Source organism: Amycolatopsis sp. lyj-90, assembly GCF_046549035.1.
Lineage (GTDB): Bacteria > Actinomycetota > Actinomycetes > Mycobacteriales > Pseudonocardiaceae > Amycolatopsis.
Window position 1 is genome coordinate 1 of record NZ_JAJPWP010000003.1, and the last position, 112,199, is coordinate 112,199.

Sequence of the window (112,199 nt, forward strand, 5' to 3'; positions counted from 1 at the left end):
GACGAAGACCAGATCGAAGAAGAGCTCCAGCGGGTAGACCTTGTGGTCTTCCCGCGCCCCGGCGGGCCGGGTCGCGTTTAGCGGGCTAAACGCGCCCCGGCGTCAGTGGAGCATGAGCAGGACTTGGAGCTCCCCGACCAGGAAGCCGATGAGCCCGCCCACCGCGATGAGCTTCCACTCGTCCTGCCGGAACGCCGGCCGCAGCAGCCCTTCGAACTCCAGCGGCGTCAGCCCGAGCATCCGCCGCTCGACGATCTTCGCGACGTCCATCGCCTCGGTCAGGTAGCCCTCGGCGTGGCGGATCGTCGGCGGCAGCCGCTCCAGCGCCTGCCGCGCGGCCGCCTGCTTGATCTCGCGCAGCCGTTGCCCGCCGACGGCCATCGCGACCATCGGTTTCGCGACACTCGCCTGTTCGTCGACGGCCTGTGCCACGAGCCGCTCGACCAGCGCGTACAGCCGGTCCGACCGCGGCCCGCGCAGGACGGCGTCGAGCAGGTTCGGCACGGTCAGGATCTCGTTCGCGATCATCTCGCCGTACTGACGCGCGACCTCGGCCCGCCGCCGCTGGAACTTGCCCTGCAGGATCACCCGGCCCACCCGCACCGGCTCGCGCGGCACGAAGATCAGCTTGATCGCCAGCCAGTCGGTGAACAACCCGATGCAGCCGCCGAAGATCGGCAGCACCCAAGGCTCCTTCGTCAGCGCCCACACGAACGCCTGCACGACACCGAGGCCAAAACCGAAGTAGATCCCCGTGCGCGCGATGAACGCCATCTCCGGCCGTGACGTCTCGCGGATCAGCCGGACGAGCAGCTTCTTGTCCCTGGTGAGCCGCTGCACGGTCATGTGCTGGAAGTCGAGCACCTCGTCGAGGTTCTCGGTCATCTCCGTCATGAACTCGCGCACCAGCCGCGGTGTCGAGGCCTGGACCTGCTTGATCAGCAGCTCCTGCGCCATCGTCGGCATGACCTCCCAAAGCCTCGGATGGTGCTTCTCGAGCACTTCGCGGGCGACCTCGTCCACGGCCCGCAGCAGCGGTTGCTCGATTTCGCGTGTGATGATCGCCGGATCGATCCGCCGGAAGACCTCCTTGACGTCCAACAGGTTCGACGTCAGCAGCTCCGTCGCGACGGCGGCCATCCGCCCGCCGTGTTTGGGCACCACGCCCTGCCAGCCGAGGAACGGCTTGATCCCGACGAACTCCAGCGGTTTGAACATCATCTCGATGGCGACGCGTTTGGTGACGTAGCCGATCAGCGCGGCGACGAACGGGATCGCGGCGTACAGCCACCAGTGCCGGGCGAGGTCGTCGAGGACGGCGTTCACTCCGACCTCCTAGCTCGTACACCGGGGATGGGAAACCGTATCGGGTGGCGGGTCAGTGAAGCAGCAGAAGCACCTGAAGTTCACCGACAAGGCCGCCGATCACCGCGCCGACCGCGATCAGCTTCCACTCGTCCTGCCGGAACGCCGGGCGTAGCAGCTGCTCGAATTCGAGCGGGTTCAGTTGCCGCATTCTGTCCACAATGGTGTTCCGGACGTCGAGCGCGTTGACCGCGTACCCCTCGGCGTGCCGGATCGTCTCCGGGATCCGTGCCGCGGCCTTCGCCGCCGCGGTCTGCTTCATCTCCTGGAACTTCCTGCTCCCGACGGCCATCGCGACGAACGGCTTCACGACGCTCGCCTGCGTGTCGATGGTCCGCTGCACCTCGCGGGTGATCATCGTGAACAGCTTGTCCGACTTCGGCCCGCTCAGCACGGCTTCGAGCAGGTTCGGGATGGTGATGATCTCGCGCGCGATCATGTCGCCGTAGTCCGCGGCCACCTGGTCCTTGCGTTTCTGGAACACGCCTTGCCAGGTGTAGAAGCCGAAGAACCGCTTCGGCTCACGCGGCAGGAAGATCATCTTCAGGGCGATCCAGTCGGTGAACCAGCCGATGCCGACACCGAACAGCGGCAGCACGATCGGCGACTTCGTCAGCGCCCACACGAGCAGCTGCACGCAGCCGAGGGAGAAGCCGAACACGATCCCCGACCGCGCGATGAACCGCATCTCCGGCCGCGAGATGTCGCGGATCAGCCGGTTGAGCAAGGCCTTGTCGCGCACCAGGTTCGTCACGACCATGTGCTTGAGGTCGAGGACGTCCTCGATGTTCTCCGCGATCTCCCGCATGATCTTTTCGATCGCGCGCGGCGCCTCGGCCTGCACACGTTTCAGCAGCATCTGCTGGGCGGTGTTCGGCAGCACTTCCCAGAGTCTGGGCTGGTACTGCTCCATCACCTCGCGCGTGACGTCCTCGACGATCCGCAGAAGCGGCTGTTCGATCTCCTTCGCCACCTGCGCCGGATCGAGCCTGGCGAAGATCTCCTTCGGGTCCACGAGGTTGTTCGTCAGCATCTCGGTGGCGGTGGAGGCCATCCGCTCGGCGTTCGCGGGCAGCACGCCCTGCCAGCCGAGGAACGGCTTGACGCCGACGAATTCCACCGGTTTGAACATCATCTCGATGGCGACGCGTTTGGTGACGTACCCGATCAGCGCCGCGATGAACGGCATGGTGACGTACACCGGCCAGTGCTCGCCGAGGTCGGCGATGACGGCGTCCACTCGAAGCCCCTCCCGCGTCGCGCTTGAGGGGAACCTAGCTGCCTGTCCTCAGTGGAGTAGTAGCAGGACCTGAAGTTCACCCACGAGCCCGCCGATCACCGCGCCGACCGCGATCAGCTTCCATTCGTCCTGCTGGAAGGCGGGTCGCAGGATCCCTTCGAACTCGAGCGGGGTCAGCTGCTGCATCTTCACGACGATCGTGTTGCGGACGTCGAGCGCGTCAGTGGCGTAACTCTCCACGTGTTTCACCGTTTCGGGGAGGTACGCGATCGCCTTCTCCGCCGCGGCCTTCTTCATCTCCTGGTACTGCACGCCGCCGACGGTCAGCGCCACCAACGGTTTCGCGATGCTCGCCTGCGCGTCGATGGTCCGCTGCACCTCGCGCGTGATCATCGAGAACAGCTTGTCCGACTTCGGCCCGGTGAGCACGGCCTCCATCACGTTCCGCACGGTGAGGACCTCGTCCGCGATCAGCGCGCCGTAGTCGCGGGCGACCGCCTGGCGGCGTTTCTGGAACATGCCCTGCCAGCTGAAGAACAGGAACCGGCGCGGCTCGCGCGGGTAGAAGATCATCTTCAGGGCCAGCCAGTCCGTGACGAACCCGGTGACGAACCCGAAGATCGGCATGATCAACGGCTGTTTGGTCAGCGCCCACGCGACGAACTGGATCAGGCCGATGACGAAGCCGAAGTAGATCCCGGACCGGGCGATGAAGCGGAGTTCCGGGGTCGCGACCTCCTTGATCAGGCGGCAGGTCAGCGATTTGTCCCGGACCATCGCGTTGATCAGCATCTCGTTGACGTCGAGGACCTCGTCGATGTTCGTCGACACCTCGCGCATCAGCCGTGCGACGACCTTCGGCGCCTGAGCCCGGACCTGGTCGACCAGCATCCGCTGCGCCCGCGTCGGCAGTAGTTCCCACAACCTGGGCTGGTACTGCTCCATCACCTCGCGGGTCACGTCCTCGACGGCCTTGAGGAGCGGCTCCTCCAGCTCCTTGACCACCTCGTCGGGATCGAGCCGGGAGAAGATCTCCTGCGGATCGACGAGGTTCTTGGTCAGCAGGTCGACGGCGGTGGTCGCCATCCGGCGCGTGTTGGCCGGGATGACCCCCTGCCAGCCGAGGAACGGCTTGATCCCGACGAACTCCAGCGGCCGGAACATCATCTCGATGGCGACGCGTTTCGTGATGTAGCCGATGAGCGCGGCGATGAAGGGCATCGTGGCGTAGACGTGCCAGTGCTCCCTGATGTCGTCGAGGATCGCCGAAACGTTCAACCGGGCCTCCCCCTGCTTACGACCTGTCAACAATGGAGGATGCCATGTGATCGGCCCGTCGCGGACCGAGTGCAGCCGTTTGGCGGTACTACCCGACGGGCCCAGGCTCATTAAGGTGTCCGCCATGGTCGCTCCTGAGAAGACGGCGCCTCAGGCGCCCTCAGCGAAATCGCCCCAGTTCGCGGGCGCCGTCCGCGGATACGACAAGCGTCAGGTCGACGAGCGGCTCGCCGAACTGTCGACCGAACTCAAGAAGACCTCGCGCAACCGCGACGAGGCCGTGGCGACCGCCGGTGAACTCACCAAGGCGCTCGGGCACGCCCAGAAGGAACTGGACGAGACCAAGGCCGCCCTCGTGCGGATGAGCGCGAGCCCGTCCGGCGCCGGCGCGATGGCCGAACGCGTCCGCATGATGATGCAGCTCGCCGAGGAGGAGATCGCCGACCTCAAGGCCGCCGCGGAGGCCGACGCCAAGTCGACCCGCGCCGAAGCGGACCGGTACGCCCACGAGACGCAGCGCGCGAGCGACAAGGCGGCGAAGGACGCGCAGGCCGAGCGAGAGAAGCTGCTGGCGGACGCCAAGGCCGAGATCGAGCGGCTGAACTCCGAGGCGGCGCAGAAGCGCAAGGAACTGGACATGGAGAGCGTCCGGACTCGCGCCGCCGCGGACAAGAAGGCCGAGGAGGCTTCGGCGGCTCGTCGCGCCGAGGCGGAGAAGGCGTCCGCGGACAAGATCGCGGAAGCCGACCGGGTGTCGGCGGGCAAGCGCTCCGAAGCCGAGCGGATCTCGGCGGAGGACATCGCCGCGAAGCAGGAGCAGGTCGCGGAGGCCCTCACCGACGCGAAGACCCAGCAGTCCGAGGCTCAGCAGGCCCGGAAGCTCGCGCTGGAACTCCGGTCCAAGGTCGCCGAACGGCTTTCCGCCACGGACGTCGCCGTCCAGGAAGCCATCAAGCTGCTGGCTCCCGCTCCCGACACCGCCGCGGCGGCACCCAAGGCCGAAACACCCAAAGAAGCGGCGCCGAAGCCGACTCCCACGAAGACCAACGGCCCACGCCCTTCCTGATCTCTCGACGCTGGACGACGGCGAGCAGTTCGTCGTCGTCCAGCCCTGCGGTCCGAGGCCGGTCTGTGGAGGTTGTGACGATGATCCTGGCCGAGGAACGCGCGGCGGTCTGCGAATTCGCCCGCCGGATGACCACCGACGGGCTCGTGGTCGGTACGTCCGGCAACGTCTCCGCGAGGCAGGGCGAGCTGGTCGCGGTGACCCCGACCGGGGTCGACTACGCCGGGCTGCGGCCGGAAGACATCCCGGTGGTGGGCCTCGACGGCGAAATCGTCGACGGCTCCCTCGAACCCACCAGCGAACTCCCGATGCATCTCACGGTGTACCGGGAGGCGGCGGATCCGGACGGCAAGGCGATCTCAGCCGTGGTGCACACGCATTCCGTGCACGCCACGGCCGTCTCCACCCTCGTCACCGAGGTGCCGCCGATCCACTACATGCTCGCCGCGATCGGCCCGACGGCCCGCGTCGCGTCCTACGCGACGTACGGCACCGAGGAACTCGCCAAAGCCATGTTGGAGGCTCTGGAAGGCCGCCGGGGGTGCATCCTGGCCAATCACGGCACCACGACCTTCGGCGACAGTCTCGGCTCCGCGTACAGCCGGGCGCAGCAGCTCGAATGGGTCTGCCAGGTCTGGCTGACGGCGCGGGCGGCGGGAACACCGAATCTGCTCCCGCCCGCCGAGATCGACCACGTCGTGGAGAAACTCCGCGGCTACGGGCAACGCTAGGCCCGTGTCCTAGGAAGCCGCGGGCTCGGCCTCGTAGTCCACGGCGTGCACCGCGTCGAGGAGTTCGACGACCGTCGGATCGTCGACGGCTTCCTTGATGCACTGCCACAACTGGAGATTCGCCAACGCCCATCGGGAGTAGCTCTCCGCGGCCTTGGGGTTGTAGAAGTAATAGCCGCTGTCGTGGACGTCGCGTTGCTCGCCGACGATCTTGTCCGCCAGTTCGCGGAGGCTCAACCCGTTCTCCCGCAGATAACGGTGGGCGAGCACGACGGGCGTCACCGGCAGTGCCTTGAACAGCGTGTCGGCGTCGCTCAGCGCTTGGGCCTCGAGCGAGATGTGCCGCCCTCTGGTGGCCATCTCGGCCTCGTCGATGATCTCGTCGATCCACCGGGCCACGGTGTCCTCGACACCGCACTCCCGCAGGATGCCCATGCGGAGATCTCGCCCGGCGGCCGCGGGGGAGTTCCGGAGCACGATGTAGTTCACGTCGTGCACCAGCGCCGCCACCTCGACGACGGTGCGATCCGCACCGTTGTGCTCGGCGAATCCCGCGGCCTTGGCCCGGACGAAACTCACGTGATGCCAGCCGTGGAACTGCAGTTTGTCCGCATAGCGCCAGCACAGTTGCCGGACGCGATGTTCGACGGCGTCGATGGTCTGGGAAGAAATCGTGTTCTTTCGCGCGCGCATACACCTCTCCGATCCCGTTTACAGACGGGTGGAGTAATGGTATGCGCCTTCGACGGCGGTGTGTAGTTAGATGCGGCCGGCCAGGTCCCCCAATCGGACCTCCACCGGAACGTGACGATGCCCGATTCCGGTCTTCGGGTCATAGGAGAGACTGGAATCGCTTACCGGGCGTGACTTCACCAAAAACGTCATAGTCCCTTCGGTGGCTTCGGGAATCCGATGGAACTCGTCCGCGTACATGACGCCTACCGCCCCCGCCTGACACAGTGTGCTACGTCGTAACCGAACCGATGTGATCAATCCGGAAAGCTGGTCGCGCAGGGTCGAGTACCGCTCGTGGACATAGTTGCCACGGAGGAGCGTGGTGCAGAAGTGATATCTGTGATTGTGCACGGAATCGGCGTAGCCCTCACGCCAGTCCTCCGGTGCCTTGTACTCGTGGAGCCAGATCGAAAACGGATCCGTCGGGGAGTCGAGCAGGCACCAGGCGAAATGGGTGGTCGTCTCACGGGATCGGCAGAGAACCGCGCTCGCCTCGTCCGGACTCAGCGAGTCCAGGTGCCGCCGGAGATCGGTGCGCAGGTCCGGTCTCGACGTCCAGTCCCGGAAGATCTCGTCGACGACTTGCCAATGCTGTGCCAGCGGCAGATCCGTCGTGCGGAGCAGCGCGGCCAGCTGGGTGAGGGGGGACAAGCGAGTGAGCAACTCAAGCTCCTCAGTTCTAGTGCTCTTCGGCGCCGAGAAATCAGGGGTTCAGCTCGGCGAGTGTGGTGAACTCCTTCCGGAAGGCGTGGAATTTCCCTTCCAGTTCGAGGAAGTTCTCTTCGGACAGGGGAGAACCGGTGATCTTTTCGTACAGGGCGAGGAAATCCGCCCTCGTCGTCGTGGTGGAGATACGGAAGTGGCGTCCGGAACGGGATTGGGAAACACGCAGGAACTCGGAGCGTTCCTTGTTGTACAGAAAGGAACCCTCGCTGAACCGCAGCGTGCGCGGATACAGCGTGGTCGCGCCGCGGATGTCGCTGTACAAGGTCACCCAAACGCTCTCGTCGAAGACTTCGAGCCGGTCCAGCGGCGGGTCGGCGACGACGGTGATGTCCACCAGTGAGCACCGGCTGCGGGCCAGGAACAGCCCGACCAGGCCGATGCTGATCTCGTCGTCGAGACGTTTCTGGATCGTCTCGTAGTCCATGCCCGCTTCTTCGCTGCGCAGGAGATACCGCGCCCTGCCGCTGATGGCGCCCTCGTCGCGCGGGTCGGCGATGACCACGCGCAGCTCCCTTTCGGTGCGGGACAACAGCAATCGGGCCGCGGCGTGCCTGCCGGAGAACCCGCGGAAGAAGTAGTGCCGGGCCACGTCGAGGTCTTCGGTCATGACCCGGTTGAACAACGGATCCGGATCGGCCGTCGCCTCGAAGACGTGGGTGGGGAAGAATTCCTTGTTGAGCGAACGGTATTCGGCGCTGAGCGCTTCCAACGCGCGTCGGCTTTCCTCGATCACCGGGGTCACCATCGCGCGCTGTGACGCGGCGGCGGTGATCAGGGTCTGGCCGAAGCCGACCACCGCGGAGATCAGGGTGCCGGTGCCCAGTGAAGTGAGCAGCGTTTTACCGGCGCCGGGATCCATCATGCTGGAGATCCACAGGCTGAGGCCCGCGATGACGACCAGTACCGTGAGCAGCAGGCTCGTCCTGGTCCAGAAGATCTCTTGCAATGGGGTACGGCGGAGCCGGTCGGCTTCCGCGGGCACGGGGGTCACCTCCTTGATCCGCACCCGAACGGACGAACGCATTGCGTATCTGTTCGAGTGCGGGGAGTTACTCTACGCGCCTCGTGACCATGCCGAAATAAGAAATTCGGGGGAAAGATACCAACAGCGAACGTAACGCACGGCTATACCTTATTCGCTGCCGAGGTTTCGCCGAAAAGCGGAAAAACCGCTCACGGAGCGTGGGGAAGGATGCCTTCGTACCAAGCGGGTCCGGGCTTCGCGGACGACAGTGTTTCGACAACGGCCGAAGACGGAGTGGTGTACACCGTGGGGAAGTCGATCTCTCCCCTGGCGGGATCCAGCTTCCACGCGAGCCGCTCCACTTCCGGGGAATCTGTTCGTAAGAAAGGAAAGTGGGCGTCCGCACCGTTTTTGTTGCCCCTCGGATCGAGCCGGATCCACCGGCCCTGGCCGGCGAGATACACGGCGTTGAGCCCGTGCAGAACGCCGATCCGCTGATAGCAGAACCCGGCCGGGATGCCTTGGCTGCGAAGCAAAGCGGCCAGCAGGTGGGCCTTCGCGTAGCAGAGGCCGACCCGTTCACGCAGAACCTCGGAGGCCATAAGAGTGACGCGGGAATCGGCTGCGTCCACCGTATGGGCGATGTCGTCGCGCACGAAGTGAAACATCGAACGAATCACGTCGGCTTCGGTGCCGCCGGTCGGTGACAGCGCGTCAGCCGTTTCGCGGATCAGCGGATGCTCGTGATCGATGACCGCGTCCGCGACGAGATAGTCTTCGAGCCGCTCGGATTCGATCTTCAAGGCGATTTTCACGCGGCTCCGTTCAGTACCGTGTCGACGGCTTCTTCGAGAAATTTCGGACCGGCTTCGCCGCCGCGCAACAACAGCCGGAACCAGATCGCCCCCGCGAGCAGATCCATCACGACGACAGGATCGGCACCGGACCTCAATTCGCCCCTCGCGGTGGCGCGTTCGAAGATCGGCTCTTCGCGCGCCATGCGGTCGGCGAAGAAACTTCGCGACACTTCACCCAGTTCCGGGCGGCGCGGACCCGCCGTCAGCGTCGCCGTGACGACCGGTGCGGTCTGCTCCGAAGTCAGCAACCGGTGGATTTGCGTCGCCACGGCGAGGAGATCGCCGCGAAGGCTCCCGGTGTCCGGGATGTCGACGGCGAACAGTCCCGAGTCGCGCAGCGCCGCGGCCAAGAGCGCGTCCTTCGACGGCCACCACCGGTACAGCGTCGTCTTGTTGACGCCGGACCGGGCGGCGACGCCCTCGATGGCGAGCTTCTCGTAACCGTGCTCGGCCAGGAGTTCGAGGGTGGCGGCGAAGATCGCGTCGGCCTTGCGGGGGCCGCTTTGGATGCTCACCGGAGCACAATACAACGCACCGTTGCGTTGCATGACGATCGCCAGTACGTTGCAACGCAACGGCGCGTTGCATTCAGGAGGCAAACCATGGTCCCCGTCGTCTTCGTCCACGGCATCCGGCTCAGCTCCGCCGCGTGGACCGAGCAGCTGAACCCTTCCGCGAGAGCGGTCGATCTGCCAGGTCATGGCACCCGCCGAGGTGAGCGGTTCACCCTGGCCGGCGCGGTGGACGCCGTCGTCGACGGCATCGAGGAGCCCGCTCTGGTCGTCGGACACTCGCTGGGCGGCTACGTCGCCATCGCCGCGGCCGCGAGGCATCCGGACCGGGTCGCGGGCCTCGTCGTCGCGGATTCGACCTACCTGCCCGGCAGGACGCTGGAGGCGCCCTTCCGCATCGCGCACCGCCTGCTCATGCGGCTCCCGGATCGAGGAGAAGGACTCAGCCGGCGGCAGTTCCGGAGTGCGCTGCCACCGAAGCTCGCCGAGGCCGTGATCGGCGGCGGCATCGCGACCGAGGTGATCTCCGACGTCGCCATGGCCTTCGCCGACTTCGACGTGCTCGCGGAACTCGCGACCTACCCGGGGCCGACCTGGCTGATCAACGGCTCCCGCGACCACTTCCGCCGCCACGAGCGCCGTTTCCTCGACGCCTGCGCCGACGGCAGGCTGATCATCGTCCCGAAGGCGGGGCACTACCTGCCGATGGCGCGCGGCGAGGAGTTCTCCCGGCTGGTGCTCGACGCGGCCCGCGGCCTGCCGTCCGTTAAATCAGGGGCGCCCGGCGGCGCCGCTCGCTAGGATGATCACCATGTGTTCCGTCATCCACGCCTGGCAGGCCATGCGCCTCCGGTCGACGCGCTGACCCTGGTTCCGGCCCTAGCCGACGCCAAGGTCCACGTCCACCGTTCGCCAAGGGATGACAAGGATCTTCACCATGCGCGCATCTTCGCGCCCCATTTTCGTCTTCGTTCACGGCGGCTCCAGTAACGCGCGGGCCTGGGGCCCGTTGCAGAACGAACTGGCTCTGCTCGGCTACCGTTCGCACGCCGTCGACCTACCCGGTCACGGCGACCGTGCGGACAGCCCGGCCGCCTACTACCGGCAACCCCAGGACCTCGCGGCGCTGGCGGCCGCTCCCTCCCCGCTGCGCGGAATCACGTTGCAGGACAACGTGAAGCACGTCGTGGACACCCTGCGAGGGCTCGACGGCGGGGCACCGGTCGTCCTGGTCGGCAACAGTCTCGGAGGGCTGACGATCAGCGCCGTCGCCAACGCCGCGCCGGAACTGCTCGACCGTGTCGTCTACCTCTCCGCGCTCTGCCTCGGCGACCCGGCCATGCTCACCGAGCCGTGGGACGTGGTCGACGACAACCTGCTGGACGCCCTGGCGGCGCGGATCACCGTGCCGGACGTGGACGAACCCGGTGTGGCCCGGCTGAACTGGCGTAGCGCCCACGGCGACCCGGCGTTGTTCGCCGAGTTGAAGGCCGCCGTCATGGCCGACTCCACCGACCACCAGTTCCGGCTGTTGCTGGACTCCCTGGACCCGGACGAGAGCTACGCGGTGCTCGAACCGGGGGCGTTGGTCCAGGCCGACGGATGGGGGCGGGTCCCGCACACCTACGTCCGTCTCGCTTCGGATCTCAGCATCACCCCGGCGGTCCAGGACTACATGATCCGCAAGGCCGACGAGTTGACTCCGCACAACCCGTTCGAGGTGCACACCCTGGCCTCGTCGCACGTCGGCTACTTCAGCCGGCCACGGGTCTTCGCCGACCTGCTGACCGGTCTCGGCTGAGCCAGTGCCCCGGGCATCCCCGCCACCGACCGGCGGCGGGGATGCCCGGGGCTACGTCAGGCCGTGGCCCGAAGCCTGGTGATCTCCTGTGCCAGCGCCTCACGCAGTGAGTCGTGTCGAGGGCCCAACGCATGTTCCGCGGTCCGCCAGCGATCCGCCGGGTAGAGCCAGACCGGCCGCCCGACGAGGTCCTCCGGTTCCCAGTCGTAGCGCGGCCAGACGTGCGCGTGCAGGAACGGGTCCGTGTTCCCGAGGATCTCCAAGTTGACGCGACGGAAGCCAGGGTCCCGTCGGGCACAGACGTTCTCGACGGCTTCGCCGAGCACCTCCATGTCGGACAGGAACTCCAGCCGCCGTGTCCTCGGCAGATCGGTCAGCCTGCCGGTGGCGGGGGTATCCGTCAGCAGGACGCAGTAGCCCGGCAGGAACTGCGTATCGCCGATCACCGCGATTCCCGCGTCCAGCCGTCGCAGCACCGTCGGGTTCTCGCCACGCAGTGCCGAGCCGACCCGATCCCGTTTCCAGTCGCCGGTCATGAGTCAAGCTAGCCGACCGGGATGAGCGAGCCTTCGGCGTTGGTCGTGAACTGCATGGCCAGCCGGACCGGCGCCGGGTGCGGGGCCAGCACGATCGACGCGAACGGGGTCGAGGTCACCCCGGTCGCGTAGTTGGTCTGCAGATGCACGCTGACGTGCACGTTCCGGTCCGCGGGGATTTCGAACGTGACCGAGCCCCACGAGACGACGTACTGCCTGCCGTCGATGCTCGCGATCGGCGCGTAGTGGCGCACCGCGTTGGCGCTGAAGGGAGGTATGTCGACGACGAGCAGCCGACGCTGACCGTCGTGGTTGTCGACGTAGGGGATCACACCGGGCTGCGAGGCCAGATCGGTCATTCTCGGTGCTCCATCAGAACTGGTAGTAGAGGAACGGGCTGAACGTCCCGGTCGCGATCAGGATCGCCGCGTAGATCAGCCCCACGGTCATCACGCCGATCCGCAGCGCCGTCGCCGGGCGGCTCCGCGAAGACTCCAGCAGCGGCCCGGTCACCGGATGCGCCGGCAGGAACACGATCGCCAGCGCGCACAGCAGGATGATGAGCCGCTGGTTGGTCACCGCGCTCTCCACGACGTCGGTGAGGCCGGTGAAGTCGGGCAGCACCATGTGCCCGATCATGCCGAGCGCGTGCGGCAGGTCCTTGGCGCGGAAGAACACCCAGCCGAAGACCACGAGCACGAGCGTCAGCGCGCGGCGGCCGATGCGGGCGGCCTGGGTCTTCGGGGTGACGTCGTAGCCGAAAGCGCGTTCCACGATCAGCAGCGCGCCGTGGTAGATCCCCCAGATCAGGAACGTCCATTGCGCGCCGTGCCAGAACCCGGTCAGCACGAAGACGATGCACAGGTTCCGGTACGTGTGGCCCGCGCCGGTGCGGTTGCCGCCCAGCGGGATGTAGACGTAGTCGCGGAACCAGCGCGACAGCGACATGTGCCAGCGCCGCCAGAACTCGGTGATGGTCACCGACGAGTACGGCCTCGCGAAGTTCTCCGGGAGCCGGAAGCCGAGCATGCGGCCGAGCCCGATCGCCATGTCGGAGTACCCGGAGAAGTCGAAGAACAGCTGAAGGGTGTAGCCGATCGCGCCGAGCCAGGCGATCGCGAAGGTCATCTGATCCGGGGGAGTGTTGAAGCAGGCGTCCACCATCGGACTGAGCGAGTCCGCGATGATCGTCTTCTTGCACAGCCCGAGCGCGAACCGCGGGAAACCGGCGGCGATGTCGTCGAGGCGGTGCGAGCGCTGCTGCGGCAGCTGGTCGGCGATCTCGCGGTAGCGCACGATCGGCCCGGCCACCAGCTGCGGGAACATCGCGATGTACGCGGCGAACGACACCGGGTTGCGCAGCGCGCGGCGTTCACCGCGGTAGATGTCCACCACGTACGAGATGTGGTGGAACGTGTAGAACGAGATGCCGATCGGGATGACCAGGTCGGCCACCGGGAAACCGCCGCCGAACCAGTGCGTCACGGCCGCGATCTGCTGGGTCGCGAATCCCGCGTACTTCCAGATCAGCAGCATGCCGACGTTGAGGCCGATGACCCCGAGCAGCAGCCGCTTGCGCCGCCTGTTCTGCAGATCCCACGCGTTCGGTTCCAGCGCGGGCCCGGCCAGGAAGTTGACGACCATGCAGCCGATCAGCACCAGCGTGTACGGCCCGGCGCCGGTGGCGTAGAAGATCAGGCTGCCCGCGGCGACGATGCCGTTCCGCCAGCTGCGCGGGCACACCAGCACGGCGAGCAGTACCGCCGGCATGAAGTACCACAGGAACAGCGGCGAAATGAACGACATCGGTGCGGGGTCCCCCAGGGCGGTTACGCGTTATCCGCTGGTGACCTTAGCCTGAGGCCCCCGCCCGATGTCGATGAACTACGTGTCGGCGAAGTGCGGGGTCAGACACGTCCCGTGAGACGGCGGCGGCGCGCCACCTCGGCCAGCAGCACTCCGGCCGCGACGGACGCGTTGAGCGACTCGACACCGGCGGCCATCGGGATCGACACGGTCGCGTCGCAGGTCTCGCGCACCAGCCGGGAGAGGCCGCGGCCTTCCGAGCCGAGCACGATGACCAGCGGGTCCGCCGCGAGGTCCAGTTCGTCGATGTCGACCGAGCCGTCCGCGTCGAGGCCGACGACCATCAGGCCGTCGTCCTTCCACGCCTTCAGCTGGCGGGTGAGGTTGGTCGCGACGGCGATCGGCAGCTTGGCGGCGGTGCCGGCGGAGGTCCGCCACGCGACCGCGGTCATGCCCGCGCTGCGCCGCTCCGGCAGGAGGACACCCTGCGCGCCGAACGCGGCGGCCGACCGGATCACCGCGCCGAGGTTGCGCGGGTCGGTGACGCCGTCGAGCGCGACGAACAGCGGGGTCTGCCCCGAGTTCTTCGCGACCGCCATCAGGTCACGCGGGTCGGCGTACTCGAACGGCGGGACCTGCAGGCCGAGGCCCTGGTGCATGGCCCGGTTGGTCTTGCGGTCGAGCTCCTCGCGCGGGACCTCCAGGATCGAGATGCCCTTGTCGCCCGCCAGGCGGACGGCCTCGTTGACGCGGTCGTCGATCTCGATGTTGATCGCGACGTACAGCGCGGTGGCGGGCACGTCGGCGCGCAGCGCCTCGACCACCGGGTTGCGGCCGGCGATCAGCTCCGGCTTGTCGGCCTTCTTCTGACGCGCCTGTTCCTTGCGGTCACGCGCGTTCGACATGCGGTACGCCTTGTGCCCGGGCCGGTCCTCGGCCTTGGGGGTCGGGCCCTTGCCTTCCAGGCCCTTCCGGCGCTGGCCGCCGGAGCCGACGACCTGACCCTTCTTCGTGCCGGGCTTGCGAATAGCGCCCTGGCGCCGGGAGTTGCCTGCCATCAGTGAGAATCCTTGAGCTAGAAAAGCGAGTAAGTGTCAGACTTCCTTGACGGTCCACTGTGGACCGTTCGGGGTGTCTTCCACCACGATGCCCGCCTGCTGGAGGCGGTCACGCGCGGCGTCCGCACGGGCGAAGTCCTTCTCGGCGCGGGCCTGCTGCCGTTCGGTGAGCAGCCCTTCCACGAGGTCGGACAGTGCCTGCCGGGTGGGCGTTTCGTTGCCGCCCGCCTCGGACCAGCGCGCGGAGAGCGGGTCGAGGCCGAGCACGTCGGTCATCGCGCGCACGGAGGCGGCGAATTCGAGTGCCTTGGAAGTGTCGGCCTCGTCGAGGGCGGCGTTACCGTCGCGGACCGTGTTGTGCAGCACTGCGAACGCCTGCGGGGTGGCCAGGTCGTCGTCGAGCGCGGCGGCGAACTCCCGGGGGACCTCGCCGAGGTGGACGTCACCGGCGATGCCGGCGGTCCGCCGCAGGAACTGCTCGATCCTCCGGTAGCCCTGGGCGGCTTCGGTGAGCGCGCCGTCGGAGTACTCGATCGTCGACCGGTAATGCGGCTGGATCAGGTAGTACCGCAGTTCGGGCGCCCGGTAGTTCTTGATCATCTCCGGGATCGACACCGTGTTGCCCAGCGACTTCGACATCTTCTCGCCGGACATGGTCACCCAGGCGTTGTGCAGCCAGAACCGCGCGAACGGGTCGCCCGCCGCGTTGGACTGGGCGCGTTCGTTCTCGTGGTGCGGGAACACCAGGTCGATGCCGCCGCCGTGGATGTCGAACTCGGGGCCGAGGTACGTCGTCGCCATCGCGGAGCACTCCAGGTGCCAGCCGGGACGGCCGTCGCCCCACGGCGTCGGCCACGACGGTTCGCCCGGCTTCGAGGCCTTCCACAGGGTGAAGTCGCGCGGGTCGCGCTTGCCCTCGCCGAGGCTCTCGCCCTGCTGGACCTCGTCGGGCTTCTGGCCGGACAGGTCGCCGTAGCCGTCGAACGCCTTGACCGAGAAGTACACGTCGCCGCCGGAGGCGTAGGCGTGCCCGCCGTCGATCAGCCGCTGCATCAGCTCGACCATCTGCGTGACGTGCCCCGTCGCCCGAGGGGAGATCGAAGCGGGCAGGCAGCCCAGCGACTCGTACGCCGTCTCGAAGGCGCGCTCGTGCGTGGCGGCCCACTCCCACCAGGGGCGATCCGCCGCGGCGGCCTTGGTGAGGATCTTGTCGTCGATGTCGGTGACGTTGCGGACCATCAGCACATCGAGTCCACTGTGGACGAGCCAGCGACGCAGGACGTCGTAGTTCAGCGCGCCGCGGACGTGGCCGATGTGGGGGATGCCCTGCACGGTGGCACCACACACGTACATGGACGCCGTTCCGCTACGGGCGGGATGGAACTCCCGCACGCTCCGGGTCGCGGTGTCATAGAGGTGTAGTGCCACCCTAAAAGGGTACGGGGTCCGCGTGAGCGACGTCGCAGTGACCGTATTACAGCACGTTATGGGTGCGCATGACACCAAGTAGGGCGTCCGGCCGCTCGGTCGTCGGCAGCGGCTCTACCAGCGCGAACGCGCAGCCGATCTCGCGTGCGGCGCCGTCGGCCTCCTGGCTGTCGCCGACCATCAGCGTCTCCGCGGGGTCGATCCCGAGCCGCTCGACGGCCGTCCGGAAGATCTCCGGCTCCGGCTTCACGGCCCCGACCTCGAAGGACAGGATGAACTCGTCGACGAAGGCGTCCCAGCCGCGGCGGCCGAAGGCGGGACGGATGTCGAAGGCGATGTTGCTCAGGACCCCGACCTTGACGCCCTTGCCCGCGACGCCCTTGAGCACGGCCTCGGTGTCCGGGTACGGCGTCCACTGGGTGGGATCGATCAGCCGGGTGTAGAGCGCGACGGCCTGGTCGGCGTGCGGGACCCCGGACTGCTTGAGGACCTCGAGGTACACCTTCCGGTGCAGCACCGGGTCGCGGTCGCGGTGGTGCCAGGCGTGCAGGTGCTCCTCGTCGAGGTCGACGACCTGGCCGACCGGCGCGGTCATCCGGCGCATCAGTTCGGTCTGGGCCTCGAGGTCGAGGTTTTCGCCCTCGTGATCGGTGAGGTCGGCGAGCCAGGTCTCATCCTGCTCGAGCCGGAAGACCGTGCCGGAGAAGTCGAACAACACAGCGCGATAGGTCACGAACCCCACCCTAGCCACGATCGTGGGGTCTTCGCCGCTCTCCGCGTGTGACATGAAAGGCCCGTTACTTGCAAATTTTGCAAGTAACGGGCCTTTCATAGCGCTTGTCAGGCGGCGTTACCGGTGATCTTGGTGGGCGTGATCCGGACCAGCACGCGGACGACGTCCGCCGGCTCTTCCGGGTAGTCCTTGTCCAGGTACTTGTGCGAGAGCTCGTTGATCAGCTCGCGCCCGCCCTCGTCGGTCATCTCCACGGTGCCGCGGATCTCGACGTAGTTGTACGGGTTCTCCTGGTCGAACACCGACACGGACACCCGCGGGTCCCTGGCCATGTTCCGCTCCTTGAGACGGCCGCGGACGGTCGCGAAGATCACCGTGTCGCCGTCCCGCTTCGCCCACAGCACGGACGTCTGCGCGGAGCCGTCGGCGTTGAGGGTCGCGAGGACCGGGAAGTTGTTGCCGTCGAGGAGTTTCTTGGTCTCATCGTTGAAAGTCACACCCATGGTGAGAGCCTAATCAACGAACGTTCCCGGCGATCCGGTCGACTCGCAGCCGGACGATCACCCGTTCGACCTCCGGGCCTTCCGGCGGCGGGTCCTGGCCGAGGTACTTGTGGCTGAGCGTCTTCGGCAACGTCTTCCCGGGGTCCGGCGTGATCGTGACCGTGCCCCGCAGTTGCGTGTGCCGGTACGGGTTCTCCGCGTCGGTGATCGACACGCTCGCGCGAGGGTCGCGTCGGAGGTTCCGCACCTTCAGCCTGTCTTCGGTGGCGCTGAAGACCAGATCGCCGTCGTCGAGGCCCACCCAGATGACCGAGGTCTGCGGTCCGCCGTCGGCGTCCAGCGTGGCCACGGTCGCGAAGTTCTTGCCGTCCACCAGTTCACGGACCGGTTCGGGAAGTGTGACTGCCATGACTGCCCGAACCGGCTCCTGGCGCGGGCTATTCCTGCGAGGGCAGGAGCAACGCCGTCGCGAACGCCGCGATGCCTTCGCCGCGGCCGGTCAGGCCGAGCCCGTCGGTCGTCGTCCCGGAGACGCTCACCGGTCCGCCGACGGCCTCGCTCAGCACCTTCTGCGCCTCTTCGCGGCGCTTCCCGACGCGCGGCGCGTTGCCGACGATCTGGACGGTCGCGTTCCCGACGGTCCAGCCGCCCGCCTCGACCAGGCGCCGGGCCTCGGCGAGGAACTCGACGCCGTGCTTGCCCGCCCACTTCGGATCACCGGTGCCGAACACCGCGCCGAGATCACCCAGTCCGGCCGCGGACAGCAGCGCGTCGCACAACGCGTGCGCGGCGACGTCGCCGTCGGAATGCCCCGCGCAGCCGTCGACGCCGGGCCAGAGGAGACCGGCGACCCAGCATTCGCGGCCTGCCTCGACGGGGTGGACGTCAACGCCGTTGCCGATCCTCACAGGGTTTCCTCTTCTCTTCGCCTGTTCGCGCGCGACCGCGATCGCGTCGCCGGGGCGCACGTTAGTGACTTACGCGCGGACTCGGGGGAAGGCGCCCCGCCGCCGCGATAGCGGGGCCTCTCGGCCGCACACGCGCCTGTCTGCCCACTTCGGCGGCGCGGCGCGAGTGAATCAGAGAGTTTCCTCTTCTTCTCCGGCCACAGCGATCGCCTCGGCCAGTTTCAGTTCGAACGAAGTGGTGACGCGCATCGCATCGGGATGCCCGGCGACGGTGTGCGCGCCGTCGAGAGACGGTTTGTCGACATACGAGAGAAAAGTCTCACGAGTGAAGCCGAGCGGGGTTTGCGCCGTACGCAGGTGTGCGCGGTCTTCGGTGCCCGTGATCACCTTCGCCGCGTCGGTCACCTTCACGGTGTCCGCCATCGGCAGTACGGGAACCACGAAGGGGGAGCCCGCACGGACCGCGTCCGCGACGGTACGGACCGTGTCCGCGGGAGTGAATGCGCGCAACGCGTCATGCACGAGGAAAACGGGATTCCCGGCGATCTCTTTTTCGACGGTGTCGAAAGCATGTTTGAGCGATGATCCGGGTACTATCCGGCAACGCTCTTCCAAGCCGGTCAGAGCGGCCGAGAACAAATGAGCACACCGCTCGGGGGCCGCCACGACCACCAGATCGAGATCCGGCAGCGCGAGCAGCCCCCGCACAGTGTGCGTGAGTAGAGCTTCACCATTGACCGGCGCGAGAGCGGGCTCCGCGTCGGAGGCATGGTGTCGAACGGCAGTGACGAACACGATTGTGCTCATATGGACGGTGCTCATATGTGCGCGATCGTAGAGGTATCCCCCGCAGCCTCACCTGGCGTGGGACATCCGCCGATTCAGACTGCCGCGGTTTCCAGAACTTCGTCGAGGAGGACTTCAGCCTTGTCCTCGTCGGTGCCCTCCGCGAGCGCCAGCTCGCTGACCAGAATTTGCCGCGCCTTCGCCAGCATGCGCTTCTCGCCGGCTGAAAGTCCGCGGTCCTTCTCTCGTCGCCAGAGGTCGCGCACCACTTCGGCCACCTTGTTCACATCGCCGGAGGCGAGCTTCTCGAGGTTGGCCTTGTACCGACGAGACCAGTTAGTGGGCTCTTCGGTGTGCGGAGCACGCAGAACGTCGAAAACCTTGTCCAGTCCTTCTTGCCCGACGACATCACGAACACCGACGATCTCGGCGTTGTCAGCGGGCACGCGAACCGTAAGATCCCCTTGCGCGACTTTGAGGACGAGGTACTTCTTCTCCTCGCCCTTGATCACGCGGGTCTCGATGGCTTCGATGAGTGCGGCACCGTGGTGCGGGTAGACGACGGTCTCTCCGACCTTGAAAACCATGTGTCCTCTGCCCCTTTCGCTGAATTCATCTTAGCACGTGCCGACGAGGCCCACCTAGCGGCCTGCGATCGTCGTCGCAGGTCAGCGGCCTGACGATGGTCCGCCCAGGGGTTGACAAACCCAATTTGCCCATGCTCATGCAGGTGAGAAGCGAACGATTTCCAAATCCTTTGTGGACGGTTGATCTTGGGCACGTCACCGCATTGGTGGCGTGTCAACACGCACCGGGTTCTCCGGCCGCGAAGTCGCCCGGCTAGTCTTCGCGGTGAAGAGGCCGTGAGATGGAAGGACTCCGACGTGAGGCTGCAGAATCGTCGCGTGTTCGGCGCAGGTGTGCTGGCGCTCGGCGCCGCGCTCGTGCTCGCCGGCTGCGGTGCTGGTCAGATCACCCAGACCGACTCGCAGCAGCCCGCGGTCAACGGGACGTACGCGCAGGCCAAGGACCTCGTGCTGCGGAACGCCGCGCTGCAGTTCCCTGCCGAGGGGCAGGCGTACCCGGCGGGTGCCGCCGTGCCGCTGACGCTGACCATCGTGAACCAGGGCAAGCTGGACGACGAGCTCGTCTCGGTCTCCTCCGAAGCCACCACCGGTGACGCCAAGATCTCCGGCGCCAAGGCCGTCGTCGCGAGCCACGCGCTCGTGATCGGCCCGTCGGACGCGGTCGAGTCGACCAAGGAGGTCGCTCCGACGAGCGCCCCCTCCTCGGCGCCGTCGTCTTCGGGTGCCCCGTCGTCCTCAGGTGCCCCGTCCTCCTCGGGTGCCCCGTCGAGCAGCGAGTCCGGCGCCCCGTCGTCGAGCGTCGCCGGGACGGTCACGCCGTCCGTGGGCCCGGAGCAGCCCACCGAGGTCGGCAAGGCCACGGTCGTGCTGCAGGGCCTGAAGCAGCCGCTGTGGGCGGGCCAGACGATCAAGGTCACCTTCGTCTTCAAGAACTCCGGTTCGGTCACGCTGGACCTGCCGGTCGCGGCGCCGTCGCACCCGGGTAGCCGGGAGCCCGCGCCGGAGAAGGAAGCCAAGGGCGGCGGCCACTAAGTCTTAAAGAGAGCTGAAGGGGCCCTTCACCGCATCACACGCGGTGAAAGGCCCTTTCGCTGCATCTGATGCGGGGAAAGTCCCCTTCAGTCCCCGGCCCGTGCTGCCCGGGTTTGTCGGTGGTGGCGGCTAGCCTCGCGGAGTGGTCAAGAAAGGCAGCACCTACCGCTGCGGTGAATGCGGGTACGAGGCGCCGAAGTGGGTCGGGCGCTGCCCGGAGTGCCAGGCATGGGGAACGCTCGAGGAACGCGGCGACGCCCGCCCGGCGATAGCCAGGGTCGCGGCAGGCGCGCCCAGCGCCCCGGCCCGCCCGATCGGCGAGGTCGACGTCGAAACGGCACGTGCCAAGCCCACCGGCGTCTCCGAACTGGACCGCGTGCTCGGTGGCGGGTTCGTGCCGGGCGCGGTCATCCTGCTCGCCGGGGAGCCCGGCGTCGGCAAGTCGACCCTCCTGCTGGAGGTCGCTTATCAATGGGCGGCCACCGCGGGCCGCGCGCTGTACGTCACGGGCGAGGAGTCGGCGGGACAGGTACGCCTGCGTGCCGAGCGCACCGGCAACGTCCACGACGAGATGTTCCTCGCGGCCGAGAGTGATCTCTCCGCGATCCTCGGCCACGTCGACGCGGTCAAACCGGGAGTCCTGATCGTCGACTCGGTCCAGACCATGGCCTCGCCACAGGTGGAGGGCGCGCCGGGCGGGGTCACCCAGGTCCGCGCGGTCACCGCCGGGCTGGTCGCGCTGGCCAAGGAACGCGGACTGCCGATCGTGCTGGTCGGTCACGTCACGAAGGACGGCTCGGTCGCCGGGCCGCGGGTGCTGGAACACCTGGTCGACGTCGTCCTGCAGTTCGAGGGCGACAAGCATTCGACGCTGCGGATGCTGCGCGGGATCAAGAACCGCTTCGGCGCCGCGGACGAGATCGGCTGCTTCGAACTGGTCGAGGAAGGCATCGTGGGCGTGCCCGACCCGTCGGGCCTGTTCTTGAGTCACACTTCCGAGCCGGTCGCGGGCACCGCCGTCACGGTGACCATGGAGGGCAAACGGCCGCTGCTGGGCGAGGTCCAGGCGCTGGTTTCGGCGACACAGGCACCGCAGCCCCGGCGCGCGGTGAGCGGTCTCGATTCGGCACGTGTCGCGATGGTGCTGGCCGTGGTGGAGAAGCGGGCGGGACTCAAGGTCGGTGACAAGGACGTCTACGTCGCGACGGTCGGCGGGATGAAGATCACCGAGCCCGGGATCGACCTGGCGGTGGTGCTGGCCCTGATCTCTTCGGCGACGGACACGCCGCTCTCACCCAAGCTCGTCGCGATGGGCGAGGTCGGGCTGTCGGGTGAGGTCCGGCGGGTGCCGAGCGTCGGGCGGCGGCTCGCGGAGGCCGCCCGGCTCGGCTTCACCTACGCGCTGGTGCCGCCGGACTCCGGCAAGATGCCGCCGGGTATCCGGGTGCTGGAGGTGGGCGACGTCGGAAGCGCGCTCAACGCCGCCAAACACGCGCGCTAGGGACCCTCGCGGTCGGTGATCTGCGTCGTCACCGTCGTCTCGTGGATCGACAGCCCCGGAAAACTGGGATCGGACCGGTTCCGTGCGGCGCTGTAGCCCGCGACATGCGCCGTCGCCAGGTCCACGACGAACGTCTTGGTCTGGTCGGTGTCCCGGACGGAGAACGAGATGGCCGGACGGTTGTCGGAGGTGGTCACGTTCGTCTCGAGCGTGATGCCCGGGGCGTTCGCGAGCGCCTTGCACAGTGCCACCCGAAGGTCGCTGTAGCCGTGCGACGAACGCATGACGCTGAGAGCCATGTCGAACATCTTGGGTGCCGTGTTCTCCTTGCCGTCCTTGCTCTCGTGGCGCAGCCGTTCGAGCAGCTTCGCCGGGTCGGTGGGCAGCCCTTCGAGGAATTCCTTGCTCAGCAGCATCCAGTTGCTTCGCGGAGGTTCGTCCCGCTGGGTGGAGACGGGTCCGTTCGGCGGTGGGCTCGTCGTGGTCGTACTGGAAGCCGGTTCATTTGTCGGCCGCTGTCCCGAGCCTTCCCAGGCGGTGGAGACCGTCGCGCCGGGGATCGACTCGCCTTGTGCCTTCGCCGTCTCGTAGTCGCCTTTGATCCAGCGGATTTCGCCGGTCCTGGTGAACCGCGTCAGATGCTTGAAGCCCCAGTCCGATGGCAGCCACCGCTCGGTGATCTCGTGTGTCTGGTAGATCACCTCGCTCTTCCTGCCGACCCACGTCACCCAGCTCGACTCGGTGGAAAGCCAGTACTGCTTACCGGTCAGGGGGAGGTCGGAGCCGCGCAAGTCCTTCAGGGGGCCCATGTCCGGGGCGACGGTCGAGTGGGCGGCGGGGTCCTGGCCGTCTTCGCCGACGAAGGCGTTCGTCGCCACGATCCCCCCGCCGGACACCAGCGCCGCGGCGGCCGCGGCCGCGATCCACCGCCACGAGCCCGGTCGTTTCTTCACCGCGGGCGGCGCTGCCTCGGGGAGGAGGACGACCTCGCCCGCGGCGCGAAGGAGCGAAGCCTTGGCGCGGGCCAGCTCGTCCTGACGGACGTCCGGTTCGGAATGGAGGTCGGCCAGCGCCTCGTCGAGTTCGGCGTCGGACCACACCTTCCTGATGCTACCGCCGTGCACTGTCGCCATCCTCCTCGCCGCTCGAGCCGTCCTTTGTGGACTCAGATGTGATCTCCGGTGCGTTGGCGCGCAACCATCTTCGGATCCGGTGCAGCCGGGATCTGACCGTTCCCGCGGGAATGCCCAGCGCCTCGGCGGCCTCGCCGGGGTCCAGGCCCGCCCAGGAGACCAGGAGCAGGGTGTCGCGGTCCGCGACGCTCAGTTCGGCCAGCGCGCCCGCCAGCTGGGCCGCGCGGGTCTGCGCGTCGACCCGCTCAGCGACGCGGCCGTCGTGTCCCGTCGAGATCAGGGGCGCGGCGGCCGCGAGCCGGGCAGTCGCGGCGAGAGCGCGGGTCTCGGTGCGGACGTGGTGCCGGAGCAGGTTCGTCGCGATGCCGTAGAGCCACGCCCGTGCCGTCCCGGCCTCCGGGCGATAGGTCTCTCGCCGCCGGAGCGCCACGAGGAACGTCTCGGCGACGAGGTCGTGCGCGGTTTCGGTGCCGACACGACGGGCGAGATAGCGCTGCAACGGGGCCGCGTGAGCGTCGAAGAGCACGCCGAAGACGGGCGCTGGGTCGGGACCACCGAGATCCGGCCTGTCCAGGCCCCGCGAGCCCGTCTGCTCGTGATCGTTTTTCATCACCTGCACGATCGCTCTTGCCCGATGGCCCCTCGAGCGTTCATTCGATCCTACTTTCGTCGTGGGCCGTTCGGGGAAAGCGCAGGTGGAGATCAAGACAAAAGCCGCCGCAGGGACGATCCTGTTCACTATTCACCGATAAAAAGTGAAACTGGGGAAGGATTACCATGCGCAGACTCAAGTCCGCGGTAGTCGCCGCGCTCGCGGTGTCCGCACTGATCACCGCACCGGCCGTGGCCGTCGCCCAAGAGAAGTCCACCGATCCCGGCTTCGTGAACTCGATGGCGCCGCCCGCCAAGGTCGAGGGCGTCAAGGCGGCCGCGGAGCTCAACATCCAGTACCAGATCCAGGAGACCGGCTACTGGTGCGGCCCGGCCGCCACCCGGATCGCCATCTCGGCCAAGAACGGCAACCCGCCGAGCCAGCAGCAGCTCGCCAACGAGCTCCCGACCAGCACCAACGGCACAGACTGGATCGGCCAGGTCACCCGCGTCCTCAACAACCACGTCGCGGGCGGCTGGTACGAGACCAAGGAGATGCCGAACGACCCGCCGACCCAGGCGCAGCGCGACCTGCTGTGGCGCGACATCGTGCTGGACGTCGACAAGGGCTACGCGCTCGTCGCGAACATCGTCGCCCCGGCGAACAACCACCCGCCGGGCTACCCGAACTACACGATCTACCACTACTTCACGATCATCGGCTACAACAGCGACAACATGACGGTGAAGATCGCCGACCCGGCCAACTTCGGCGGCAACCAGATCTACTGGCTCACCTTCAACCAGCTCGCCACCCTGATCCCGCCGAAGGGCTACTCGGCCTGACCCCCTCCCGCGTTTCGTCCTCTCGATGCGGTACTTGCGCGTGCAAGTAAAGTACCGCGAGCAGAGGACGAAACGCGGGTTGTACGAATCTTGTACGGGCGGGTTCGAAGATCGAAAGCATGCGCATCAAGACGCTCGGTCTGCTGGCCGCCTCACTGCTGGCCCTCATCGCCGCGCCGGCCCAGGCCGCCGACGGCAACCCCCTTGAGAAGACCAACGGCTTCTACGTCGACCCGAACTCCAACCCCGCCGTCTGGGTGAAGGACCACCCGGGTGGCACCGCCGACAAGATCAAGGCCGCCATCTCCACCAAGGCGGGCGCGCGGTGGTTCGGCAACTGGAGCGGCGACGTCAAGAAGGCCGTCGACGGCTACACCTACGCCGCGGACGTGGCGGACAAGCTGCCGATCCTGGTCGCCTACAACATCCCCGGCCGCGACTGCGGCGGGCACTCCGGTGGCGGCGCGGGCAGCCCCGCGGCGTACCGGACCTGGATCTCGAACTTCGCCGACGGCATCGGCGGCAAGCCCGCGGTCGTCATCATCGAGCCGGACGCGCTCGCGCAGGTCGACTGCCTGCCGGCCGGTGAGCGCCAGACCCGCCTCGACCTGCTCAAGTTCGCCTCCGAGCAGTTCGCCGCGAAGGCCCCGAACACCTGGGCCTACATGGACGGCGGCAACTCGACCTGGATCCCCGCCGCCACCATGGCCGACCGGCTCAACGCCGTCGGCGTGAAGTCGATCCGCGGTCTCGCGATCAACGTGTCGAACTACAAGACCACCACCGACTCGGCCAACTACGGCAAGGCCGTCAGCGCCGCGCTGTCGAGCAAGTACGGCTACACCAAGCCGTTCGTGATCGACACGAGCCGCAACGGCAACGGCCCCAAGGGCGCCGAGTGGTGCAACCCGGCCGGGCGCAAGCTCGGCACGCCCTCGCAGACCGGCGGCGGCGCCGAGATGCTGCTCTGGGTCAAGGTGCCCGGTGACTCCGACGGCAAGTGCGGGATCGCGCCGAACGTCGAAGCCGGGCAGTTCAGCTCCGACCTGGCGCTGCGCCTGATCAGCGGAACCTGACCCGCCCCCGAACCCGTCGCGCCGGCTGTTCGTCTGTGACCTTCGTTCTCCCGAGAAGGCGAAGGCCACGACCCCTTGGACTGCAGCCGGCGCGACGACTCCAACCACGCGTGAAGGCCCCCTTCCCTCGGCTCAGCCCAGGGAAGGGGGCCTTCACGCGCTTCGGTAGTACGGTGACCTCAGTCACACCATCGGACCGAGGAGGACGGCGTCGTGGAGTTCCAGCTGGCGATCGGGACCAGGAAGGGGTTGTTCCTCGCCCGCGGTGAGGACAGGGAGCACTGGGAACTCTCCGCGCCGAAGTTCCCGATGGAGGCCGTCCGGGCGGTCGCGCTGACCCCGTCCAAGGTCTACGCCGCCGCGGTCAACGAGCATTTCGGACCGACGATCGCGACGTCCGAGGACTTCGGCGAGACCTGGACCGAGCCGGATCACGCGCCGGTGGCCTTCCCCGCCGACACCGGGACCGCGCTCGAAGGCATCTGGCAGATCGTGGTCGCCGGTGACGTCGTCTACGCCGGCGCCGAGCCGTCCGCGCTGTTCCGGTCCGAGGACGGCGGTGAGACCTTCGAACTCGTGCGCGGGCTGTGGGACCACGAGCACCGTCCACACTGGACTCCCGGCGGCGGCGGCCAGATGATGCACACGATCCTGCCGCATCCGGCGGATCCCGGGCGGATCACCGTCGCCATGTCGACGGGCGGTGTCTATCGCACCGAGGACGGCGGCAAGAGCTGGACGGCGTCGAACCGCGGGATCAGCGCGGGTTTCCTGCCGGACGAGGAGCCCGAGTTCGGGCAGTGCGTGCACAAGGTCGCGATGCATCCGGCTCGCCCCGAACGGTTCTTCCTGCAGAATCACGGCGGCGTCTACCGCAGCGACGACGACACGAGGACCTGGAAGTCCATCGCCGGCGGCCTGCCGAACGACTTCGGGTTCGCCATGGTCGTCCATCCGGCGAAACCGGACACCGTCTACAACTTCCCTTTGGTGGCCGACGTTCTCCGTTTCCCGCCGGACGGCCGTTGTCGCGTCCATCGCAGCGAGGACGCGGGCGAGACCTGGACCGGGCTCGGAACCGGCTTGCCGGACAAGGACTTCTACGCCGGTGTGCTCCGGGACGGAATGTGCGTCGATCAGGAGGCGGGGATCTACTTCGGCACGCGGTCCGGTGAGGTGTGGGCCAGTCCCGACGAAGGCGACACCTGGCATCAGGTGGCCGCGCATCTTCCGGACGTGCTGTGCGTGCGGGCCCAGGTGGTCTAGGTGGTCCGGGTCCTGCTGCCCGCGATGTTGCGGCCGCTCGCGGGCGGAACGGGGACGTTCGAGGTCGACGCCTCGACGCTCGACGCCGTACTCGACTCGCTCGGTGCCGAGTTCCCCGCGCTGGAACGCCGTCTGCGTAACGAAACCGGTGCGCTGCGGCGCTATGTGAACTTCTACGTGGACGGTGAGGAGTGCCGTCGGCTCGACGGCGCGAAGACCTCGCTCGCCGGGGCGGAAGAGGTCCAGATCATCCCGTCCGTCGCGGGCGGCTGAGTGTCAGGAAAGGGGCTTTCAGGACGGAATTCGTCCTGAAAGCCCCTTTCCTGACCTGGGGTTCGCGCTACTGGGAAAGCAGGTTCGCGCAGCGGATCAGCCCGATGTGCGAGTACGCCTGCGGGTGGTTGCCCAGCGAGCGCTCCGCGATCGGGTCGAACTGCTCGGGCAGCAGGCCGGTCGGGCCCGCGGCGTCGACGATCTGCGTGAACAGTTCTTCGGCCTCGGTGCGCCGCCCGGTGAGCAGGTACGCCTCGATGAGCCAAGCCGCGCAGATGTGGAAGCCGCCCTCACCGCCGGGAAGGCCGTCGTCGCGGCGGTAACGGTACACAGTGGACCCACTGCGCAGCTCCGCCTCGATCGCGGTCACCGTGGACTGGAACCGCGGGTCGGCCGGATCGATCAGCCCGGTCAGCCCGACGAACAGCGACGCGGCGTCGAGGTCCGTTCCGTCATAAGCGGTGGTGAAGGCCTGGACCTCTTCGTTCCAGCCCTTGTCCAGCACGTCGGCGGCGATCTCGTCGCGCAGCGAGGGCCACGCGCCCGGCACCTGACGGCCGTAGACCTCGCCCAGCTTGATGGCCCTGTCGATGGTCACCCAGCACATCACCCGCGAGTACACCCGGTGGCGCGGCACGTGCCGCTCTTCCCAGATGCCGTGGTCCGGCTCGTTCCAGCGCCGCGTGACGGCCTCGGCCATCGCGCGCACCATCTGCCAGTCCTCGTCGCGCAGTTCGCCGCGCGCCGCCGCCAGGGTCTGCACGAGTTCGACGACCGGGCCGAAGACGTCCAGCTGCACCTGGTGGTTCGCCAGGTTGCCGACGCGGACCGGCCGCGAACCGGCGTATCCGGGCAGCGACTCGATGACCGCTTCGGCACCGATCACGCTGCCCGCCAAGGTGTACAGCGGGTGCAGCCGTTCCGGACCGGCCAAAGTGGACAGTACGCCGTGCAGCCAGCGGAGATAGCCTTCGGCCTCCTCGGTCGAGCCGAGGTGGACCAGTTCGCGCACGGTCATGGCCGCGTCGCGGATCCAGCAGTACCGGTAGTCCCAGTTGCGGACGCCGCCGATCTCCTCCGGCAGCGACGACGTCGCCGCCGCGAGCACGCCGCCGGTGTCGGTGTTGACCAGCCCGCGCAGCGTCAGCGCCGAGCGGCCGACGAGGTCGGTCTGGACGCTGGGCAGCTTGAGCGTCTGCGCCCAGGTGCTCCAGTAGTCGCCAGCGCGGGACCGTCGCTCCACTTCGGACAGTTCGTGCGCGGCGAGATCCGAGGTGCCGCAACGGAGTTCCAGCACCACCGGGCTCTCCGGTGACGGGGTGACGAGCGCGGTCGCGGTGTCGTTCATGCCGTCGGAGGTGATCTCCCACTCCACGCCGGGCGAACGCAGCGCGAACGGCTCCGAGGTGCCCTGCACCAGGATCCCGTCGCCGCTGGCGACCAGTTTCACCGGCACGCCGCCGAATTCGGGCCGGGGCGCGAACACGATCTCCGCCGCCGCCTCGCCCGAGATCACCCGGACGAGATCCGTGCGGTGCGCGGGGCTTTCCGGCTCGATGTAGTCGGTGACGAGCAGCCGGGACCAGCGGGTCTCGACCGTCATCGTGTTCGGCAGGTAGCGCTGCCCGAGCGGCAGGCCGTTGCGGTGCGGCCTGATCGAGAAGTGTCCCGCGCCGGCGCCGCCGAGCAGGTCCGCGAACACCGCGGGCGCGTCGGGGCCTGGGTGACAAAGCCAGGTCAGCCGGGCGTCCGGCGTGACCAGCGCGACCGAACGTTCGTTGGCCAGCATGGAAAGGCGCTCGATCGGCGGCGCCTGCTCGCCGTAGAGCCAGTTGCGGCGCTCTTCGAGCAGGAAGGCGAGCGCCATCGCGACGTCGACGGTGTCCGGGACCCGGTACTGCGCGAGGCTTTCGCCCTCGCCGACCTTCACGCCGAGGTCCGGGCCGGAAATCCGGGCGAACGCCTTCTCGTCGGTGACGTCGTCGCCGAGGAAGATCGCCGCGGTCGCGCCGACCTGGTGGCGCAGGGTGTCCAGCGCGCGGCCCTTGTCCGTCTGGACGACCGCGAGCTCGACGACCTCCTTGCCGTCGGTGGTGGACACGCCCTCCCACTTCGAAGGTCCATTGTGGACATCGCGAAGCACGCGGCGGCCCGCCTCGTGCTCGGCGCGGCGGACGTGCACCGCGATGCTCGCGGGCTTGACCTCGAGCGAGACACCCGGCACGTCGAGCACCAGGTTCTCCAGCTCGGCTTCAAGCCGTCTGTGGAGCTCGCGGGCCTTTTCGTCGAGCGCGTGGATGAAGCCGATGTCGAACTCGGACCCGTGGCTGCCGACCAGGTTCACCTCGGCGGGAAGACGGGAAAGGGTGGCGAGATCGCGCAACGCGCGGCCGGAGATGACCGCGGTGGTCGTCTCGTGCAGGCCGGCCAGCGACCTGAGCGCACCCACCGATTCGGGCAGCGGACGGGCTTCGTCCGGGTTGGCCGTGATCGGGGCCAGCGTGCCGTCGTAGTCGCAGGCGACCAGCAGCCGCGGGGTGCGCGCGACCTGGACAATCGCGCGCCGCAGCTCGGCGGGCAGTGCCTCGGCGGTCAACGATTTCTCCTCGGGAACTATGCGGGGTATGGGGGAAGTCTCAGTCCGTCGATTCTCCGCCGAGCGCCTGGAGGAACGAGCGCGCCCATCGGTCGACATCGTGCGTGAGGACCTGTCGACGCATGGCGCGCATACGGCGGCGTCCCTCTGCGGGGTCGAGCGTAATGGCAGTCTCCAGGGCGTTCTTCACCCCGTCCAGGTCATGGGGGTTGACCAGGAGCGCACTGGTCAGCTCGGCCGCGGCGCCGGCGAACTCGGACAGCACGAGCGAGCCGCCGAGGTCGTGGCGGCAGGCGACGTACTCCTTGCAGACGAGGTTCATCCCGTCACGCAGGGGAGTGACCACCATGACATCGGCCGCGGAGAAGAACGCGGCCAGTTCCGTCCGGTTCACGGACTGATGCAGATAATGCACGACCGGGTGACCCACGCGGGCGAATTCGCCGTTGATCCGCCCGACCATCTGCTCGATGTCGCCGCGCATCCGCTGGTAGTGCTCGACGCGCTCGCGGCTGGGCGTGGCCAGCTGGACGAACGTGACGTCCTCCGGGCGGACGCGGCCTTCGTGCAGCAACTCGTGCAGCGCCTGCAGCCGCAGGTCGATGCCCTTCGTGTAGTCGAGCCTGTCGACGCCGAGCAGGACCTTCTTCGGATTGCCCAGATCGCGCCGCAGCTGAGCGGCGCGTTCGGCGACGCCCTTGGTCTTGGCGAGTTTGTCGAGACCGATGGCGTCGATGGAGATCGGGAACGCGCCGACCCGCACCGTCCGGTCGCCGACCTGCATCAGGCCGGGACGGGTGCGGATGCCGACCGCGCCGCGGCTGGATTCGAGACCGGCCAGCTGCCTGGCCAGCCAGAGGAAGTTCTGCGCGCCACCCGGTCGGTGGAATCCGACGAGGTCGGCGCCGACCAGGCCGCGGACGATCTCGGTCCGCCACGGCATCTGCATGAACAACTCGACCGGGGGAAACGGGATGTGCAGGAAGAACCCGATCCGGAGATCAGGGCGCAGTTCGCGCAGCATCGCCGGGACCAGCTGGAGCTGGTAGTCCTGGATCCAGACGGTCGCGCCCTCGGCGGCCACCTTCGCGCTCGCCTCGGCGAAGCGCCGGTTCACCCGGACGTAGGACTCCCACCAGCTCCGGTCGAACACCGGCCGCGCCACCACGTCGTGGTAGAGCGGCCAGAGCGTCGCGTTGGAGAAGCCCTCGTAGTAGTCGCGGACGTCGTCCGAGGTCAGGGAGACCGGGTGCAGGACCAGGCCGTCGTCGTCGAATTCCTCGACCTCGACGTCGGGCACGCCCGGCCAGCCGACCCAGGCGCCCTTGCGGGACCGCAGGAACGGCTCGAGCGCCGACACCAGCCCGCCGGGGCTCGCCGTCCAGCGCCTGCTCCCGTCGGCGGTCCGTTCGAGGTCCACCGGGAGCCGGTTCGCCACCACCACGAAATCCGCGGATGCCGTTCTGCCCGTCTCGGAGTTCACTTCGTCCACCAGCCGCTCCCTCGAAATCGCGGGTCGCTGCCCTAGGGAAGGACCCTATCGCGAGCTCGCGAGACGGCCGGTCGTCGCGCGATCACTCCAAGCGTCGCTCGGCGGGTTCCATCGGTCCCGCCATCCGCGGCCCGGCGAACTTGCGTTCGAGCCTGCCGAGCCCCGTGCGCACCGGCTGCGCCAGGTACTCGCCGAGGACCACACCCGCTGCCAGGGCAAGCCCGATCGCGACCGCGGTCATCAGCGTCGAGATGTTCCCGCCCTGCTCGACGCCCAATTGGTATAGACCACGATAGGTGGAGAGGCCGGGAAGGAGGGGCGTGATGCCGGACACAGCCACCACGAGCGGCGTCACTTTGAGTCGCCTGGCGAGCACACCGCCGCAGAAACCCACCAGCGTCGCGGCCATCGCGGACGAGCTGACCGCCTCGAAATCGGTCAGCATCAGCGCGCCGTACACCGCGCCGCCGATCGCGCCCGCCGCTCCCGCGACGATCATCGCGCGCATCGTCGAATACGACGCGAGCGCGAAGCAGGCGGACGCGCCGATGCTGCCGATGACGATGATCGGAAGTTGTTGCGGCGTCGAGGAGATGACCTCGGGCAGCGGCGTGAGCGGCATTTTGAGGAGCAGTGCGATCTTGAGGGCGAGCACCACGCCCGCGATCAGCCCGGCACTCATCAGCGCGGTTTCCATCGTGCGCCCGGCCGCCGTGACGTAGTAGCCGGTGATGGCGTCCTGCACGGCGGAAACCGTGGAGAGGCCGGACAACAGCACGGTGACGGCCGCGGCGACGACCAGCGTGGGTTTGTTCGTGGTGAGCAGGTTGCTGCTGACTATCGCCATCGCGGACAGGGTCGCGACCAGGCCGCCGATCACCTGCTGGAAGAAGAACGGCAGCGCGAAGCGGTTCAGGAAGCGGCCGAGCCGGTCGATGACGGCACTGATCACCATCGCGACCAGCGCGACGTCGATGCTGCCGCCGAGGATCAGGGTGATGAACCCGGCCAGCCCGCCCCAGGCGGCCGTGGCCACCCAACGGGGGTACGGGTGCGGCGCGGTCGTGATCCGCTGGAGTTCCTGCTGGGCCTCTTCGGCGCCGATGTTCCCGCGGACGATCCTGCGGACCAGCGTCTCCGTCTGGGTGAGCCGCGTGTAGTCGAGACTGCGCGAACGGACCACGCGCAGCGCCGTCACCGGCGCCATGTCGGTGCCGCGGTGGCAGGTGACCGTGATCGACGTGAAGATCACGTCGACCTCGCAGTGCGGGAGACCGAGCGCGGAGGTCAGCGCGATGATCGTCGCCGTGACGTCGGAAGCGCCGGCGCCGCTCGACATCTGGACCTCGCCGATGCGCAGCGCGAGGTCCAGGACGAAGTTGACCGTCGAGTCGTCGGGCGGCTTCGGGCCCATCGCCTCGTCGCCGTCGACGGCGGGCTGCTCGGCCGTCGGGGCTTCGAGGATCTGCCAGGCGCGGCGGCGCAGCAGGTTCGGGCGGTGCGAGCGAGCCTGGTGGATCGATCGCTCACCGTCACGCTGACGCGGGGCTTCCAGTAACCATTCGCCACGTTCGGGTGTTTCGTCCTGGTTCCTGTCGTCACCGCGTCTGCCGCTCTGGGCCCCCTTGGTGTGCTCGTTGATCTTCATGATCGATCCACCTCCTCACTCGGTTCGCAGGGCTGTCGGGTCCGTTGTTCCAAAGGACTTTCCCGAGGACCATCGGGCCCGGCGGCCCGACCGTTGCAGGTAACCCGAAGTGGCGTCCACCACGTCCGACGAAGATCATCGCGGCTCCGCCGGTTTGCGGCACACTTCATGCCATGGCGTCCTCTGTGAGCAGGCGTTCCGTCCTTCGCGCGGCCGGTGTGACAGCAGCCGGAACAGCGGCGACGTTCACCCTTTCGGGTGCATCTAACGGGGCGGAGAGCCCGGTTTTCGCGCACGGCGTGGCCTCCGGTGATCCGATGCCCGATTCGGTGCTCCTCTGGACCCGGGTCACGCCCTCGGCCGAGGCCGTTCCGGGATCCGGAAAAGGGCCGTCGGCGGACGTCCGGTGGGAGGTGGCCGAGGACGCCGGATTCGCGCACGTCGTCGCTCGCGGTCACGCCCGGACCGGACCCGAACGCGACCACACGGTGAAGGTGACGGCGGGCGGACTGTGCGCGTCGACGGCGTACTACTACCGGTTCACGTCGCGCGGGAAGGTCTCGCAGATCGGGCGGACGCGCACCGCTCCCGCGCACGAAGACGACGTCGCGAGGCTGCGGTTCGGCGTGGTCTCGTGTGCGAACTGGGCTGTCGGTCACTTCGCCCCCTACGGCTATCTGGCCGGCCGCGACGATCTTGACGCCTTCCTTCACCTGGGTGACTACCTCTACGAAGGGAATCCCAATCCTGCGAATGATCTCCGGCCCTCGGTACCGCCCAACGAGTTGATCACCCTCGCGGACTACCGGCAACGCCACGCGATGTACAAGACCGACGAACACCTCCGGCGGCTGCACGCCCGCCATCCGATGGTCGCGACCTGGGACGATCACGAGGCCGCGGACAACGCCTGGTCCGGCGGGTCGCCGTCACACGATCCGGCGACCGAAGGCAGCTGGCGCGACCGGATGCGGGCGGCGCACCAGGCCTACTTCGAATGGATGCCGGTGCGGCATCGCGGTGACCGGCTGTACCGGCGGCTGAAGTTCGGGAAGCTGGCCGACCTCACCATGCTGGACCTGCGGACCTACCGGACTCGGCAGCCCGGCCCCTCGGAGGAGCCGATCGACGGCACGATCCTCGGCGCGGAGCAGCGGCAGTGGTTCCTGGAGGGCCTGTCGCGCGGGACGGCGTCGTGGAACGTGATCGGGAATTCGGTGATGGTCACGCCGATCAAGGTCCCCGCGCTGCCCACCCGCGAACAGCTCGCGCTCGGCGACCTGCTCGAAGGCCAGCCGACCACGGTGAACACCGACCAATGGGACGGCTACACCGCCGACCGCCGCCGGGTGCTGGACGCCATCGCCGCGCAAGGCCGCGGCAACACGGTGTTCCTGACCGGCGACGTCCACTCGTCGTGGGCGAACGACGTGCCGCGGGACGGGACGAGCGTCGCGGTCGAGTTCGTCTGCCCGTCGGTCACCTCGGACAACATCGACGAGCAACTCGGCGTCCCGCCGCGGACCGGCTCGCTGAAGGTCGAGGCCGCGATCCGCGCGCTGAACCCGCACGTGCGTTTCGTGGAGCTCGACTCGCACGGCCCCGGCGTCCTCGAAGTGACGCCGGACGCGGTCCGGATGAGCTGGTACTACGTCGCCGATCGCCGCGACCCGGCGACCGCCGTGACGCTCGCGCACGCCTTCCGGACGGTGGCCGGGGAACCCTGGGTGCGCCCTGCGAACGGCTGAGCGGGCGCCGATATACTGGGCGTGCCAGGGGGTGACTCCGGGCAAGGCCGCTATAGCTCAGCTGGTAGAGCATCTGTCTTGTAAACAGAAGGTCAGGGGTTCGAGCCCCCTTGGCGGCTCCCTACAACTCATCGCTGACCCGTCCGTCGAAGGTCGTCGTACTCGGCGCCAGGCGGTTTCGGCGGTAGCGCTACAGTGAGTCACGTATCGTGAGGTCGTTCAGACTGTGTGGAACCTGTCGGAATGCGACCTTGGGCGGGCCACCGAAAACGAGGCGAGCCGAGCACCTGCCAGCGGGCATGACGTGCCCCTCCGCGGGGTGAACTGCTCCTGAGCTCGCCGGTGACCGGGTCCTCGTCACCGCGGTTGAGGAATCCATTCGACAGGCGATTCCGATGCGTGACACCAAAACCAGCTCCGCCGCCGCCGCGACGGTGCCTCATACGGCAGACCTCGTGGTGGGGGTGTGACACCGCCCGATGACCTCGAGACCGTTCTGGCTCGCCTGCACCGCGCGGCCGCTGACGAGCAGCATCTCGGCGCCACAGCTTCCCTGCGCATCGCCGTGTTTCTCGGTCTGGATGTGCTGACCATCGACCTGATCAACGGCGCCGGAACGCTGGAACTGGTGTGGTGCGACCCCGCCGAAGGGCCTGGGCCCGAGCTGGACGACCTGCAATTCACCCTCGGCGACGGTCCCACTCTGGAAGCCGTCCAGCACGGCTACACCGTGACCGAGCCCGACCTGGTCACCACCGACCAGGCCCGCTGGCCGTTGTTCCTGCCAGCCGCGATGCAGAGTCCGGCCCGAGCAGTCATCGCCGCTCCGCTCCGAGCCCGCGGCAGAACCATCGGAGCCCTTACCGGTTACCGCGCCACGTCCGGCGCCATGACCTCATCGCAAGCTCGGGATTTCCATCGTGTCCGTCAAGGGCTGCTGCCCCTGCTCTTGCGGAGCGCGCAGAGTTCGGCCACCGGCGACTCCGGCCTCCGCCACTACCGTGAAGAAGTCCAGCAAGCCGCCGCCTTCCTCGCCGCCGGCCTCGCCATCCCGCCTGAGCAGGCACTCGCCCGATTACGCGCACGCGCCTTCTGTCATGACCGCTCGCTGACCGACACGGCCCGCGACGCGCTCACCCGTCGTCTGCAACTGGACGACCACAACCCCTATGCCTGAGGCACCCGCGGGTCAGGGTGTGCCGCACGGTGCGGCGGCAAACCCTGAACTGGCGGTCTACTCGGTGGTGCGGAGTTCGGTGTTCTGGCGCTGAGCCTCGTGGAGCTGGTCTTCGAGGGAGACGATGCGGCAAGCGGCGTCCACGGCCGTGCCCTGGTCGACCAGTTCCCGCACGCGTGCGGCGATGCGCAACTGGTTACGGGAGTAGCGGCGGTGCCCGCCCGCCGAGCGCTGCGGGGTGATCAGCCCGGCTTCGTCGAGGCTGCGCAGGAAGTTCTGGGTGGCGCCCAGCATGTCCGCGGCCCGCCCCATCGTGTAGGCGGGGTAGTGGTCGTCGTCGAACTTGTCGGCCCCGCCGGAAACGGTCGCGGGGGTCTCGCGTTGGTCAGGAATCATTCCACCTCCACATCACAAGGGACCCCGGGCGCCAGTACGGCGCCCGGGGTCCCAGGGGTTGGGTTTCACCATTGTCTACCAGCCGTGAGGCCGGCGTCCTGCATCCGCGGTGTCCGTCCGAGAGGCGGACGATGCGGAGATCGCTGATTCGTAACCGAGAACCACCTTCCAATCCGATGACCCTGCGGTACCCGCGCGGCACTACTGCCCAGCCGCTGCGGGCGATCCAATGATGTTCCCTGTCCCTTCTTTCCTGTGTTTCTCTCTTACCGGGTACTGCGACTTCCTTCGGCGTCACCGGCTGGAACCCTTTCACTGATCGGTCCCAGCACGCGTCACGCCGCTGGTCACTGCCCGGAGCCCCGTCGGTGATTGGCTCCGGCCACCTGACCGGTACTGCACTTGCCTACTTCTTACTGCACTGCTTCGCCGGGATCGGCCTTGCTGCTTACGTCTTCATTCCTCGATCCCGGTACTTCTCCGGTCACCAGCCGAAACCTGTTCACTGATTGGCTTCGTCCTGCCTGACCGCCTTGTCCCACTTCGCGGGTAGTTCCGTCATCTCCCGCGCCTGCTAGACGTTGTCTCTCTCGGTACAAGGAGGACAGTACACACACCTGAGGTTGAATGTCTACCCTCGCCACCATAGATTTGCTCCTGTCGCGGCGTGGAAGAATGTCGGCGCGGCGGATCCGCAGGTCAACGCGGGGTGGCGATGGAGCGACATCACTCGAAAGGGCAGGCCGGAATGACCGACTCGACCGCGCGGCAGGATCCGTTCGGCCTGACCGGGGTGCGCGACCACCAGGAGTACGCCGACGTGCTCAAACGCCTGCTCGATCAGGGGCGCCGCGAACGCTGCGTCGCGCTGCTGTCGGAGACCGAGGCCCACGTCGTGGCGGAACTGCTGGGCCAGTACGCCCTCCACCACCCCTCCGGGCATCTCAACCAGCTCGCCGCCACCCTCGCCGCGCGCCTCTACAGTCGCCTCGGCGCCTGAAACTTGCGGAGATGTCGATTTGGCCGGGGAGCACGCCGTGGCGGGCGCAGGTCGGGTCCGCGTGGTGGGAGTTGTGCCACGATTCGCCCAGGGACAAGAGGGCGAGCGGCCAGACGTTGGCGGAGCGGTCGCGGCTGGTGAAGGGCCGGGCGCCGACCATGTGGCAGATCGAGTTCACCGACCAGGTCACGTGGTGCTGCAGGGAAACCCTCGCCAGGCCTGCCCAGAGAAACGCGGTCAGCGCGCCCCACCAGGACCAGCTGATGAGACCGCCGAGTAACGCGGGCAGGGCGACGGTGGCGGCGACCCAGACCGGGAAGAGCCGGTCGACGGTGCGGATGTCGGGGTCGGCGGCCAGGTCCGGGGCGAACCGGGCGGCGTTGGTCTTGTCCCGGCCGAACAGCCAGCCGAGGTGGGCGTGCCAGAAACCCTTGGCCAGCGCGAGCGGCGAGGTCCCGTAGAGCCAGGGGGAGTGCGAGTCCCCGTCGCGGTCGGAGAAGGCATGGTGGCGCCGGTGATCGGCGACCCAGGTGATGACCGGGCCTTGGGCGGCCATACCGCCGGCGATCGCGAGGGCGATGCGGAGCGGGCGGTGCCGGCGCGGTTCGTTCGGTGGCGGTCATGACCGTGCCGATTCGGGCGAGTGGGCGGGCTGGGTCTTCCTGGGGGGTGAGCGGTCTTCGTCACCGGTTCTGGCAGGCGAGGCGATGGCCGCTGAGCGTGAGCTGTGGATGATCAGTTGTTCGTGCAACCGGGTGATCTGCAGTGGCCGCCAGACCGTGCGCGTGGTGGCGACCAGCCGGAGGTCGGTGTGCGGGGCGGCTTGTCGCTGGGCGGCGAGGAGAACCTCCAGCCCGGTGGAGTTCAAGAACCGGACGAGGCTCAGGTCCATGATCAACCGTCGCGGCCGGTGGCTCAACGCCGCCTCGATCGCTTCGCGTGCCGCGGGGGCGGTGTGCAGGTCCAGGTCGCCGTCGACGACGAGCACCAGTGCCCGGTCGAGTTGTTCCACCGTCACGGCCAAGGGGGGAGAACGATGCGCCGGAGCCGCGTGTCCGCCTTCGGGTTCCTCGATGGCCGGGCGAACGGCACCGAGGTCCGTCCTGTCTTCCAAGGCCGCGTCAAGTGGCGTGTGACCGGCCTTCTGACGACGTCGTCGGCGGAGATCGAGCGTCATGATTTTCACGATCCGGGCTCCAGACTCAGCCGGTCATCGCTGAAGCTCGCCGGGCGGAAGATCGGGCGCACGGCGGAGGGACAGAGGCGGCCAGTGTGACGGTCGATCGTCGCGAGGGCGGTGTCTGGGCACTCCGGCGCTGTCACCGGCAGTCTACCGCGCCGACCAGGCGGCGAACGTGTTTCCCGGACCGGCTTTTCGGTTCTGAGGTACCGGTCTCGCATCGGCGGGCCCGGTACCGGGCTCAGGGGCTACGCTGGCGGGTGTCATCCGATCGGCCGTCCGGAATCGGCGAACGGATCGTGGTGAATCGGGTTTCGCCCGGGACCCAGGCGTCGCAGGCCCGAATCGCTTGCTCTGCCAAGAAGCCGTCATGGGCATTCTCGCTGGATCGTTGGTGCACATGGTGATTCTCGGGGTCCTTTGTGGACTTTCTGGCCCGCCCGAACCCGGCCTCGACCGGGAACCCGAACCACGGCAAGGAGATCCCCCATGACCACGACGACCCGAGAGCTCGATCAGGCCCAGGTGGATCTCATCGGCAAGGAACTGGATTCGCTGCGCCAACGGGTGGTGGCGGATCTCGGCGCGGAGGACGCCGACTACATCCGCCGGGTCGTCGCGGTGCAACGGCTCAGCGAGCTCTCGGGCCGGGTGCTCCTGTTCGCGGGCTGGTTCCCGCCGGCGTGGATCGCCGGTGTCGGCGCGCTGTCGTTGTCGAAGATCTTGGACAACATGGAAATCGGGCACAACGTCCTGCACGGTCAGTACGACTGGATGAAGGACCCGACGCTGAATTCGCGGACCTTCGAATGGGACATGGTCTGCCCGAGCGAACAGTGGCGCCGCTCGCACAACTTCATGCACCACACCTACACCAACATCCTCGACAAGGATCGCGACGTCGGTTACGGCATCATCCGGATCACCGAAGACCAGGAGTGGAATCCTTACTACCTCGGCAATCCGCTCTACGCGGCCGCGCAGGCACTGTTCTTCGAGTACGGGATCATGTTGCACGACCTCGAAGCGGACCGGATCGTGCAAGGCCGCCGGTCCTGGGCGGACATCCGCCCGCTGCTCGGACCGATGCTGCGCAAGGTGGGACGGCAGGCGGGCAAGGACTACGTGCTCTTCCCCGCGCTGACCGGTCCGCTGTTCCCGGTGACCCTGGCGGCGAACGTCAGCGCGAACCTGATCCGCAACCTCTGGGCCTTCTCGATCATCTTCTGCGGTCACTTTCCCGACGGTGCCGAGGTTTTCACCGAAGAGGAGAGCGAGAACGAGAGCAAGGGGCAGTGGTACCTGCGCCAGATGCTCGGCTCCGCGAACATCACCGGAAGCCCGTTGTTCCATCTGCTGTCCGGGAACCTCAGTCACCAGATCGAACATCACCTGTTCCCGGACATCCCGTCCCGCCGCTATCCGCGGATCGCCGCGGAGGTGCGGGAGATCTGTGAGAAGTACGATCTGCCGTACAACACCGGCTCCCTGTCGAAACAACTCGGCTCGGTCGGTCGCAAGATCTTCCGTCTCGCTTTGCCATGACCGAACGGCTTTCGCGCAGGTGTGGAACAAGGGCCCACTGTGCGACGGAATCCGGGACGGGTGAATTATTGCCGCGCCGTCCAGTGATTTCCTCTGTACAATGGAAATACTGAGAGTATTCCGCGCGTCGGAGAACGACCGATGTCACTTTCTGTTCTTCACCGACGCCGGCCTTCCCGGCCGGAGACCGGAGCCGAATATGCGTGCCGACGCCCGCACCCCGGAAACCGCCGAACGGCTGAGGCTCAAGCCCCGCAACTCGGAGAGTGGTTTCGTCGACGGCGCCTGGTGGCCCCGGTCGCGTGACCTGACGACCGAGGTGCCCGAACTCACCACGGCGCTCGACGGCCGGATCGGCCCGGTGTGGCGGGTGGCGTTCCCGCCGTCGGGCTGGGCGGTCACGGTCCGCGAGCTGATCTATCAGGGGCGGCTGGTCAAACTGGAGGGAATCGACTCGCAGAACGCCCATGTCGTGCACGTGACCGGCGGGAACATGCACCGGGTCACCCTCCTGGTCGTCCCGCCGGAGGCGGACCCGGCCGCCGCCGAGGCAGTGCTGATGGCGGCCTCCGGGCAGAACAGCGTGGCGGGCCCGGAGGCGCTCCTTGACGAGTTCGGCGCGCGGCCCGCTCCGGAAAACGCCCTCGCCCGTTGGGAATCCGAAGGCGGGCATGGTGACTTCGCCGGCATAGGCGGGTGAATTCCAGAAGTCACCCATGACGACGGTTACGGTGTGGCGCGGCTGCTCACTGGTGCACGAGCGCCGCGCTGAGAACGCGGGCGGTGCGGGCGACGGCGTCGGACACGCCGCCGGGTGGCCGCGGCACGGCGATCACGGCCGCGATCGAACCGACCGTTCCGCCCGTCGGCAACCTGACCGACGCTTCGGTGACGACGAGGCCGTGCTCGGCCTGCCAGTCGGGGGAAAAGCGGCCGGTCCGTTGCGGCACGGTCGATCCCGGCCGTAGCAGGAGATCGTGTTCCGGCCGGATGAGACTGGCGGCGGCGATCAGGATGCGCCCGTCGCAGGGTACGGCGAGTACCGAACTGGCCCGGGTGGCCGCGGCCAGTCCTCGGAGCTGACCGCGGGCGAGCTCCAGCAGTCGTGGATACGGCTGCCACGACTGGCCGAGCCGGAATGCCTGCACGCCGACGCGATAGCGGTTCTCGCTGCGTTCGACAACCTCCAGTTCGGTCAATTGCTCGAGTAATCGGTGTACGGTCGCTTTCGGCAGCGAGCAGGAATTGGCCAGCTGGGTCAATCCTGCTTCACCTTGATGTCGTATCAGTGCATCCAATAGGGTGAAAGCGCCGACGAGGACGCTTCTGGGTCTTTTCTTTGTCTCCATTGAAATCCCCTCCCTCGGTCCGTCAGGTGGAACCCTGACTGACAATGCGGTGCCGCCGGTGTCAGACTTCAACTGCCCCGGTGCTTATCTTCGGCCAAGCGGAGCGAACTGGGAAGAGTGAATTCATCGAACGGAAAGGTTTCCGGAAAATGCGAAGAACTATTCGACCGGCGTTGGCGCTGGTCGGTCTGCTCGCTGGTCTGCTCGTGGCGCCGACCGTCGCCGGCGCCGAGGTCGCCGTCACCGCCTCGCCCGCATCGCAGAAACCCGCCGCGGATTTCGACGGCGACGGATTCGCCGACAAGGCGGTTTGGCGCCCCGGAACCGGTGTCTGGTATGTGATTCGTAGCAGCAACGGCAGTGTGGCGACCCAGCAATGGGGCGTCTCCGGTGACGTGCCGGTGGCCGCGGACTACGACGGCGACCACCGGGCCGACTTCGCCGTGTGGCGGCCGAGCAACGGTATTTGGTACATCATCCAGAGCAGCACCGGCGCCGTGGTGACCCAGCAATGGGGAACGCCCGGCGACATTCCGCTGACCGGCGATTTCAATGGTGACGGCCGCTCGGACTTCACCGTCTGGCGCCCGAGCAACGGCGTCTGGTACGTACTCGGTATCGCCACGGTGCAGTGGGGTGTGTCCGGTGACGTCCCGGTGTCCGGCGATTTCAACGCGGACGGCAATGCCGATTTCACCGTCTGGCGCCCCAGTGACGGCGTTTGGTACGTGCGGGGAATCGCGACCCAGCAGTGGGGGACCGCGGGCGATATTCCGGTGGCGGGTGATTTCAACGCGGACGGGCGTGCCGACTTCGCCGTGTGGCGGCCGGGTAATGGCGTTTGGTACGTGCTCGGTATCGCGACCCAGCAGTGGGGGACCGCGGGCGACGTTCCGGTGGCGGGCAATTTCGGCGGTGACCCGCGGGCGGACTTCGTGGTGTGGCGTCCGTCGAACGGCACCTGGTACGGCCTCAACCTGTTCACCACCCAGTGGGGCACGCCGGGAGACATCCCGGTCTGAGCGTCGACGGCGAGAACTTGGCCGATGAAGGAGCCGGGACATTTCTCGTCCCGGCTCCTTCGTCGTCGTGAGGGCGCTCCTTGACATGCAGCCTCTTGGCTGCCTAATCTGTAAAGGCAGCCGGGAGGCTGCATATCAGGGAGACCGACATGGACGACGTGTTCAAGGCGCTGGCCGACCCCAGCCGCCGCCGGTTGCTCGACGACCTGAACGCCCGCAACGGCCAGACCCTCCGCGAGTTGTGCGCGGGGCTGGACATGGCGCGGCAGTCGGTCAGCAAGCATCTGGCCGTGCTGGAGGCGGCCAATCTGGTGACCACGGTGCGGCGTGGCCGCGAGAAGTTGCACTACGTGAACGCGGAGCCGATCAACGCGATCGCCGAACGCTGGATCGACCGGTATCACCAGGGCCGGGTCGACGCGCTCGCCGACCTCAAGCTGGCATTGGAGCAAGAACCCATGACCACCAACGAATTCGTCTACACCAGCTACATCAGGACGACGCCGGAGCGCCTCTGGAAGGCGTTGACCGATCCGGCCTTCACCAAGCAGTACTGGGGCTGTGAGTTCACTTCGGACTGGAAGCCGGGGTCGACGATGGCCTGGGAGCAGCTCGGCGAGAAACTGGAGGATCCCGAACAGGTCGTGCTGGAGTCCGATCCGTACCGGCGGCTGTCCTACACCTGGCACACCTTCACCCCGGAGTTCGCCAAGTCGGTGGGGCTCGACGACGACGTGTCGGCGAAGCTGCGGGCCGAGTCGCGGTCGAAGGTGACGTTCGACCTCGAACCGGTCGGCGACACGGTGAAGCTGACCGTGGTCCACGACGGTTTCGACCAGGGCAGCACCGCGCTGGAGATGGTCAAGGGCGGCTGGCCGTCGATCCTGTCGAGCCTCAAGACGCTGCTCGAGACCGGTGCGCCGCTGCCTGAACCCGCGTAACCAGGTCGACGTCGCCGCTCTTGTCGGGCAGTATCCGCAGCGTGCCCCTGGAGATCGCTTGCGACGAGTCCGGGTCCGAGGGCGAGAAACTGATCGGCGGGCAGACCGACGTGTTCGCGCACGCGGGGGTCCGGCTGAGCATCGAAGAGGCCGCGGACTGCCTGGCCGAGCTGCGGCGCCGGATCCGCTCGCCGGCGGTCGAGTACAAGGCCAACCACCTGCTCCGCACGAAGCACCGGCGGGTCCTCGAATGGTTCCTCGGGTCGCTGGGCCCGGTCCGCGGGCGCGCGCACGTGTACCTCGTGGACAAGAAGCTGCTGCTGGCGAACGAACTCCGCGGGCTCCTCGGCCTGGACGTCTCGCCGGACGACGGGCTCCTGGCCGCGTTCAACGACGTGCTGAGGACCCGGAACCGCCGGGATCCGGCGGCGGGATCGTTCTTCGCGATGGCCGGGGACTCCGGGGAACTGCGGGCGAAGGTCGCCGAGTTGCGTGACGCCAAGGTCCTCGATCCGCTGGTGCCTGCGATCCTCCGCGCGGTCGGACGCTGGAGTGAAGACGGCGAGCCGGTCTTCCTCGTCCACGACGAACAGCCGTCGCTCAAGGGGGAACGGCTCGCCGAAATCGAGGCGAGCCCGGGTCTCGCCGGGCTGAAGTTCGTGGACTCGAGGACCGATCCGCGGGTGCAGGTCGCGGACTTCCTGGTCGGGGTCGCCCGGCGGATTGCCGAGGACGAATTGAACGGGAACGGGGACGCGGTCTTGACCGCGTTGCTGGCGCCGTATGTCGACTCGAAGTCGCTCTGGAACTGAGGCGTGGTCGGGCCCGGTCGTGGCCGCCGGGCAGCCAGGAGACGGAGGGGTGTGTGGAAATAGGGACACTCAACGTCCCTATTTCCACACACCCCTCACCTCAAGTGACGCCTACCCGCGTCCCAAGAACGACGTCGACTCGAAGTTGCTCTGGAACTGATTCACTCCGTAGTACGCCGAATCGCTCGGGTGGCCGTTGCCCGGCGCGGCGGGCGGCTGGAACTGTCGAGAAGTATTCGACGTCCGTCCGGGAGGCAGTCGCAGATGCAGGCATTCACCTTGCCCGAGTTCTACGTTCCGCATCCGGCGCGGATGAACCCGCACTTGGAAGCGGCGCGGGCGCACAGTATGGCCTGGGCCAGGCAGAAGGGAATGCTCGATTCACCGTCCCCGTCCGGTGACGTCGTCTGGACCGAAGAAGCGCTGGCGAAGATGGACTACGCGCTGCTCTGCGCGCACACTCATCCGGACTGTGACGGGCCGTCCCTCGATCTGGTCACGGATTGGTACGTCTGGGTGTTCTTCTTCGACGATGATTTCCTCGCCCAATTCAAGTACACCCGCAACACCGAAGGCGCCAAGGCTTATTTGGACCGGCTGGAACTGTTCATGACCGGGCCGGGGGAAACGTCGCCGGAACCGGAGAACCCCGCCGAAGCCGGTCTTCAGGATCTTTGGGCGCGAACCATTCCCTCGATGTCGGAGGCGTGGCGGCGGCGCTTCGTCACCAGCACGCACAATCTGATGGTCGAATCGCTCTGGGAACTGGACAACATCGACCGCGGCCGGATCGCGAACCCCATCGAGTACGTCCAGATGCGCCGTCGCGTCGGCGGGGCGCCGTGGTCGGCGAACCTGATCGAGTACGCCGTCGGCGCCGAAGTGCCGGACAAGATCGCGGCGACCAGGCCGATGGAGGTCCTGCGCGACACCTTCGCCGACGCTGTCCACCTTCGCAACGACCTCTTTTCCTACCAGCGCGAGGTGCGCGAGGAGGGCGAGAACTCCAACGCCGTCCTCGTCTTCGAGAAGTTCCTCGACTGCCCGACGCAGGATGCCGCCGAGCTCACCAACGACCTGCTGACCTCGCGGCTGCAGCAGTTCGAGAACACCGCGCTCGTCGAGGTGCCCGCGCTGCTGGCCGAACACGACGTCTCGCTGCCCGAACAGATCGGGGTCGGCCTGTACGTCAAGGGCCTGCAGGACTGGCAGTCCGGCGGCCACGAATGGCACGCGAAGTCGAGCCGGTACATGAACGAGGGCCCGGTCTCCGGCGTGAACGGGCCGGCAGGACTCGGCACGGACTCGCTGCGGCTCTCGCCGAACCGGCTGGGCCTGGTCCAGCGAACGCGGCAGCAGGCACCCGCGCCGTTCGCGCCGGTCGGGCACCTGCCACTGCCCGAATTTCGCATGCCGTACCCGATCCGCACCAGCCCGCATCTCGCCGCCGCGCGGGAGTACGCCCCGACCTGGGCGCGGGCGATGGGCATGTTCGATGCGGTGCCGGGCGTCGAGCACGGCGCGATCTGGGACGAGCGCCGGTTCCGCGGTTTCGACTTCCCGCACTGCGCGGCGATGATCCACGCCGATTCGGACTTCGAGCAGCTCAAGGTGTCTTCGGACTGGCTCGCCTGGGGCACCTACGGCGACGACTACTTCCCGCTGATCTTCGGGATGCGGCGGGACCCCGTCGCGGCGAAGCTCTGCAGCGACCGGCTCTCCCTGTTCATGCCGCTCGACGGCGAGCCGGTGCCGGAGCCCGCGAACCCGGTCGAACTCGGGCTCGTCGATCTGTGGAACCGCACCGCGGGGCCGTTGAGCCCGCCCGCGCGCGCGGATTTCCGCCGGGCGATCGAGAGCATGACCGCGAGCTGGGTCTGGGAGGTGGCGAACCAGGCGCAGAACCGCGTCCCCGACCCGGTCGACTACGTGGAGATGCGGCGCCGCACCTTCGGTTCCGACCTGACGAAGAGCCTCGCCCGGCTCGAACTCGGTGACGTCGTCCCGCCGGAGATCTACCAGAACCGGGTCCTGTACGAACTCGACACCGCCGCCCAGGACTACGCGACGTTCACCAACGACCTGTTCTCGTACCAGAAGGAGATCGAATACGAGGGCGAGGTGCACAACCTGGTCCACGTCGTCGAGCGGTTCCTCGCCGTGGACCGGATCGAGGCCCGCGACATCGCCGCCCGGCTGATGAACGCGCGGATGGAACAGTTCGAGCAGCTCGCGGACGAGGACCTGCCGCGGATGTGCGACGACCTCGGGCTCGACGACGAGATCCGCGCCGTGCTCACCCGGTACGCGGACAACCTGAAGGAATGGATGTCCGGAATCCTGGAATGGCACCGGAAATGCGTGCGGTACACGCCGGGAGAGCTGGAGCGCTCCCGCACTCCCGAGCCGCCGGTGTTCTCGCTCAAGCCGAGCGGGATCGGCATGTCCGCCTGGCGGATCGGGAGTGCGGCGCGCTGAACCCTAGAACGCCGTCAGGATGATCCGCGCGGTACGCGGGTCACCGTCGTGCACCAGCGACTCGAAGTGCCCGACGTCGTCGAACGCGAACCCGTAGGCCTTGCCGTCGACCATCTGCTCGTGGACGATCCGCGAGTAGTGGTCGGTCACGGACTGCTTGTAGAACTGGCCCGCGTCATACGTCGGCTGCGTGTGCAGGGAACCGAGGGTCGACCGGTGCAGCGCCGCGCACAGCGTCCGCGCGATCGGGCCGACGACCTGGTCGTTCGGCGCCTGCAGCCGCCCGTCGCAGTTGAAGACGTCGCGGGTGCTCGGCTTGCTGAACGACGCCACCGTCGCGCCCGAGGTGTTCGTGAACCGCATGACGTCGTCCCCGCCGGTCCGGCCGGTGAACTTCTTGCCGGGTTCGGCCTCGAACGGGACCACGGTCAGCGGTGTCGACTTGTAGGTGTTCCAGGCGTTCGTGACGTAACCGTCGAGGTAGTTCCCGCTGAACTTCCCGGCGTCGAGACCCTTGCCCGGCGCGAGGACCCGCAGCCGGTTGTACGCCAGGTTCGAGAAACCGGCCTGCCCTTGGACGGCGTTGAAGATGTTCTCGCGGCCGCCCGCCTTGAGCCGCCCGGCTTCCTTGTTCACCCCGGCGCCGTTGGTCAGCCCGACGGCGTGCGGGACGCTGAACATGTCCACCTGCGAGCTGTTGATGAACAGCCCGCCGTTGTCGTAGGTGAACTCGCTCCAGTCGAACAGGATGTCCCGGTTCGGATCGCCACCGGCCCACGGCGCGGGCTGCACCAGACCGTCCGGGGTAAGGAAGAACTTGATCTTCTGCCCGAACGACATGTAGACGCGGCCCGAGAGCATCCGCGGGATCCGCAGAGTGGTCGAGCCGCCGTTGCCGGGGCCCGCGATCGCGACGTCCGGCGCGGGGCTCGGCGGGTTCGCGCCCGGCGGCCACGGGGTGAAGGCGCCGCCGGCGTTGACGTAGCCGAGCCTGCCGGTGTTGAGGTTCGTGCCGAGCACGTAGAGATGGACCGCGTCGGAGCGGTTCGAATTGTTGGTGACGGTGAGCGGCAGCGGATCTGGACCGGCGGCGACCGCGGTGGGTGCCGCGAGGGCCGAGACTCCGGTGACCAGGGGGAGAACGACCGCCAGCGCGGTCAAGACGCGCCGGATCTTCTGACGGATGCGCACAGTGCACTCCTCGGCTGAATCCCGCCGCGGGAGCGCGAACGCGCCGCGGCGGTGCTTGCGGATGTCGGCCGGGGGCGCGTTCCCGGCCTGGGTGTGACCTTGGCGAGGGGTCTCAGCACGGAAAGTTACGTCCCGGCCCGCAACATGTCTAGACCAGCGGTGGGAACCTGTCCGGTTTCACGCCGGGGCGGACAATTTGTCTCGGACCTTCGTCGATTGAGGTGGCCGGATTTCTCGACTACCGTGGTCCGCGTTCCGTCCTGGACCCCGGCGGCAGGTTTTCTCATCCGTGGGGAGCGGGCATGGACGGCGACGAGTTTCCGGTGCGAAGAACCGGCGGCGGTGAGACCTGGATTTCCCCTGCCTGCTGGGACGATCTGGCCAAGGCCGCGGCGGGCGGTGAGCCGCACGGCATGGACGACCTCATGGCCGCGCTCATGCCGTGGGCGCGGCACTACACGGAAACCCGTCTGGGTGGTCGTGATCTGACCTATCTCGAACCCGCCGACATCGCGCAGGAGATCTGCCTCGCGGTCTTCGTCGCGGTTCCCGGCCACGGGCTGCGCGGCGGTTCTTTCCTGTTCCTCATGCGCGCCATCGCGGCGAACAAGGTCGCCGACGTCTTCCGGAAGGCGGCGCGGAGCAAACAGGTCCTGACCGGTGAACTCCCGGATCGCCCGGCCGTCGCCATGGAGGAACCGGAAGAGCGGGCGCTGCGGGACGACCTCGGGGTCCGGCTCGGCAAGCTGATGCGGATGTTGCCGGTCTCGCACCGGGAAGTACTGGGAATGCGGGTGATCGGCCAGCTGACGTCGAACGAGACGGCGGCGGCACTCGGTACGACGTCGTCGCGCGTGCGGGTGACCAAACACCGGGCGATCAGCAGGCTGCGGGCCTGCGCTCAGCGCCAGGACGCCTTGAGCTGAATACGGATCAACAGCCGGATGAGCGGATTTTCCCGCTTGGTCCGGGTTTCGAGAATACGAACGCACATGGCCCCTCCAGAGTTCGCCGACGAGCGCCGTTGCCGAGGGCCAGGACAAGCGGTCGTACTGCCACCCTAGGTGCGGACCGGGGAGCCGGAACCGGCTGAACGGACGATTGGGTCCCGCCTGAGCCATTCCGACGAGCGCCACTCAACTCTTCGGCTCATCACATTGGTGCCGAAGCCAGATTCCGGTCCTGGCGGCCGAAATCGTCGAGCGCACAGTGGAAATCCCGCGCCGAACGATACCGATTCGGCGCTTGTCCGCCGTCCGGTGATATCTAAACTGAATGGGTGTTTTCCCTGGAGCAGCTCGTGAGTTTCGTCGCGGTGGCCGAGGAACTGCACTACGGCCGGGCGGCGGAGCGGCTCTCGATGACCCAGCCGCCGTTGAGCAGGCGGATCCAGTTGCTGGAACGCGAACTCGGGGTCGAACTTTTCGACCGTACGCACCGCACGGTCCGGCTGACACCCGCCGGACGGGTTTTTCTCGCCGAGGCAAGGAAAATACTGCGTTCGTCGCAAGAGGCGACGCTGTACGTCCGCCGGGCGAAAAAAGGCGAAGTCGGTGTCGTCACGCTCGGTTTCACCGCCACCGCGGCGTATTCGTATCTCGAACGCGTCCTCGCCGCGGCCAACGCGGAGGTTCCCGGTGTCGATCTGGTGTTGCGGGAAATGGCGACGTCGGCGCAGGTGGAGGAGATGCTGGCGGGCGGGATCGATCTCGGCATGGTCCGGCCGCCGGTCACCGGCGGCGACATCGTGACCCTGCCGCTGTGGCGGGAGCCGCTGCTGGCCGCCCTGCCGTCGGCGCATCCTTTGGCGCGGCGCAAGAGGAATCCCGACGTCCGAGACTTCGGCGGCGAGCCGTTCGTCATGTATTCGCCGTCTGAGGGCCGGTACTTCCACGACCTGCTCGTGGCGGTGTTCCGCACGGCGCGGGTGCAGCCGGTGTACACGCAGTACCCCAGTCAGGTGCACACGGCGCTCGCGCTGGTCAAAGCGGATCTAGGTCTCGCGCTGGTGCCCGCCGCGGCCGCCGCGCTGCGGTTCGAAGGTGTCGTGCTCCGTCCGGTGGACGGGATCGAGGGCCGTCCGGTCGAACTCGAACTGATGTGGCGGCGGGGCAACGACAATCCGGCGCTCGGCGCGCTGCTCGCCGTCGTCGGCAACCTGGCGCGACGCGGCCGTCAGTCCCTTGTGGACTGAGGTGGCCAGGGGTCTCCCCATTCGGCGTCGCGGGCCGCGCGGTAGGCCGTGCCGTGCCGTTTGGTGACGATCGTTTCGGTGAGCCCGGTTTCGGCGCAGAGGGCGAGGCTGACCATGCCCTTGCGTTTGACCGGATGCCGCAGGATCCGGCCGTCGGCCCGCTCCGGTTCCGTTCGCGAGGCGACGACGTAGGAGAACTTCTCGTCCTCGAAGCCGAGCGTCCCGGACTTGAGCTGACGGTGCAGGCCGGTGCGCGGGAGGCGGGCGGAGAAATGGCACCAGTCCTTGCCGCGCGGGATCGGGCAGTCGCCTTCGTGCGGGCAGGGCGCGACCAGGGAGAGCCCGAGCCCGACGAGCTGATCCCGCGCCTCGACGATCCGTTCGTAGCCCGCCGGGGTGCCGGGTTCGATCAGCACCAGCATCCCCGCCTTCGCCGACAGCCAGCGGACGACCTCGGCCCGGCGGGCCTCGGGCAGTTCGCCGAGGACGTAGGACAGGGTCACCAGGTCGGCGTCCGGCGCGGGCGCGGCCGGGTCGATCAGCCCGCGTCGCCAGGTCGAGCCGCGGACGGCCTTGTCACCGGCGTTCCCCGCCAGCCGCTGCCCCAGCGCGATCGCGCCGGGGACCTGCTCGACGACGGTGCTCTCCTCCAGCGACGGCCAGACGTCGGCCGCCGCCCAGATCGCGGCACCGGTGCCGCCGCCGACGTCGATCTGCGTGCGCGGAGCGAACCCGGGAGCGCGGAGGGCGGCTTCGGCGAGAACGGCGTGTACGGCCGCGTAGGTGGCCGGCATCCGGTAGCCCGCGTACGCGGCGATGTCCGCGTCGGTCGACAGGATCGGAGCCGTCGCCGGGTTGTTCTCCCGGTAGCGCGCGCTGAGCCGCTCGACGGACTGCGTCAGCCTGGTCTGGGGGTATCGGCCCAGCTCTGCGTCTAGGGCGGAGCGGAGATCTGAGGGGAGGGCGGCCACGACGGGTGATTCTCTCATGTGCGGTTGACCTGGGGTTTTCCGGCTGCTCGAATACTCGCGGAAAAAGTTTTGGGGACCGTGTCGAAACCGGGGATGCCCGTTCGACGCGTAGATGTGGCAGGGACGAGCCCCGCCGGGAACGGAGACGCGAGATGCGGTTCATGGTGATTGTCAAGAGCGACGAGAAGACCGACGCGGCCGGCACCCAGCCGAGTGCCGAGGACCTGCAGGAGATGGGGAAGTTCAACGAGGAGCTGGTGAAGGCCGGCGTCATGCTCGCGGGTGAAGGACTGCACCCCAGCTCCGAGGGTTTCCGCATCCAGTACTCCGGCACCACCGAGGCCAGGGTCGTCGACGGGCCCTTCGCCGAGAGCAAGGAACTCATCGCGGGTTTCTGGATCCTGCAGGTCAAGGACCGGGCCGAGGTCGTCGAATGGATGAAGCGCGCGCCGTTCCGCGAGGGCGAGATCGAGATCCGCCGGGTGTTCGAGCTCGAGGAGTTCGACAACGCGACCCCGGAGATCATCGAGACCGAGAAGAAGCTGCGCGAGCAGGCCGAGGGGAACTAAGGCCGTGTCCTGTAAGTCTGTTCGATGGGCTTCGTGATCCAGGTGGTTCCTGGCGGTGCGGGCGGATCGGCCTCGTACCGGGTCGTACTCGGCCGCATCCGCCCGTGCCGTCAGGGGCCGCCTGGGCGCGAAGACCGCGAACAAGACTTGCAGGACACGGCCTAGGCTTGCGGTCGTCGCGCCGACGATGTTGATTGGTCGGCGTGACGGCAACAGCAGACCCACGGTCGGCGATCGACGCGGTGTGGCGGATCGAATCGGCCCGCCTCATCGCCGGTCTCGCGCGGATGACGCGCGACGTCGGCCTCGCGGAGGAACTGGCGCAGGACGCGCTGGTCGCCGCGCTCGAACAGTGGCCTGAGTCGGGCGTCCCGAGGAATCCGGGCGCCTGGCTCATGACCACGGCGAAACGCCGCGCCGTCGACACCTTCCGGCGCAACGAGCGGTACGACCGGAAACTCGGCGAGATCGGCCGCGAGCAGGAGTTCGAGGAGGAACCCGACTTCACCGCGGGCCTCGACGACCACATCGAGGACGATCTGCTGCGGTTGGTGTTCACCGCCTGTCACCCGGTGCTCTCGACCGAGGCCAGGGTGGCGCTGACGCTGAAGATGATCGGCGGGCTGCAGACGCACGAGATCGCGCGGGCGTTCCTCGCCAAGGAAACCGCCATCGCGCAGCGGATCGTCCGCGCGAAGAAGACGCTGGGCGACGCCAAGGTGCCGTTCGAGGTGCCCGAGGGGCCGGATCGGGTCGCCCGGCTTTCGTCGGTGCTCGAAGTCATCTACCTGATCTTCAACGAGGGCTATTCGGCGACGGCGGGCGAGGACTGGATGCGGCCGGGGTTGTGCGAGGAGGCGCTGCGGCTCGGCCGGATCCTCGCGGGGCTCATGCCGAAGGAACCCGAGGTGCACGGGCTCGTCTCGTTGATGGAGATCCAGGCTTCGCGGTCCGCCGCGCGTGTCGGGCCGAACGGTGAGCCCGTGCTGCTGCTCGACCAGGACCGGGCCAAATGGAACCGGCTCCTGATCGGCCGCGGCCTCGCCGCGCTGGACCTCGCCGAGTCGCTCGCGGACGGCGCTTTCGGCGTCTACGCGGCACAGGCCGCCATCGCCGCCTGCCACGCGCGGGCTCGAACGGGCGATGAGACCGACTGGGGACGCATCGCGGTCCTCTACGAAGGTCTCGGGAAGCTCAACCCGTCGCCGGTGATCGAGCTGAACCGCGCGGTGGCGCTGTCGATGGCCGTCGGGCCGGAGGCGGGGCTAGAGGTCGTCGACAGACTGACGTCGGAGCCCGCGCTGAAGTCGTATCACCTGCTGCCGAGCGTGCGCGGCGACTTCCTGGCGAAGCTCGGCCGTCTCGACGAGGCCCGCGCCGAGTTCGAGCGCGCGGCGGAGATGACCGGGAACGACCGGGAACGCACCCTGCTGCTGAACCGCGCGGCCGACTGCACCCCCTGACCTCGACCGCGTTTCGTCCTCTTGGTGCGGTAGTTCGTGGTGCGAACCACCGCAACAAGAGGACGAAACGCGGGGAAATCCACGCGGCGAGGGTCAGGCGGGGGCGGGGCGCAGGGCGGTCAGGGCGCGGTGCTGGCCCAGCCGGACGGCCTGCACGGAGCAGCCGAGCGCCAGCGCGGTGTCGTCGGTGGAAAGCCCGACGAGCGACCGCAGCACCATGATCTCGCGCTGCTGCCCCGGCAGCCCCGAAAGCGGGTTCGGCAGTTCGGCGGCGGTCCGGTGGAAGTCGTCGACCAGGCGGCGCGTGACGTCGTAGGCGAACGCGAGAAGTGCGGGCACCCCCTCGGCTCCGGCGAGGATCGCGAGGCAACTGTCCTTCGCGACCGCGTCGGCGGTGTCGTAGGTGCCCGACCGTCGTCCGATCCGCGCCCGGCAGTAGCGCACGACCAGGACGCGGATGGCGTCGACCAGTTTCGAAGCTGTCTCCATCCGCCCGTCGGCCTCCTCGGACCGCCGCGAACCGTGTACTCGCATCGGCTCCCTCTCCCACCTTTCAGATGAGCACGGCGGAGGGGCGGGAGGTACGGTCTTTTTGCCCACACCGGGGTGTTCAGGCCTCGATGAAGACGATCCGTTCCGGTTCGACCGTCAGGTTCACGGTCTGCCGCTTCACGCTCACCAGCGTCTCGAATTCGGTGGCGTGCCCGTCCGGGACGGTGAACAGCCGGTCGTTGCGGGAGTCCAGGAAGTCGGAGAAGCCGGTCAGCGAGACCCCGTCGCTTTCGTCGAGCGCGAGGTAGTCGACGAGCCTGCGGAACAGTTTCGGCAGGATGACCAGTTCGTCGGCCAGCTGACGTCGTGACGAGAGCTTGAACCCGGTGTTCGTGACGTCGTCCGGCCACAGCCCGAGTCCGTCTTGACGCGCTTTGGCGGCGGCCTCGGCCAGCGCGTCGCGGAGATCGGGGAAAAGCAGCGAATAGAACGTCGGGTAGACGAGTCCGTCCGCGACCTGCCGGTAGTTCGCGGAGTTCTTCAGTGTTTTGACGTCGAGGTGGACCTTGGAAAGGTCTGCCGACCGTCCCGGCCGTTGTCCGGGAAAGGCGAACGCCACCGCTCGTCCGTATTTGTCGGCGAATCGCGTCAGTATGTGACCCGCTACCTTGATCGGGGTCGACGAACTGACCCTTCCCCGTTCATCGCGTTCGACCGTTTTGAAGCCGAGGACCTTCAGCAGGTTCGCCGCCGCGGCGTCGGCGAATTCCGCGGGCTGATGCCACATCCCGCCGGTTCCCCTGGCCTGGTAATGCGTTTCGAGCGCGTCGATCGCGTCGAGCCGCAACTGCATCCCGCCCCGCGAATTCAGCCGGACCTTCAGTCCCGCCTTCTTGGTCGCCTGGGGATCGTCGGGATAGAACCGCACCGAATCGCCGTCCGGTGAGGCTCCGACAAGCTGGAACGTACCTTTTATCAGCGTCATGGGCATGGGCACAACGGTAGTTCTCATTCCGGTGAACGAACCTTCCGTTCATCCATCCAGACCAGTCGCCGGTAAAGATCGGATGACCATTGTGGACATTCTCGGAGATCTTCAAATGGCTGGCGCGAAATGATCATTTCCGGGATGCTGGCGGGATGACCGACTTCTCCTACCGCTGGCGTGACCCGGTCACCGACGACGAGATGTCCGATCTCGTCCGTTCGCACGGCGGCGAGCCCGTGCCCGGCTGGTGGAACGGCATCCGGCGGCACAGCCTCGGCTGGGTCACCGCCCGGGAACCCGCCGGAACGCTGGTCGGCTTCGTGAACGTCGCCTGGGACGGCGGGGACCACGCGTTCCTGCTCGACACGAAGACCCGCGGGACCCATCAGCGGCGGGGGATCGCCACGGCCGTCGTCCGGCTCGCCGTGCTCCACGCGCGGGCGGCGGGCTGTGAATGGCTGCACGTCGACTTCGTGCCGGAACTGCGTCCGTTCTACTTCGACGCCTGCGGTTTCCGGGCGACCGAGGCGGGCCTGATCCGGCTCACGGACCCGGGATCATGAAGCTCAGCACGGTCGCCTGAAGCAGCGAGATCACCCCGACCACGGCGGTCAGCAGGACCGACCACAGGAACGTCTGCCGCAGCAGCGCGCCCTCCTGCCCGCTCTGCCCGATCGCGGTGGCGCCGATGGACAGGTTCTGCGGCGAGATCATCTTGCCCATCACGCCGCCCGAGGTGTTCGTGGCGCCGGCGAGGATCGGGTCGACACCCAGTTGCTGCGCCGAAATCACCTGCATCGGCCCGAAGAGACTGTTGGTCGACGCGTCCGAGCCGGTGAGGAAGACGCCCAGCCAGCCGATGTAGGCGGAGAACACCGGGAACAGCACCCCGGTGGTCGCCAGTGCGAGGCCGAGGGTCTGCGTCGCGCCCGAGTAGTTCATGACGAACGCGATCGCGAGGATCATGAAGATCGTCGCCAGTGCCCACCGCATCTGGTGCAGCGTCCGCCGGTAGGTGGCCAGCAGCAGACCCGGTTTCGCGCCCATCGCGAAACCCGCCACGATCGCCGCGAACAGGGCGACGGTCCCCGGCGAGTAAAGGAAATCGACGGTCAGCGTCGCCGCGTACGGGGTGTCCTTGGGCGTGATCGGCGCGTGCTGGACGACCTCCTTGTGCAGCCCCGGCCACGCGAACACCCAGTCGGCCCTGTGCAGCAACTTCGTCAGGTCCAGCCATTCGGGCAGGTTCTTGAAGATCGTGCCGACGCGGGAAAGGAAGATCGCCGCGATCAGCACGATGTACGGGGCCCACGCGTAGATCGCGCCGCGTTCGGCCTTCGCCGCGCCGAGACTCGCCCCGGCCTTCACCGGCTCTTCGCCGTCGAAACGCCAAACCGCCCGCGGCTGCCAGAACCGCGTCAGGATCCACAGGGAGCCCATCGCGGCGAGCGCGGCGACGACGTCGACGAGGCTCGGGCTGATGAAGTTCGAGGTGACGAACTGCATGACCGCGAACGACAGGCCCGCCGTCAGCACCGCGGGCCAGACCTCGGCCATCCGCTTCCAGCCCGCGAGGACGACGATCAGGAAACCGGGGACGATCAGGGCCAGCAACGGAAGCTGGCGCCCGACCATCGACGAGAACAGTTCCGTCGCCTGTTCCGGTGGCAGGCCGAGGATCGGCGCGGTCAGCCTGCCCAGCACGATGAGCGGATTGCCGAGACCGCCGAACGCGACCGGCGCGGTGTTCGCCAGCAACGCCAGCACGACCGCCTTCACCGGCGGGAAGCCGAGCGCGGCCATCATCGCCGCGGTGATCGCGATCGGTGACCCGCCGCCCGCGATCCCTTCCAGCAGCGCGCCGAACCCGAACGCGATCAGCAGCGCTTGGAGGCGGCGGTCCTCACTGAACCCGGCGAGGACCGCCTTGATGTTGTCGAACCGTCCGGTCGCGACGGTGACGTTGTGGAAGTACACGGCGTGGAACGCGATCCAGGCCACCGACCACACCCCGAACACGAGGCCCATGGCCGCGGAGTCGAAGGCGAGCCCGGCGGGCATGCGGTACAGCAGCACCGCGACCAGCAGCGCGGTGATCAGCGCCAGCGCGGCCGAGAGATGCGCCGATCGGCGCAGGACGCCCAGCGTCACCAGCAACACGATGATCGGCAACGCCGCCAGCGCCGCGGACAGCCACAGCCCGCCCGCCGGCTGGTAATCCTGGATCCAGCCCACCTCAGCCCCTTTGCGCGCGGACGTACCCCAGCCGGAGCGACAGTGCGGCGGCGGTTCCGGCCACTGTCGCGCCCAGTTCGTCGGTACGGCGGAGCACGCGGCCCGCGGGGCCCGCGATGCTGATCGCGGCGATCGGCCGTCCGGTGTGGTCGCGGACGGCGGCGGCCACGCAGCCGACGTCCGGCTCGTTTTCGACCTCGTCCACGGCCCAGCCGCGACGGCTCGTCCTGGCCAGGTCGTCGAGCAGCCGGGCCGGGTCGTTGATCGTCTTGAGCGTGAGGCTGTCGAGTTTCATCCGGCGGATGCGTTCGACGCGGTCCTGTTCGGGCAGTGCCGCCAGCCACGCCTTGCCCAGCGAAGTCGCGTGCTGCGGGCGTCGCGTGCCGAGGCGGCAGGCCAGGGTGACGGCGTTGGCGCTGCGTTCGGTGGCGACGTAGACCATCGTGTCGTTGTCCGGGACGGCGAGGTACGTCGTCTCGCCGCTCCGCTCGGCGAGCGACGCGAGATAGCGCGGCGCGCAGCGGTGGAGATCGGTCGCCGCCATCGCGCGGGCGCCGAGTTCGACCAGCCGGGTGCCGAGCCGCACGCGGCCGGTGGCGCGATCGGCTTCGAGGTATTCGAGGTTCTTGAGGGTGCCGACGATGCGGTAGGCGGCGCTCCGGGAGAGACCCAGTTGCCTGGCGATCGCATTGGTGGAAATCTCCTGGTTCTGGCCTACATGCTCGAGAACCGCGAGTCCGCGCTCGAGTGTGCCACTGGAATCCAGGCCCCGTGGTGTGCCCACATCGCCCTCCGTTGGACCGGGGTACCGATGGCCGGTACCGGTTGCCGCTAAGCGGATTCGGACGTTAACAGTTCGGTCCAACGTTGGGAAGGTTTCTTAACAAACTGTCGACCGGACAAGTTTTCCCAGCTCGGGGCCTTGCGGTCAAGATCACCGGTTTGGACCAATCCCTTAGGCGGTTCCGATTGGGTGTATGAGTTCAGGGGCCATTTTTCTATTCACGGACATGAAAGAACCCCTCGCCGGAAAGACGGCGAGGGGTTCGGCCCGGAGTGTGTTTCTAACGGACCGAGAGGTTCGCGACCGCTCGGACGACCGCCGTGCAGCGGTCTTCGACGTAGTCCAAGCCGCCTTCTTCGGCGATCCGGCGGGACTCGGCGGAGGTGATGCCCTGCTGGAGCCAGAGCGCCTTCGCGCCGATCGCGACGGCCTGTTCGGCGATCGGCGGGGTGTCGGTGGACGGGCGGAAGACGTCGACGAGGTCGACGGGCTCGGGGATGTCGGTCAGCGAGCGGTAGACCTTCTCGCCGAGCAGCTCGTCGGCCGAAGGGTGGACGGGGATGATCCGGAAGCCGTGTGCCTGCAGCACGGCCGCGACCCCGTGCGAGGCCTTGGCCGGATCGCGGCTCAGCCCCACGACGGCGATCGTCTTCGATCCGGCGAGGATCTCGGTGGCGCGATCGGTCATACCGGGTTCAACCATCCCGGGCGCGCGGGAATTCCTAGAGCTTCCACAGTCGCAGGCCGCGCACCCGGTACACCGGCCAGACGACGTGCCAGGCGCGGCGGCGGAGGAAGACCGCGGAACAGGTCAGGACGCTGCGCGCGGACGTCGTCGCGACGTCGTGGCGGTCCGGCCAGCTCTCGCCGTGTCTCCCGGCGGCGATCCGGAAGACGTTGACCAGGCCGCGGCCCTGCATGTCGAACTTCGCGCCGGTGTCGCCGGAATCCGGGGTCAGGGACGCGATCTCCGGGCCGAACGCGGCCGCGGGCGCCGGTCCCGCGTCGGCGGGGAGATCGCCGACGGTCGCCGAGATCGCCTTGCCGTAGAGGCGGCGGGTGTAGCGCGTCAGCAGCAGCCGCTCCCACAGCGGGAGGACGCGACGGTGCTTGAGCAGCGCCGAACACTCCGCGTGCCCGATCGCGAAGATGTCGGTCAGCTCGTCGTACGCGTTGTGCGACGTGGGTTCGTTGAGGTGCACGCGCACCTCGTACCGGATGCGCGCGGTGAGCTCGTCGAGCTCCTCACGACGGTCGATCCTGGTCTTCGCCCGCGAGAGCGTCCAATCGGACATGGGAGCAGGCTAGGTGAAGATCGCGGCCGCGCAAGACACTTTCGGCCTAATCTGGTCGTACCGGCCAGTGGAACGGGCACCTTGTGCGGGCCAAGACGAGGGGGCAGAGTTCGGCTGTCGGAAGGAGCCCATGGACGCCAGCACGCTGCAGGAGGCCGCGGCCGCGCTGCTCAGCGCGTACGAGACCGGCAAGCCGATCGCGCCCCTGATCGAGACGTATCCGGCCGCGACCCTCGAGGACGCGTACCGCATCCAGCAGCGGCTCGTCCGCCATTGGGCCAAACGCGGCGACGACGTCCGCGGGCACAAGGTCGGTCTCGCGTCCGCCGCGATGCAGCGGCAGATGGGCGTCGACCAGCCCGACTACGGTCATTTGACCGGCTCGATGTTCCACCTCGAACACCAGCCGATCCCGATCGGCGATTTCCTGCAGCCGAAGATCGAACCGGAGATCGCGTTCGTGCTCGGCTCGCGGTTGCGCGGCCCCGGCGTCACGGTGGCGGACGCGCTGCGGGCGGTGGACTTCGTCGTCCCGGCGCTGGAGATCGTCGATTCCCGCATCCAGGACTGGAAGATCAGCATCGTCGACACCATCGCGGACAACGCTTCCTCCGGCGGGGTCGTCCTCGGCAGCAGGCCGACCGCGATCGGCGACCTCGACCTGCGGCTGGTGGGCTGCGTTCTGCACCAGAACGGCGAAATCGCGGCCACCGGAGCCGGTGGCGCCGTCCTCGGCTCGCCGGTGAACGCGCTGGTGTGGCTCGCGAACACGGTCGGGCCGCTCGGTGTGGCACTCGAGCCGGGGCATGTCGTGCTGCCGGGCTCGATGACGCGCGCGATCCCGGTGAGCCCCGGCGACACCGTCGTCGCGACGATGGCGGGGCTCGGCAGTGTCACCGCGAAGTTCTCCGGGGAGGAGCGGCCGTGAGCCTTGGTGTGCGGGAGGCGGCGGAAGCGCTGCTGTCCGGGGAAGAACGCGAGCCGCTGACAGACGAGTGGCCCGCTTTGGACGTCGATACCGCGTACGCGATCCAGGACGAGGCGTTGCGGCTCCGGCGGGCGCGGGGCGAGACGGTCGTCGGCGTCAAGCTGGGCATGACGTCGCGGGCGATGCGGCAGAGCATGGGGGTCGACTCGCCGTTGCTCGCGTGGCTGACCGACGCGATGGTCCTGCCCGCCGGTGTCCCGGTGCCGTCGCTGATCCACCCGCGCGCGGAGCCCGAGCTGGTTTTCGTGCTGGGTAAACGACTCGCGGGTCCCGGTGTGACCGCGGCGACCGCGATGGCGGCGGTGGACCGGGTCTACGGCGGCGTCGAGATCATCGACAGCCGGTATCGCGACTACCGCTTCAAGCTGCCGGACGCCGTGGCGGACAACGGTTTCTCCGCGTACTTCACACTCGGTCCCGTCGGCGTCGATCCGTCTGCAGTGGACCTTTCGCTGGAGGCGGCGCTCCTGGAGGTCGACGGTGCCATCGTCGACACCGCCACCGGTGCCGCCGTGCAGGGGCATCCGGCGGAAGCACTGGCGCTCGCGGCCAACACCCTGGGTGTACGCGGGCTCGCGCTTGAGCCGGGCTGGATCGTGCTCACCGGCGGGATGACCGACGCCGTCGAGCTGCGCCCGGGATCACGGGTGGCGGCGCATTTCTCGCATCTGGGTTCGATCACGCTCGCCGGGTCTTGAAGTCGGCGCGGGCCGCCGTCCGGACCAGACCGCGCACCAGCCGCGGCCAGATCGCGCGCGGGAGGTCGTGTCCCATGCCGGGGACGATGTCCGATTCGGACTCCCGCAGCGCACGGGCTGTCGCCCGTCCGCCGGAGACGTGCACGAGCGGATCCTTCGCGCCGTGCACGACGAGAGCGGGCACCTCGACCTTGCGCAGGGCGCGGAAGCGATCCCGGCTCGACAGGATCGCGGCCAGCTGCCGGGCGGTCCCGCCGGGATTGACGCCGCGGTCGAAGGACCGTTCAGCGCGCTCACGCATCCGGGCCTCGTCGAAGGGATAACCCGGCGAGCCGATGACGCGGAAGGTGCGCACCAGGTAGTCGACGTACTGCTCGCGATTCCGCGGCGGTGCCGAAAGCAGCATCGCCATCGCCTTGGCGCTCGGCCGTCCGACGAACCGGTTCCCGGTGGTCGACATGATCGACGTCAGCGAGCGCACCCGCGACGGATGCTCGATGGCGAGGGTCTGCGCGACCATCCCGCCCATCGACGCACCCACGACGTGCGCGCTCTCGACGCCGAGTTCGTCCAGCAGCCCGGCGGCGTCATCCGCCATGTCCTTCAGCGAGTACGGCGCCGTGCGCAGGGTGTACGCCAGCGGCAGGCTCGCGCGTCCGGCCATCCGGCTGGAGCGGCCGGCGTCCCGGTTGTCGTAGCGGATGACGAAGAACCCCTCGGCCGCGAGGTGCTCGCAGAGTTCGTCGTCCCACCAGATCATCTGCGAGGCCAGGCCCATGATCATCAGCAACGGCTTGCCGTCCGGCGGGCCGAACGTCTCGTGACACAGCTCGATGCCGTTCACTTCGGCGATTGTCTCCGGCATCAGGACAGTGTGACTACTCACCGCGATACGCGCGAGCCTGGATCTCGTAGAGCTCGTGGTAGAGCCCGCCTTCCTCGATGAGTTCGGCGTGCGTGCCCTGCTCGATCAGCCGCCCTTTCTCCAGTACCAGGATCCGGTCCACCGAGCGGATGTTGGCCAGCCGGTGGGTCACCAGGATCGTCGTGCGCCTGCCCGCCCCGGACGCGCTCGCGTGCCTCAGCCCGGCGAAGACCCGCGCCTCGGCCTTCGCGTCGAGCGCGGCCGTCGGCTCGTCGGCGACGAGGACGGCGGCGTCACGGTAGATCCCGCGGGCGATGCCCATCCGCTGCCATTGCCCGCCCGAAAGGTCCTGGCCGTCGTTGAACTTCTTGGACAGCACCGTTTTCTCCTTGGCGGGCAGGGATTCGATCACCTCGTCGGCGCCGGAGGAGGTGATCGCGTCGTGCCAGGCGGCGCGTTCCGGGTCTTCCCGGCCCAGTCTGCCGACGGTCACGTTGTGCTCCGCGGTCATCGGCCATTCGGCGGGATCCTGCGCGATCACGGCGATGTTCGCGTGCACCGACTCGTGATCGGCGCCCGCGAGATCGACGTCGTCCCAGAAGACCTTCCCGTCCGAAGGCGGGTACAGCCCGGTGAGCAGTTTGCCCAGCGTGGTCTTGCCCGAGCCGTTCTCGCCGACGAGGGCGATCACCTCGCCGCGCCGGATGGTCAGCGAAACCTCGCGCAGCGCGGGGTTTTCCTGGCCGGGGTAGGTGAAACTGACGTTCTCCAGCCGGATCTCCGCCGGATCCGGCGGTGCGACGACCCCGTCCTTCACCGGGCTGCGTTTTGCGGATTCCAGCAGCAGCCGCTGGAAGAAGGCGATGTAGAACGACTCCTCGTACATGGCGTTCACCGCGCGCATCGTGACGGACAGCGAGTTCGACGCCGTCCGCATGGCGAGCGCGGCCGTCCCGGCGAGGGCGAGTTCCATCTGCCCGCTGTAGAGCAGGAGACCGAGCACCAGATACGCGATCGCGGTGCCCAGCCCGGCCGCCGCGCGCCCGGTCAGCCGGACCAGGTTGCTGCGATGCGCGAGCTGGACCTCCTTGCGCATCAGGCTTTCGGTGATCCGCCGGTACTCCTGCAGCAGCGGCTCCTGCAGCGTGAGGGCGTGCCGTTCGAGGGCGAAGGCGCGCCAGGTGGCCACCTCCTCGACGATCCTCTTCCGGATGTTCCGGCCGACGGTGTCGAGATAGTGCCGGTAGTTCAGCCGCGCGACCTTGGCCGCCGCCCAGCCGTCGGCCGCCGCCGCGAGCAGCAGCACCGGCGCGAGCCACGGATTCAGCAGGCCCGCCGCCACCAGCGCGGCGATCAGCGAGATCAGCGCCGACGTCAGATCCGCGATCCAGCGCAGGCTCATCTCGATCGACCGGACCCCGTCCCGCGCGCCCTGCCTGGCCAGCTCCCGGAAATCGGCGTCCTCGAAGGCCAGCAACCGGACCCGGACCATGGCGGCGGTGACCTCGTCGCCCGCCGAGGTTACGACCCGCGGCCGGAGCGTGCCCTCGACCGCGGCCACCGCCGTGTCCAGCAGCGCGCGCAAGGCGTACGAGCCGATGACGATCGCCAGCGCGGGCAGCGATTCCAGCACCCTGTCCGGGGTCGGCCCGTTCTCCAGCAGCGCGGTGAACACGTTCGCCGTCGCCAGCAGGCCGAACGCCGTGACACAACCGGAAAGAACGTGGACGACGCCGGCGAGCAGGGTCAGCCGCGCCGACGTCCGCCAGGCCAGCCGCAGCACGATCGCCACGGCGGACGGGAGCGCGCGGATGGCCTTGACCATCCCCGCGTCGGCCACGGCCTCGTCGGGCGTGGCCCACTCGGGCATCTTCAGGTTCTCGACCCCGATCAGGGGCACGGTGGCTTCGGGCACTCCTCCTTCTCTACGCGCCCCCACCGACATTTCCGAGGCCCTTGCCGACCGGGCGCCGCACCCAGCACCGTCGCGCGTGCAATGAAAGGCCCGTTACTTGCAAAATTTGCAAGTAACGGGCCTTTCATTGCACGCGCAGGGCCGGTCTCGGGCGCGACAGAGCGGGACGAAAGTCCCCTTCAGCTCCCACCCACCATGAGCTACGCTCTCGCTAGAGCGATCTATCAAATCGCAAGGGGGCGAACATGGAAGCTCTTCAGGACCGGGGACTCACCGCGCTGCGGCTGATCCTCGCCTTCACTCTGCTGTCCACCACGCTGCACTACGCGCACAACGTGATCAGGGCGGCCGACTACCCGCAGGTCGAGGGCCTCCCGGTCGGCGTCGTCGCCGCTTTGGTCGCCGTCGCGTACGTCGTCCTGACCGCGATCGGCCTGCTCGGCTACCGCGACTACCGGCGCGGACGCTACTGGCGGGCACTCGCGTTCCTGATGGTCTACTCGCTGTCCGGCCTGGCGAGTCTCGGTCACTTCCTCGTGGCCGTGCCACAGATCCCGGCCTTCTGGTTCGCCACGATCTACACCGACACCGTGTCGGCGCTGCTGCTGTGGGGCTTCGTGACCTGGGCGGCGACGAAGCTCAACCGGGTGACCGCGCCTGACCAACTTTCTACACAACATTGACGTTAATCAGTTCAATGTAGACAATCGGAAGGGTGACGCGGACCACAACGGTGACGTTCGAACGTCATCCCGGCGGCTACCGGCACTGGAAACTGTCCACCGACGGCGACGTCGCGTGGCTCGAACTCGATGTCGACGCCGACGGGGGTCTCGTACCGGGTTACGAGCTCAAGCTCAACTCGTACGACCTCGGCGTCGACATCGAGTTGTACGACGCGACGCAACGCCTGCGGTTCGAGCATCCCGAGGTTCGCGTGGTCATCGTGACCAGCGCGAAGGACAACGTCTTCTGTGCCGGGGCGAACATCCGCATGCTGGCTTCGTCGTCGCACGAGTGGAAGGTGAACTTCTGCAAGTTCACCAACGAGACCCGCAACGCCATGGAGGACGCCACCGCGCACTCCGGCCAGCTGTACGTCGCCGCGGTCAACGGCACCTGTGCCGGCGGCGGCTACGAGATCGCGCTGGCCTGCGAAAAGATCCTGCTGGTCGACGACAACTCCTCGACCGTCGCGCTGCCGGAAGTGCCGCTTCTCGGCGTCCTCCCCGGCACCGGCGGGCTCACCAGGGTGGTCGACAAACGCGGTGTCCGGCGTGATCTCGCCGACGTCTTCGCCACCCGTCCTGACGGGGTGAAGGGGCGGACGGCCGTCGACTGGCGGCTCGTCGACGAACTCGTGCCGCGGCAGGGGTTCCGCGAAGCCGTCCTGGCCAGGGCCAAGGAACTCGCGCGGACGAGCGAGCGGCTCGACGGCGAAGGTGTCGAGCTGACTCCGCTCACGCATCGCTACGTCGACATTTCGCTGAGCCCGGCCGAAGCGACCATCACCGTCAAGGGGCCTGAAGACGACGACGGCTGGCTACTGGACGTCACCCGTGAACTGGACGACGCGATCCTTCGCCTGCGCACCAACGAACCCGAGCTCGGCACGTGGGTGCTCCGCACCGAGGGCGATCCCGCGAAGGTCCTCGAACACGAACGCGCCGTGTTCGACGCGAAAGACTGCCTGAGCAACGAAATCGTCCACTACTGGAAGCGGACGCTGAAGCGGCTCGACGTCACCAGCCGCAGTCTCATCGCGCTCATCGAACCCGGCAGCTGCTTCGCCGGGCTCCTGCTGGAACTCGCGCTCGCCGCGGACCGGCAGTACATCCTGGACGGCCCGCCGATCGACGACGAAGACAGTGAAGAACGCGCGTCGATCATGTTGTCCGAAGCCAACTTCGGCCGGTTCCCGATGGGCAACGGCCTGTCCCGCCTCGAGTCCCGGTTCTTCGGCGACCCGGACCACGTCACGAGACTCGAGGACGAGCGCGGCAAGCCACTGAGCCCGGCGGAGGCGAACGACCTCGGCCTGGTCACCGACGCGCCGGACGACCTCGATTGGGAGGACGAGATCCGGATCGCGCTGGAAGGCCGGGCTTCGCTCAGCCCGGACGCCCTGAGCGGGATGGAGGCGAACCACCGGTTCGTCGGCCCCGAGACACTGGAAAGCAAGATCTTCGGCCGCCTGGCCGCCTGGCAGAACTGGATCTTCACTCGTCCGAACGCATCCGGTCCCGAAGGCGCTTTGCGTCGTTACGGTACTGGTCAGAAGGCCGTCTTCGACAGGAAGCGGGTTTGAAAACCCATGTCCACCAAGATCGATTACGACGCCAAGATCCCCAACAACGTCGATCTTTCCGGTGATCGGCGGCTCCAGCGGGCGCTGGAGGGCTGGCAGCCGAAGTTCCTGGACTGGTGGGGCGAGATGGGCCCCACGCTCCGGACCGAAGGGGTGTACCTGCGCACCGCGGTCAGCGTCGGCCGGGACGGCTGGGCGCATTTCGACCACGTCAACGTGCCCGACTACCGGTGGGGGATCTTCCTCGCGGAGCGGGATCCGGACCGGGTGATCACGTTCGGCGAGCACCAGGGCGAACCGGTCTGGCAGCAGGTCCCCGGCGAGTACCGCGCCGACCTGCAGCGGCTCATCGTCATCCAGGGCGACACCGAACCCGCGTCGGTCGAGCAGCAGAAACTGCTGGGGCTCACCGCGCCGAGCCTTTACGATCTGCGGAACCTCTTCCAGGTCAACGTCGAAGAAGGCCGTCACCTGTGGGCAATGGTGTATCTGCTGCACGCCTACTTCGGGCGGGAAGGCCGCGACGAAGCGGAAGGTCTCCTGCTCCGGAATTCCGGAAGTCCGGACGCCCCGCGCATCCTCGGCGCCTTCAACGAAGAGACCGCGGATTGGCTCGCGTTCTACATGTTCACCTATTTCACCGACCGCGATGGCAAATATCAGCTCGGCACCCTCAAGGAAAGCGGCTTCGACCCGCTTTCCCGCACTTGTGAATTCATGCTCAAGGAAGAGGCGCACCACATGTTCGTCGGCACCACCGGGGTCGACCGGGTGGTCACCCGCAGTGCCGAACTGATCCGCGAGCACGACACCTTCGACATCGCCGGGAACGGCGGGATCCCGCTGGAGGTCATCCAGCGTTACCTCAACTTCCACTACACCGTCTCGCTCGACCTGTTCGGCAGCGAGACCTCGACCAACGCGGCGAACTACTACACCGCCGGGCTCAAAGGCCGCTGGCAGGAGACCCGCCGCAAGGACGACCACAAGCTCACCGACGCCGCCGGATCGCTGCCCCGGCCGAGGGCCGACGGCACCTGGGGGACCGACGAACTGCAGGCCATCCTGCTGCTGAACCTCGACCTGCGGGAGGAGTACCGCGCCGACTGCCAGACCGGGGTCAACCGCTGGAACAAGATTCTGGACGAGGCCGGAATCGACTTCCGATTCGTCCTCCCGCACCCTGGATTCAACCGCGAAGTCGGCATAAACTCCGGCCACCATGTGACGCCCGACGGCACCGTTGTCGACGAGCGGACCTGGCTGGCCGGCAAACGCAAGTGGCTGCCCACTCCCGAAGACCTGACCTTCGTCCGATCGCTGATGCACCCGGTGTACGAGCGAGGAAAGATCGCGAGCTGGGTGGCCCCGCCACGCCAGGGCATCAATGGGAAACCGTTCGATTACGAATACGTTTACCTGAGCTGAGCCGATTGAAGGTGCGCCCGTGACCGCTGCCGCTACCGGGTTCAACGCGGCGAGCTACCTGCTCGACCGGCATCTCGCGGAAGGGCACGGGGCGAAGGCCGCGGTCGTGTCCCCGCGGCGAAGTCTCACCTACGCCGGGCTCGCGGCCGAGACCCGCCGGGTCGCGGCGGGACTGAAGGCGATCGGCGTCCGCCCCGAGGAGCGGGTCCTGTTCTGCATGGTCGACGACGTCGAGCTGCTCACCGGGATCCTCGGCGCGATGCTGGCCGGAGCGGTCGCGGTTCCGGTGTCGACGATGGTCACCGGGCTGGACCTCGGCAAGGTGCTGGCCGATTCGCGGGCCAGGGTCCTGTGCGTTTCCGGCGAGTTCGCCGCGCAGGCGACGATCGCGCTCGGGCTGGCGCCGGAGGTCACCGACGTCGTGCTCGACAGGGCCAAGGCCGCCGAACTGCCGTCCGGGGTCCGCGCGCACGACTGGAGCGATCTGTCCACAGTGGACGAGAGCGGTTTCGAACCGGCGCCGACCTGGGAGGATTCGCCCGCACTCTGGCTCTACACCTCGGGGACGACGGGCAAGCCGAAGGGCGCGATGCACCGGCACGCCGGCATCCGCGCGGTCTGCGAGACGTACGCGCGCGACGTGCTGGACACCGGCCCGAACGACAGGTTCCTTTCCGTCCCGAAGCTGTTCTTCGCCTACGGCTTGGGGAATTCGGCGTTCTTCCCGCTCGAGGCGGGCGGGACGGCGCTGCTCGAACCGGCGAGACCGACCCCGGGGCTGATCGCCGCCAGAGCCCGCGCGGAGCGGCCGACGTTGTTCTTCGCCGTCCCGACCTTCTACGCGGCGCTGCTCGCCAGCGACATCCCGGACGACACGTTCGCCTCGGTGCGCCAGGCGGTTTCGGCCGGGGAACCACTGCCCGCCGTGCTGTACGAACGGTTCCGCGACCGGTTCGGCGTCGAGATCATCGACGGGATCGGCTCGACGGAGGCGTTGCACATCTTCCTGTCCAACCGGCCGCGTCAGGTGCGCGCCGGCAGCACCGGGGTGCCGGTGCCCGGCTACGAGGTCGCCCTGCGCGACGAACACGGCGAGCCCGTGCCGGACGGGCAGCCCGGTGAGCTGTACGTCGCCGGGCCGTCGATCGCGACCGGGTACTGGGCGCGGTACGAGACGACGAAGCAGGTCTTCCAGGGCGAATGGCTGCGGACGGGCGACAGTTTCGTGCGGAACGCCGACGGGAGCTATACCTGTCTCGGGCGCTTCAACGACATGCTGAAACCCGGCGGGATCTGGGTGTCTCCCGCCGAGGTCGAAGACAGGTTGCTGCAGCATCCGGCGGTCGCCGAGGTCGCGGTCGTGGCCGCCTTCGACGCCGACGGCATCGAGAAACCGGTCGCGTGCGTGGTCGGCGTTCCCGGCGAACGGCTGGACGCGGACGAGCTGATCGAGTTCTGCCGGTCCGGGCTGGCGTCGTTCAAACGGCCGCGAGGCGTCGTCGAGCTGGGCGAACTGCCGAAGACGGCGACCGGGAAGATCCGGCGCAACGTCATCCGCGAACTCGTGCGGGACATGTACGAGGTCCGGGCGCCCGCCGCCCCGCCGCATTTGGTCCTCTAGTCGCGGTACTTGCCCGCGCGACTACCGCAACCAGAGGACGAAACGCGGGGGTCAGGCGACCACCTCGTGCAGGCAGAGGACGTTCCCCTCGCTGTCGGTGAACCAGGCCGCGCGTTCCTTGCCGAGGTCGGCGATGTGGCCGACGGTCTTGATGCCGTCCGCCTCGAAGTCCTGGAACCGCACGCCGCGGTCCTCCAGCGCCCGCACCTCGGCGGCCAGGTCTCCGACCTCGAAACTCAGCGCGGTGTTCTCGCTCTGCGATCCGGACGGCATCGGGCGCAGGCCGATCGAGCCCGCGCCCGCCTCGAAGTAGACGGTCCCGTCCTCGCCGGTGGAAGTCCGGCGCAGGCCGAGGGAATCCGCGTAGAAGTGGCCGGCGCGTTCGGCGTCGGTCACCGGGAGCATCGTCGTGATCGTCGATTCGGTGAGCATCCCCAAAGCGTGCGCCTCGGGAAAGCGGCAGGCCAGAACCGGTTTTTCAAGACCCGTTGACCGTGCGCAAGGTGCGCATGGCCTCGGCGAGACCGGGCGCGTCGTCACCCAGCGGAGCCAGGACGATGCGCCGCAGGATCTCTGCGCACGCCTCCCGGGCCTGCTGCGCGACGTCGAGACCGTGCTCGGTGAGCGCCGCGAACGTGACGCGGCGGTCGTCCGGGCTGGGCACGCGGCAGATCAGGTCCGCGGCCACCAGCCGGTCCGCGACCTTGGTGAACCCGCCGCTGGACAACGCCGCCTCGACGGCCAGCCGCGTCATCGGCATCCGGTGCTCCGGTGATCGCACGAGCCGCAGCAGGATGTCGAACGAGGCCGGCGCCAGGCCGAAGCGTTCGGCGATCTCGCCCATCAGCTTGTTCTGCGTGGCCAGGTAGCCCTCTATCACCAGGCCCCACCACGTGACCACTTCGTCGTCGTTCGGTTCCGCTGTCACGCGGGCGAGGGTACACCAGGAACTCTTCCAGGAATATATCTTGCGCGCGAGAGGTTTTCGGGTTAGCTTGAGTTCACCGGACCTCGGAGGAGGGCACCATGTCGATCAAGACTTCGGGCCTGCACCACGTCACCGCCATCGGTGGCGATCCCCAGCGCAACGCGGACTTCTACACCCGGGCCCTCGGCCTGCGGCTGGTGAAGACCACCGTGAACTTCGACGACCCCGGCACGTACCACCTCTACTACGGCGACCAGTCCGGCAAGCCGGGCTCGCTGATGACGTTCTTCCCGTGGAAGGACGCGCCGAAGGGCCGTCACGGCACCGGACAGGCGACCACGACGTCGTTCTCCGTGCCGGAGGCGTCGCTCGGGTGGTGGAAGCAGCATCTCGCCGAGAGCCGCATCGAGACGAGCCAGATCCGCAACTCCGACGGCGAGGAGACGCTCACCTTCCTCGACCCGGACGGACTGAAGCTCGCGCTCGTCGCGCATCCGCAGGGCGACCCGCGCGACCCTTGGGACACGAAGCTCGTCCCCGCCGAACACGCCATCCGCGGCCTGCACTCCGTCACGCTCTCGGTGTCCAAAGAGGACGCGACCGCCGGGATGCTGACCGACGGCCTCGGCCTGGCCTTCGAGCACCAGGAGGGCAACCGCCTGCGGTTCTCCGCCGGTGAAGGCGGCCCTGGAGCCCTCGTCGACGTCCTCGTGACGCCGGACGCCCCGCGCGGGCTGGTGGCGTCGGGCACCGTGCACCACGTCGCCTGGCGTGCGCCGGACGAGGCGACCCAGGCCGCGTGGCGCGACGAACTGATCGACGACGGCGTGAACGTGACGTCCATTTTGGACCGTCAGTACTTCCGCTCGATCTATTTCCGCGAGCCGGGCGGCACGCTGCTCGAGGTCGCGACCGACGAGCCCGGGTTCGCGATCGACGAGCCGCTGCTCGAACTCGGCCGCGCGCTGAAGCTGCCGCCGTGGCTGGAGCCGAAGCGCGAGGACATCGAGGCGATGCTGCCGAAGCTGGACCTCCCGAGCGAGAACAACCCGCGATGAGCACTTTGGACCACAAGTACGTCGAAGGGTCGCCGGACGAGCCGGTGCTGCTGCTCCTGCACGGCACCGGCGGCGGGCCGGACGATCTCGTACCGCTCGCCCGTCAGCTCAGCCCTGCCTCGGCGCTGCTCGCGCCGGCCGGGCCGGTGTCGGAACACGGTGCGGCACGGTGGTTCCGGCGGCTGGCGGAAGGCGTTTTCGACCACGAGGACGTCGCCTTCCGCGCGAACCAGCTGGCCGACTTCGTGGTCGCCTCGCGCGAGCGGTACGGCCTCGGTGACCGGCGCTTGGTCGCCATCGGGTTCTCCAACGGCGCCAACATCGCCGCCGCGGTGACCCTGCTGCGCCCGGACGCCGTCGGAGAGGCCGCGCTGTTCGCGGCGATGTCCCCGCTCCCGTCGCCGCCACGCCACGATCTGTCCGGTACGCGGGTCTTCCTGTCGAACGGCGAGCACGATCCGATGGCGCCGCTGGCGTCGGCGGAGGCGCTCGTCCGCGACCTGCGCGAGCGCTCCGCGGACGTCGTCGCCCACCGCCATCCCGGCGGTCACCAGGTGACGGGCAACGGTTTGGTCGCGGCCGCGGGGTGGCTCAACCCGTAGCGGTGAGAGCAAAGTAGCCGAACGTAACATCGGCGGATGACTAACGGTGACCTCGTCCGGGCCCAGGCCCTGCTCGAAACGGCGCTCCTCGCGGACGGGCACAACGACTTGCCATGGGAGTTGCGGGTCACGACCGGGCCGGATCCGGTCGAGGCCGTGGCGGGCACGGATCTCACGGTCCGCCAGCCGCATCTGCACACCGACTTCCCGAAGCTCGCCGAAGGCAGGCTCGGGATGCAGTTCTGGTCCGTTTACGTGCCCTGCCAGTTCGAAGGGCACAGCGCCGTCACCGCGGTTCTCGAACAGATCGAGATCGTGCACCAGATGATCGAGCGGTACCCGGACAGGCTCGCCTTCGCCGACACCGCCGATCAGGCCGAGGCCGCCTTCCGCGACGGCAAGATCGCGTCGCTGCTCGGCGCCGAAGGTGGCCACAGCATCGCCGAATCCCTTGGCGTGCTGAGGATCCTGCGCCGCCTCGGTGTCCGCTACATGACGCTGACGCACAACTACAACACCACCTGGGCCGACTCCGCCACCGACGAACCCGCGCACGGCGGGCTCACCGAGTTCGGCCGTGACGTCGTCCGCGAGATGAACAAGATCGGCATGCTGGTCGACCTCTCGCACGTCGCGCCGAGCACGATGCGCGCCGCGCTGGAGGTCAGTTCCGCGCCGGTGATCTTCAGCCACTCCTCGTGCGTCGCGGTCAACGACCACCCCCGCAACATCCCCGACGACGTCCTGGAAACCCTGGCGGCGAAGGAGGGCGTCGCGATGGTGACGTTCGTGCCGGGCTTCATCTCGCCGAAGGTCGCCGAATGGGACGACCAGTTGCGCCAGGACATGGACGACGCGGGCAAGGACTACCGGAACATCGACCAGCGCTCGAAGTTCACCGCGGAGCGCGGCGGCCCCGAGAAGCCGAAGGCGGGCATCGACGACGTCGTCGCGCACATCGAGCACGCGCGTGAGGTGGCCGGTGTCGACCACATCGGCCTCGGCGGCGACTACGACGGAGTCGCGACACTGCCCGAGGGCCTCGAAGACGTTTCGAAGTACCCGGTGCTGTTCGCCGCGCTGATGGAACGCGGCTGGAGCGACGAGGATTGCGCGAAGCTGGCCGGGAAGAACACCTTGCGCGTCCTGCGCGCGGCGGACGAGGTCACCCGTTCGGACGCTTGAGAGCGCGATCAAGGCGACTTCGGCGGACACTGTCCTGCATGACTCAGCCGCAGGAGGGTGCCGCCGAGGTTCCGGTCGAGCCCGTCTCACCGCCCGAAGCCGCTGGCGGCGCGCGCCACAGCGGCAAGTTCGACGCCGGCCCGAAACTCAAGCGCACGCGGGTGAGCGGCACCTGGATCGCCGTCATCGTGGCGCTGATCCTGCTGGTGTTCCTGCTCGTGTTCATCCTGCAGAACCAGGACACCGCCACCGTCCACTTCCTTGGCATGTCCGGCAGCATGCCGCTGGCCGTCGCGATGCTGTTCTCCGTGATCGCCGGCGGCGCCGTGGTCGCGCTCGTCGGTGGTGCCCGGATCCTGCAGTTGCGCAAGCAGGCCAAGAAGTCCCGGCATCAGCTCCGCTGACGTCTGTTAGAGGACAGCGCCGCGCCGGAACTCGCTGGGGTTGACGCCCCGGACCCGCTTGAACGCCGCGCTGAAGCCGAACGGGTCGGAGTAGCCGACGGTGCGGGCGATATCGGAAATGGTCGTGGATTCCTTGCCCGCCAAGAGATCCGCCGCGAGGGTCATCCGCCAGCGGGTGAGGTAGGTCAGCGGCGGTTCGCCGACCAGGTCGGCGAACCGCTTGGCCAGCGTCGAGCGTGAGACCCCGGTCCGCCCGGCCAGTGAGCCGACCGTCCACGGTGCTGCCGGTTCCGCGTGCAACAGGCGCAGCGCGCCGCCGACCACCGGATCCCGCTGGGCCGCCCACCACGCCGGGGGCTCGCCGCCGGGCCGGTCGAACCATTCGCGCAGGGAGCAGACCAGCATCCAGTCCAGCAACCGGTCGAGGACCACCTGCTGACCGGGCGCGTCGACGGCGACCTCGGCGGCGAGGTGGTCCAGTACGGGATCGCCCGCGCCCCCGGCGTCCACGCGCACCACGACGGGCAACGCGTCCAGCAGCGGGCGGCCGATCTCGCCGCCGACCGGATACGCGCCGACGATCAAGGTCGTCTCGCCGCCGGGTTCGTCGGCCCAGCCGAGGCGGTGCCGGGTCCCGCCCTGTTCGGGCGTCGCGCAGTGCTCGCCGCACGCGACCGGCTCGGCGAGGGTGCCGACCTCGTCGACGAAGGTGAAAGTCCCGGGACCGCGCACGATGATCGTCTCCCCCGCGCGAAGCGGCTCGGGCGGAGCGTCTTCGGGCACGACCCAGCCCGCCCCGGTGAGGACGGCGCACAGGGTCAGCGGCGCGCCGTCCACGAAGTGCAGCGACCAGGGCGGGGACAGGGCCGAACTGCCGAACAACGAGCCGTGCGACCGCACCCCGCGGATCAGGTCACTGAACACATCCATGGCACCGACGTTAGACGAATACACAGGCGATCCGGCTTTTCGCCTATGGGCACGTCCAGGACGGGCGTGTTGAATCGAGCTCATGCTGACCGCCGAAGACCTGGAATTCCTCCGCCGTCCCCTGCACGGGTTCCTGACCGTGGCCGACGGGCCGGTCCGGCCGGTGTGGTTCGAAGCCACCGGCGAGGGCACGGTCCAGTTGTTCACGCCCCGGGACTCGCCCAAGGTGCGGCGGCTGGACGGCGATCCCCGTGCCTCGATCATCGTGGCCGCGCCGGTGGGCGAGCGCGAACGCTGGGTCTCCGCCGCGGGCCGCGTCACCGTGGAGCCGGACGGGGCGCACGAACTGGCCGCCCGCCTCGGCGCCCGTTATTGGGACCTCGACGACCCGGCACACTCCGGCGAGCTCGCCGGGATCCAGGAGCTGGATCTCGTCCGGCTCGTCATCCACCCGGAGAAGGTCAGCCGCTACTCGTTGTGATGATCGACGTCATCCCGAGCACGGTGGCGCAAACGTTTTCGTCGCCCTTGGCGGTGACCCGATCCCGGTCCGCCGGGTTCCGGGTGCACAGCCGCCAGAAGGTGTCCGCGTCCGTCGTCACCGAGGCCAGCGGCGCACGCGACGTCGGCGCGACGCGATCGAGCGACCAGCCGTCCGCTGTCCGCTGCGCCGTCCACTTGCCGCCACCCTGGCCGGTGACGGTGTAGACGACCTGACGTCCCGTCCGCGCCTCGACGTCACGCAGCGTGTGCGGCAGCGCCCGGACGAAGGTGTCGACCACCGGCCCGCGGAAGTCCCGCTCGTCGAGCGTGCGGGCACCGACGGCCTCGCGGATCTGCTGCTGGTGCACCCAGAACTCGGTGTACTCGCGGGCGACGTCGAGCCAGACCGGCGCCGGTTCGTCCCCGGCCCAGCTCACCGGCTCGCCGAGCGCGTCGAGGTCGGCGCGGCCCCACATTTCGGCGAGCTGCGAGGTGCTGTCCACCAGCATCGCGAACAGCACTTCGGGGGACAGCCGACGGCACGCGACCACCCATTCGTCGTTGATCCGGTCGATGAACTTCGCGAAGGGTTCGCCCTCTCGGGGCGCAGTCGTCCGGTAGCCGTCGCGATCGCGCGACAGCCTGCCGAGCTTGCCGCCCAGGATGTGGGCGGCGAGATCGTGCACCGTCCAGCCCGCGCAGACCGTCGGCGCGGCCCACTGCTCCGCGTCGAGACCGGTGAGGACGTCGAGCAGGGCTTGCTCTTCCCGCGCGAACAGCGGGAGGACGTCGATCGGCGGACCCCAGCGCGTGAAGCTCATGTATGCATCCAAACACCCGCGTCGATCACAATTTCGGCCGTTCGGCCTACTCGCAGGTAGCATCAGCGCGAACGCGAGGGGAGTGCCCGTGAGCAACGATCGACCCGCCGGTGACGACCTGGCCGCTTTCGCCAAACGCGCGGGGCAGCTGGCGGGCTGGGCCGCCCGCACGGGCATGGAATTCACCCGCAAACTCCCCGGCGTCGACCTCGCGGAACAGGTCATCAAACAGGGTGAGCGGCAGCTGCTTTCGGAGCTGCGCCGCCGTCTCGACGAGGTCGACGACCCGTACCACGCCGCGCTCACCGCCGCGTCCGCGATGAACCGGCCCGACGCCAACGGCTCGCGCCCGGTCGAAGCGACCATCACCCTCGTGCACACACGCGCCCAGCTCGAACCGCTCCGCGCCGCGATGGCCGAACTGCTCAACCACTCGATCGGCTTCGGCCGCGAGCGGGCCCGCGAATACCTCTACGCGATCATCCTGCGGCAGCTGACGCCCGACGAAGCGCGCATCCTCTCCGCGCTCTCCGACGGCTCGCCGTTCCCCGCCGTCGACGTCGCCGAGCGGACCAACCTCGGTGGCGCCGGGCGATTCGTGCTCCGCAACGCCTCCACCGTCGGCAAGGCCGCCGGGGTTTCGCTGCCCGACCAGGTGCCCGGCTACCTCACCAGGCTGATCGGGCTCGGCCTGGTCGAGCTGGACGAAGAGGTGCCCTCGCTGGAGACGCAGTACGAGATCCTGCTGACCGACGAGACCGTCCGCGAGGCGGAGAAGTCGGTCAAGCGGGCCAAGTTCGTCAAGCGCACCGTCCACATTTCCCGGCTCGGCGCCCAGTTCTGGCAGGCCTGCGACCCGAGCGCCGGCTGACCCCGGCATGGGTGCCTTCCTCGACGGGATCCTCGCCGACTTCGCCGAGCATTGGCCGATCTACGTCTCGATCCCGATCGTCGCCGCCCTGATCGGCTACACCACCAAACTCGTCGCGATCCGGATGATGTTCCAGCCGGTCGAATTCGTCGGGATCAAACCGTTCCTCGGCTGGCAGGGCATCGTGCCCAAACGCGCCGCGCGGATGGCGAGCATCGCGTGCGACACGATGACCGAGCAGCTGATCAAACCGGCGGAGGTCGTCGCCAGGCTCGATCCGCAGAGAATCGCGCGGGAGATCGAAAAACCGCTCCAGGCCGCGGTCGAGGACATCGTGCGCGACGTCGCCGGTCACTATCAGCCGGGGCTGTGGGAATCGTTGCCGGTGGGGATGCAGCGGCTGGTGATCCAGCGCGTCCAGGCCGAGACGCCGAAGATGGTCGCGGCCGTGCTGGAGCTGATCAAGTCCGATGTGGACAGTGTGTTCGACCTCAAGGGCATGGTGGTCACCGCACTGGTCAAGGACAAACGGCTGCTGAACCGGATCTTCCAGGAGGCGGGCGACAAGGAGTTCAAGTTCATCGCCCGCTCCGGCATCTTCTTCGGCGGGCTGATCGGCGTGATCCAGATGATCGCGTGGATCCTGTTCAAGTTCCCGCTGATCATGCCGCTGTTCGGCCTGTTCACCGGCTGGTTCACCGACTGGCTCGCGCTGCGGATGATCTTCTACCCGATCGAAGAGCGCCGGTACTTCGGCGTGCGCTGGCAAGGCCTGTTCCTGAAGCGGCGCGGCGAGGTCGCGGAGGCGTACGGCGCGCTGATCGCGAAGGAGATCATCACCCCGCACAACGTGATCGAGGCGGTGCTGCACGGGCCGCTGTCGGACCGGGTGCTCGGGCTCATCCAACGTCAGCTCGACGAACAGCTCGGCCGCCGCGTCGGCGTCGGGAAACCGCTGGTCGTGTTCGCCGTCGGCAGCAGGCGGTACCAGGACATGAAGCTGAACATCGCCGAGAAGATCATGGACAAACTGCCGGAGACCATGCGGTACATCGAGGACTACGCGAACGACGCGATGGACATCCGGAACGTGCTGGTGACCAAGATGAAGGAGCTGTCGCCGCGCGAGTTCGAGGGTCTGCTGCGGCCGGCGTTCCAGCAGGACGAATGGATCCTGATCGCGACCGGCGCCGTCCTCGGCTTCGCCGTCGGCGAGGCGCAAGTCCTCCTCCTGGAACACTTCGCCGCCTGAACCCCCTTCTCCCCTCCCGCGTTTAGTCCTCTGGTTGCGGTACTTGCGCGTGCAACTACCGCAACCAGAGGACTAAACGCGCCGGTTGGGGTCGCGATGTCGTGAGGGGCTCCTTAAGGGACCCTGGGTCCCTCGAAGGTCCCTTCACCCGAGGAGGAACAGCACCCTCGGCCTCAGTGGCCTCACAAGTCACGACGGCGGCGCGTGAAGGCCCCTTCCCTCGGCTCAGCCGAGGAAACTCGACCTTCGCACCCTCCCAAGTACGTGAAGGACCCCTTCCTTGCGTCTAGCGCAGTGATGGGGGCCTTCACGTACTTCGCGCCGGTGGCAGGGGCGTGTATCCAGGGGCAGGGAGCGGGCACCTGATTGCGAGGGCGTGAAATTTGCCCTTACGGGTGAACGAATCTCGGCACCAACGGCGGTACGCCGACTCGCCCGTCCGGTCTAAAGTGCTCGTGCACTTAAGCCTTGGGGAGGGCGCACATGGCCGACGCGGGGAGCCCGTGGCCGCAGGAGATCCGGCTGGCGATGACCATGGTGGGCGGGGCGAGCCTCGCGGTCTGGATGGGCGGGGTCGCCACCGAGACCTCACATCTGCTGCACGCGTCGAGAACACAGGAATCCGAGGGGCCGTACCGCGCCCTGCTCGATCTGCTCAACGCCACGGTTTCGCTCGACGTGCTCACCGGCACGAGCGCGGGCGGCATCAACGCGGCGTGCCTCGGGCTGGCCGAGGCGTTCCGGTCGAGCCCGCAGGTGCTGCGCGACACGTGGATCAGCACGGGATCGCTCGACAACCTGATCCGCGACCCCGGCGAGAAGGAACCGCGCTCGCTGCTCGACGGCGACAAGGTGCTCCTGGCGGATCTCAAGGACGCGCTGCACCGCATCACCGACAAGGCCACGGTCAAACCGGACTGCCCCGACATCACCGTGCTGCTCACCGGCACGATGATCGACGGCGAGACGACCAGGTTCGACGACGCGCTCGGAAACCTGGTGCGGGACACCGAGCACCGGCTCCTCTTCCGCTTCGACGGTCCTTTGTGGACTGAAGATGTCGTCGGCCCGCTCGCGCTGGCGGCGCGCTCCACCGCGTCGTTCCCCGGCGCGTTCGAACTCTCCCGGATGCCGATCGGTGAGAAGACCGGGCCGTTGCATCCGGACATGACCCGGTACACCGACGTCACCCGGTCGCATTGGCTGACCGACGGCGGCGTGCTGCTGAACAAGCCGCTGCGCCCGGCGTTGCGGGAGATCTTCGAACGACAGTCGCATTCCGACGTCCGGCGGCTGCTGCTGTACGTGGTACCGACGGCGGAACGCGAAGCCGAGCGGGTCGAGGTCGATCCGGACCGGCCGCCGCTGCTGGGCAGCGCGATGAGCAAGGTCGTCGGCACCGTCCTGAGCCAGACGATCAGCGCCGAGCTCGAGGATCTGACCCGGCACAACGACGCCGTCGTCCGGACCAGGGGCACCCGCGTTTCCCTTGCCTCGATGGGGGTTCGCGGCGGTCCGGACGCACTGGTCGACCAGCGGCTGATGAACGACTACCGCGATCGGCGGGTCCAGGAGGACGCCACCGCGCTGGTCCGCGAGGCGACCCGCAGGCTCTCACTGTCCGATGTGGAGGATCCGGGCCGCCAGTGGGCGTCCGGCACGGCGGCGCAGCTGCGCGCGGCCGCGGCGGAGGGACTGCGCGACGGCCTGCCCACCGCGCCGCCGAAGGACACCTGCGAACTCCAGGACCTGGTCGCCTTCCGCACCACCGCGCTGGACGATTCGGTCGCCACCGGCCTCCAGCTGGTGAACGCGGGCTTCCGGCTCGACCCGGCGCCGGAGCAGGCGGTGCAGCTCAACCGCTGCCGCGTGCTGCTGCACGAGGCACGGCACAAGGCCGCGCGCGGCGAACGGCTCGCGGGCTGGGTCACCGAACAGGATCCGCCGGCCGCCAAGGTCACGCTCGCGGCCTGGATCGAGGGCCTCGCCAAGAAATGGGCCGCAAGGGGCCGGTCGGACACCCTGAAGGAGGCGTGGCCGATCGTGGTCGCCGCGCTCCGTCAGGCGACGCCGATCCTTTTGCCGCTGGCACAGGCGAAACCCGACACCGAAGCCGCCGACACGGTCACCACGCTGCTGGCGTGGACCGGGCTCACCTCCGGCGACGACAGCGCCGGCGACACGGTCGTCACCTCGCGCCTGGTGCGCCTGCACATCGCGACCCGGGGGCTGCTCGCGCAACCGCCGTCGGTCGACCAGCGGGTCGACCTCGTCCAGGTGAGCGCGGATTCCCGGACGCTGATGGACATGAAGCGGCGCCGTTCGTGGGACAAGCTCACCGGCATGCAGGCCGACTACTTCGGCGCCTTCTACAAGGCGTCGTGGCGCGCGAACGACTGGATGTGGGGCCGGGTCGACGGCGCGGGCTGGCTGATCCAGTGCCTGCTCGATCCGAAACGCCTGCGGCTGCTGCGCGACGTCGTCGGGCGGGAGGCCTTCCGCAAGCAGGTCCGGGAAACGTTCGAGAAGATCGGATGGCGGCGGCCTGGCACCGAAGACGGGCTGTCGCCGGAAGAAACGGAGTCGTTGCGCGCGCAATTGGCCGGTGAACTCGCTTTCCTAGGCCTCGACGGCGAACTCGGTGACGTGGAGAAGGAAGCCGAGCTCCCGATCAGCATGCCGGTGACGGCGATGGTGCTCGCCAGGGTCCGCCAAGCGCAGATCGCGCGCGAGGAACTGCCCTGTGTCGGCCTCCACTGTGGACACGACGCGAAAACGGCCAAGGGGAACGGAAAACCGTCGGAACGGTTCCGGCGCCTGATCGAAAACGAACCGGAGACCGACGAGCAGACCCAGCGCGCGTTCCAGGCGTGCCAGGTCTCCGGCGAACGGTTCGAACACGAACGCGGGACGATGCTGCTGACGAAGACGCTGGTCAAGGCGGGTGCCGCCGGGATCAACGCGGCCGCGGGGGCGACCAGGGTGCCGAAATCGGTCCAGCCCGCCGCGACCTTCGCCAAGGCCGCGAGCCGCAGCGCGTGGTGGATCACGCGCGGCGCGGCCACCCTGCCGTCCCCGTGGAACGTGCTCGCCGCGCTGATCACCGTGCTGGCCGGGTTCGTCATCGGCGGCCAGGGCGGGCCCGTCCTGCAGTGGGTCGGTGTCCCGGTGGCCGCGGGCGCCATCGTGTTCCTGGTGGTCAGCCTGATGACGTTGCGCAAGACGTGGCGGATGGTGCTCACGGTGCTCGCCGTGCTGGTGGGAGCGGGTCTGCTGTTCGCCGCGTTCCTGCCGCCGGTCCGTGATCCGCTGTTCGGCTGGCTCGGCGGCGTCGTCGCGGGCTGGCGGCGCGGCGAGGCGCCGGTCTGGTGGCTGGTGGTCTGTCTGCTGATTCTGCTGCCCGCCGTCTGGACGCCGCTGGGTTCCGTATTCCGGCGGCGCCACCGCCGCTGAACCGCCGAATTGTGGCCTGGTCCTGCGACCGAGTGGTAACGGTTGGTATCGTCACATCCAGTGAGACCGCGACGAAGCGGCCTTACCCACCAGTGCTGCGCTTCAAACGTTACCGTTACCTTTGTCACGTGTGTTTCAGGGTTGTTGCAGGTAGCCGCGTTGCCGCCGCCGCGCTGATCTGACCGCGCCCGAATCCTCCGGTACGTTTCTTGGACATGTCCGGAAAGCACTTGATCGAAAACCCGACCAAGGCAGACGGTGCCGCGCTCTGGAGAATCGCCCGCGATTCGAAGAAGCTCGATCTCAACACGCCTTACGCCTATTTGCTGTGGTGTCACGATTTCGCCGACACCTCGGTCGTCGCGAAAGTCGACGACACCCCGGTCGGCTTCGTGATCGGGTATCGGAAGCAGGACACCGGCTTCGTCTGGCAGGTCGCGGTCGACGCGTCCCAGCGTGGAAAAGGCCTGGCCGGGGCACTGCTCGACGAGCTGTTCAGTCAGCTCACCGCCCAGGGTGTGCGGTACCTCGAAACCACGATCACGCCGGACAACGAGGCTTCGATCCGGTTGTTCGCCTCGTTCGCCAAGCGGTGGAACGCCACTTTGGAACGCCGGGATCTGTTCACCGCCAAGGATTTCCCGGCCGAGGACGGAACGCATGAGCAGGAGGACCTGTACCGAATCGGTCCGCTCAGCAGTCAATAGAACGTAAATCCGGGGATCCCAGGGAGAAAGAAAACGTGATGAGCATTTTCGAGGAACTCGAATCCGAAGTACGCAGTTACAGCCGTGGCTGGCCCGTGGTGTTCGACCGGGCCCAGGGGAGCTACCTGTACGACGAGGACGGCAAGGCCTACCTCGACTTCTTCGCCGGTGCCGGCGCGCTCAACTACGGGCACAACAACCCGGCGCTCAAGCGGGCCCTGATCGACTACATCGCCCGTGACGGCGTCACGCACGCGCTCGACATGTTCACCGTGGCCAAGCGGGACTTCCTCGAGACCTTCAAGGAAAAGATCCTCGCGCCGCGCGAACTCGACTACAAGGTCGTCTTCCCCGGCCCCGGTGGCGCGAACGCGGTCGAGGCCGCGCTGAAGCTCGCGCGCAAGGTGACGGGCAAGGAATCCGTCATCAACTTCACCAACGCCTTCCACGGGATGACGCTGGGCGCCCTCTCGGTGACCGGCAACTCGATGAAGCGCGGCGGCGCCGGTGTCCCGCTGGTGCACGCCACCCCGATGCCGTACGACAACTACTTCGACGGCTCGATCCCGGACTTCCTCTATTTCGAGAAACTTCTCGAAGACTCCGGAAGCGGCCTGAACGAGCCCGCGGCCGTTATCGTCGAAGGTGTGCAGGGCGAGGGCGGCATCAACGCCGCGCGCATCGAGTGGCTCAAGGCGTTGGATGATCTGTGCAAGAAGCACGGCATCCTGCTGATCCTCGACGACGTCCAGATGGGCTGCGGCCGCACCGGCCCGTTCTTCAGCTTCGAGGACGCGGGCATCAAGCCCGACATCGTCTGCCTCTCGAAGTCCATCGGCGGCTACGGCATCCCGATGGCGCTGACGCTGATCCGCCCGGACCTCGACGTCTGGGAGCCGGGCGAGCACAACGGCACCTTCCGCGGCATCAGCCCGGCGTTCGTCACCGCGACGGAGGCGCTGCGCGTCTACTGGAGCGACGACGAGCTGGAGAAGTCGACCAAGGCCAAGGGCGAGCGCATCGCCGCCGCGTTCCAAGGCATCGTCGAGGCGTACCCGGACGCGAACCTGTTCGCGAAGGGCCGCGGCCTCGCCAGGGGCCTCGAGTTCGCCAACGGCGACCTCGCGGGCAAGGTCTGCGCCGCCGCGTTCGAGCGCGGGCTGCTGATGGAGACCTCCGGCCCCGACGGCGAGGTCATGAAGCTGCTGCCGCCGCTGACGCTCACCGACGAAGAACTCACGAAGGGCCTGTCGATCATCGACGAGTCCATCGCCACTGTCCTGAACTGACCGCCCTCAACCGAGAACGAGAAGGAGTTTTCCGTTGCTTGTCCGAACACTCGACGAGGTCACCGACACCGACGCCGACATCAAGACCCCGAACTGGCGCAGCAAACGCATCGTGCTCGCCAAGGAGGGCGTCGGTTTCTCGGTGCACGAGACCACGCTTTACGCCGGGACGGTCAACGATTTCTGGTACGCGAACCACATCGAAGCGGTCTTCATCACCTCCGGTGAAGGCGAGCTCGAGAACACCGCGACCGGCGAGATCTTCCAGCTGAAGCCGGGCACGTTGTACCTGCTGAACGATCACGACAAGCACCAGGTCCGGCCCAAGACCGAGATCAAGTGCGTCTGCGTGTTCAACCCCCCGATCACCGGCCGCGAGGTCCACGACGAAAACGGCGTGTACCCGCTCGTAACCGAACCCTAAAAATCGCTCGAGGAGGCGACTGCATTGACGCTGACCGACACCCGAGTCGACGACAGCTACCCGACGCGTGTCACGGGCAAGCCCGAACACCTGCCCAGGACGCACCCCACCGTCTGGGGCGGCGAGGCCGACGGTCCCATCGACGCGGCCACGCTCGCCAACCACGAAACCCGTGGTTACACCGTCGTCGACCAGCTGTTGTCGCCTGGCGAGATCCAGACGTACTGGCAGGAACTCGTCCGCATGTCGTCGGGGGACCACCGCGACGACGAGCGCGTCATCACCGAGGCCAAGACCGGTGAGGTCCGCTCCATCTTCGATGTCCACGAGACCAGCGAGCTGATCGCGGAGCTCGTCCGCGATCCTCGCGTGCTCGACCGGGCCCGGCAGATCCTCGGCTCCGAGGTCTACATCCACCAGAGCCGCGTGAACTACATGCCCGGCTTCAAGGGCACCGGGTTCTACTGGCACTCGGACTTCGAGACCTGGCACGCCGAGGACGGCATGCCGGCGCCGCGCGCGGTCAGCTGCTCCATCGCGCTCACCGACAACTACCCGTTCAACGGCGGGCTGATGGTGATGCCGGGTTCACAGCGGACCTTCGTCCAATGCGCCGGGGAAACCCCCGAGGACAACTACAAGAGTTCGCTGAAAGAGCAGCGGGTCGGTGTTCCCAGTGAGGAAGACATCACCAAACTCGCCGCCGAATACGGAATCGACCAATTCACCGGACAGGCCGGTTCGGCGCTCTGGTTCGATTCGAATGTGATGCACGGTTCGTCGAACAACATCACCCCGTACCCGAGGTCGAACATCTTCGTCGTGTTCAACAGCGTCGAGAACGCGCTGCGGGAGCCGTTCGCCGCGATCGAACCGCGCCCGGCGTTCATCGCCGGCCGCGACTCGACACCCCTGTCGCGCTGACGAACCGCAGGTAGCGAAGGCCATGACGGGGCGCCTGTAGCCGACGGTGTGCGCCCTGTTACGTTGTCGCCTACGTGAGCGGGTCAGTGGGCTCGCTCACGTAGGTGTTGTCGACGGACGAACGGGTTCTTCGCTCGGGGTGAGCCCACCCGGACGGACGTGGACGCCGATGTCCGGTGTGGGTCGCGCCCCCAGGCGGCCCAAATCGGACATCCCCCGGCTCCGTGCCATCAGATCGGGACTGATGGCACGGGGCCTTATTTTTTCCGCGCGCTGACGAAGACGTTTCGCAGGGCGCCAGATGGTGGTCAAGCTGCGGATTCGTGGTCAGGGCGCCCTACAAAACGTCTTCGTGGGCCTTCGGCCCGAAAGAGGGCGCGCGGGGTGAAGTCTCCCCGTCGCGCTGGCGCGCTTCCGGGGAGACGAGTCCGCCGGTCACTTGCCTTCGGGTTGCGTGAGCGTCCGGGACTTCTCCTGAGCTCACGTGAGCGTCCGGGATTCCCGACGCCCCCAATGTGGCATTGGGGACGCTTGGTGGTCCCAATGTGGCATGGGGGGCGCGCCCGCTATGTCTCTCTTCCCTCGCGTTTTCTGGTTGGCGGCGTCTTCGCGCGGTAGGTTGGCTACTCCGGTAAGGGGAGAGATCGGGGGAGGGGGTTTGTCATGGGCGAAAGCGGTTCCCCTGCCCGCTTCCAACTCCTCGGTCCCGTGCGCCTCCTCGACGGCGAACGGCCGGTCCCCGTCGGCGGTCCCGGCGTCCGCGGTCTGCTCGCGCTGCTGGCGCTGAAGGTCAACAAGGTCGTCGGGCTCGACGAGATCATCGACGCGCTCTGGGGGCACGACCCGCCAGCCACCGCCCGCACGATCGTCCACGGCAACGTCTCCCACCTGCGGCGCGTGCTCCGCGACATCCAGGGCGACCATCCGCGCGGCGCCCAGATCCTCACCGCGCCGCCCGGGTACCAGCTCACCGTCGAACCCGGCCGGATCGACGTCCACCGTGCCCGGTCGCTGCTGGAGCGAGCGTCCACCGAAGACCCGGACAAGGCGTCCGAGCTGCTCGCCGAGGCCCTCGCGCTCTGGCAGGGGCCGGCGCTGGCCGGGGTGCCGGGGTCGGTGCGCGCCCCCGAACTGGAGGACCTGCGGCTCGCCGTCCACGGCGCCAGGGTCGACGCGGATCTCGAACTCGGCAGGCACGCGGAACTGATCGTCGAGCTCAGCCCGCTGGTCCGGGCCAAGCCGCTCGCCGAACGCACGGCCGGTCAGCTGATGCGCGCGCTCTATCACGCCGGGCGCCGCGGTGACGCGCTCGAGCTCTATCGCACGGTGTCCCGGGCGACGCTGCGCACGCTCGGCGTCGAACCCGGCGCGGATCTGCGCTGGCTGCACGAACGCGTCCTGAACGACGACCTGCCGGTCAAGGTCGTCGAGGACACGAAAGCCGAAGCGCATCCCGTCCAGCAGCTGCCGCCCGCCGTGCCGAGCCTGGCCGGGCGCGAGGCCGATCTCGCCTGGCTCGACGATCTCGCCGAGCGGGCCGAAGCGGGCGAGACCGCGGTCGGCGTGGTCTCGGGGACCGCGGGGATCGGCAAGACCAGCCTGGTGGTGTGGTGGGCGCATCGCGCCGCCCGCCGCTTCCCCGACGGCATCCTTTTCGCCTCGCTGCGGGGTTTCGACCCACAGCACCCGCCTCTGCAGCCCGCGGATCTGCTCACGCAGTTCCTGTTCGGGCTCGGCGTCCCCGCCGACGGCATCCCCGAGCAGGTCCACGAACGCATCGCCCTCTACCGCTCGATGATCGCCGGGCGCCGGATGCTGGTGATCCTCGACAACGCCCGCACCGCCGATCAGGTGCGGCCGCTGCTGCCGCCCGGCTCGCGGTCGATGACGCTGGTGACCAGCCGCTCCAGGCTCGACGGGCTCGCCGTGTCCAACGCGGCCAAACTGCGTGTCCTCGGCACACTCGCGCCCGGTGACGCCGTCCGGCTGATCGAGGAACTCGCCGGACCGGCCGGATTCGACCTCAACCACGCGCTCGCCCGGCTCTGCGGTTACCTCCCGCTCGCGCTGCGGATCGCGGGCGCGCGGCTCGCCGCCAGCGCGCAGTGGTCCGCGCAGGACCTCGTCGACGAGCTCGGCAACGAACGGACGCGGCTGGCCGCGCTCGACGTCGAGGGCCCGGACGACGGGGTCCGCGCGGCGTTCGACGTCTCGTTCCGGGGGCTTCCCACCGACGTCGCGAACACGTTCCTGCGGCTCGGCGTGGTGCAGTGTGTTTCGGCCGGTTCTCATCTGACGGCCGCGATCGGCGACATCACCGTCGCCGAGGCGCGGCGGCATCTGCGGGTGCTCGCCGCGCACAACCTGCTCGCCGAAACCGGCCGCGACTCCTTCGTCCCGCACGACCTCGTCCGCCTGTTCCTCCGCGAGCTGGCGGAGAACGAACTCGACGAGGAAGACCGCGAAGACGTGCTGTCGCGATCGGTGCGGTTCTACCAGGCCGTCGCCGACCGGGCGCGGCGGAAGATGCTGCGGATCGTCGACCCCCTCGACTTCACCGAGGTGCTGAGCGACGCGCAGACGCCGCCGTTGAACTCCTTCGCCGAAGCGCAGGACTGGTTCACCGCGGAATGGGCGAACCTGCTCGAGGTCCTCGAAGCCGCCCGCGGCGGCGGGCGTCACGACGACGTCTGGCGGCTGGCCAGGGTCGCGCACACCTATCGCGCGGTGTACCCGTTGCTGGACGACTGGAAGCGACTGGTCGAGACCGGGCTGGAGGCCGCCGAGCGGTCCGGCGACGTCCTCGGCCGGTGCTGGATGCTGATCTCCCGCTGCGCCATCGCGCTCACCTTCGAACTGCCGCAGGGCTGCCTCGCCGACGCCGAACGCGCACTGGAACTCGCGAGCGCGATCGGCGACAACCGGCTGATGGTCTCGGCGAACATCCACCTCGGCTCCGCGCTGACCCTCCTCGGCCGGTACGACGAGGCCATCGCGACGCTGCGGCAGGCGGTCGAGGAGACCGACCGGACCGGAGACCTCGAACTGCGCGGGCAGGCGCTCAACAACTGCGCGGAGGCCGAAAAACGGGCGGGGCGGTTCATCGAGGCGATCGGGCACCAGGTCGCGTCGCTGGAGATCGACCGGACCCTCGGCGACGAAAGCTACGTCGTCGTCTCGCTGAACAACCTGGCCGAACTGAGCATGAGGATCGGCGAACTCGCCGCCGCCGAGCGGTACGTCTGGGAAGCCGTCGACCTGACGATCAGCAGGCGGTTCGTCCTCCAGGAGGGCGTGCTGAGGCTGACACTGGGCAGAGTGTTGCGGGCCGGGTCGGATGTGGACGGTGCCCGCGAGCAGTTCGCGATCGCGCTGAAGATCCTCTCCGACGCCAATCCGAAGCTCGCCGCGCTGGTCCGTGCGGAACTCACGGACCTCGGCGAAGGTCCGTGAGTGATCCTTAGCGGATTCTTAGTGGCCTCGCCTCTTGCGCGCGTAGGGTCCGTTTCAGCGTCGATCGAGCCCTAGGGGAGGGGCATTCGGTAGGGATCGGCGCTCGGGCGGACCCTTCGGGATCCGTCTGAAGAGCCGCCAGGAGCGGCTCGTGGCGGTCCGGCCGGTGGAGGTGGGGGCGATACCGGCCGGCCGCCAGGCGGCCTTCCCGCGTTCAGTCCTCTGGATGCGGTGGTTGCGCGTGCAAGTACCGCATCCAGAGGACTGAACGCGGAGATCAGCCGGTGCTCGCGGTGCACAGGGCGATGGTCTGGCCCTTGTTCTCCGCCACCTTCTTGCCGTTCACGAGGATCGTGCAGGCGATCTGGTTGCTGACCGACGAGTTCCGGGTGTCCGCGGTGACCGTGAGCATGTAGTCGCCCGAGTTGAAGGACGCCGTACCGCGCCATTCGTCGGTACTGGCCGGGGTCGTTTCGGTCCGCTGGTCGTTGAGCGCGCCGAACCGGACGGTCGCGCCGCCGGACGCGCTGACGACGAACTCGACGGTGTTCTTGTCCGCGGAGACCGCCGGGATGTGCAGTCCCGACTGACCAGTAGCAAAGAAGTTGGTGTAGACCAGTAACCCGGTCGCGGCCAGCAAACCGGCGAGGGAAAGCGCGAGCCCCGCGACGCCCATTCCCTTCTTGTCCGCTTCGCCCTTCTTGATTTTGGTCAAACCGATTACGGAAAGAATCATTCCGACTACGGCGAGCGGCCAGGCGGCGACCCCGGCGACCGGGACGAAGGCGACCACGAGTGCCGCGAGTCCGACCAGGAAACCGGCGATGACCAGGCCGTTCTTGGGCTTTCGGTGCCGGGTCCCGTGCGTGGCGAACCCCGGGCCGTAGCGGGTGGCGGGCGGGTGCGGGAGAGGTGGATCGGTCGGCATACGTGCCCTTTCGGAGGCTTCCGTCCGAAGACGTTAACCCATCGTTCGGGGCAATGGCCGAAATTGTTACCTGCCGGAAAAAGTCATTATTGAACGATGATCATGCGATTATCGATATTTTCTGACGAGAATTGTGGCATCGCCGAATGTCGGAAACCCGATCACTGATCGAACAGACTGACTTCCGGGGTGATCTCCAGCAGTTCGTGCACCGGGCGGCCGCGGCGGCCGTCGATGGTCGTCGTGCGCACGACGCGCAGCCGCGCGGTGACCGGCCGGTCCAGGTTCTCCTTGATCTCGTCGAGCAGATCCGGCGCGACGGCGCCCTGGATCGTGCCGCCCGACTCGCGTTCGAGATAGAAGATCCGGCGCCGGGTGCGGACCCCGTCCAGCCTGCCGCTGACCGTCTCGTAGCCGACGGCCTCCCGCGACTCACGCAGGCTCCCGGACAGGATCCTCGCCTGCTCGGTGGTCATGCTGCGGGTCAGTTCGTCGCCCGCGGTCGGGGTCAGCGCCATGCCGATCCCGGCGTGCTTGCTGACCGCGTTGACGATGTCGCTGACCGCGTTGCGGACGGTGTCGCGCTGCAGCAGCACCGCGTCCAGCGCGCCGTCGTCGGAGCCGTTGGCGGGCAGGAAGTCGCACAGTTCCTTGACCGCGCGCTCGGACAGGGACTCGATCCCGTCGTGGATGAGCGCGTCTTCGAGCGCCGGCTCGGGGAAGCCGAAGAAGATCGCGTTGCCCGCCTGGCCGCGCTGGATCAGCGGGGCCTTTTCCCGGTCCGCGGGCTGGACGATGGTCACCTCACCCGACGGGTTGCGGATGATGTGCCCGATCTTCGCCGTCGCGTCCTGCAGCGCGCGGCTGATGTCGGAGAAGGTGTACGCGTCGAGATGCGACTCGCCGATCACGGACACGCGAAGCAGCGGCGAGCGGGATGTCCGCTCGAACTTCGCGTACGCGGCCATCGCCGACGCGCGGGCGAGGTCGTCGAGCCAGGTGCCGCCGGGGATCTCGTCGGCGATACGCCGGAATTCGTTCCTCACCAGATCACTTCCGGAATTCCCCTGCCACCCGATGCCCACACTTCTTCCCAGATCTCCTCGTCGCCGGGGCGGCAGAGGAAGCCGTCGAGCATGCCGCCGACGGGCTGGACCTGGTCGAGATACATGGCGGGCTGGCCGACGATGACCCCCCGCAACGTCAGCAGCCCGTAGAGCGCCGAGCGGCCCGTGTCGTCGAGCCGTTTGAGCGCGCCCCATTCGTCGGGGATCAGCACGACGTCGAGCCCGAGCGGCGCGTGCGGGGTCCTGGCGGTCAGATCTCCGCCGATCCACGCGCGGCCGGTCGGCATGATCCGCCGGGCGACCCCCAGATAACTGTTCAGCGCGCTGAACAGGATTTCACGGTCGTTCTGGTGCGGTGCGTCGAAGACCAGCCGTTCGTAGACGTCGGCCAGATCGGCGGGGTGGCGGCCCGGAGGCAGCAGGTTGTGCGGCGTCCAATACGGGAGCGCCAATCGGAGCCTCCTTCGTGTGCCGGAGCTCCCGATCGAAGAAACGTACCCGGCGTCACGCTCACAGTGCGTAGCCGAATTTACCAGGCGAGTGTCAGCCGCCCTGCCCCGGCCGGTGTTCGGGCGCGCGTCCGGCGGGCGGCCAGTCCTCGTCGCTCGGCCAGACCGGTTCGGGTTCGCGGCCGCGGTCGCCGTTCCGGCCCGCCGGTTCCGGTTCCTTCGGGCGGTAGGCCCGCACCGGTTCCGGAGTCAGCTGCCCTTCGCGGTGACCTTCCGCCTCCTGGTCGTACGGCTCGTCGTCGCCCTGGATCCGCGCGGGCGGGATGAACTGCGTCTGTTCGGTCGACAGCAGCTCGGGCACGGGCTCGGGGTCGGGCACGGCCTGGAGCCCGGTGGCGCGTTCGGGCTCGCGGGCCGCCGGTTCGGGAACCGGGCGCTCACGTCGTTCGCCGCGCATCATCAGCCAGGTGGCGCCGCAGCCGAGGGCGAAGGAGATGAGCAGCCAGAGCCAGATCTGTCCGAAGAGCCAGAGCATTCAGCCATCACCTCTGTTCTGCCGTGATGTCGACGCGGCGGCCCTCGCCGTTCGCGCCGTCGGAGGTCCTGCGTTGGGTGGAGTACGCCTGGTCGCGTTTGACCCCGTTGCGCTCCAGCAGCCGCTCCACCGTCAGTGCCCGGCTCATCGAGAGCTTCCTGTCCGAACCGGTCGCGACCTGCCCGGTGATCCGGAACCGAACCCCGGCGGGCGCGTCCGTGAGCAGCTTCGCGATCTCGAGCGCGCCGCGCTCGCCGTCCGCGGTCAGTTCGGTGGTGTCCGGCTCGAACGTGATGGGGGTGGCCGCCAGCAGGCGGTCGATCTCGGCCTGGAACCCGGCCTTGTCCGTCGGCTTGGCCGACGTCGGTGCCGGGCTGGACGGCGGGCTCGACGGAGCGGGCGACGGGCTCGGTGGCTCGCCGCTGGTGGTCACCGGGCCGGCGGGCGGGGCGGTGTCGCCGGAGATCTCGACCGTGCGGACCCCGTCGATCCGCTGGATGGCGTCCATCGCCTGCGCGGCCTTGTCCGGCGGGAAACCGGCGAGGCTCGCGTCGCGGCCCGAGAAACTCACCTGACCGCCGGAGACACCGACATCGGCGAGCGCGTCTTTCGCGCGCGCCGAAAGCTCGGCCTCGATGTCATCCGAGGCCGACCAGACGGAAATCGCCGTCAAGGCGAGCGTGACCAGCAGCGCTGTAGGCAGCAAGCGGCTCCAGCGTGTACCGGGCATGAAGGGACTGTAAGCCGGGTCCGGCCGGTTAGCGAGCCGGGTTTTACAACGTCCGGCGCAGCGTCAGGCGGCCGTTAGGGTGAATCCGCGGGGTGTCACCCGCTTGCGGTTGATCGGCTTCGACCGGTGGCGCGTGTCCCTGGCCTGCGGTGTCGGGTGCGTAGCCGGGGCGCGGTGCCTGCTCGGCGCGCCACCTCCGGCGTGGGGTCACCGGCGGGCCGGGACATAACCCTGTTGAGTGACATCGATCGGTCCGACCAGTGCCCTGGTCGCTTTGAAGTACGTGATGGCCCCCTTCCTTGCGTCTAGCGCAAGGAAGGGGGCCATCACGTACTTGGGGAAGGGGTTCAACTCGCGTGGTGGTGGATCTCCCGCGCCGCCCGCAGCTGCTGTTCGGTCGGGAGGGAGACGCCCGCGGACTCGATCTGCTCCAGCGGGAGCAGCGGCGCGAGTTCGGGGCGCTTCGGGGACAGGCCGTCGCCCATGGACTCGCCCTTGAGCTGACGCCGGATCCACGGCAGCAGGTGCGCCTTCGTCCACTCGAGGTCGGAGCGGCGCGAAGTGATCCAGGTACTCGGCTGCTCGGACGCCGGCCACGGCTCGCGCCAGTCGTCGGCGACCGGGACGCCGAGGACCTCGGCCGCGCGCAGCGCGATCCGCCGGTGGGCCTCGGGGGTGAAGTGCAGCCTGTCGTCGCTCCAGGCGCGGCGGTCGTGCAGCGGGCCCATCGCCCACATGTCGACCATCTTCGCGCCGTGGCGGTCGGCGATCGCCCACAGATGGGCGTTGTAGATGCCGACCTTGCCGCGCAGGACGTGCATGACGGACAGGTACTTGGTGTCCGGCCCGTTGAAGATGAGCACCGGGATCCCGGCCTCGCGCAGCTTGGCGACCCCCGCCTCCAGCCGCGCGGCGACGGCGTCCACGTCCGCGCCGGGCACGATGATGTCGTTGCCGCCCGCGCACAGGGTGACCAGGTCGGGCTTCACCGCGAGGGCGATCGGCAACTGTTCTTCGAGGATCTCGTCGAGCATCTTCCCGCGGAGGGCGAGGTTCGCGTACTGGAAATCGGGCCTGCCTTCGGCCAGGATCTCCGCGAGCCTGTCCGCCCAGCCCCTGAAGGTGCCGTCGGGCAGATCGTCGTTGAGTCCTTCGGTGAAGCTGTCACCGATCGCCACATAGCTGTCGAATCCGTACACGTTGGGTCCCCTTCCGTCCGTGTGCCCCCGGTTGGTACTTGTACACCACAACTAACAGCTGAGAGCGCCCCTGCAATCCCACCTGAGCGAAACCGGTGGTTCAGCCCGTTGACACAGTCTCTTATTTTGTCGGACGTCCATGCATCTCCATTACTGGGATGTACACTCCTGGGCTGCGCAGATTCCCCTCAAGTGGGTGTGAAACGGACAGGGTGTGTGGCGAACATCTCCCCGCCCGGGTGTCCGGGGTCATGGATCCGGCAGGCTGTAAGGGTGACCTACCGACCCCCGCGCGAGTCGCTCGCCCAGATCCTCGGCGGGCGGCGTGGCGCCATCGACGCGAGTATCCCGCCGGCGGCCTTCGTCGTCGGCTGGCTGATCGCGGGCCAGTCGATCGCCTGGGGCGCCGGAGTCGCCATCGGGGTGGCGGTGCTGCTCGGTGCGTACCGGGTCACACGCGGTGACAAGGCCCGCGCCGTCGTGGTGAGTCTCGCCGCGGTGATCGCCGCCGCGCTGATCGCCCTGCACACCGGCCGCGCCGAAGACTTCTTCCTCATCCAGCTGCTGTCCAATGTGGCCAGCGCACTGCTGTGGGCGGCCAGCATCGTGATCCGGTGGCCGTTGCTCGGCGTCGTGGTCGGGCTCGTCATCGGCCAGAAGACCCGCTGGCGCCGTGATCCCGAACTGCTGCGCGCGTATTCGCGGGCGAGCTGGGTGTGGGTCTTCCTGCAGTACACGCTGCGAGTCGTCGTGTACGGCTCGCTGTGGTGGAGCGGGCAGGTGGTCGCGCTCGGCATCGCGCGGACGGTGCTGTCCTGGCCGCTGGTCGCGGTGACGGTCGCCGTGAGCGGCTGGGTGCTCTACCGGACACTGCCGCCGGAACACCCTGGTCTGCGGGTCGTGGAGGACGACGGCGACGCGGGTGCGGCGGGAAAGAACCCCTCCGGCTCCGAGCCCGACGGGCTACCCAGGACATAAGGCGGCCCCCGGCGAGGGGGGAGGGTCCGGGGGCCGGGTCCTACGGTACCCGGAGTTCGGGCCCGGAGTCGATGGTTTGGTCTTTTAGGGCTCTTTTTTGGTGTTTTCCGCTGTCCGCGCCGGTCGCGGCGCCCCTTCCCCGTACGCCTCGACGGCGGCGAGCCACGCTGCCCCGAGGACACCGTCGGTGCTGGTCAGAACTTCGAAGCCGGTGAGTTCGGCGCGGACCTTCGCCCCGACGGGGCCCTCCGGTGACAGCACACTGCCCACGAGGACGACCGGCGTGGTTTCGCCGGGTTCTCGCGTGGTCATGACATTCGTCACCAGTAAGGCGGCCGCGCGGGTGGTGATCCCGTCCGCCACCGGGTCGCCGCCGCGGTCGGCCTCGCTGACCAACGGGGCGAACCTGGCGAGCCGGATCGGCGCTTCGGAGTTCGCGCTCGTGATGAGCGCGCGCCACAGCGCCGTCCGGGCTTCGGGGTCGAACGCGTCCACTGCGGACGGTCCGAGCGCCTCGGTGAGGACGGCGCGCGCGAGCGGGCCGGGTTCGCCGCCGCGGCCCAGAACATCCAAAGTGGAGCGAACGGCTTCGCGGCCGAGCCAGTACGCCGAACCTTCGTCACCGAGCAACCAGCCGTAGCCGCCGACGGTGGAAACCATGCGCCTGCCGCGGATCCGCCCGGCGATCGACCCGGTGCCCGCGACGAGCACCGAACCGTCCGGCGCGGAAGTGGCCGACGCGTAGGCGACCTCGACGTCGGGGACCGTCCGCACAGGACTGATCCCCGCGTCCTTCCACGCGGTCGCGAAGATCTCCGCGATCGACGGATCGCTCAGCTTGCTGACCCCGGCCATGCCGACGACGCACGCCGCCGTCGCGGCCGGGTCCAGCGCGCCCAGCGCGCCGGTGATCGCGCTCGCGATCCGCGCCGCGGCTTCGGCGGGCGGATGGGAGTTGGGATTCGCCCCGCCCGCGCGCCCGGTGCCGAGAACGACGCCGGAGGCATCGACCGCGATCGCTCGCGTCGACGTGCCCCCGGCGTCCACCCCTACGACATGGGTCACCGGGTCTTGGTCACCTTGAGCAGCCCGCGGGGGCTGTCCGGGTCACCGCCGCGCGCCAGCGAAAGGCCGAGCGCGATCCGCTGGATGGGCAGGATCTCCAGGATCGGCGCGACCTCTTCGGCGGACGGGGCGACCCCGATCCGCAGCGCCGCGGGGACGTCGGCGGAAGCCGAGCCGACCGCGAGCACGTCCGCGCCACGCTTGCCGACGGCCTGGAGGACCTCCTGCATCGCGCCCACGCCGTGTCCCTGACTCGTCACGGCGAGCACCGCGGTCTCGCCGTCGACCGCGGCGACCGGACCGTGCAACAGGTCCGCGCCGCTGTACGCGCGGGCCGCGAGGTAACTGGTTTCCGCCAATTTCAAGGAACCCTCCAGCGCCGAGGCGTAGGAGTAGCCGCGGCCGGTGGTGAGCACCCGGTCGACGAAGCGGTAGCGGTCCACCGCGCGCTGAACGCCTTCGTCGGCGCTGTCGAGGGTCTGCTGCGCGAGTTCGCCCAGCTTCGCCGCGTCCTCGCCCTTGCCGCCGCGGACCGCGTCGATCAGCAGGTAAAGGGAGAGCAAGGTCGCCGAGTAAGTCTTCGTGGCGGCCACGGCCTTTTCCAGCCCCGCGCCGATGTCGACGCCGAGTTCGGCGGCGGCACGCAGCGGCGACTCCGGGGTGTTGGTGACCGAGACTGTCAGCGCTCCCTGGCGACGCGCGGTTTCGGTGACCTCGATGAGATCCGGCGAACCACCGCTTTGGCTTACTGTGATGAAGAGAACGTCCCGCAGATCGGGACGGGCGCCGTACAAAGTCGCGGTGGAGGGCGAGACGAGACCGCAGGGGAGACCGAGGAGTACTTCGATCAGGTACTTCGCATACAGGGCGGCGTGGTCACTGGAGCCGCGGGCGGCGAGCAGTGCGAACCTGGGCGGGCGCTGGGAGATGGCTTCGGCCACCTCGGCGATTTCGGCCTGTCGCTCCACGATTCCTGCCAGAATGGCGGGTTGCTGGGAGATCTCCGCGGCCATGTGCTCGCCGGGGCGCTGTTCGGTCATCTCGTTCCCTTCCACCGGGACGTACTTCGTCCCCCGAGTAGGTCTAGACCAATGCTAGCCCGAATGGACGTTTGTGGTGAAGGGTACGTTTCCTAGCGGGGCAGGTGCGCGTTTGAGTGGGAAGGCTTAGGGAGTCGGTCATGTTGGAGACAACCACCGCGAGTGAGGCGGGCGCTACGGCAGGGATGCGCGGGCAGCGCGAACCCAAGTACTGGGCGCTGAAACAGCATCTGCTCGATCTGCTCGACGCGTTGCCGCCGGGCTCGCCGATTCCGACGGAACGGGCACTGGCGGGGGAATTCACCGTTTCGCGCACCACGGTCCGGCAGGCGCTCGCCGACCTGACCGCCGAGGGCAGGCTCCACCGCGTCCAGGGCAAGGGCACCTTCGCCGCCGAGCCGAAACTCGCGCAACGGCTGCAGTTGTCGTCCTACACCGAGGACATGCAGAAGCAGGGCCTCAAGCCGTCGTCGAAGCTGCTGGAGATCGACGAACTGCCGGTGGAAGCGGATCTGGCGAAACTGCTGGGAATCCGCGTCGGCGCGAAAATCCTTCGTCTTCGCCGTCTCCGGCTGGCCGATTCGCAGCCAATGGCGCTGGAGACCACGCATCTCCCGCTCGGCAGGTTCCGCGGTTTGCGCAAACACGTTTCCGCAGGTGGTTCGCTGTACGCCGTGCTGAGGGAGCATTACGGCGTCGAGCTGGAAAGGGCCGAGGAAACGATCGAGACCGCGCTCGCCGGACCGCACGAAGCGGAGATGCTGGGCGCCGATGTCGGAATGCCGATGTTGCTCCTTTCGAGGCATTCTTTCGCCACCGACGGAAAACCGGTCGAGTTCGCGAGGGCGATTTACCGGGGCGACCGTTACAAATTCGTCACCACGCTGTTGCCCTGAGGCGCGCTGAGTTGCTTGGGGCGCGCCTGTGCGGACTCCTCGTCGCGCTGACGCGCTTCGAGTAGTCAGGGTCCGCCGGTTTCGGTCGTTCGGTCGCTGAATCTCTGACGTGTCAGACACTTTGCGTTTCCGCTGTGGCTTGGGGGCTGGGGGCGTGATTCAGTCGTTCCATGACTGACGGGGTGGGGATTCGCTGGGGGACGCCGGTGGCTCGCGGAGTGCTCGCGACGACCATCGTGGGCTCGGGCATGGCGATGCTCGACGGGACGATCATCAACGTCGCGTTGCCGAGGATCGGCGAAGAACTCGAAGCGTCCGTCGCGGGCCTGCAGTGGATCCTCGACGGCTACCTGCTCGCACTCGCCGCGCTGATCCTCGTCGCCGGTTCGCTCGGCGACCGCTACGGCCGCCGCCGGATGTTCATCGTCGGCGTCGTCTGGTTCGGGATCGCGTCCGGGCTGTGCGCCGCCGCGACGACGACCGAGATGCTCGTCGCGACGCGCGTCCTCCAAGGGATCGGGGGAGCTTTGCTCACGCCCGGCTCCCTCGCCATCCTCCAAGCGTCCTTCGCCCACGACGACCGGGCCCGCGCGATCGGCGCGTGGTCCGGGCTCGGCGGGATCGCCGCGGCGATCGGCCCGCTGCTCGGCGGCGTGCTGGTGCAGGTGTGGTCGTGGCGGCTGGCGTTCCTGATCAACCTGCCGCTGGCCGTCGTCTGCGTCCTGCTCGCCCGGCGCTACGTGCCCGAGTCCCGCGACGAGGAGGCGACCGGGCATCCGGACTTCACCGCGGCCGCCGTCGGCGCGATCGGCCTCGCCGGGCTGACCGGCGCGCTGGTCGAGGCACCCGGACGCGGCATCGGGGACGTCGTCGTCCTGGTGGCCATCGTGCTCGGGGTCGCGGGGCTGGGCGCGTTCCTGGTGATCCAGCACCGCTCGGCCGACCCGCTGGTGCCGCCGAAGCTGTTCCGCGACCGGACGTTCAGCCTCGCCAACGCGCTGACCTTCGTCGTCTACGCGGCACTCGGCGGCGTGATGATGTTGATGGTCATGCAACTGCAGGTGTCGCTGGGCTATTCGCCGACCGCGGCCGGGCTCGCCGGACTGCCGATCACCGTCATCATGCTGTTGTTCTCCGGCCGGTCCGGCGCGCTGGCGCAGCGGATCGGGCCGCGCGCGCAACTGGTCGTCGGCCCGATCCTGGTCGGCGTGGGCATGCTCCTGCTGATGCGCGTGGAGCCGGGGTCTTCGTATCTCGGGTCGGTGCTGCCCGCCGTCGTCGTGTTCGGCGCCGGGCTGGCGACGGTCGTCGCGCCGGTGACCGCGACCGTGCTGGCCGCCGCGCCGGACCGGTACGCGGGCGTGGCCTCCGGGGTCAACAACGCCATCGCCCGCTCCGGCGGCCTGCTCGCGATCGCCGTGCTGCCCGCCGTCGCCGGGCTGTCCGGCGCCGCCTACACCGATCCGGTGGCGCTGACCGCGGGCTGGCGGACGGCGCTGCTGGTGTGCGCGGCGCTGGCGATCGGCGGCGGGCTGATCGCGCTCGGCATCCACAACGGTGTCCTCGACACGCCGTCCGAGGCCGCCGAGGACACCGCCGAGTCGCCGCATCCCGGCGAATGTCTCCATTGCGGCGTGGACTCACCGCCGACACACGTCCGTCCCGCCGGGCACTCGGCGCCCTAAGCCAGGAGTTCGGCCAGCGTCGCCGGGTCCAGGTTGCCGCCCGAAACCACCGACACGGTCTTCCCCGGCGGCAACGCGTCACGGTGGAACAGGTACGCGGCGGTCGCGGTGGCACCGCTCGGCTCGGCGATCAGGCGGGCGCGGTGCGCCAGCGTCCGGACGGCCTCCCGGATCTCCTCCTCGGAAACGGTGACGACGTCGTCGAGCACCGCCTGGAGGTGGGCGAAGGTCAGGTCCGACGGCTGGGCGCGCAGGCCGTCGGCGATGGTCCTCGCCCGCAGGTCCATCGGCCATTCGATCCGCCTGCCCGCGCGCAGGCCCTCGGCGGTGTCGGCCGCGAGTTCGGGCTCGACGCCGATGACCTTCGCGCCGGGGAGCAGCGCCTTGATCGCCGTGCCGACGCCCGAGGCCAGCCCGCCACCGCTGAGCGGGACGAGGACGACTTCGGCGCCCGGCAGGTCTTCGGCGATCTCCAGGCCGACGGTGCCCTGGCCGGCGATGACGTCGCGGTGGTCGAACGGCGGGATCAGGGTGAGGTCCCGTTCTTCGGCGACGGCGAGCGCCGAGGACTGCTGGCGGTCGATCGGGACCTCGATGACTTCGGCGCCCAGCGCCTTGGTGGCTTCGACCTTCGCGCGCGGGGCGACGTCCGGAACGATGATCACCGCGGGAATCCCGAACCGTTTCGCCGAGTAGGCGACCGCTTGCGCGTGGTTGCCACTGGAGAACGCGACGACCCCGCGGGCGCGCTGATCTTCGTCGAGCGCGGCGATCGCATTGTACGCGCCACGAACCTTGAAAGCGCCGATCCGCTGCAGGCTTTCCGGCTTGAGCCACAACGGCGCCCACGTCTGTTCCAGCAACGGTGTGCGTACCGCGGCGCCCTTGATCCGGCTGGCCGCGTCACGGATTTCCTCGATTGAGACCAATTCCATATGCCTGATTATGTCAAGGAATCGTGAACTCTGGACAGTCCTTTTTGGACAGACGGCGTGGCGCTCCTCACGTGTGGACAACGAACGGAGCATCCCATGCGCCTTATTCGTTAGGACCGGGTGAGGATCGACTAGCTGCAGAACGGGATCATGACCAAGGAGACTTCAGAGAAGGAAACCGAAAAGACGGAAAAGCAGGGGAGGATCGTCCAGGTGACGGCGGCCGCGATGGCCGCGATCACCGCGGCGTTACTGGGTTCCACGCTCGGTGTGGCGGGCACGGTCGCCGGCGCCGGGCTGGCGAGTGTCATCACGACGCTCGGCGGCGAGCTGTACCTGCGTTCGCTGCAACGCACCAAGGACGCGGCGCTGAAGGCGCGAGTGGTGCTGACCGTGCCGGGACGGCGCCGCGTGCTCGACCCGTCGGAGCAGGAGACCGTCCGGCTCACCCCGGCGGAGGAGGAAGAGTCCTCCGAGCGGAAGTTCAAACCGCGCTGGGCGGTGATCGCCGGGGTCAGTGTGGTGGCGTTCGTGGTGGCGCTCGTCGCGATCACCGGCTTCGAAGGCGCGACCGGGAAGACCTTCGGCGGCGGGACCGGGACGACCATAGGGAAGATCATCGGCGGCGGGCAGGCGCAGGAGCGGCAGGACAAGCACGACACCCCGCCCGCGACGTCCCCTTCCGAAACCCAGGACAACCGGCCCGAGAACACGCCGTCGACCACGCCGACCCCGTCGTCGACGCCGACGGCGCCCACGACCACTCAGGCCCCTCCGACGACGCCGTCCACGACGCCGTCGACTTCCCAGGCGCCCCCGACCACGCCGTCCGCTCCCGCCTCCGGCACCCCCGCGCCCTGATCCCTCTCCCGCGTTTCGTCCTCTAGTTGCGGTAGTTCGCACCGCCAACTACCGCAACTAGAGGACTGCTTGCGGTGGTAGAGGGGTCAGGCGAGGGAGGACCGGAGGGTGCGAGCGGCCGCTTCGGGGTCTTCGGCCTCGGTGATCGCCCGGACGACGACGATCCGCGACGCCCCCGCGTCCAGCACCTCGGGCAGCCGGACGGCGTCGATCCCGCCGATCGCGAACCACGGCCGCGGCGTCCCGAAAGCCGCCGTGGCGCGCACCAGGTCGAGCCCCGGAGCGGAGCGGCCGGGCTTCGTCGGCGTCGGCCAGCACGGGCCGGTGCAGAAGTAGTCCACGCCCGGCTCCTCGGCCGCGGCCTTGGCCTGTTCGGCCGAATGGGTGGAGCGGCCGATCACCACGTCGTCGCCGACGATCTCGCGGGCCAGCTGCACCGGGATGTCGTCCTGGCCCAGATGCAGCACGTGCGCGCCGACGGCGAGCGCGACGTCCGCGCGGTCGTTCACCGCCAGCAGCTTGCCGTGCCTCTCGCACGCCTCCGCGAGCACTTCCAGCGCCGCGATCTCGTGTTTCGCCTCGATCGGGGCACCGCCGGTCTTGTCCCTCAGCTGGATGATGTCGACCCCGCCCGCCAGTGCCGCGTCGGCGAATTCGGCGAGATCGCCGCGGCCGGACCGGGCGTCGGTGCAGAGGTACAGGCGGGCGTTCGCGAGCCGTGCGCGGATCCGCGGATCAGACAGGGTGGGCATGGCGGCGACGGTACCCGCGCGCTACGGTGGGGTGGTCCGCACGGGAGCCCGAGGACGGGCTGAGAGGGAGCCGAAACCGCTCCGACCGTGGAACCTGATCCGGGTCATGCCGGCGCAGGGAGCGTGCGTCCATGAAGGAACTTTCGGTTGTCGGCGGCGGGGTCATCGGCCTGTCCGTCGCTTGGCGCGCGGCCGCGCGCGGTCATCGCGTCACCGTGTACGACCCCGAGCCCGGTCGCGGCGCGTCGTGGCTCGCGGGCGGCATGCTCGCGCCGGTCACCGAGGCATGGCCCGGCGAGGAGGACGTCCTCACCCTCGGCGAAGCGTCACTGCGGCGCTGGCCGGATTTCGCCCGTGACCTGGCCGAAGAGGGCGCAGACCCGGGGCTTTCGCCGCACGGCACGCTCGTCGTCGCGCTCGATGGCGCCGACGCGGGCAACCTCGAAATGCTCGCCGCGTACCTCACCGAACTCGGCCGCGAGGTCGAGAGACTGACCGGCCGCGAAGCCCGCCGGGTCGAACCCTGTCTCGCCGCAACTGTCCGAAGTGGACTGCTGGTGCCCGGGGATCTGGCCGTGGACAACAGAAGACTGCTGCTGGCGCTCAAACACGCTTGCGACAAGCACGAGGTCGCGTTCCGCGAAGAGACTGTCACCGATCTCGAACGCCTCGAAGGCGACGTCGTCCTCGCCGCGGGCGCCTGGACCGGACGTCTCCACCCGGCACTCGCCGACGCGGTCCGCCCGCTGAAGGGCGAAATCCTCCGCCTGCGGCCGCGCCGGGGCTGCCTGCCGCCACCGGTGAGGACCGTCCGCGCGATGGTCGAGGGCCGCCCGATCTACCTCGTCCCGCGTGAAGACGGCCAGCTCGTCCTCGGCGCGACCCAGTACGAGGCCGGTTTCGACGAGACCGTCACCGTCCGGGGCGTTCGCGAGCTGCTCGAAGGCGCGGAGCGCGTCTTCCCGGGCATCACCGAATACGAACTCGTCGAGACCGCCGCCGGATTGCGCGCGGCCAGCGTCGACACCATGCCTTTCATCGGTGAGCTGGGCGAAGGTGTCTTCGCCGCGACAGGTCACCATCGCAACGGTCTGCTGATGGCCCCGCTCACCGCGGACGCCGCGGTGGCCTGGCTGGACGGCGGGCCGTTGCCGGAAGAGGTCACGGCGGCGACGCCGTCGCGGCGGAGCGAGGAGCGGGTGTGATGGAGATCCAGGTCAACGGCCAGTGGCGCGAGTTCCCCGACGGAACCACCGTCGAAGGCGTGCTCGAGGCGCTCGGCACGGCGGCACAAGGCGTCGCCGTCGCGGTGGACGGCGTGGTCGTCCGGCGCGGCGAATGGCCGGAAGCCGTGGTGCGCAAGGGCGCCAGCGTCGACATCCTCACCGCGGTCCAAGGAGGCTGAAATGTCCGGCATGGACGGCGACCACCTCGTCATCGGCGAGCACAAGCTCTCGTCGCGGCTGATCATCGGCACCGGCGGCGCGGCGAACCTCGCCGTGGTGGAACGCGCGCTGGTGGCGTCCGGCACGGAACTGACCACCGTCGCGATGCGCAAGGCGGACGCCGAGGGCGGCTCCGGCGTCCTCGAACTGCTCCGGCGGCTCGGTATCCGCCTGCTGCCCAACACCGCCGGCTGCCGGACGGCGGCCGAAGCGATCCTCACCGCCCAGCTGGCGCGCGAAGCGCTCGAGACCGACCTCGTCAAGCTGGAAGTCCACGCCGACGACCGCACGCTGCTTCCGGACCCGTTCGAGACCCTCGAAGCGGCGGAGCGGCTCACCGCGGACGGCTTCACCGTGCTCGCGTACACCAACGACGACCCGGTGCTGGCGCTGCGGCTGGAGGAGGCGGGCTGCGCGGCCGTGATGCCGCTGGGCGCGCCGATCGGCACCGGTCTCGGTATCCGGAACCCGCACAACATCGAGCTGATCGTGTCGCGCGCGGGGGTCCCGGTGATCCTCGACGCCGGGATCGGCACGGCCTCCGACGCGACGCTGGCGATGGAGCTCGGCTGCGACGCCGTCCTGCTCTCCACCGCCGTGACCAGGGCGGCCGATCCGGAGCGGATGGCGTCGGCGATGCGCTTCGCGGTCACCGCCGGATGGCTGGCCGCGGGCGCGGGGCGGATTCCCCAGCGGTTCTGGGCACACGCGTCGAGCCCGCCCCGATAACCCTTTTGTACGGTTCACGGCGACCCTGCACGGAGAGCCCGTATGGTTGACGGCACTCTCCGGCGGCGCACCCGCCGCCGTGTACCCAGAGGAGCCAGTGGTGACCACGTCAGCGGTCCAGGATGTTTCGGGCAGATTGTTCCTGGCGGTGGGCAGGTTGTCCCGGTCACTGCGCCAGGCGGGCGTGCCCGGACCAGGCCACGGCGCCATCTCGGCGCTCGCGACGCTCGTGCACTACGGCCAGCTCCGGCTGGGGGATCTCGCGGCGAAGGAAGGCGTCGCCGCGGCCACCATGTCGCGGATCGTCGCTTCACTGGTCGAAGCGGGCTACGTCAGCCGTGAATCGGACCCGATCGACAGGCGGGCCTGGCTCGCCGAGGCCACCGAAGAGGGCGAGAGGCTGGTTTCCGGCGTCCGGTCGACGAGGGTGAACGAGCTGGGCAAGCGCCTCGAGCGGCTGACCCCGGAGCATCAGGCGGCGCTCGCGGTGGCTCTGCCCGCCCTCGAAGCGCTTATCGCCGACGAAGAGCGCTGACCTCGGCGCGAAGAGCCCGGAGCTCGTCGAGGATCTCCTTGTTCGCCAGGGCCTGGGTTTCGGCCTGCTTCGCTTCTTCTTCGCGGATGTCCTGACGAAGCTCGTCCTCCATCCCGCTGACCACGACGGCGATGAAGAGGTTCAGCACCGCGAAGCTGGACACGAGGATGTAGACCACGAAGAACACCCAGGCCATGGGTGCTTCCTTCATGATCTCCTTGGCGATGTCCGGCCATGCCTCGCCGGTCATCACCTGGAACAGGGTGAACAGCGAGGTGCCGAGGTCGCCGAAGTTCTCCGGCGAGATGGCCCCGAAGAGCTTGGTCGCCATCACACCCGCGACGAAGATGATCAGCGCGAGCAGCGCGGCGATCGACGCCATGCCGGGGATCGCCGCGAGCAGGCCGGTGACGACCTTCCGCATCGACGGCACGACCGAGATCAGCCGCAGCACCCGCAGGACCCGCAACGCCCGCAGGACCGCGAACGGGCCGGTCGTGGGGATCACCGCGATGCCGACGACGAGCAGGTCGAAGATGTTCCACGGGTCGCGGAAGAACTTCGCGCGGTAGGCGTAGAACTTCGCGCAGAGTTCGAGCACGAAGATCGTGAGCGCGACGTAGTCGACCGTGTGCAGCAGAGACCCGTACTCCGCGAGCATTCTCGTGGAGGTCTCCAGGCCGAGGGTGACGGCGTTGAAGACGATCACCGCGATGATGAAGTTCTGAAAGCCGCGGGCCTCGACGACCTTGGCGACCCGCTCGCGTCCGGTCACGGCACAGATCGTAACCGGCCGTGTTCTCAGTGCTCCGGCGCAAGCCGCCAAAACGCCGAAACCGGACCGACCTTCGCGCCCATGGGGTAGGCGTTTTCGACCGCGTGTGAGACGAACCACTTGCCGTAGCGGGCGGCCTCCACGACGGACATGCCCTTCGCGAGCCCGGCCGTCAGCGCCGACGCCATGGTGTCCCCGGCGCCGTGCGTGTGCTGCGTCGCGAACCGCTCGCCCGGCAGCTCGACGAAGGTGGAACCGTCGAAGAGCACGTCGACGCATTCCGGGTCGGACACGAGGTGACCGCTCTTCACGAGCACGTACTTCGGGCCGAGCCGGTGCAGGACGACGGCGGCCTGGTGCATCTGTTCGCGGGTGGTCACGGTCATCCCGGTCAGCAGCCGGACCTCGTCGAGGTTCGGCGTGAGGACCGTCGCGCGCGGCAGGAGCTCGTCGCGCAGCGCCACCAGGCCGTCCTCGTCGAACAGCGGATGCCCGTGCATCGACGCCGCGACCGGGTCGACCACGAACGGCACCTTCCGGTCGCGGCCGATTTCGGCCTTGTCACAGGCGGCGGCGACGGCGTTGATGATCTCGGCCGATGCCAGCATCCCGGTCTTGGCCGCGTTGACGCCCATGTCGGCCGCGACGGCCTCGATCTGCCCGGCGACGATCCCCGCCGGGATGTCGGTCCGGTCGTGCACGCCGAGGGTGTTCTGGACGGTCACGGCGGTCACCGCGACCAGGCCGTGTACGCCGCAGGTGAGGAACGTGCGCAGGTCCGCCTGCAGACCGGCGGCGCCGCCGGAGTCGGAACCGGCGATGGTCAGCGCCGACGGCGGGCTGGGGTTCTCGCTCATGGGTTCATTTTCCCGACTGGTCCTTTTGGTTCAACACCGGTTCGGCCACCGTCCACCACGGTGGCACAGTGTGTGAGCCATTGCACTCCCCGCGTGCGAAAGGGCCCGAATGAAACTCGTCCCCACCGTGTCCCTGATCGGCGTGATCGTGGCGGCTTCGCTGTCCGGAGCGATCGCGAACGCGGACGCCGCCAAGGTCTCCCACGTGACCACCGTCGGTGTCCACAACACCTACGAAACCGGCGCTTACGACTACCTCGCGAGGTCGCTGGACGCGGGCACCTCGCTGGTCGAACTGGACGTCTGGCCGAACATCATCACCCGCGAATGGAAGGTCAGTCACTCGAACCCGTTGGGGAACAACAACAACTGCGTCGCGGCGAGTACGCCGTCGCAGCTGTACACCGGCGGGAAGAACAAGAACCTCGAACACTGCCTCGACGACATCCGCGTCTGGCTGGGCGCGCATCCGGACAGCAAGCCGCTCACGCTCAAACTGGAGATGAAGACCGGGTTCGCGGACAACCGCGGCCTCGGCCCGGACGAACTCGACGCGTCCATCCGGGGGCATCTCGGCAATGCGGTCTTCCGCCCGGCGGATCTGCTCGGCGGGCACGCGACGCTCGACGACGCGGCCAAAGCGGACAATTGGCCGTCGCTGGACGCGTTACGGGGCAAGGTGATCATCGAGGTCATCCCCGGCACGGTCGAGGAGGGCAATCCGACGGACACGCTCAAGACCGATGTCGAATACGCGCGCTATCTGCGGTCTCTGAAGGACGCCGGCCGGGTCGGCGAGGCGCAGATCTTCCCGGCGGTGCACGGCGCGGCGCCGGGTGATCCGCGGACGAAGTACGCCGACGCCGGGCTGCGGCCGTGGTTCGTGGTGTTCGACGGCGACGCGAACGCGTTCCTGACGCAGACCGGGCCGGGTTGGTACGACGACAACCACTACTACGTGGTGATGACCGACGCGCACAACGTCGCGCCGGCCATCGACTCCCGTAACCCCACCGTGGCGCAGGCGAGCGAACGGGCGGCTCTGCTGGCGAAGAACCACGCGTCGGTGCTCACCTCGGACTGGACGGGGCTGACCACCGTCCTGCCGGCGGTGCTGTCGCGCGGCTAGGCCCACGCGCTTGACTTACACCGTCAGGACGAGCTTTCCGGTGACTCGGCCGCCTTCGCCGACTTCGTGGGCCTTGGCGACGTCCTCCAGCGGGAAGGTCTGCTCGACGTGGACGCGCAGTTCGCCCTTCTCGATCAGTTCGGTCAGCGCCAGCAGGCCGAGCTGATCGGGTTCGGCAAGCATCCCCGACGTCCGCACGCCCAGCTTCTCGGCCTTCGCGGCGACGGCCTCGCTCACGCCGCCCGGAACCGCGATGAGCAGGCCACCCGGCTTCACCGCGTCCAGCCAGCGCAGGTCGCTCTGCTCGCCGACCAGCCCGAACACGACGTCGACATCGGACGCCGTCGCGGTCTCGTCGTGGTAGTCGATCGGCTCGTCGACGCCGAGTTCACGGAGGAAGCCGTGCTTTCCGGCGCTCGCCGTGCCCAGGACGTAGGCGCCGCGCGCCTTCGCCACCTGGACGGCGAGGTGCCCGACCCCGCCCGCCGCGGCGTCGATCAGCACGCGCTGTCCCGGCTGGACGCCGGCGATGTCCACGAGTCCCTGCCACGCGGTGAGGCCGGCGAGCGGCAGCCCGGCGGCGTCCTCGTGGGAGAGGTTCGCGGGTTTGCGCACGAACTGGCGGGCGGGCGCGGTCACGTATTCGCCGTAGCCACCGGCCTGCCGGGGGAACCACGGGAAACCGAGGACCTCGTCGCCGACGGTGAAGTGCGTCGTGCCGACGCCGAGCTCCTCCACCACCCCGGACACGTCCCAGCCGAGGACGAACGGCGGCTCGCCCATGAAGACGCCGTAGGCCCGGGTCTTCCAGTCGACCGGGTTGATGCCCGCGGCCCGCACCCGCACGAGGACCTCGGTCGGGCCGGGCACCGGACGGCCGGTCTCGGTCACCTCCAGTACTTCCGGGCCACCAAGCCGCTGCTGGGTCACGACGCGCATCGAAAGCTCCTTAGTAGTTCCTGTGACACCATCTTCGGCCGCTTGGTCACTTCTCGCCAGAAGGCACTTGTAGGTAAACTAGGTACCTGATGGAAACCACCTGTGAAGTGCCGGAATCGCCGTGGGACATCTACCTGCGGAACTGTCCGTGCCGAGACGTCCTCGATCTGCTCGCCAACAAGTGGACCGCGCTGGTGCTCGGCGCGCTGTCGCGGCGGCCGCACCGGTTCGGTGAGCTGCGCCGTGCCGTCGGCGGGATCAGCCAGAAGATGCTGACCCAGAACCTGCGTGCCCTCGAACGCGACGGCCTGGTCACCCGGACGGTGTATCCGACCACGCCGCCGACCGTCGAGTACGCGCTGACCGAACGCGGTTCGAGCGCGAGCACCCTGCTGATGGCGGTCAGCGAATGGTCGGTCGGCAACTTCGACGGGATCCTGGAATCCCGCAAGGCCTACGACTCGCGCGTGATGGAGCCCGTCGGCTGAAGTCCTTCGCGGCGGCACGCGGACTTCATCGGGAGGACAGTTCGGCGCACTAACTTGACGAACAATTGGTTCGAACAAGTTATTCGGAGGCTTTCGTGCGCAGAACGCTTTCCCTCTTGTCGGCCCTGGTGGCCGTCGCCGGGCTGACCACCGGCGTCGCGGCCGCCGCGGCCAAGACGCCGAAGGTGCTGGTCATCGGCCTGGACGGCGCCCGGTTCGACAAGCTGATGGCCGCCGACACCCCGAACGTCCACGCGCTCGTGAAGCGCGGGTACGCCTCGCGCAGCTCGCTGTACGGCAGCGGGATGGCGCCGACGGTCAGCGGTCCCGGCTGGTCCACGATCCTCACCGGCGTCTGGCCGGACAAACACAAGGTGAAGGACAACTCCTTCACCGGCAACGACCTCGCCTCGCACCCGAGCTGGCTCGCCCGTGCCGAAACCGCGAACCCGGCACTCGACACCTACGCGGCCGTCGACTGGAAGCCGATCGGCGACAAGATCCTGCGTACCGGCCAGGACCGCAAGTTCGTGCTCGACGGTGACAGCGCCGGTTACGAGAAGACGGACGAGCAGGTCGCCGTCGACGCGGAGAAACACCTCAAGCAGGACAAGGCCGACGCGTCGTTCGTCTACTTCGGACAGACGGATGAAGCGGGCCATGCGCACGGCGCGGACTCGCCGCAGTACGAAGCCTCCCTGCGCACCGACGACGCGCTGATCGGCCGCCTGCTGACCGCCGTCGACGCCCGCGCGAACCGCGACGGCGAGGACTGGCTGATCATGATCTCCGCCGACCACGGCCACACGCCGTCGGGCGGTCACGGCGGCGACAGCCCCGAGGAGCGGATGACGTTCGTGATCGCCGCGGGCGGCGCGGTCCCGGCCGGAACCCCCGCCGTGGCACCGAAGATCGTCGACATCGCGCCGACCGTCTTGCGGCACCTGGGTACCGCGGCCCCGGCGATCTACGACGGCTACCCGCTCGGCGCCGCGCCTTCCGACGTCTTCGACACGGCCTCCTTGAAGCCCCGTCAGGACGAAACCGGTGTCCCGGCGGGAGTGCTCGGCTGGACGCACGACGCGCCGGGCGGCTGGACCGTGCGGAACGCGTCCGGAATGCCCGTGGGTGTCGCGGAATGGCAGGGCTGGGCCTTCACGAACGACGACTTCTGGACCCGCACCGCTCCCGGCCAGCAGCGCGAGGCGAACGCCCGGGCGCGCGGCGTCTTCGCGGTCGCCGACCCGGACGAGTGGGACGACAAGGGCTCACCCGCCTCGCGCGGCACCTTCGATTCTTCCCTGGTCTCGCCCGGGCTCGACGTTTCCGGTAAGTCCACTGTGGACGTGTCGTTCGTCTCGCACTACCGGCAGGACGGGACGCAGCGGGGCGCGCTGACGGCGTCGTTCGACGGTGGTCCCGAGCAGAGCGTGCTGGCGTACGGACCGGAGTCGGGTACGGCCAACAAGGGTGGGGACGTGCTTTCGGTGCCGACGTCGGCCTCGGTCAAGGTGCCCGCGGGAGCTCGGTCGGTGAAGCTGACCTGGCGCCTGTACGCGGCGGGCAACAACTGGTACTGGGCCGTGGACGCCCCTCGCCTGCTTGCCCGGTAAAAGACGCTATGAAAGGCCCGTTACTTGCAAATTTTGCAAGTAACGGGCCTTTCATAGCACGCCTCAAGCGTCGCTGAGCCGCCAAAAGGGTGAAACCGGACCCACGCCCGCCCCCAGCGGATACGACTCCGCCACACAACGCTCGATGAACCGTTTCCCCTCGGCGACCGCGGTGGGCACGTCGGAACCCTTCGCCAGCGAAGAAGTGATCGCCGAGGCCATCGTGTCCCCGCCGCCGTGCGTGTTCCGCGTGTCGAACCGCGGCCCGCTCAGCTCGACCCAAGACGTGCCGTCGGACAACAGGTCCACGCAGTCCTGAGCCGCGTCGAGGTGCCCGCCCTTCACCAGCACCCATTCCGAACCGAACTCCAGCAGCGCTTCCGCCGCTTCCCGCTGCGTCGCCGGACCGGTCACGTGCACGCCGGTCAGCAGCCGCACCTCGTCGAGGTTCGGGGTGATCAGCGTCGCGCGCGGGAAGAGTTCGGTACGGATCGCCTCCAGCGCTTCCTCGCGCAGCAGCGCGTGCCCGGTCATCGACGCGGCGACCGGGTCCACGACGAACGGCGTCGGAGTGTTCCGTCCGATGTGGACCTCGTCGAGCGTTTTGGCGACGGCGTTGATGATCTCGGCCGTCGCGAGCATCCCGGTCTTGGCGGCGTCGACGCCCATGTCGGCGGCGACGGCCTTGATCTGGCCGGTGACGACGTCGACCGGGATCTCGCTGAAACCCTGCACGCCCAGCGAGTTCTGCACGGTGACCGCGGTGAGCGCGACCATCCCGTGCACACCGTTGGCGAAGAAGGTGCGCAGGTCGGCCTGGATGCCCGCACCGCCACCGGAATCCGATCCGGCGATGGTGAGGGCGGTCCTGGGTGCCGTGTTCATGACGCCTCCGCGGGAGAGAGTGCGTCGGAGTGTGTCACTGATTGACCACCGGCAGGTAGACCTTGTTGCCCTGCTCGGCGAACTCGTTCGACTTCTCGGACATGCCGGCTTCGATGGCTTCCACAGTGGACAGTCCGTGTTCCTCGGCGTACTTGCGGACGTCCTGGGTGATGCGCATCGAGCAGAACTTCGGCCCGCACATCGAGCAGAAGTGCGCCGTCTTCGCCGGTTCCGCGGGCAGCGTCTCGTCGTGGTACGCGCGGGCGGTGTCCGGGTCCAGCGACAGGTTGAACTGGTCGTTCCAGCGGAATTCGAAGCGGGCCTTGGAAAGCTCGTCGTCCCACTCCTGCGCGTACTGGTGCCCCTTGGCGAGGTCGGCGGCGTGCGCGGCGATCTTGTAGGTGATCACACCGGTCTTGACGTCGTCGCGGTTCGGCAGGCCCAGGTGCTCCTTCGGCGTGACGTAGCAGAGCATCGCCGTGCCGTACCAGCCGATCTGCGCCGCGCCGATGGCCGAGGTGATGTGGTCGTACGCCGGCGCGATGTCGGTCGCGAGCGGGCCGAGGGTGTAGAACGGCGCCTCGCCGGTCAGCTTCTCCTCGAGTTCGACGTTCTCCTTGATCTTGTGCATCGGCACGTGACCGGGGCCCTCGATCATCACCTGGACGTCGTGCTCGCGGGCGATGTGCGTGAGCTCGCCCAGTGTCTCCAGTTCGGCGAACTGCGCGCGGTCGTTCGCGTCCGCGATCGAGCCGGGGCGCAGGCCGTCACCGAGGGAGAAGGTGACGTCGTACTCGCGCAGGATCTCGCAGAGCTCGGCGAAGTTGGTGTACAGGAAAGATTCCTTGTGGTGCGCGAGGCACCACGCCGCCATGATCGAGCCACCGCGCGAGACGATGCCGGTGACCCGGCGCGCGGTCAGCGGGATGTAGCGCAGCAGGACGCCCGCGTGCACGGTGACGTAGTCGACGCCCTGTTCGCACTGCTCGATGATCGTGTCGCGGTAGATCTCCCACGACAGTTTTTCCGGCTCTCCGTCGACCTTTTCCAGTGCCTGGTAGATCGGCACGGTGCCGACCGGGACCGGCGAGTTGCGGACGATCCACTCGCGGGTCTCGTGGATCCGCTTGCCGGTGGAGAGGTCCATGATCGTGTCGGCGCCCCAGCGGGTGGCCCACACCATCTTGTCGACCTCTTCCTCCACAGAGGACCAGACGGCCGAGTTTCCCATGTTGGCGTTGATCTTCACCAGGAACTTCTTGCCGATGATCATCGGCTCGGACTCCGGGTGCTTGCGGTTGGCGGGGATCACCGCGCGACCGCGCGCGACCTCGTCCCGCACGAATTCCGGCGAGCAGCGCTCGCGTGCCGCGACGTACTCCATCTCGCGGGTGATGACGCCCTGTTTCGCCCAGCCCAGCTGGGTGTTGTGCGCACGGCCGTCCGCCCAGCCGGCGCGCAGCCGGTGCAGTCCACTGTGGACATCGATCTGCGCGTCGTCGTCGGTGTACGGGCCGGAAGTGTCGTAAACGTCGAAATGCTCGCCGTTGGAAAGGTCGATCCGCCGGGCGGGGACCCGGAGGCCGGATTCCGTCTGGTTGTAGACCTTGCGGGAACCGGTGATCGGCCCCGTGGTCACGGTCGGCGTGATGGCAGACTTGTTCTCTAGCGTCGTCAACGACGTTCACTCCCTACGCCGGCATTACCCGGTCAGGTTCATGCGGTCGGCGGCGCCGGGTCCCCTAGAAAGACACCAGCCGCCCTCTCAGCCCGCCATGGCGCGAGCTCCCGCGTTGTTTGGTTGTACCCCGACCATGCCACGCCGGGGCTCGGACAATCAACCCTCCGGGGGATCGGTCACTCCGAAGCCGCAAGTAGAGGACTGGTTGCGGTTCATGCGCGTGCATCTGCCGCAACCAGTCCTCTACTTGCGTGATCGACATGTCGACAGCGTTAGCGGTTCACCGGTTTGGAGCATGTGCCCGCACGGGATTCACGACAGAATCCTGAGGTTCTGCACCGTTACAGAAGTCTGGGGTGGTTATGCGAAAACTCGTGCTCCCGGCACTGGCAAGCGTGCTGATCGCGGGCCTGGTCCCAGCGGTCGCCGAGGCCCAGGGCAGTGAAACACAGGGCGGTGAGGCGCCCGGAGCGCCCGGCGCCCATCCGAGCT

The 112,199-nt window shown here is 68.3% G+C and carries 111 protein-coding genes, 1 tRNA gene, 1 pseudogene and 2 riboswitches (1 of these 115 running past the window's edge); of the genes and pseudogenes, 56 read left to right on the forward strand and 57 right to left on the reverse strand.

What is annotated here, in order from left to right; all coding sequences use genetic code 11:
- Positions 1–102: 102 nt before the first annotated feature.
- From ACLJPX_RS11380 to ACLJPX_RS11390, 3 genes are read right to left on the reverse strand one after another with little or no spacing between them, the layout of a single operon-like run.
- On the reverse strand, positions 103–1,326 hold the full coding sequence (locus ACLJPX_RS11380; RefSeq protein WP_410600054.1) for a DUF445 domain-containing protein: 1,224 nt from the start codon (positions 1,324–1,326) through the stop codon (positions 103–105).
- Positions 1,327–1,378: 52 nt separating this feature from the next.
- Positions 1,379–2,605 carry a DUF445 domain-containing protein gene (locus tag ACLJPX_RS11385; protein WP_101611032.1) on the reverse strand — a complete coding sequence of 409 codons (1,227 nt, stop codon included), beginning with the start codon at positions 2,603–2,605 and terminating at the stop codon, positions 1,379–1,381.
- A 48-nt stretch (positions 2,606–2,653) separates the two neighbouring features.
- A complete protein-coding gene (locus ACLJPX_RS11390; RefSeq protein ID WP_101611031.1) occupies positions 2,654–3,883 on the reverse strand; it encodes a DUF445 domain-containing protein in 1,230 nt (409 codons plus the stop codon).
- Between the two features lie 124 nt (positions 3,884–4,007).
- Between ACLJPX_RS11390 and ACLJPX_RS11395 the strand changes: the two genes are divergently transcribed.
- Together ACLJPX_RS11395 and ACLJPX_RS11400 are read left to right on the forward strand one after the other, a co-directional pair.
- A complete protein-coding gene (locus ACLJPX_RS11395) occupies positions 4,008–4,949 on the forward strand; it encodes a hypothetical protein (RefSeq protein ID WP_410600055.1) in 942 nt (313 codons plus the stop codon).
- Positions 4,950–5,029: 80 nt separating this feature from the next.
- Positions 5,030–5,680, forward strand: coding sequence for a class II aldolase/adducin family protein (locus tag ACLJPX_RS11400; RefSeq protein WP_101611029.1), 651 nt, complete (start codon positions 5,030–5,032; stop codon positions 5,678–5,680).
- Positions 5,681–5,689: 9 nt separating this feature from the next.
- Here ACLJPX_RS11400 and ACLJPX_RS11405 read toward each other — a convergent pair whose 3' ends face one another.
- The 5 genes from ACLJPX_RS11405 to ACLJPX_RS11425 form a co-directional block, all read right to left on the reverse strand.
- Entirely contained in the window at positions 5,690–6,373 is a 684-nt protein-coding gene (locus tag ACLJPX_RS11405; protein ID WP_410600056.1) for an HD domain-containing protein, read from the reverse strand.
- 66 nt (positions 6,374–6,439) lie between these two features.
- Positions 6,440–7,078: a hypothetical protein gene (locus ACLJPX_RS11410; RefSeq protein WP_101611027.1), complete on the reverse strand. Its 639-nt coding sequence runs from the start codon at positions 7,076–7,078 to the stop codon at positions 6,440–6,442.
- 40 nt (positions 7,079–7,118) lie between these two features.
- Positions 7,119–8,165: a hypothetical protein gene (locus tag ACLJPX_RS11415; protein ID WP_174720473.1), complete on the reverse strand. Its 1,047-nt coding sequence runs from the start codon at positions 8,163–8,165 to the stop codon at positions 7,119–7,121.
- 149 nt (positions 8,166–8,314) lie between these two features.
- Positions 8,315–8,920: a transglutaminase-like domain-containing protein gene (locus ACLJPX_RS11420; RefSeq protein ID WP_410600057.1), complete on the reverse strand. Its 606-nt coding sequence runs from the start codon at positions 8,918–8,920 to the stop codon at positions 8,315–8,317.
- Entirely contained in the window at positions 8,917–9,477 is a 561-nt protein-coding gene (locus ACLJPX_RS11425) for a TetR/AcrR family transcriptional regulator (RefSeq protein WP_410600058.1), read from the reverse strand. The genes ACLJPX_RS11420 and ACLJPX_RS11425 overlap by 4 nt, the downstream gene beginning before the upstream one ends.
- Before the next feature lie 87 nt (positions 9,478–9,564).
- Here ACLJPX_RS11425 and ACLJPX_RS11430 point away from each other — a divergent pair, with 87 nt between their 5' ends.
- The gene (locus tag ACLJPX_RS11430; protein WP_410600059.1) at positions 9,565–10,275 is read left to right on the forward strand and encodes an alpha/beta fold hydrolase; all 711 of its coding nucleotides are present in this window, start codon (positions 9,565–9,567) and stop codon (positions 10,273–10,275) included.
- A gap of 136 nt (positions 10,276–10,411) precedes the next feature.
- Positions 10,412–11,275, forward strand: coding sequence for an alpha/beta hydrolase (locus ACLJPX_RS11435; protein WP_410600060.1), 864 nt, complete (start codon positions 10,412–10,414; stop codon positions 11,273–11,275).
- A gap of 56 nt (positions 11,276–11,331) precedes the next feature.
- On the opposite strand, the gene ACLJPX_RS11440 is transcribed toward ACLJPX_RS11435, so the two are convergent.
- The 11 genes from ACLJPX_RS11440 to ACLJPX_RS11490 form a co-directional block, all read right to left on the reverse strand.
- Positions 11,332–11,811 carry an HIT family protein gene (locus ACLJPX_RS11440; RefSeq protein ID WP_410600061.1) on the reverse strand — a complete coding sequence of 160 codons (480 nt, stop codon included), beginning with the start codon at positions 11,809–11,811 and terminating at the stop codon, positions 11,332–11,334.
- Between the two features lie 8 nt (positions 11,812–11,819).
- Positions 11,820–12,170: a hypothetical protein gene (locus tag ACLJPX_RS11445; protein ID WP_410600062.1), complete on the reverse strand. Its 351-nt coding sequence runs from the start codon at positions 12,168–12,170 to the stop codon at positions 11,820–11,822.
- 13 nt (positions 12,171–12,183) lie between these two features.
- Positions 12,184–13,617, reverse strand: coding sequence for an MBOAT family O-acyltransferase (locus ACLJPX_RS11450; protein ID WP_410600063.1), 1,434 nt, complete (start codon positions 13,615–13,617; stop codon positions 12,184–12,186).
- A gap of 101 nt (positions 13,618–13,718) precedes the next feature.
- Positions 13,719–14,675, reverse strand: a complete 957-nt coding sequence (gene rlmB / locus ACLJPX_RS11455) for a 23S rRNA (guanosine(2251)-2'-O)-methyltransferase RlmB (RefSeq protein ID WP_101611019.1) — start codon at positions 14,673–14,675, stop codon at positions 13,719–13,721.
- Between the two features lie 36 nt (positions 14,676–14,711).
- The gene (gene cysS / locus ACLJPX_RS11460) at positions 14,712–16,103 is read right to left on the reverse strand and encodes a cysteine--tRNA ligase (RefSeq protein ID WP_410600064.1); all 1,392 of its coding nucleotides are present in this window, start codon (positions 16,101–16,103) and stop codon (positions 14,712–14,714) included.
- A gap of 46 nt (positions 16,104–16,149) precedes the next feature.
- On the reverse strand, positions 16,150–16,836 hold the full coding sequence (locus ACLJPX_RS11465) for an HAD family hydrolase (protein ID WP_410600065.1): 687 nt from the start codon (positions 16,834–16,836) through the stop codon (positions 16,150–16,152).
- Positions 16,837–16,943: 107 nt separating this feature from the next.
- Positions 16,944–17,339 carry a PPOX class F420-dependent oxidoreductase gene (locus tag ACLJPX_RS11470; protein WP_101611017.1) on the reverse strand — a complete coding sequence of 132 codons (396 nt, stop codon included), beginning with the start codon at positions 17,337–17,339 and terminating at the stop codon, positions 16,944–16,946.
- Between the two features lie 13 nt (positions 17,340–17,352).
- Positions 17,353–17,748 carry a PPOX class F420-dependent oxidoreductase gene (locus ACLJPX_RS11475; protein ID WP_101611016.1) on the reverse strand — a complete coding sequence of 132 codons (396 nt, stop codon included), beginning with the start codon at positions 17,746–17,748 and terminating at the stop codon, positions 17,353–17,355.
- 28 nt (positions 17,749–17,776) lie between these two features.
- Entirely contained in the window at positions 17,777–18,247 is a 471-nt protein-coding gene (gene ispF, locus ACLJPX_RS11480; RefSeq protein WP_101611015.1) for a 2-C-methyl-D-erythritol 2,4-cyclodiphosphate synthase, read from the reverse strand.
- A 171-nt stretch (positions 18,248–18,418) separates the two neighbouring features.
- The gene (locus ACLJPX_RS11485) at positions 18,419–19,069 is read right to left on the reverse strand and encodes a 2-C-methyl-D-erythritol 4-phosphate cytidylyltransferase (RefSeq protein WP_410600066.1); all 651 of its coding nucleotides are present in this window, start codon (positions 19,067–19,069) and stop codon (positions 18,419–18,421) included.
- Between the two features lie 59 nt (positions 19,070–19,128).
- Complete coding sequence (locus ACLJPX_RS11490; protein ID WP_005165253.1) at positions 19,129–19,620, reverse strand: CarD family transcriptional regulator; 492 nt, start codon at positions 19,618–19,620, stop codon at positions 19,129–19,131.
- Between the two features lie 297 nt (positions 19,621–19,917).
- On the opposite strand from ACLJPX_RS11490, the gene ACLJPX_RS11495 reads away from it, so the two are divergent.
- Complete coding sequence (locus ACLJPX_RS11495) at positions 19,918–20,652, forward strand: hypothetical protein (RefSeq protein ID WP_101613557.1); 735 nt, start codon at positions 19,918–19,920, stop codon at positions 20,650–20,652.
- A 142-nt stretch (positions 20,653–20,794) separates the two neighbouring features.
- Positions 20,795–22,153 (forward strand): DNA repair protein RadA, encoded by a 1,359-nt coding sequence (gene radA / locus ACLJPX_RS11500; RefSeq protein WP_101611014.1) that lies wholly within the window; start codon positions 20,795–20,797, stop codon positions 22,151–22,153.
- On the opposite strand, the gene ACLJPX_RS11505 is transcribed toward radA, so the two are convergent.
- Positions 22,150–23,253, reverse strand: a complete 1,104-nt coding sequence (locus tag ACLJPX_RS11505; protein WP_410600067.1) for a hypothetical protein — start codon at positions 23,251–23,253, stop codon at positions 22,150–22,152. The genes radA and ACLJPX_RS11505 overlap by 4 nt on opposite strands.
- Before the next feature lie 10 nt (positions 23,254–23,263).
- Entirely contained in the window at positions 23,264–23,905 is a 642-nt protein-coding gene (locus ACLJPX_RS11510; protein WP_410600068.1) for an RNA polymerase sigma factor, read from the reverse strand.
- Between the two features lie 158 nt (positions 23,906–24,063).
- Between ACLJPX_RS11510 and ACLJPX_RS11515 the strand changes: the two genes are divergently transcribed.
- The 4 genes from ACLJPX_RS11515 (at position 24,064) to ACLJPX_RS11530 (ending at position 27,338) form a co-directional block, all read left to right on the forward strand.
- Positions 24,064–24,723 (forward strand): C39 family peptidase, encoded by a 660-nt coding sequence (locus tag ACLJPX_RS11515; RefSeq protein ID WP_101611013.1) that lies wholly within the window; start codon positions 24,064–24,066, stop codon positions 24,721–24,723.
- Positions 24,724–24,842: 119 nt separating this feature from the next.
- Positions 24,843–25,799, forward strand: coding sequence for a glycoside hydrolase family 6 protein (locus tag ACLJPX_RS11520; RefSeq protein ID WP_410600069.1), 957 nt, complete (start codon positions 24,843–24,845; stop codon positions 25,797–25,799).
- 213 nt (positions 25,800–26,012) lie between these two features.
- On the forward strand, positions 26,013–27,065 hold the full coding sequence (locus ACLJPX_RS11525) for a WD40/YVTN/BNR-like repeat-containing protein (RefSeq protein WP_410600070.1): 1,053 nt from the start codon (positions 26,013–26,015) through the stop codon (positions 27,063–27,065).
- Positions 27,066–27,338 (forward strand): MoaD/ThiS family protein, encoded by a 273-nt coding sequence (locus tag ACLJPX_RS11530; RefSeq protein ID WP_410600071.1) that lies wholly within the window; start codon positions 27,066–27,068, stop codon positions 27,336–27,338.
- A gap of 67 nt (positions 27,339–27,405) precedes the next feature.
- On the opposite strand, the gene otsB is transcribed toward ACLJPX_RS11530, so the two are convergent.
- The 3 genes from otsB to ACLJPX_RS11545 all read right to left on the reverse strand — a co-directional run bounded on the left by otsB (position 27,406) and on the right by ACLJPX_RS11545 (position 33,074).
- On the reverse strand, positions 27,406–29,934 hold the full coding sequence (gene otsB / locus ACLJPX_RS11535) for a trehalose-phosphatase (protein ID WP_410600072.1): 2,529 nt from the start codon (positions 29,932–29,934) through the stop codon (positions 27,406–27,408).
- A gap of 40 nt (positions 29,935–29,974) precedes the next feature.
- Complete coding sequence (locus tag ACLJPX_RS11540) at positions 29,975–31,426, reverse strand: trehalose-6-phosphate synthase (RefSeq protein ID WP_101611008.1); 1,452 nt, start codon at positions 31,424–31,426, stop codon at positions 29,975–29,977.
- 82 nt (positions 31,427–31,508) lie between these two features.
- The gene (locus ACLJPX_RS11545; protein ID WP_410600073.1) at positions 31,509–33,074 is read right to left on the reverse strand and encodes a threonine/serine exporter ThrE family protein; all 1,566 of its coding nucleotides are present in this window, start codon (positions 33,072–33,074) and stop codon (positions 31,509–31,511) included.
- A gap of 173 nt (positions 33,075–33,247) precedes the next feature.
- Here ACLJPX_RS11545 and ACLJPX_RS11550 point away from each other — a divergent pair, with 173 nt between their 5' ends.
- The 3 genes from ACLJPX_RS11550 (at position 33,248) to ACLJPX_RS11560 (ending at position 35,999) form a co-directional block, all read left to right on the forward strand.
- Positions 33,248–34,822 (forward strand): alkaline phosphatase D family protein, encoded by a 1,575-nt coding sequence (locus tag ACLJPX_RS11550; RefSeq protein WP_410600074.1) that lies wholly within the window; start codon positions 33,248–33,250, stop codon positions 34,820–34,822.
- A 46-nt stretch (positions 34,823–34,868) separates the two neighbouring features.
- Positions 34,869–34,941: transfer RNA gene (locus ACLJPX_RS11555), tRNA-Thr, on the forward strand.
- 347 nt (positions 34,942–35,288) lie between these two features.
- Positions 35,289–35,999 carry a hypothetical protein gene (locus ACLJPX_RS11560; protein WP_410600075.1) on the forward strand — a complete coding sequence of 237 codons (711 nt, stop codon included), beginning with the start codon at positions 35,289–35,291 and terminating at the stop codon, positions 35,997–35,999.
- 57 nt (positions 36,000–36,056) lie between these two features.
- Here ACLJPX_RS11560 and ACLJPX_RS11565 read toward each other — a convergent pair whose 3' ends face one another.
- The gene (locus ACLJPX_RS11565) at positions 36,057–36,395 is read right to left on the reverse strand and encodes a MerR family transcriptional regulator (RefSeq protein WP_410600076.1); all 339 of its coding nucleotides are present in this window, start codon (positions 36,393–36,395) and stop codon (positions 36,057–36,059) included.
- A 748-nt stretch (positions 36,396–37,143) separates the two neighbouring features.
- Here ACLJPX_RS11565 and ACLJPX_RS11570 point away from each other — a divergent pair.
- Positions 37,144–37,395, forward strand: a complete 252-nt coding sequence (locus tag ACLJPX_RS11570; protein WP_410600077.1) for a hypothetical protein — start codon at positions 37,144–37,146, stop codon at positions 37,393–37,395.
- Here ACLJPX_RS11570 and ACLJPX_RS11575 read toward each other — a convergent pair.
- A pseudogene (locus ACLJPX_RS11575) lies at positions 37,340–37,996 on the reverse strand (acyl-CoA desaturase); the annotation flags it as partial. The gene ACLJPX_RS11570 and the pseudogene ACLJPX_RS11575 sit on opposite strands and share 56 nt — an antisense overlap.
- An 18-nt stretch (positions 37,997–38,014) precedes the next feature.
- Entirely contained in the window at positions 38,015–38,572 is a 558-nt protein-coding gene (locus ACLJPX_RS11580) for an STAS domain-containing protein (protein ID WP_410600078.1), read from the reverse strand.
- Between the two features lie 492 nt (positions 38,573–39,064).
- Here ACLJPX_RS11580 and ACLJPX_RS11585 point away from each other — a divergent pair, with 492 nt between their 5' ends.
- Together ACLJPX_RS11585 and ACLJPX_RS11590 are read left to right on the forward strand one after the other, a co-directional pair.
- Entirely contained in the window at positions 39,065–40,120 is a 1,056-nt protein-coding gene (locus tag ACLJPX_RS11585) for a fatty acid desaturase family protein (protein WP_410600079.1), read from the forward strand.
- A gap of 199 nt (positions 40,121–40,319) precedes the next feature.
- Positions 40,320–40,820: a DUF5994 family protein gene (locus tag ACLJPX_RS11590; RefSeq protein WP_410600080.1), complete on the forward strand. Its 501-nt coding sequence runs from the start codon at positions 40,320–40,322 to the stop codon at positions 40,818–40,820.
- 46 nt (positions 40,821–40,866) lie between these two features.
- Here the strand turns inward: ACLJPX_RS11590 and ACLJPX_RS11595 are convergent, their stop codons facing one another.
- Entirely contained in the window at positions 40,867–41,469 is a 603-nt protein-coding gene (locus ACLJPX_RS11595) for a helix-turn-helix domain-containing protein (protein ID WP_410600081.1), read from the reverse strand.
- A gap of 149 nt (positions 41,470–41,618) precedes the next feature.
- Here ACLJPX_RS11595 and ACLJPX_RS11600 point away from each other — a divergent pair, with 149 nt between their 5' ends.
- The 4 genes from ACLJPX_RS11600 to ACLJPX_RS11615 all read left to right on the forward strand — a co-directional run bounded on the left by ACLJPX_RS11600 (position 41,619) and on the right by ACLJPX_RS11615 (position 46,722).
- Positions 41,619–42,491 (forward strand): FG-GAP repeat domain-containing protein, encoded by an 873-nt coding sequence (locus ACLJPX_RS11600; RefSeq protein WP_410600082.1) that lies wholly within the window; start codon positions 41,619–41,621, stop codon positions 42,489–42,491.
- Between the two features lie 149 nt (positions 42,492–42,640).
- Positions 42,641–43,432: an ArsR/SmtB family transcription factor gene (locus tag ACLJPX_RS11605; RefSeq protein ID WP_101610997.1), complete on the forward strand. Its 792-nt coding sequence runs from the start codon at positions 42,641–42,643 to the stop codon at positions 43,430–43,432.
- Between the two features lie 41 nt (positions 43,433–43,473).
- Positions 43,474–44,244: a DUF3800 domain-containing protein gene (locus ACLJPX_RS11610; protein ID WP_410600083.1), complete on the forward strand. Its 771-nt coding sequence runs from the start codon at positions 43,474–43,476 to the stop codon at positions 44,242–44,244.
- 264 nt (positions 44,245–44,508) lie between these two features.
- Positions 44,509–46,722 (forward strand): terpene synthase family protein, encoded by a 2,214-nt coding sequence (locus tag ACLJPX_RS11615; protein WP_410600084.1) that lies wholly within the window; start codon positions 44,509–44,511, stop codon positions 46,720–46,722.
- 3 nt (positions 46,723–46,725) lie between these two features.
- Here ACLJPX_RS11615 and ACLJPX_RS11620 read toward each other — a convergent pair whose 3' ends face one another.
- Positions 46,726–47,913 carry a beta-1,3-glucanase family protein gene (locus ACLJPX_RS11620; RefSeq protein WP_410600085.1) on the reverse strand — a complete coding sequence of 396 codons (1,188 nt, stop codon included), beginning with the start codon at positions 47,911–47,913 and terminating at the stop codon, positions 46,726–46,728.
- A gap of 302 nt (positions 47,914–48,215) precedes the next feature.
- Between ACLJPX_RS11620 and ACLJPX_RS11625 the strand changes: the two genes are divergently transcribed.
- Both ACLJPX_RS11625 and ACLJPX_RS11630 read left to right on the forward strand, forming a co-directional pair.
- Positions 48,216–48,839: a sigma-70 family RNA polymerase sigma factor gene (locus tag ACLJPX_RS11625; RefSeq protein ID WP_410600086.1), complete on the forward strand. Its 624-nt coding sequence runs from the start codon at positions 48,216–48,218 to the stop codon at positions 48,837–48,839.
- Between the two features lie 353 nt (positions 48,840–49,192).
- Positions 49,193–50,107, forward strand: a complete 915-nt coding sequence (locus tag ACLJPX_RS11630) for a LysR family transcriptional regulator (RefSeq protein ID WP_410600087.1) — start codon at positions 49,193–49,195, stop codon at positions 50,105–50,107.
- On the opposite strand, the gene ACLJPX_RS11635 is transcribed toward ACLJPX_RS11630, so the two are convergent.
- Positions 50,089–51,096, reverse strand: a complete 1,008-nt coding sequence (locus ACLJPX_RS11635) for a small ribosomal subunit Rsm22 family protein (RefSeq protein WP_410600088.1) — start codon at positions 51,094–51,096, stop codon at positions 50,089–50,091. The two genes, ACLJPX_RS11630 and ACLJPX_RS11635, sit on opposite strands and share 19 nt — an antisense overlap.
- Before the next feature lie 134 nt (positions 51,097–51,230).
- Between ACLJPX_RS11635 and ACLJPX_RS11640 the strand changes: the two genes are divergently transcribed.
- The gene (locus ACLJPX_RS11640; RefSeq protein WP_101610991.1) at positions 51,231–51,647 is read left to right on the forward strand and encodes a YciI family protein; all 417 of its coding nucleotides are present in this window, start codon (positions 51,231–51,233) and stop codon (positions 51,645–51,647) included.
- A 194-nt stretch (positions 51,648–51,841) separates the two neighbouring features.
- Entirely contained in the window at positions 51,842–53,110 is a 1,269-nt protein-coding gene (locus tag ACLJPX_RS11645; RefSeq protein WP_410600089.1) for an RNA polymerase sigma factor, read from the forward strand.
- A 93-nt stretch (positions 53,111–53,203) separates the two neighbouring features.
- Here ACLJPX_RS11645 and ACLJPX_RS11650 read toward each other — a convergent pair whose 3' ends face one another.
- Entirely contained in the window at positions 53,204–53,599 is a 396-nt protein-coding gene (locus tag ACLJPX_RS11650; RefSeq protein WP_101613551.1) for a sigma factor-like helix-turn-helix DNA-binding protein, read from the reverse strand.
- A 121-nt stretch (positions 53,600–53,720) separates the two neighbouring features.
- On the reverse strand, positions 53,721–54,593 hold the full coding sequence (locus ACLJPX_RS11655; protein ID WP_410600090.1) for a nuclease: 873 nt from the start codon (positions 54,591–54,593) through the stop codon (positions 53,721–53,723).
- 149 nt (positions 54,594–54,742) lie between these two features.
- Here ACLJPX_RS11655 and ACLJPX_RS11660 point away from each other — a divergent pair, with 149 nt between their 5' ends.
- On the forward strand, positions 54,743–55,153 hold the full coding sequence (locus ACLJPX_RS11660) for a GNAT family N-acetyltransferase (RefSeq protein WP_101610988.1): 411 nt from the start codon (positions 54,743–54,745) through the stop codon (positions 55,151–55,153).
- On the opposite strand, the gene ACLJPX_RS11665 is transcribed toward ACLJPX_RS11660, so the two are convergent.
- The 4 genes from ACLJPX_RS11665 to ACLJPX_RS11680 all read right to left on the reverse strand — a co-directional run bounded on the left by ACLJPX_RS11665 (position 55,134) and on the right by ACLJPX_RS11680 (position 58,904).
- A complete protein-coding gene (locus ACLJPX_RS11665) occupies positions 55,134–56,825 on the reverse strand; it encodes an L-lactate permease (protein ID WP_410600091.1) in 1,692 nt (563 codons plus the stop codon). The genes ACLJPX_RS11660 and ACLJPX_RS11665 overlap by 20 nt on opposite strands.
- A 1-nt stretch (position 56,826) precedes the next feature.
- The gene (locus tag ACLJPX_RS11670; RefSeq protein ID WP_101610986.1) at positions 56,827–57,609 is read right to left on the reverse strand and encodes an IclR family transcriptional regulator; all 783 of its coding nucleotides are present in this window, start codon (positions 57,607–57,609) and stop codon (positions 56,827–56,829) included.
- A gap of 280 nt (positions 57,610–57,889) precedes the next feature.
- On the reverse strand, positions 57,890–58,297 hold the full coding sequence (locus tag ACLJPX_RS11675) for a CoA-binding protein (protein WP_410600092.1): 408 nt from the start codon (positions 58,295–58,297) through the stop codon (positions 57,890–57,892).
- Between the two features lie 34 nt (positions 58,298–58,331).
- The gene (locus tag ACLJPX_RS11680; RefSeq protein ID WP_410600093.1) at positions 58,332–58,904 is read right to left on the reverse strand and encodes a hypothetical protein; all 573 of its coding nucleotides are present in this window, start codon (positions 58,902–58,904) and stop codon (positions 58,332–58,334) included.
- A gap of 130 nt (positions 58,905–59,034) precedes the next feature.
- On the opposite strand from ACLJPX_RS11680, the gene ACLJPX_RS11685 reads away from it, so the two are divergent.
- Together ACLJPX_RS11685 and ACLJPX_RS11690 are read left to right on the forward strand one after the other, a co-directional pair.
- Complete coding sequence (locus ACLJPX_RS11685) at positions 59,035–59,832, forward strand: 2-keto-4-pentenoate hydratase (RefSeq protein ID WP_410600094.1); 798 nt, start codon at positions 59,035–59,037, stop codon at positions 59,830–59,832.
- On the forward strand, positions 59,829–60,590 hold the full coding sequence (locus tag ACLJPX_RS11690) for a 2-keto-4-pentenoate hydratase (protein ID WP_410600095.1): 762 nt from the start codon (positions 59,829–59,831) through the stop codon (positions 60,588–60,590). Before ACLJPX_RS11685 ends, ACLJPX_RS11690 begins: the two co-directional genes overlap by 4 nt.
- Here the strand turns inward: ACLJPX_RS11690 and ACLJPX_RS11695 are convergent.
- Together ACLJPX_RS11695 and ACLJPX_RS11700 are read right to left on the reverse strand one after the other, a co-directional pair.
- A complete protein-coding gene (locus ACLJPX_RS11695) occupies positions 60,571–61,455 on the reverse strand; it encodes an alpha/beta fold hydrolase (protein ID WP_410600096.1) in 885 nt (294 codons plus the stop codon). The two genes, ACLJPX_RS11690 and ACLJPX_RS11695, sit on opposite strands and share 20 nt — an antisense overlap.
- Before the next feature lie 13 nt (positions 61,456–61,468).
- A complete protein-coding gene (locus ACLJPX_RS11700; protein WP_410600097.1) occupies positions 61,469–63,370 on the reverse strand; it encodes an ABC transporter ATP-binding protein in 1,902 nt (633 codons plus the stop codon).
- A 245-nt stretch (positions 63,371–63,615) separates the two neighbouring features.
- On the opposite strand from ACLJPX_RS11700, the gene ACLJPX_RS11705 reads away from it, so the two are divergent.
- The 4 genes from ACLJPX_RS11705 to ACLJPX_RS11720 are packed head-to-tail and all read left to right on the forward strand — an operon-like array spanning position 63,616 to position 68,727.
- Positions 63,616–64,053, forward strand: coding sequence for a hypothetical protein (locus ACLJPX_RS11705; RefSeq protein WP_410600098.1), 438 nt, complete (start codon positions 63,616–63,618; stop codon positions 64,051–64,053).
- A 32-nt stretch (positions 64,054–64,085) separates the two neighbouring features.
- The gene (gene boxC / locus ACLJPX_RS11710; RefSeq protein ID WP_410600099.1) at positions 64,086–65,678 is read left to right on the forward strand and encodes a 2,3-epoxybenzoyl-CoA dihydrolase; all 1,593 of its coding nucleotides are present in this window, start codon (positions 64,086–64,088) and stop codon (positions 65,676–65,678) included.
- 6 nt (positions 65,679–65,684) lie between these two features.
- Complete coding sequence (gene boxB, locus ACLJPX_RS11715) at positions 65,685–67,106, forward strand: benzoyl-CoA 2,3-epoxidase subunit BoxB (protein ID WP_410600100.1); 1,422 nt, start codon at positions 65,685–65,687, stop codon at positions 67,104–67,106.
- A gap of 19 nt (positions 67,107–67,125) precedes the next feature.
- The gene (locus ACLJPX_RS11720; protein WP_410600101.1) at positions 67,126–68,727 is read left to right on the forward strand and encodes a benzoate-CoA ligase family protein; all 1,602 of its coding nucleotides are present in this window, start codon (positions 67,126–67,128) and stop codon (positions 68,725–68,727) included.
- 51 nt (positions 68,728–68,778) lie between these two features.
- On the opposite strand, the gene ACLJPX_RS11725 is transcribed toward ACLJPX_RS11720, so the two are convergent.
- Complete coding sequence (locus ACLJPX_RS11725; protein WP_410600102.1) at positions 68,779–69,159, reverse strand: VOC family protein; 381 nt, start codon at positions 69,157–69,159, stop codon at positions 68,779–68,781.
- 46 nt (positions 69,160–69,205) lie between these two features.
- Positions 69,206–69,655, reverse strand: a complete 450-nt coding sequence (locus tag ACLJPX_RS11730) for a MarR family winged helix-turn-helix transcriptional regulator (RefSeq protein WP_410600103.1) — start codon at positions 69,653–69,655, stop codon at positions 69,206–69,208.
- 98 nt (positions 69,656–69,753) lie between these two features.
- Between ACLJPX_RS11730 and ACLJPX_RS11735 the strand changes: the two genes are divergently transcribed.
- From ACLJPX_RS11735 to ACLJPX_RS11750, 4 genes are read left to right on the forward strand one after another with little or no spacing between them, the layout of a single operon-like run.
- Complete coding sequence (locus tag ACLJPX_RS11735; RefSeq protein ID WP_101610975.1) at positions 69,754–70,713, forward strand: ring-cleaving dioxygenase; 960 nt, start codon at positions 69,754–69,756, stop codon at positions 70,711–70,713.
- Positions 70,710–71,315: an alpha/beta hydrolase gene (locus ACLJPX_RS11740; protein WP_410600104.1), complete on the forward strand. Its 606-nt coding sequence runs from the start codon at positions 70,710–70,712 to the stop codon at positions 71,313–71,315. The genes ACLJPX_RS11735 and ACLJPX_RS11740 overlap by 4 nt, the downstream gene beginning before the upstream one ends.
- Before the next feature lie 36 nt (positions 71,316–71,351).
- On the forward strand, positions 71,352–72,500 hold the full coding sequence (locus tag ACLJPX_RS11745; RefSeq protein WP_410600105.1) for a dipeptidase: 1,149 nt from the start codon (positions 71,352–71,354) through the stop codon (positions 72,498–72,500).
- Between the two features lie 38 nt (positions 72,501–72,538).
- Positions 72,539–72,904 carry a lipopolysaccharide assembly LapA domain-containing protein gene (locus ACLJPX_RS11750; RefSeq protein ID WP_101610972.1) on the forward strand — a complete coding sequence of 122 codons (366 nt, stop codon included), beginning with the start codon at positions 72,539–72,541 and terminating at the stop codon, positions 72,902–72,904.
- A gap of 6 nt (positions 72,905–72,910) precedes the next feature.
- Here the strand turns inward: ACLJPX_RS11750 and ACLJPX_RS11755 are convergent, their stop codons facing one another.
- The gene (locus ACLJPX_RS11755) at positions 72,911–73,834 is read right to left on the reverse strand and encodes an AraC family transcriptional regulator (RefSeq protein ID WP_410600106.1); all 924 of its coding nucleotides are present in this window, start codon (positions 73,832–73,834) and stop codon (positions 72,911–72,913) included.
- Between the two features lie 82 nt (positions 73,835–73,916).
- Here ACLJPX_RS11755 and ACLJPX_RS11760 point away from each other — a divergent pair, with 82 nt between their 5' ends.
- Complete coding sequence (locus ACLJPX_RS11760) at positions 73,917–74,315, forward strand: pyridoxamine 5'-phosphate oxidase family protein (RefSeq protein WP_410600107.1); 399 nt, start codon at positions 73,917–73,919, stop codon at positions 74,313–74,315.
- Here the strand turns inward: ACLJPX_RS11760 and ACLJPX_RS11765 are convergent.
- Positions 74,296–75,138 (reverse strand): maleylpyruvate isomerase family mycothiol-dependent enzyme, encoded by an 843-nt coding sequence (locus ACLJPX_RS11765; protein ID WP_410600108.1) that lies wholly within the window; start codon positions 75,136–75,138, stop codon positions 74,296–74,298. The genes ACLJPX_RS11760 and ACLJPX_RS11765 overlap by 20 nt on opposite strands.
- Before the next feature lie 88 nt (positions 75,139–75,226).
- Here ACLJPX_RS11765 and ACLJPX_RS11770 point away from each other — a divergent pair, with 88 nt between their 5' ends.
- From ACLJPX_RS11770 to ACLJPX_RS11805, 8 genes are all read left to right on the forward strand, one after another.
- Complete coding sequence (locus tag ACLJPX_RS11770; RefSeq protein WP_410600109.1) at positions 75,227–76,009, forward strand: Abi-alpha family protein; 783 nt, start codon at positions 75,227–75,229, stop codon at positions 76,007–76,009.
- A 7-nt stretch (positions 76,010–76,016) separates the two neighbouring features.
- On the forward strand, positions 76,017–77,261 hold the full coding sequence (locus tag ACLJPX_RS11775; RefSeq protein ID WP_410600110.1) for a DUF445 domain-containing protein: 1,245 nt from the start codon (positions 76,017–76,019) through the stop codon (positions 77,259–77,261).
- Between the two features lie 483 nt (positions 77,262–77,744).
- Positions 77,745–80,714: a patatin-like protein gene (locus tag ACLJPX_RS11780; RefSeq protein WP_410600111.1), complete on the forward strand. Its 2,970-nt coding sequence runs from the start codon at positions 77,745–77,747 to the stop codon at positions 80,712–80,714.
- Between the two features lie 215 nt (positions 80,715–80,929).
- Complete coding sequence (gene ectA / locus ACLJPX_RS11785; RefSeq protein ID WP_101610966.1) at positions 80,930–81,421, forward strand: diaminobutyrate acetyltransferase; 492 nt, start codon at positions 80,930–80,932, stop codon at positions 81,419–81,421.
- Between the two features lie 38 nt (positions 81,422–81,459).
- The gene (gene ectB, locus ACLJPX_RS11790) at positions 81,460–82,710 is read left to right on the forward strand and encodes a diaminobutyrate--2-oxoglutarate transaminase (RefSeq protein ID WP_101610965.1); all 1,251 of its coding nucleotides are present in this window, start codon (positions 81,460–81,462) and stop codon (positions 82,708–82,710) included.
- Positions 82,711–82,744: 34 nt separating this feature from the next.
- Complete coding sequence (locus ACLJPX_RS11795) at positions 82,745–83,134, forward strand: ectoine synthase (protein WP_101610964.1); 390 nt, start codon at positions 82,745–82,747, stop codon at positions 83,132–83,134.
- 24 nt (positions 83,135–83,158) lie between these two features.
- Complete coding sequence (gene thpD, locus ACLJPX_RS11800; protein WP_410600112.1) at positions 83,159–84,058, forward strand: ectoine hydroxylase; 900 nt, start codon at positions 83,159–83,161, stop codon at positions 84,056–84,058.
- 663 nt (positions 84,059–84,721) lie between these two features.
- Positions 84,722–87,511 carry a BTAD domain-containing putative transcriptional regulator gene (locus tag ACLJPX_RS11805; RefSeq protein ID WP_410600113.1) on the forward strand — a complete coding sequence of 930 codons (2,790 nt, stop codon included), beginning with the start codon at positions 84,722–84,724 and terminating at the stop codon, positions 87,509–87,511.
- Between the two features lie 277 nt (positions 87,512–87,788).
- Here ACLJPX_RS11805 and ACLJPX_RS11810 read toward each other — a convergent pair whose 3' ends face one another.
- The 6 genes from ACLJPX_RS11810 to ACLJPX_RS11835 form a co-directional block, all read right to left on the reverse strand.
- On the reverse strand, positions 87,789–88,439 hold the full coding sequence (locus ACLJPX_RS11810; RefSeq protein WP_410600114.1) for a DUF4190 domain-containing protein: 651 nt from the start codon (positions 88,437–88,439) through the stop codon (positions 87,789–87,791).
- A gap of 161 nt (positions 88,440–88,600) precedes the next feature.
- Positions 88,601–89,485, reverse strand: a complete 885-nt coding sequence (locus ACLJPX_RS11815) for a hypothetical protein (protein WP_410600115.1) — start codon at positions 89,483–89,485, stop codon at positions 88,601–88,603.
- Complete coding sequence (locus ACLJPX_RS11820) at positions 89,482–89,958, reverse strand: DUF6932 family protein (RefSeq protein WP_101610959.1); 477 nt, start codon at positions 89,956–89,958, stop codon at positions 89,482–89,484. The genes ACLJPX_RS11815 and ACLJPX_RS11820 overlap by 4 nt, the downstream gene beginning before the upstream one ends.
- 91 nt (positions 89,959–90,049) lie before the next feature.
- Positions 90,050–90,490, reverse strand: coding sequence for a hypothetical protein (locus tag ACLJPX_RS11825; protein WP_410600116.1), 441 nt, complete (start codon positions 90,488–90,490; stop codon positions 90,050–90,052).
- A 7-nt stretch (positions 90,491–90,497) separates the two neighbouring features.
- The gene (locus ACLJPX_RS11830) at positions 90,498–91,220 is read right to left on the reverse strand and encodes a cell envelope biogenesis protein OmpA (protein WP_410600117.1); all 723 of its coding nucleotides are present in this window, start codon (positions 91,218–91,220) and stop codon (positions 90,498–90,500) included.
- A gap of 347 nt (positions 91,221–91,567) precedes the next feature.
- Complete coding sequence (locus ACLJPX_RS11835; RefSeq protein WP_410600118.1) at positions 91,568–92,419, reverse strand: SGNH/GDSL hydrolase family protein; 852 nt, start codon at positions 92,417–92,419, stop codon at positions 91,568–91,570.
- Between the two features lie 273 nt (positions 92,420–92,692).
- Here ACLJPX_RS11835 and ACLJPX_RS11840 point away from each other — a divergent pair, with 273 nt between their 5' ends.
- Positions 92,693–93,397, forward strand: a complete 705-nt coding sequence (locus tag ACLJPX_RS11840) for a DUF3159 domain-containing protein (protein WP_410600119.1) — start codon at positions 92,693–92,695, stop codon at positions 93,395–93,397.
- Positions 93,398–93,481: 84 nt separating this feature from the next.
- Here the strand turns inward: ACLJPX_RS11840 and ACLJPX_RS11845 are convergent, their stop codons facing one another.
- A complete protein-coding gene (locus ACLJPX_RS11845) occupies positions 93,482–94,462 on the reverse strand; it encodes an N-acetylglucosamine kinase (protein ID WP_410600120.1) in 981 nt (326 codons plus the stop codon).
- Complete coding sequence (locus tag ACLJPX_RS11850) at positions 94,459–95,502, reverse strand: SIS domain-containing protein (protein ID WP_101613548.1); 1,044 nt, start codon at positions 95,500–95,502, stop codon at positions 94,459–94,461. The genes ACLJPX_RS11845 and ACLJPX_RS11850 overlap by 4 nt, the downstream gene beginning before the upstream one ends.
- A 140-nt stretch (positions 95,503–95,642) precedes the next feature.
- Between ACLJPX_RS11850 and ACLJPX_RS11855 the strand changes: the two genes are divergently transcribed.
- Positions 95,643–96,398 carry a GntR family transcriptional regulator gene (locus ACLJPX_RS11855; protein ID WP_101610953.1) on the forward strand — a complete coding sequence of 252 codons (756 nt, stop codon included), beginning with the start codon at positions 95,643–95,645 and terminating at the stop codon, positions 96,396–96,398.
- 170 nt (positions 96,399–96,568) lie between these two features.
- Positions 96,569–98,083: an MFS transporter gene (locus tag ACLJPX_RS11860; RefSeq protein WP_410600121.1), complete on the forward strand. Its 1,515-nt coding sequence runs from the start codon at positions 96,569–96,571 to the stop codon at positions 98,081–98,083.
- Here the strand turns inward: ACLJPX_RS11860 and ACLJPX_RS11865 are convergent.
- Positions 98,080–99,018, reverse strand: a complete 939-nt coding sequence (locus ACLJPX_RS11865; RefSeq protein ID WP_410600122.1) for a threonine/serine dehydratase — start codon at positions 99,016–99,018, stop codon at positions 98,080–98,082. The two genes, ACLJPX_RS11860 and ACLJPX_RS11865, sit on opposite strands and share 4 nt — an antisense overlap.
- Positions 99,019–99,168: 150 nt before the next feature.
- Between ACLJPX_RS11865 and ACLJPX_RS11870 the strand changes: the two genes are divergently transcribed.
- Positions 99,169–99,879: a hypothetical protein gene (locus ACLJPX_RS11870; RefSeq protein ID WP_410600123.1), complete on the forward strand. Its 711-nt coding sequence runs from the start codon at positions 99,169–99,171 to the stop codon at positions 99,877–99,879.
- 86 nt (positions 99,880–99,965) lie between these two features.
- Here the strand turns inward: ACLJPX_RS11870 and thiE are convergent, their stop codons facing one another.
- Complete coding sequence (gene thiE / locus ACLJPX_RS11875; protein ID WP_410600124.1) at positions 99,966–100,631, reverse strand: thiamine phosphate synthase; 666 nt, start codon at positions 100,629–100,631, stop codon at positions 99,966–99,968.
- Between the two features lie 30 nt (positions 100,632–100,661).
- Positions 100,662–100,769: riboswitch (TPP riboswitch) on the forward strand.
- Here thiE and thiO point away from each other — a divergent pair.
- From thiO to ACLJPX_RS11895, 4 genes are all read left to right on the forward strand, one after another.
- Positions 100,763–101,836, forward strand: coding sequence for a glycine oxidase ThiO (thiO, locus tag ACLJPX_RS11880; RefSeq protein WP_410600125.1), 1,074 nt, complete (start codon positions 100,763–100,765; stop codon positions 101,834–101,836). Its footprint overlaps the riboswitch before it by 7 nt.
- Positions 101,836–102,036, forward strand: coding sequence for a sulfur carrier protein ThiS (thiS, locus tag ACLJPX_RS11885; RefSeq protein WP_410600732.1), 201 nt, complete (start codon positions 101,836–101,838; stop codon positions 102,034–102,036). The genes thiO and thiS overlap by 1 nt, the downstream gene beginning before the upstream one ends.
- A gap of 10 nt (positions 102,037–102,046) precedes the next feature.
- Positions 102,047–102,805 (forward strand): thiazole synthase, encoded by a 759-nt coding sequence (locus tag ACLJPX_RS11890; RefSeq protein ID WP_410600733.1) that lies wholly within the window; start codon positions 102,047–102,049, stop codon positions 102,803–102,805.
- A gap of 100 nt (positions 102,806–102,905) precedes the next feature.
- Positions 102,906–103,340, forward strand: a complete 435-nt coding sequence (locus ACLJPX_RS11895; protein WP_410600126.1) for a MarR family winged helix-turn-helix transcriptional regulator — start codon at positions 102,906–102,908, stop codon at positions 103,338–103,340.
- On the opposite strand, the gene ACLJPX_RS11900 is transcribed toward ACLJPX_RS11895, so the two are convergent.
- Complete coding sequence (locus tag ACLJPX_RS11900) at positions 103,318–104,115, reverse strand: ion transporter (RefSeq protein ID WP_410600127.1); 798 nt, start codon at positions 104,113–104,115, stop codon at positions 103,318–103,320. The genes ACLJPX_RS11895 and ACLJPX_RS11900 overlap by 23 nt on opposite strands.
- Before the next feature lie 26 nt (positions 104,116–104,141).
- Positions 104,142–104,972 carry a bifunctional hydroxymethylpyrimidine kinase/phosphomethylpyrimidine kinase gene (thiD, locus tag ACLJPX_RS11905; RefSeq protein ID WP_101610944.1) on the reverse strand — a complete coding sequence of 277 codons (831 nt, stop codon included), beginning with the start codon at positions 104,970–104,972 and terminating at the stop codon, positions 104,142–104,144.
- 109 nt (positions 104,973–105,081) lie between these two features.
- Between thiD (ACLJPX_RS11905) and ACLJPX_RS11910 the strand changes: the two genes are divergently transcribed.
- Positions 105,082–106,101 (forward strand): phosphatidylinositol-specific phospholipase C domain-containing protein, encoded by a 1,020-nt coding sequence (locus tag ACLJPX_RS11910; protein WP_410600128.1) that lies wholly within the window; start codon positions 105,082–105,084, stop codon positions 106,099–106,101.
- 15 nt (positions 106,102–106,116) lie between these two features.
- Here ACLJPX_RS11910 and ACLJPX_RS11915 read toward each other — a convergent pair whose 3' ends face one another.
- A complete protein-coding gene (locus ACLJPX_RS11915; protein ID WP_410600129.1) occupies positions 106,117–107,040 on the reverse strand; it encodes an NADP-dependent oxidoreductase in 924 nt (307 codons plus the stop codon).
- A gap of 89 nt (positions 107,041–107,129) precedes the next feature.
- On the opposite strand from ACLJPX_RS11915, the gene ACLJPX_RS11920 reads away from it, so the two are divergent.
- Positions 107,130–107,528 (forward strand): winged helix-turn-helix transcriptional regulator, encoded by a 399-nt coding sequence (locus ACLJPX_RS11920; RefSeq protein ID WP_174720471.1) that lies wholly within the window; start codon positions 107,130–107,132, stop codon positions 107,526–107,528.
- 95 nt (positions 107,529–107,623) lie between these two features.
- Positions 107,624–109,141, forward strand: coding sequence for an alkaline phosphatase family protein (locus tag ACLJPX_RS11925; protein WP_410600130.1), 1,518 nt, complete (start codon positions 107,624–107,626; stop codon positions 109,139–109,141).
- 63 nt (positions 109,142–109,204) lie between these two features.
- Here the strand turns inward: ACLJPX_RS11925 and thiD (ACLJPX_RS11930) are convergent, their stop codons facing one another.
- Together thiD (ACLJPX_RS11930) and thiC are read right to left on the reverse strand one after the other, a co-directional pair.
- Entirely contained in the window at positions 109,205–110,026 is an 822-nt protein-coding gene (thiD, locus tag ACLJPX_RS11930) for a bifunctional hydroxymethylpyrimidine kinase/phosphomethylpyrimidine kinase (RefSeq protein WP_410600131.1), read from the reverse strand.
- A 34-nt stretch (positions 110,027–110,060) separates the two neighbouring features.
- Positions 110,061–111,704, reverse strand: a complete 1,644-nt coding sequence (gene thiC, locus ACLJPX_RS11935; protein WP_410600132.1) for a phosphomethylpyrimidine synthase ThiC — start codon at positions 111,702–111,704, stop codon at positions 110,061–110,063.
- Positions 111,698–111,828, reverse strand: a riboswitch (TPP riboswitch). Its footprint overlaps the gene before it by 7 nt.
- 241 nt (positions 111,829–112,069) lie before the next feature.
- Here thiC and ACLJPX_RS11940 point away from each other — a divergent pair.
- Positions 112,070–112,199 carry the 5' portion of a glycoside hydrolase family 15 protein gene (locus ACLJPX_RS11940; protein WP_410600133.1) on the forward strand. The gene runs 2,060 nt beyond the window's last position, so the window shows 130 of its 2,190 coding nt (coding positions 1–130); its start codon is at positions 112,070–112,072; its stop codon lies beyond the right edge, outside the window.

Excerpts from the sequence above, each read along its gene's own strand:
- ACLJPX_RS11545 (WP_410600073.1), bottom strand. The coding sequence starts at position 33,074 with ATGAAGATCAACGAGCACACCAAGGGGGCCCAGAGCGGCAGACGCGGT.
- ACLJPX_RS11550 (WP_410600074.1), top strand. The coding sequence starts at position 33,248 with ATGGCGTCCTCTGTGAGCAGGCGTTCCGTCCTTCGCGCGGCCGGTGTG.
- ACLJPX_RS11850 (WP_101613548.1), bottom strand. The coding sequence starts at position 95,502 with ATGACCGAACAGCGCCCCGGCGAGCACATGGCCGCGGAGATCTCCCAG.
- thiD (WP_101610944.1), bottom strand. The coding sequence starts at position 104,972 with ATGAGCGAGAACCCCAGCCCGCCGTCGGCGCTGACCATCGCCGGTTCC.
- ACLJPX_RS11625 (WP_410600086.1), top strand. The coding sequence starts at position 48,216 with ATGGACGGCGACGAGTTTCCGGTGCGAAGAACCGGCGGCGGTGAGACC.
- ACLJPX_RS11740 (WP_410600104.1), top strand. The coding sequence starts at position 70,710 with ATGAGCACTTTGGACCACAAGTACGTCGAAGGGTCGCCGGACGAGCCG.
- boxB (WP_410600100.1), top strand. The coding sequence starts at position 65,685 with ATGTCCACCAAGATCGATTACGACGCCAAGATCCCCAACAACGTCGAT.
- ACLJPX_RS11635 (WP_410600088.1), bottom strand. The coding sequence starts at position 51,096 with ATGAGAGAATCACCCGTCGTGGCCGCCCTCCCCTCAGATCTCCGCTCC.
- ACLJPX_RS11825 (WP_410600116.1), bottom strand. The coding sequence starts at position 90,490 with ATGCTCTGGCTCTTCGGACAGATCTGGCTCTGGCTGCTCATCTCCTTC.
- ACLJPX_RS11805 (WP_410600113.1), top strand. The coding sequence starts at position 84,722 with ATGGGCGAAAGCGGTTCCCCTGCCCGCTTCCAACTCCTCGGTCCCGTG.
- ACLJPX_RS11725 (WP_410600102.1), bottom strand. The coding sequence starts at position 69,159 with ATGCTCACCGAATCGACGATCACGACGATGCTCCCGGTGACCGACGCC.
- thiO (WP_410600125.1), top strand. The coding sequence starts at position 100,763 with ATGAAGGAACTTTCGGTTGTCGGCGGCGGGGTCATCGGCCTGTCCGTC.
- ACLJPX_RS11600 (WP_410600082.1), top strand. The coding sequence starts at position 41,619 with ATGCGAAGAACTATTCGACCGGCGTTGGCGCTGGTCGGTCTGCTCGCT.
- ACLJPX_RS11595 (WP_410600081.1), bottom strand. The coding sequence starts at position 41,469 with ATGGAGACAAAGAAAAGACCCAGAAGCGTCCTCGTCGGCGCTTTCACC.
- ACLJPX_RS11705 (WP_410600098.1), top strand. The coding sequence starts at position 63,616 with ATGGAAGCTCTTCAGGACCGGGGACTCACCGCGCTGCGGCTGATCCTC.
- ACLJPX_RS11685 (WP_410600094.1), top strand. The coding sequence starts at position 59,035 with ATGGACGCCAGCACGCTGCAGGAGGCCGCGGCCGCGCTGCTCAGCGCG.
- ACLJPX_RS11830 (WP_410600117.1), bottom strand. The coding sequence starts at position 91,220 with ATGCCCGGTACACGCTGGAGCCGCTTGCTGCCTACAGCGCTGCTGGTC.
- ACLJPX_RS11605 (WP_101610997.1), top strand. The coding sequence starts at position 42,641 with ATGGACGACGTGTTCAAGGCGCTGGCCGACCCCAGCCGCCGCCGGTTG.
- ACLJPX_RS11570 (WP_410600077.1), top strand. The coding sequence starts at position 37,144 with ATGACCGACTCGACCGCGCGGCAGGATCCGTTCGGCCTGACCGGGGTG.
- ACLJPX_RS11450 (WP_410600063.1), bottom strand. The coding sequence starts at position 13,617 with ATGTCGTTCATTTCGCCGCTGTTCCTGTGGTACTTCATGCCGGCGGTA.
- ACLJPX_RS11695 (WP_410600096.1), bottom strand. The coding sequence starts at position 61,455 with ATGCCGGAGACAATCGCCGAAGTGAACGGCATCGAGCTGTGTCACGAG.
- ACLJPX_RS11765 (WP_410600108.1), bottom strand. The coding sequence starts at position 75,138 with ATGAGCTTCACGCGCTGGGGTCCGCCGATCGACGTCCTCCCGCTGTTC.
- ectB (WP_101610965.1), top strand. The coding sequence starts at position 81,460 with ATGAGCATTTTCGAGGAACTCGAATCCGAAGTACGCAGTTACAGCCGT.
- ACLJPX_RS11680 (WP_410600093.1), bottom strand. The coding sequence starts at position 58,904 with ATGTCCGATTGGACGCTCTCGCGGGCGAAGACCAGGATCGACCGTCGT.
- ACLJPX_RS11445 (WP_410600062.1), bottom strand. The coding sequence starts at position 12,170 with ATGACCGATCTGGCCTCGCAGCCCGGTGTGATCCCCTACGTCGACAAC.
- ACLJPX_RS11475 (WP_101611016.1), bottom strand. The coding sequence starts at position 17,748 with ATGGCAGTCACACTTCCCGAACCGGTCCGTGAACTGGTGGACGGCAAG.
- ACLJPX_RS11860 (WP_410600121.1), top strand. The coding sequence starts at position 96,569 with ATGACTGACGGGGTGGGGATTCGCTGGGGGACGCCGGTGGCTCGCGGA.
- ACLJPX_RS11520 (WP_410600069.1), top strand. The coding sequence starts at position 24,843 with ATGCGCATCAAGACGCTCGGTCTGCTGGCCGCCTCACTGCTGGCCCTC.
- ACLJPX_RS11920 (WP_174720471.1), top strand. The coding sequence starts at position 107,130 with ATGGAAACCACCTGTGAAGTGCCGGAATCGCCGTGGGACATCTACCTG.
- ACLJPX_RS11640 (WP_101610991.1), top strand. The coding sequence starts at position 51,231 with ATGCGGTTCATGGTGATTGTCAAGAGCGACGAGAAGACCGACGCGGCC.
- ACLJPX_RS11910 (WP_410600128.1), top strand. The coding sequence starts at position 105,082 with ATGAAACTCGTCCCCACCGTGTCCCTGATCGGCGTGATCGTGGCGGCT.
- ACLJPX_RS11915 (WP_410600129.1), bottom strand. The coding sequence starts at position 107,040 with ATGCGCGTCGTGACCCAGCAGCGGCTTGGTGGCCCGGAAGTACTGGAG.
- ACLJPX_RS11415 (WP_174720473.1), bottom strand. The coding sequence starts at position 8,165 with ATGCGTTCGTCCGTTCGGGTGCGGATCAAGGAGGTGACCCCCGTGCCC.
- ACLJPX_RS11395 (WP_410600055.1), top strand. The coding sequence starts at position 4,008 with ATGGTCGCTCCTGAGAAGACGGCGCCTCAGGCGCCCTCAGCGAAATCG.
- ACLJPX_RS11755 (WP_410600106.1), bottom strand. The coding sequence starts at position 73,834 with ATGGATGTGTTCAGTGACCTGATCCGCGGGGTGCGGTCGCACGGCTCG.
- ACLJPX_RS11615 (WP_410600084.1), top strand. The coding sequence starts at position 44,509 with ATGCAGGCATTCACCTTGCCCGAGTTCTACGTTCCGCATCCGGCGCGG.
- ACLJPX_RS11585 (WP_410600079.1), top strand. The coding sequence starts at position 39,065 with ATGACCACGACGACCCGAGAGCTCGATCAGGCCCAGGTGGATCTCATC.
- ACLJPX_RS11760 (WP_410600107.1), top strand. The coding sequence starts at position 73,917 with ATGCTGACCGCCGAAGACCTGGAATTCCTCCGCCGTCCCCTGCACGGG.
- thiS (WP_410600732.1), top strand. The coding sequence starts at position 101,836 with ATGGAGATCCAGGTCAACGGCCAGTGGCGCGAGTTCCCCGACGGAACC.
- ACLJPX_RS11485 (WP_410600066.1), bottom strand. The coding sequence starts at position 19,069 with ATGAGCACCGTCCATATGAGCACAATCGTGTTCGTCACTGCCGTTCGA.
- ACLJPX_RS11405 (WP_410600056.1), bottom strand. The coding sequence starts at position 6,373 with ATGCGCGCGCGAAAGAACACGATTTCTTCCCAGACCATCGACGCCGTC.
- ACLJPX_RS11865 (WP_410600122.1), bottom strand. The coding sequence starts at position 99,018 with ATGGAATTGGTCTCAATCGAGGAAATCCGTGACGCGGCCAGCCGGATC.
- ACLJPX_RS11750 (WP_101610972.1), top strand. The coding sequence starts at position 72,539 with ATGACTCAGCCGCAGGAGGGTGCCGCCGAGGTTCCGGTCGAGCCCGTC.
- thiE (WP_410600124.1), bottom strand. The coding sequence starts at position 100,631 with ATGCCCACCCTGTCTGATCCGCGGATCCGCGCACGGCTCGCGAACGCC.
- ACLJPX_RS11890 (WP_410600733.1), top strand. The coding sequence starts at position 102,047 with ATGGACGGCGACCACCTCGTCATCGGCGAGCACAAGCTCTCGTCGCGG.
- ACLJPX_RS11400 (WP_101611029.1), top strand. The coding sequence starts at position 5,030 with ATGATCCTGGCCGAGGAACGCGCGGCGGTCTGCGAATTCGCCCGCCGG.
- ACLJPX_RS11775 (WP_410600110.1), top strand. The coding sequence starts at position 76,017 with ATGGGTGCCTTCCTCGACGGGATCCTCGCCGACTTCGCCGAGCATTGG.
- ACLJPX_RS11470 (WP_101611017.1), bottom strand. The coding sequence starts at position 17,339 with ATGGGTGTGACTTTCAACGATGAGACCAAGAAACTCCTCGACGGCAAC.
- ACLJPX_RS11440 (WP_410600061.1), bottom strand. The coding sequence starts at position 11,811 with ATGACCGGCGACTGGAAACGGGATCGGGTCGGCTCGGCACTGCGTGGC.
- ACLJPX_RS11490 (WP_005165253.1), bottom strand. The coding sequence starts at position 19,620 with ATGGTTTTCAAGGTCGGAGAGACCGTCGTCTACCCGCACCACGGTGCC.
- ACLJPX_RS11870 (WP_410600123.1), top strand. The coding sequence starts at position 99,169 with ATGACCAAGGAGACTTCAGAGAAGGAAACCGAAAAGACGGAAAAGCAG.
- ACLJPX_RS11565 (WP_410600076.1), bottom strand. The coding sequence starts at position 36,395 with ATGATTCCTGACCAACGCGAGACCCCCGCGACCGTTTCCGGCGGGGCC.
- ACLJPX_RS11650 (WP_101613551.1), bottom strand. The coding sequence starts at position 53,599 with ATGGAGACAGCTTCGAAACTGGTCGACGCCATCCGCGTCCTGGTCGTG.
- ACLJPX_RS11745 (WP_410600105.1), top strand. The coding sequence starts at position 71,352 with ATGACTAACGGTGACCTCGTCCGGGCCCAGGCCCTGCTCGAAACGGCG.
- ACLJPX_RS11515 (WP_101611013.1), top strand. The coding sequence starts at position 24,064 with ATGCGCAGACTCAAGTCCGCGGTAGTCGCCGCGCTCGCGGTGTCCGCA.
- ectA (WP_101610966.1), top strand. The coding sequence starts at position 80,930 with ATGTCCGGAAAGCACTTGATCGAAAACCCGACCAAGGCAGACGGTGCC.
- thiD (WP_410600131.1), bottom strand. The coding sequence starts at position 110,026 with ATGAACACGGCACCCAGGACCGCCCTCACCATCGCCGGATCGGATTCC.
- ACLJPX_RS11580 (WP_410600078.1), bottom strand. The coding sequence starts at position 38,572 with ATGACGCTCGATCTCCGCCGACGACGTCGTCAGAAGGCCGGTCACACG.
- ACLJPX_RS11780 (WP_410600111.1), top strand. The coding sequence starts at position 77,745 with ATGGCCGACGCGGGGAGCCCGTGGCCGCAGGAGATCCGGCTGGCGATG.
- ACLJPX_RS11590 (WP_410600080.1), top strand. The coding sequence starts at position 40,320 with ATGCGTGCCGACGCCCGCACCCCGGAAACCGCCGAACGGCTGAGGCTC.
- ACLJPX_RS11810 (WP_410600114.1), bottom strand. The coding sequence starts at position 88,439 with ATGCCGACCGATCCACCTCTCCCGCACCCGCCCGCCACCCGCTACGGC.
- ACLJPX_RS11435 (WP_410600060.1), top strand. The coding sequence starts at position 10,412 with ATGCGCGCATCTTCGCGCCCCATTTTCGTCTTCGTTCACGGCGGCTCC.
- ACLJPX_RS11855 (WP_101610953.1), top strand. The coding sequence starts at position 95,643 with ATGTTGGAGACAACCACCGCGAGTGAGGCGGGCGCTACGGCAGGGATG.
- ACLJPX_RS11675 (WP_410600092.1), bottom strand. The coding sequence starts at position 58,297 with ATGACCGATCGCGCCACCGAGATCCTCGCCGGATCGAAGACGATCGCC.
- ACLJPX_RS11735 (WP_101610975.1), top strand. The coding sequence starts at position 69,754 with ATGTCGATCAAGACTTCGGGCCTGCACCACGTCACCGCCATCGGTGGC.
- ACLJPX_RS11430 (WP_410600059.1), top strand. The coding sequence starts at position 9,565 with ATGGTCCCCGTCGTCTTCGTCCACGGCATCCGGCTCAGCTCCGCCGCG.
- ACLJPX_RS11655 (WP_410600090.1), bottom strand. The coding sequence starts at position 54,593 with ATGCCCATGACGCTGATAAAAGGTACGTTCCAGCTTGTCGGAGCCTCA.
- ACLJPX_RS11660 (WP_101610988.1), top strand. The coding sequence starts at position 54,743 with ATGACCGACTTCTCCTACCGCTGGCGTGACCCGGTCACCGACGACGAG.
- rlmB (WP_101611019.1), bottom strand. The coding sequence starts at position 14,675 with ATGGCAGGCAACTCCCGGCGCCAGGGCGCTATTCGCAAGCCCGGCACG.